This is a genomic window from Achromobacter maghribensis, from assembly GCF_057334215.1.
Genome location: NZ_JBHFII010000061.1, coordinates 62,295 through 165,755, shown reverse-complemented (window position 1 = coordinate 165,755; position 103,461 = coordinate 62,295). Strand labels below are relative to the sequence as shown.

The following is a 103,461-nucleotide window of genomic DNA, read 5'->3' as shown; positions in this document are numbered from 1 at the left end:
GCTGGCGAACGCCAGCGTCAACGCCATCATGATTGCCGCGCCCAGCCCTTGCACGGCCCGCGCGGCGACCAATGCTCCCAGCCACGGCGCGGCGCCGCACAGCGCCGACCCCGCCGTGAACAAACCGATTCCGGCCAGCATCAACCGACGACGGCCGACCAGATCCCCCAGGCGGCCGACGCTGACAATCAGCGTGGTGATGGCCAGCAGATACGCCAGCACGATCCATTGCACCGCCTGGAACGGCGCATCGAAGGCCTGGGCCAGCGCCGGAAGCGCAACGTTGGCGATGCTGGTGCCCAGGGCGGGCAGCAGCATCGACACCGACAAGCAGGCCAACAGCGGCACAGAGGGGCGGACGGGGGAATTCGGCGGAACGGCGGTACGCATGGGCTGGCCTGCAAGAATTTCGGACGCCGACGCGACGCCCTGCACACATCCTAGGCGTTGCCCGGACCTGGCGGAAGACGCAGCATTTGCACTAAATACCTGCACCAGACGCGCTATCAAAACCTGCCACGGCACGCCAACCGTGCTACGTTTGCAGCATGGCCACCCCCGACCTCAATCTCTTGATCACCCTGGACGTTCTGCTGGCCGAAGGCAGCGTCGCGCGCGCCGCCCGCCGCCTGCAATTAAGCCCGTCCGCCATGAGCCGGGCGCTGGCGCGGCTGCGCGAAACCACCGGCGACCCGCTGCTGGTGCGCGCCGGCCGCGGCCTGGTGCCCACGCCCCGGGCGCTGGAATTGCGTGACCGTGTCCGCGTGCTGGTGCAAGACGTGGAATCCGTGCTGCGCCCGGCCACGCAGCTTGATCTGATGCAATTGGCGCGCACTTTCACGCTGCGCACCAGCGACGGCTTCGCCGAGAATTTCGGGCCGGCCCTGCTGGTCCGCGCCCGCGCCGAGGCGCCCGGCGTGCGGCTGCGTTTCGTGCAAAAGACCGACAAGGACAGCGCGCCGCTGCGCGAAGGCGCCGTGGACCTGGAAACAGGCATCGTCAGCGACAACGCCAGCCCCGAACTGCGCACGCGCGCGCTGTTCCAGGACCGCTTCGTGGGTGTCATGCGTGCCGGGCATCCGCTCAGCCAGGGCAAGGTGACGCTGGCCCGCTATGCGTCCGCGCAACACGTCCTCGCATCTCGCCGAAATCTGCAGAAAGGGCCGGTGGACGACGCGCTGGCCTCGCACGGCCGCGAACGCGCTATCGCCACCATCGCCGGCGGATTCTCGACGGCGCTCGCGCTGGCGCGCGGGTCCGACCTGATCGCCACCGTGCCCGAACGGCACACCGGCAGCCTGCGGGCAGGGATGCACACCTTCACCCTGCCCTTCGCGATGCCGGCGTTCACGGTGTCAATGCTGTGGCATCCGCGCATGGACGGCGACGCCGCCCATCGGTGGCTGCGCGGATGCGTGCTGGACGCCGTCGGCTGACAGCGTCGCCCCGCGCTTACTTCCCTTTCGGGGCGCTGGCCGCCAGCGTGTCGAACTGCTTGTCCAGGTCCGCCAGCGACTTGTCGATGTGATCGCGGCGTTCCTTGATCCACTTGCCCTGCGACGCCAATTGCTCGCGCGCGGCCTTCAGCATGCGATCCATTTCGGCGGGCTGGGGACCGCCGCTGGTGGCGCGGTTCTTCACGATGGCCACCGGGTCCAGCGTCGAGCGGAATTCGGCTTCGCTCATCGGCAACTCGTTGCCGTACTTCGAGTCCTTCATGGAATCGGCATAGATGCGGCGAGCCTGCTCATACGGGAAGTCCAGCGGCTTGATATTGTTGGCCTTCGCGTAGGACACCACCTCTGAGGCAAAGTGGTGCCCATCGCGGAACGGCAGCTTGTACTTGCGCATCAGCACGTCGGCCAGCTCCTGCGATGCGGTCCAGTCGCTGTTCAGTTCTTCAAGCGCGCGCTCCGGGCTGATGACCATGGCCTTGAGCACACGGTCCCAACGCTTCAGCGCCGAGATGCCACTGTCCACCATCGCCGAGTTCTGCTTCACGTCCTTGGGGTCGCTCATGCCCGGCGTGATGTTGTGCGTCTGGATCACAGGCCCCATCGCCAGCGTCACGGCGGTCGACGCGTCGCTGCGCGTGTCGTTCAACAGGCCGGGGTTGCGCTTTTGCGGCATGGCGCTGGACACGTAGGTATTGCCGCCCCCCTCTTCCAGCAGGATCCAGGGGCGCGACTGCGCGTACTGCGTCATGACGTCTTCGACGAAGTTGCCGGTGCGCAGCGCAATGCTGGTGACGATCGACGCCACTTCCACCGGCTGATCCATCGACGAGATCTGCGAGGCGTCGTAGGCGTTGTCGACCAGGGCCTCGAAGCCCAGGTATTGCGCCATGCGCTTGCGGTCCAGCGGCCAGCTGGTGCCGTTCAGCACCGTCGTGCCCATGGGCGAGCGGTCGATGCGGGCGTAGGCTTCGCGAATGCGCTGGGCGTCGCGTGCCAGGCCCGCGGCCTGGCCCAACAGATAGTGCCCATAGCTGTTGGGCTGCGCGGCCACGCCATTGGTGTAGTTCGGCACGATCGTGCCGGCGTGCTTGGCGGCCAGTTCGATCAGCGTGGTGGACGTCTTGTTCAACTGGTCGGCCAGCTCCAGCAGCTTGTCGCGCAGGATGGCGCTGCGGTAGGTCGCGTGCATGTCCTGGCTGGAGCGGCCCGCGTGCAGCAACGTCACGTCTTCGCCCGCCGCCTTGATCAGCAACGGTTCGAAGGTGATGACGCTGGCGGGACGCTTGGCGCCCGGCTGGTTGCCGTCGCTGATCACCTTGGCGACCCCGGCCGCCAGGCGCGGCGCGATGGATTTGTCCAGCAGGCCTTCATCGGTGTTGATGACGGCAGTGGCTTTGTTGATTTCCCCCAGCCAGAAGAAAGGGTCCCGGGGAACGGCAGCGGCGGTGGCCGCCGCAGCCGGCGCGGCAGCGGGCGCTTGCTGGGCCAACGCGGCGTGCGTGCCCAGCGACATGACCAGGGCGGCGCCCAGGGTGGGAAGGAACTGTCTCATGGCGTTCTCGTTATGGGGATCGTTATCCGGCGTCGATACCGGGACGGTCCGGTAGTTTATGGAAAAGCCCCCGGCCCGAGAACCGGGTATTACACGGATGGCCTGCGAATGCGTAACAAGAGCCGTCTTGGCTGAATATTCCCTGACGCGATGACGCAGCGCAAAAAAAACCCCTGCCTCCGGGAGAAGACAGGGGCCCAAGCCGGCGCGCTGGCTTAGAACAAATACTGCGCGCTTACCCAGAGCAAGGGTTTGTGATCCCGGCTGTCGGACTGCGGCGGGCCACCATCGGTGCGCCATGCCACCGTGGCTTCGCCACGCCAGCCGCCCACGGCAACGCGGGCGCCGACGCCCGCCCCGGCGATACGGCGGAAATTCTCGCCGGCATGCCACGGATGGGAAGAAATTTCGACCCGGCCCGCGTCGTAGAACGCAAACGGGGTGACGGCGCCCGCGGCATAGCGGACTTCCAGCTGGGCCAGCCAGCCGCGGTCGCCATAGCCTTCGCCCACGGGATAGGCGCGCACGCCTGCCGGGCCGCCCAGGCCGAAGTCTTCGGACGAATCCAGGTTGTCATTGGTCCACTGGCCGCTGAACCGGCCGAACAGGCTCCAGCGCGACGACACGGATTGCAGGCGGGCGATGTCAAGGTTGAACTTGCTGTAGTGGCCCGCCGAATTCGCGGTCAGGCTATCGGCGGCGGCAAGATTTCCGTCCAGCTTCAAGGTGCCCGGCGTCCAGCTCAACGCGCCGTATGTCAGCCCGCCACCGCCCAGGCTATCGCGTACATCGAATTGCGCGGCAATCGGCACGCTGTTGCTGAACTTGTTCTGGTCGATCTCCGCCGCGCGATAGTCGTCGCGCAGCTTCTTGTGCATGAAATCAATGCCGATAGTCAGGTTGCGGCTTTGTGAACGGATCAACGGATAGCTCAAGCCCACACTGGCGACCTTGGCGCTGCCGTGCGCATCCAGGTCGCTGAATTCCTTGCCCAGTTCATAGCCGGTATAGCCATAACCGACGCGGCCGCGCAGGCCCGAGCTGCCCAGCGGTGCGCTGTATCCGACGTCACCGTAGTTCAGGTTTTCGCTGGTGCGCTGCGCGCGCAGCGTGATCTGGTCACCCAGCATGAAGGGGCTATTGATCGACAAGGCCGCATTGGCGCGGTACTGGCCGGTGTAGCGGTTGCCCTGGTTGTCCAGGCCGACGCTGCCGTTCACGCGATCGCCGCGCGCCACCTGTACCGCCAGATCGCCCGTGCCCATCTGCTGGCCGGGGCGCATGATGGGGCTGACGTTGACGCCGGGCAGGTCGGACAGCAGCAGCGCCGCGCGTTCCAGTGAGGCGCTTTCGATAATATCGCCGGATTTCAGCGGGCTAAGGTAGGACTGGGCCCGAGCCGCCAGCGCCGCATCGCCTTCGGCCTTGACCTGGCCGTAGCGGCCCTCGACGACATGCAGGCGCAACACACCGTTCTCAAGCCCCTGCGCCGGCAGGTAGACCCGCGCAAACGGATAGCCGGCGTCGTGGTAATAGCGCGTCAGCTGATTCGCCAGCCCCTGCATGCCTGCCAGGTCATACGCCTTGTCTTGGTAGGCGCCCAGCTGCGCCAGCAACTGCTCGGATGAGAACGCCTGGTTGCCGTTCAGCTCCACGCGCGTCACGCTGGCCTGTGGGCCACCCGGCGCGGCGGCGCCTGGAACGGGGCTGCTCAGGTTCAGTTCTGGCGACGGGGCCGGCGGCTGCGGTTCGGTTGCCTGTTCCTGGAGGATGCGCCCCGCATTGGGGATCTGCTGCGCGGACGCCGCCGCAGGCAGCAGCGCGGCAAGCGCCAGAACCAGGTAGTGCGGACGTGCAAAAAATGAAACTTGCGTCATGATCTTGTGGGAATCGGGTGTTCGGAACGGCTGCCCAGCCCCGAAGGGCAATGGGCAACCGGCAAGCGGATAAGTCGTGGCGTCGCTGGTATCAGGGACCGGGATCAGATACCGCCCTGGACAACGCCTTCCGGCAGGCGGATACCGCCATCGATAACCAGAACCTGCGCGGGGCCCTGCATGCTGCGTGCGCCCTGGCCCGCGTTCGGCGCCGGTTGCGTGCTCGTATCCTGCCCCTGCGCCGTCGATACGGCTGAATCGCGGCGGCGATCGGGCTGCAGCGCGTTGCTGATGGTCAGCGTGCCGTCCTGCGCCGCGATCAGATAATTGGCATTGGACAGCCCACCCGCGCCGATCAGGTAATTGCCCGCCGTCTCGCCCGCTGCGCGGTTCAGCACGCCGGCCAGCGCGTCGTTGCCGACCAGGTTGCCTTGCGTAATACGCCACGTCAGCGCCGGATCCGCATCACCCGAGCGCTTGGTCTTGTCGTCTGCCACGACGGTGATTGCACGACGGTCGATGACGGCCCGATGCTGCGTATCCGCCAGCACGTAGTTCGCGGCCAGGCCGGTGTCGCTGTCGGCCAACGAATAACGCACGTTGGCGTTGCGATTGCCGGCGTTGGCGTTGTCGAACGTTGCAGTCGTTGCCACGCCCAGGGTCTCGCCAGCGACCAGGTTGGTCAGCGCGCCCGCGGACGCCTGCGCCGCCGCGTTGCCATCGTAGGTCTTGCCCGCAACGGTAGTGCCTTCCACGCCCAGGACCCGGCGCGCGATGGCGGCGCGTGCATCGGCGGCGTTCAGCACGTAGTTGCCGGCATCGCCGCCGGTCAATGCGAAGGCGACTGTCTTGCCCTCGCCCGCGTTCTTATCGGAAAAATTGCCGGCCACGCCCAAGGCGTCGCCAGCGATGATGCCTGCGATGGCATCGGCGCCGGTGACCGTTGCGCCGGTGCCGCCGTCGTAGACCTTGTCCAGCGCGCCCAGCGCGCCGTTCAACTGGCGAGCCGAGATCGTGGCCGTGGTCGTGGCGTTGGAGGCGACCGTGTAGTTGCCTGCATCCGCGCCGGTCAGCATGCCGTTGACATTCACGCGCTTGCCGATGGCGGCATTCTTGTCTGCGAAGGCGCCGCTGGTCGACAGCGCGACCGTATCGCCCAACACCACGCCGTTCAACGTACCCGTCGTGCTGGCCGTCGTCGTGCCGTCGTACGTCTTGCCGGCGGCCGTGATGGCCCCTGTCAGCGCCTTGGGCGTGATGCTGGCCAGCGTCGTGGTGTTCGTGGACAGCAGGTAGTTGCCGGCGTCAGCGCCCGACAGGACGCCGTTCACCACCACAAGCTTGCCATTGCCGACATGCTTGTCGCCGAACAGGCCTGTGGCATTGACGGCCACGCTGTCGCCCTGGACCACGCCATTCAGCGTGCCGGTGGTGGCGGCATCGCGCAAGCCGTCGTACACCTTGCCAGCGGCTGTCAGCGCGCCCGTGATCGCCTTGGGCGTGATGTTGGCCGTGGCGGTCGTATTGGCGACCAACGTGTAATTGCCGGCATCGGCGCCCGTCAGCGAACCGCCGACGTTCACCGTCTTGCCGTTGCCGACGTTCTTGTCCGCGAATGCGCCGGTGGTCGACAGCGCCACGGCATCGGCCAGGATCTGCCCAGCCAGGCTACCCGACGTGCTGGCCGCGACGGAACCGTCGTAGACCTTGCCCGCCGCCGTGATGGCGCCGGTGATCGTCTTCGGCGTAATGGTGGCGACCGCCGTGCCATTGGCGCTGACGGTGTAGTTGCCGGCATCCGCGCCGGTCAGCGTGCCATTGACGTTGACTTGCTTGCCCACGCCGGCATTCTTGTCGGCAAAGGCGCCCATCGTCGCCAACGCAACGGCGTCGCCCTGGACCACGCCATTGAGCGAACCGGCGGTTTCAGCGGCGGTGGTGCCGTCATAGGTCTTGCCGGCGGCCGTGATCGCGCCCGTCAAGGCCTTGGGCGTGATGTTGGCCAGCGTCGTGGCGTTGGCGGACAGCAGGTAGTTGCCCGCATCGGCGCCGGTCAGGACGCCGTTGACCATCACCATCTTGCCGTTGCCGACGTTCTTGTCGCCGAACCGGCCCGTGGCATTGACGGTCACGCTGTCACCCTGCACCACGCCGTTCAGCGTGCCGGTGGCAGCGGCATTGCGCGAGCCGTCGTAGACCTTGCCGGCCGCCGTCAGCGCGCCCGTGATCGTCTTGGGCGTGATGTTGGCGGTGGTGGTGCTATTGGCCGCGAGGATGTAATTGCCCGCATCCAGGCCCGTCAGCGATCCACCGACGTTCACCGTCTTGCCGTTGCCGACGTTCTTGTCCGCGAATGCGCCGGTGGTCGACAGGCCGACGACGTCGCCCAGGATCACCCCCGAGATGTTGCCTTGGGTGGTGGCCGAAACGCCGCCGTCGTAGACCTTGCCCGCCGCCGTGATGGCGCCGGCAAGGGTCGCCGGCGTGATGCTGGCCGTGCCCTTGGCGACGCCATTGCCCAGCGCGTAGTTGCGGGCGTCCGCCCCAGCCAGCACATAGGCCACCGTCTTGCCGTTGGCCACGTTCTTGTCGCTGAAGCTGGCACCGACATTCAAGAGGTCGCCCGACACAACGTTCAGGCTGTTCACGCCCGTGACCGACGCCCCCGACGAACCGTCATACACCTTGTCCAGTGCGCCCACCGCACCGGTCAACTGACGCACCGCGATGTCGGCGGTGGTAGTGCCGTTGTAGGTCACCGTGTAGTTGCCGGCATCGGCGCCCGCCAGCATGCCATTGACGTTGACCTGCTTGCCCGCCCCCGCATTCTTGTCAGTGAAGGCGCCCGTCGTCGACAGGCTCACGGTGTCGCCGGCGATCTTGCCCGTGAGTGTTCCGTCCGTGTTGGCCGTCAGCGTGCCGTCATAGGTCTTGCCGGCGGCGGTGATGGCGCCGGTCAGCGCCTTGGGAGAGATGGTGGCCGTCGTGACGCCGTTGTACGACACCGTGTAGTTGCCGGCATCGGCGCCCAGCAGCGAACCACTCAACGCGACGGATTTACCCACGCCCGCGTTCTTGTCGGCGAACAGGCCAGTGCTTGCCAACGCGACCGCATCCCCTTGGATGACACCCGTCAGTTGGCCCGACGTTACCGCATCCCGCGTGCCGTCATAGGTCTTGCCAGCGGCGGTGATCGCACCGGTCAAGGCCTTGGGCGTGATGGACGCGGTGGCGGTCGCATTCACCGAAACCTCATAATTGTTGGCGTCGGCGCCCAACAACGTGCCGCGCGTGGACACGGTCTTGTCCACGCCCACGTTCTTGTCCAGGAAGGTGCCCGCACCGTAGATCTGCACGTCGTCGCCCAGCACCAGGCCACCCGTCATATAGGCGCCGGCATCCGACTTGGTCGTGCCGTCATACACCTTGTCGGAAATCGTGACGACGCCCGTCAGGGTCTTGGGCGTGATGTTGGCGGTGCTGCTCGCCAAGCCGCTGCCCAGCACATAGTTGCCGGCGTCCGCGCCCAGCAGGCCGATCGCGACCTGCTTGCCTTGCCCCACGTTCTTGTCCGCGAAGTTCGCCGAAAAGTAGATCTGGTCCGCGGCGAGGACGCCTTGGATCTTCCCCGAAATCGTCGCGTTGGTCAGGCCGTCGTAGACCTTGTTTCCGGCCGCCAGCTGGCCGGTCAGCGTCTTGGCGGTGATGGTTGCCGTGGCGGTGGGCGACGTCACCGAGGTAATGAAGTAGTTGCCGGCATCCATGCCGGTCAGCGTGATGCCGCCAACCGTAACGGTTTTGCCCGCCCCCGCGTTCTTGTCCGAGAAGTTGCCCACGCCGATGGCGGCCAGGCTATCGCCCGCGATCACGCCCGTGCCGGCCTGGCCACGTACGACGGCATTAGTGCTGCCGTCATACGTCTTGTCGTCGGCCGTGACGTCCATCGACACGCCCTTTTTCAGGACGTTCAGGCTCAGGCCATCGGCATAGATGACGTCGTAGCCTTGCCGGTTGGAATACAGGCCGCCATTGACGATCAATGATCCGTCGGCCAGGCGGTAGGTGCCGGCGTTTTTCGAGTTGGCGGTGTAGCTGATGCTGCCGCCCAGCTCCGCGCCAGGCCGGGACGTGGTGTATCCGACGCCCCCGCTCACCTGGCCGTCATAGACCTTGTCGGCAAGGCTGACCGTGACCTGCTTGAGGAAGCCGCGCAGCAAAGGCGTTGCACTGCCTTCGTACATGCGCCACGTCGTTCCCGTGCCGCCCACGTTATCGATGTCCCAGCCGGCGTCCTTGAACGTAGACAGTTGGGTCAGCTGCGCGTACGTCTTCATGCCGCTGGTCGCGTTCACGGCGCCGCCGTTCGAGCCGATCAATTGCAGGGGCATGACGGAAGCCGGGCTGCCCGCAGCGTCCGTGCTGGCTGCGAAACTGTCGTTCACGCTGCCGGTGTTGGTGCCGACCAAGGCGCCATTGCCCGGGAACGGAATGATGGTGTTGATCTTGGATGTGGAATATGACTTGTTGATCGACCCGAAGTTGTTGCCGACCATACCCCCCACCTGTCCCATCATGGGACCAGTGGTGGACACCGTTCCCGAGGTATAGGCATTCGAAATGGTGCCGCGGTTCAGCCCCACCAGCCCCCCCACCCCGTTGCCAAGGCCCGGCGACGTCACCTTGGCGTTGGCATAGACGTTATCGATGGTGCCGCGGTTCTCCGCCGCCAGCGCGCCAGACTGAATGAAGCCCGCCACCACCGCGTTATCAAGGCCCACGTTTCGCACCACGCCCGTCTCGCCAATGATCCCGAACATTCCCGAGAAGGGGCTGGAGTTGCCAACAGTCAGGTTGGAGATCGTGTGGGCGTGGCCGTCAAGGCTGCCGCCAAAGAGCGCGCCGTTGCCGATCGGGCTGAAGCCGCTCACGTTCCACATCCCGCCGCCGACGGCGCCCGTCGCCTTGGCATCGATGTCGCGGACGATGTTGTAGCCGGCATTCACGTCATAGGACATCAGCTGCAACTGGTGGTCATTGGACACCGCCAGGCTGTACTCGCTTGCCAGGAAGGGGCGCGTCTGCCCTTCGATCATGATCCACTGCGCCTTGCCCGCCGCATCCTTGGCGACCCAGACATTGTTCGAACCCGGGACTTGGGACCAGGTTCCCAGGCTGGCATAGGAAGCGTAAGAGAAGGCGTTGCCAACTGCGGCGGTACCCGTCACCGTGCCCCCGGCGTCCAACCCCGTGGCGTTCGCCTGACCCGTGGTCGTGGCATCCCACCGTGCGTTTTCCAGGACAATGCCCGCACCCGAGAACATGCCGACGACGCCGCCGGTGCGGTTGACGCCTTCGACGCGTCCGCTTGCGAACACATTCGAGATGACGCTGTTGTCCCGCGCGGACCCGACCAGACCGCCAATGCCAAGGCCCAGGCCATCTGCCGCAGCGGTCACGTTGCCGGTGGCATAGGCATTTCTGATCGTGCCGCTGTTGACGCCAACCAAGCCTCCCGTGTCGGAGTTGCCGCCGGACACGTCGCCCGTCGAGTAAGCGTTGTCGATCGTTGCGCCCACGCCGTTGCTACCTGCCAGGCCGCCCAGGAAATAGCCCTTCGACGTGCTGGTGACGGTGGTCCGCGCGTGGGAACCCGTGATCACGGAGCTGTTGCTGGCGACCAAGCCGCCCAACGACGAGCCTCCCGTGACGCTGCCAGATGCGGACACGTTGCGGATGGTGCCTTGGTTGCTGGCCGCCAGCGTGCCCATATCGCCACTGCCGGTAATCGTGGCATTCGTCACCGCCAGGTCGCGGACTTCACTGCCCGCGGTAATGGTGCCGATCAACCCCAGGTAGCCGCCATTCGTCGTGCTGATGGTAAGGTTGTCGATGGTATGGCCCAGGCCGGCCAGCGTGCCGCGCAGGTCCGACACCAGCGCGTTCGAGAACGTAGTGCCTTTCAGGTCGAGGTCCTGCGCCAACGCGTAGTAGCCAAACCCCGGCTTACCCATCGACTGGATGTCCTGCACCGAACGCAACAGCGTGTAGTCCTGTCCGTTGACCATGAACGTTGACTGCGCACCGCTAAGCGTCACCGGTGCGTTGGCCGAATAGTCGCCACCGGTCGCGTATCCCCGCTGCTTGAAGCCGCCCAGATTCAACTCCAGGCCAGCCTCGGCGCCCGTGGCGGTGATCGGCGCGTTGAGGGTGACATCGCCGTGGGCGCTGAGCGTCAGCTTCGTGTTGGCGCTCCATTTCACCGCCGCGTTCACGTTGATATTGCCAGCCTGCGAGCCGTCGTCAACGGTCCTCAGCTCGATGTTGCCGTTATCCAGGCTGGCCGACAGCGTAGCCGCGTCAATGCCGCTGTCCGGCTGCGCCGGCGTGCTCGCGCTTACCGTGAAGTCCGTCGGATCGACCAACCACGAGCCATGCTGGCCACTGACCGCTTTGGTGGTGATCAGCGCGCCCGCCGCCACCGACACCTTGGCCGCCGACGTTTCGACAAACCCGCCCTTGCCGCCGTTGGGCGCGCTGGCGTCCAGCGTGCCAGCCACAGCGATGCGGTCGTTGACCATGTCGCCCAGCAACACGATCTTGCCGTTCTCACCCGTGGACAGCGTCTTGGCCTGCGTGATGCCCGTATGGTTGATAACGGTGCTGGCCAGGTCGCCCGCGGCCTTGGCCGTCAGGTAGACCGTGCCGCCGTCGGCACGGATGGCGCCACCTTGCTCGATCAGCGCGTCGATCGCGCCTTGCTCCACTTCGATCTTGACCGGACCGCCCAGGTCCAGCTTGACGCGGCTGCCCGCGCCCAGCAGGACGTTACCCTTGTCTGCCGTCAGGTTGCCGGTGTTGGTGATCTTGGCCGCGATCAGCGCAATGCTGCCGCCCGGGGCCGCCGTGATATTGCCCTGGTTGATGATGGCGTTGCTGCTGGCGCCTTCAAACTTGTAGTTGCCCGCCAGGAAATCCTGCGTGCTGATGTTCAGCGTGCTGGCAACGATGCCGCCCACGTTCACTTGCGCGGTCGGCGTGAACACCACGCCGTTCGGGTTGACCAGGAACACCTGGCCATTGGCGTTCAGCACCCCCTGGATTACCGACACGTCGGGGCCCAGCACCCGGTTCAGGGCTACCGAATCCCGCCCGGGCTGCTTGAACGTGACACTGCTGCCCTTGCCGATGGAAAAGCTCCGCCAGTCCACCGCCATCTTGCCGGTTTGCTGGTTGATGGTCATGGCCGCCCCGTTCTGGGTGATCGACCCCGCCCCTGCCACCACGTTGCCGCCCGTGGGCAGGTCCGCGGCAAGTGCCGGACCGGACAGCAGCAGCGCCGCCGTCAAGGCAGCGGCCGACCCGCTGCGCTTGCGGCGCGCGCTGGCGAATTCGGCAACCGGCACATAGACGCCCAAGGCGTCGTTCCAGACCAAGCGATAGACGTGGTTGAGGGAAGGCTTTTTCATCGGATATTCCTGAATCAGGCAGCGTCACAATTTGTAAATTTCGCTGCTGAAATATACCGATGATTGAGTCCTCAAATCTGAGCAAATCTAAGCAAGTCTGAAACTTGAGGTGTTTCTTTCGATAAAAAGGGGGAAAACGACGAAATAGACAGGAAATGAACGATATTCAGCAGCTTGGCTCCCGTATACCAGAAACATAAAGATGCTTTTATGCAACAGATTGTCGGCTGTCGACAACCGGGACGGCCTATTCCTGGGTAAGTGCCTGGGGCGCCGATCCGATCGGGTGACGTGGCAGGCTGAGGCAGAAGCAGACCGGTTCAACCCCGCCCGCGCTCTTCAGGAACACCGTACCGCCCAGCCGCTCGGCGATCGTCCTGACCAGGTAGAGTCCCAGGCCCGCCCCCGGATGGCGCAAGGCGTTCGGGCCCCGGTAGTACTTCTGGAACAAGCGCGCCTGCTCGACCGGCGCGATGCGGTCACCGGAGTTCGCCACGTTGATGTGCATGAATCCCCCCTCTTCCCGCAGCGTGACCCGAACCGCCCTGCCCGCCGCGCAGTGACGGTCCGCATTGGCCAGCAGGTTGCGCAACGCAATGCGCAGCATGCCCGCGTCGCAAAGCAGGACATGCTCGCCCGCCCCATAGATGCATTGGATGCGGCCGGCGGGAAACTCGCGGTCCAGGTCGGCCAGCAACGCCAGCAGGTCGCATTGCGTCAGGCGCAGTTCGGCGCTGGGTTCGCGCATGCGGTCATGGGTCAGGTATTCATCGACCAGCGCCAGGAGGCGCATGGCGGCATCACGAATATTGCCGCAGCGCGCCAGGCTTTTCTCGACCGGCGCGGCCAGATTGCGGCCCAGTTGCTGCGCCGACGTCGTGATGATGGCAAGGGGCGTGCGGAATTCATGTGACACCATTGCCACGAATTCGCGTTGCTCGGCGAACACTCGGCGCTCCTGTTCCAGCGAGGCGCGCAGTTCGTCTTCGAGTGCAACCCGGCGCTGGATCTCGCTCTGCATTTCAGCGGTACGCAGCGCCACCTCGCGCTCCAGCCGATGGCTGTGTTGGCGCGCCATGTCCGCCGCCAGGTTTGCCTGCTGGCGTTCATTGTCGCGTCGCTGCCGTTCATGCCTGCCGATGATGAACAAGCTCAGCAACAGCATATGCAACATCGTGCCCAGCGTGGACACATACTCCGTGAACACATTGACCGGCAGCACGCCCAGGTTGCGCAGGAACGCGATCAGCACGCCAAGATAGAACACCCCGAATGCCAATGCGAAGAAGCGCGCCGGCCGCCACCCCTTCTTCAGCAGGTAGCAGGCCAGCGCCGTAAACCCCACGATCACCGACAGGGCCAGCAACTGCACCGGCGGCATGCCCCACGAATAATGCCCCGACACCACCAGCGTCGCACACACGGCTGCGATGCCCCAGAACACCGCCTCCATGCCGCGCACCAAGCGCGGATACAGCGCGGCAAGATTCAGCTGGGCAAAGGCGATACGCAGCGCGACGGGCAGGCTGACGGCGATGCCGACGCCCAGCATCCGGTCGCTCCACGCGACCGGCAGGCCCGTCAGTTGCTGCACCAGGCCCAGCGACATCACTTCGTTGAAGACGCAGTTGCCGATATAGGCCAGGAACAGGCCGCTCATGGGCGCGCGCGTGGCCCACCAGAATACGGCGTGGACGCAGATCAGCAGCAGGTAAAAGCCGAAGTACAGCCCGAACAACAAACCTTCGCGCCGCGATTGGTTGTCGAACGCCAGGCGTTGCCAGACTTCAAGACGCGTCGCCAGGGCGTTTTTGCTTTGCAGGCGCGCCAGGATCACGTATGAGCCTGGGGCCGGCGGGTCGAATTGGATCACCGGGCTACGGTAATCCACGGGCCAGTCACGCCGCGCCACGTCTTCGCCGCTGTGCCCCAACAACGACCAGCCCCCATCCTTGCCAACGTAGATGCGCACGTCGTCCAGCAGCGAATTGCTCAGGCGCAGCATCCATCCCCCGCGCGCGACATCGTCCACCACCACCGGCAGGCGCAGCCAGACGGTCGACGGCGTGAAACCCGCGCTCAGGGCGGCGGGCATCCCGGCCCATCCAGCGGCCTCGGCCGCCTGGCTGGCGGAAAGCGTGCCGCCCGGGTCGTCCAGGCGCTCCAGGTGACCCGCCGCATCCGCCTGCCGCAGTTGCGTGTTCAGATGCAGGGGCTCGGCGCGCGCGTGCGCGGCGCCCGGCAAGATGGCGGAAAACGCCAGCGCCAACAGCATTAATCCTGCCCACAGCGTGGGGTAATATTTCCGTTTCATCGAGTCGCAATCCCGTGCAGCCACGCAGATTACACCACCCCTCACGCGGTTTTCACGCAGGCGCATCGCATGCCTGAGGTCATCCTGCTGGAAGACGAACCGGTACTGCGCCAGGAACTCGGCGAGTTCCTGGAAGAGCTCGGCTATGCCCCGCGATGCGTCTCCAGCCTGCAGGAGTTCGACCGGCATTTCGACCCCGACCGGCATCATCTGGCGGTGATCGACATCGGCTTGCCCGACGGCTGCGGCCTGGACCTGATCCAGCGGTTGCGTCAGGAAGGCCAGCGCGTGGGCATTGTCGTATTCAGTGCGCGCCAGACCAGCGCCGACCGGATTTCGGGCCTGGCACACGGCGCCGACCATTACCTGGGCAAGGGTTGCGACCTGGACGAATTGGCCGCCACGCTGGCGGCGCTGGTCCGCCGGCTGGGCTTGCAGCAGGCGCCCGCCACCCAGCCGCCGCCCGGCTGGACGCTGGAAGTAGGACCGCGCCGGCTGCACATTCCCGGCGCGCCCGCCGTGCCGCTTTCGCAGCAAGACCTGCTGGTACTGCGCTGCCTGATGAGGCAGCCCGGCGAGAACATCAGCCGCCGGCAGATCATCGAAGCATTGGGCTTCGACTACCTGGACTACGACCAGCGCCGCCTGGATACGCAGATGCGACGGTTGCGGCGGCGCGTCGAAGACGTCAGCGGGCAAACGCTGCCGATCAAGACGCTGCGCAACAGCGGCTATTGCTTCTATCAGCCCGCACAGGTGCTGGCGTAGCCCGCCAAAGCGGTCTGCTTCCATGTGCCCAAGTGGCATGAAATAGCAGTCCACATCACTCCTACACTTCATGCCTTGTGCTGGCCGCCCCCGCGGCCCCGTACGCAATGTGGAGTGCTTCATGACGACACCGCCGGTTCGCCTTCGACCCGCCGACTTCTTTTCGCCGACCATCGCCGCCCTGATTTCGGTGCTGGTGAACTACGGCGGAACCTTCGTGCTCGTGTTCCAGGCCGCCGAGCTGGCCCGGTTGACCCCCGCCCAGACGGCATCATGGGTCTGGGCCGTTTCGATCGGGGTTGGCATCACCGGCGCCCTGCTCAGCTTCCGGTACAAGGCGCCGATCATCACGGCGTGGTCCACGCCCGGCGTGGCCTTCCTGGCTACTGTGATGCCGTTCACGCCTTATGGCGAAGTCATTGGCGCCTACGTGGTGTCCGCCTTGGGTTTTATCGTGCTGGGCCTGTCCGGCGCGTTTGAAAAGCTGGTGCGCAGGATTCCCGGCGGCATCGCGGCCGGGCTGCTGGCCGGCATCCTGCTGCAATTCGGCGTCAATGCCTTCGGCGGCGCCAGCGTCGATCCGGCGCTGGTGATCGTGCTGGTGGTCTCGTATGCACTGCTCAAGCGCTATACGTCGCGTTTCGCCGTCGTTGGCATTTTGGTCATCGGTGTCGCCATGTTGATCGCGCAGGACCGCATCGACTTCGCGGCCGTCCATCTGAGCCTTGCCGCGCCCGTTTTCGAAATGCCCCGGTTTTCGCTGCAGGCCCTGCTGGGCGTGGCGCTGCCGTTGTTCGTCATCACGCTGACGGGCCAGTACATGCCAGGCATGCTGGTGCTGCGCAACGACGGTTACCGAACCAGCGCCAACCCGATCCTGACCATTACCGGCCTGGGTTCGCTGATCATGGCCCCGTTCGGCGCGCACGCCTTCAACGTGGCGGCCATCACCGCGGCGATCTGCACCGGCCCTGACGCGCACGAAGACCCGCGCAAGCGCTACCTGGCGGGGCTGGCCTGCGGCGTCTTCTACATCCTGGTGGGCACGTTCGGCGTCACCCTGGCGACCTTGTTCATGGTGTTGCCCAAGGCCTTCATCACGACGTTGGCGGGGCTGGCGCTGCTAGGCGCCATCGGCGGCAGCCTGGCCAACGCCATGGCCGACGCCCGCACCCGCGAGACCGCATTGATCACCTTCCTGGCCACGGCCGCCAACGTCACGCTGCTGGGGGTGGGCGGTGCGTTCTGGGGGCTGGTCGCCGGGCTGACCGCCCATCTGCTGATGCACGGCGGCAGCCGCGCGCTGATCGGCAGCCCCGCCAAACCCTAGCGCATGGCCCGCTACCGCTTTCTTAGCGCAACCGACAGCCGCCGCATGGCGGTGTCGATCTCGTGCTCGGTCAGCGAGGAATACCCCAGTATCCAACCCTGCCGCTTGTCGGCGCCGGCATATAGCCGGCTCAGCCCCGGCAGCAGCAGGCCGGCGCCCGCCGCCTGCCTGATCGTCTTTTCCTCGGACCAGCCGCGCAGCAGCATGCAGGGAATCTGAAGCCCGCCCTGTGGCCGCGCTGCGGTGGCGATGCCGGCCATGTGCGTGTCCAAGGCTTGCAGCATGGCGTCGCGGCGCGCGGCGTACAGTTTGCGCATGGCGCGGATATGGGTGTTGTAGTGCCCGTCTTCCATGAAACGCGCCAGCGTCAGTTGCAGGATCTGCGGCGTATGCCCGTCCAGGATGCTGCGCGCATAGGCGAAGGCGCTGACCAGTTCGCGGGGTAGCGCCATGTATCCCATGCGCAAACCGGGATAGAGCGTCTTGCTGAAGGTGCCGATGTAAAGCGTGCGCTGGTACTTGTCCAGGCCCTGCACGCAGGCGGTCGGCAAACCGTCGTAATGGAATTCGCTGTCGTAGTCGTCTTCGATGATCCACTTGCCGTTCTCGGCGGCCCAGCGGGTCAATTCCAGCCGCCGCGCCAGCGACAGGGTCGCCCCCGTGGGGTATTGATGCGAGGGCGTGACGTACACGCAGTTGGCGCCGCTGCGGTCCGCGCGCAACAGGTCCGTGCGCACGCCCTGGGCGTCGACATCAATGGGCACGATCCTGGCCTCGGCGGATTCGAACGCCTTCTTGGCGCCAAAGTAACCGGGGTTTTCCAGCAAGATCGGCTTGCCGGCGTCCACCAGCAACTGCGCGCACAGGAACAGGGCTTGCCGCGTGCTGCTCAGCACCAGGATCTGGTCGGGCGACACCTTGGCGCCCCGCTCCAGGTTCAGATACGACGCAATCGCCTTGCGCAATGGCGCGGCGCCTTGGGGATCGCCATGCAGCAACACCTGGTCGCGATGGTCCTTCAGCGCCTGCCGCTGCAAGCGCTCCCAGACGTCGGTCGGAAACGTGCGGGTCTCGGGCAGCCCCGTGGCAAAAGCCTGGACCGCACGCTGGTCGCTGACGCCGCCGCTGTCCAGAATCATCTTGCCCCGGCGGCTCAGGCCCGCCCCCGGCTCGGCCAGGCCGCGCCTGTCGTCGGCAAGCCGGATGCGCCGCGCCGCAGCCCCGCGCAATTCCGCGCCCACCGTGTCGGAGACGTAGCTGCCTGACCCTTCGCGCCGGACGATGTAGCCGTCGCGATGCAGCTGCACGTAAGCGTTCTCGACCGTGTCGCGCGCCACGCCCAGCGACGCCGCCAACGCGCGCGTCGCCGGCAATTTCACGCCCGGGTCCAGGGCGCCATCCAGAATCAAGGCGCGTAGCGCCCGCTGGATGCGTTGGTGCAGGTCCAAACGTTGAAGATCCGCATCGTTCATGCGGATCTTCAGCGTTTCAAGTTCGAATGCCCGGGTCATGCGGTCTGGTCGCCAGAAGAATAGTTGCCATGAAAGCAGACCATTCTATCCGGCGGCCGGACGCCCGGACGCCCGGACGCGCCTCTTACCCCAGGTGCTCCACATTGCCGCACACCGAAATGCTCTGGCCGCTGATCATTGCGCCGTCGTCCGAACACAGGAACGTTACCTGGTTCGCCACGTCCTCGGGCTGGGTCATGCGGCGCAGCGAGACTTTCTCCACCAGCTGCATGCGCATCTCGTCATTGCTGACGCCCCCGGCCGCCGCGCGCGCGGCAATAACGCGTTCCACGCGGTCGCCCGCCACCACGCCCGGCAAGACGGAATTCACCCGGATGCCGTCGGGCCCCAGTTCCATTGCCCAAGTCTGCGTCAAGCCGGCCAGGCCGAATTTGCTGGCGCTGTAGGGCGTGCGCAATGAAAAGCCCAGGCGCCCCGCCACCGACGAGATATTGACGATGGATCCACCGCCCGCCGCCCGCAACAGCGGCACGGCGCTGCGGGCGCAGAGGAACGTGCCGGTCAGGTTCACGTCCAGCGTGGTCCGCCAGGCGTCCAGCCCGGTGTCTTCCAGCCGGCTCGTGGGGCCGGATACGCCCGCATTGTTGATCAGCGCATCCAGCTTTCCCCAACGCCCGGCCACGTCTTCAAACATGGCCAGCACCTGGGCCTCGTCGGAGACGTCGGTGACGCTGGCGCTCAAGCCCGGATGCGCCGCGCGGGCGGCCTGGCAGGCCTCGGCGTCCACATCGCAGATATGCACGTCGGCGCCGGCCTGCAGGAATTTGCGGGCAATGGCCAGCCCGATGCCATGGGCCCCGGCGGTAATCAGGACGCGCTTGCCGTTCAAGGATTCGATCATGTCGCTTTGTCGATAAAAGGTCGGAAGCCGGATCAGAGCGCGAACGCCGGCCGGACGCCGCTTTGCAGCGGCAGGCCAAGCATCTGGCGCGCTTCGGCGGGGGTCGCGGGTTCCATGTCCATTTCGCGGATCACCCGAACAATGCGTTCGGTAAGCTGGACGTTGGTGGCCAATTCCCCATGGCGGTAATACAGGTTGTCTTCCAGCCCCACCCGCGCGTGCCCGCCCAGCAGCAGCGCGCTGATGTTGGCTTCAAGTTGCGCCGGTCCGATGCCGCTGACGCAGAAGATGCTGTGCTTTGGCAGCAGGTCGACCATCATCTGCAGATGCCTGGGTGAAAACGGCATGGCGTTCTGGAAGTTCCGGTGCACGTTCATCACCAGGTTGATGAAATGCGGCGCCTCGTCCAGGCCCTCGTTGATGAGGGTGGTCGCGTCTTGCAGAATATGCGTCGGGCTGAACACCTCCCACTCGGGTTTGATGCCGCGGGCCTGCATGGCGGCCGCCATCTCGCGCGCACGGGTCAGCGGCGTGTTCATCAGGTATTCCCGATCGCCGAACGCCAGATTCAGCGTGGTCGCGTCAAGCGTGCACATCTCGGCGCCGGCGTCCATGCCCTTCAGGCGCTCTTCCCACAGAATTTCCCAGGTGCCCGGCGACGTTTCCTTGACCATGTCGCCATGCACGCCCCCGCCCGTGGAGTTGTTCAGGACAATGTCGCAGCGGTCGCGAATGCGCTGGTTCATGTCGCGGTAGATGTCGGCGTTGCAGGTGGCCAGATCGTCGGGCCGGCGCGCATGCAAGGCCACCACGCTGGCCCCGGCGTTGTAGCAGCGATAGACGTCTTCGGCGATTTCCGCGGGCTGCGTCGGCAGATTCGGGTTCTGGCTTTTCAGCGCCATGCCCCCGGTCGGGGCAATGGTCACGATCACTTTGCGTTTAGACATGCGGTTCTCCTTACTTCCACAGCGCGCAGCGGCTTTCCGCTTTGGTCGTGAAGGCCTCGTTGCCGTCGATGGTCTGCACCACGTTGAAGTAGTCCCAAGGCGCTTTCGATTGCGCGGGGGTCTTGACCTGCAGCAGGTACATGTCATGCACCACCCGGCCGTCGGGACGGACGACGCCGTTCTTGATGTACAGGTCGTTCAGCTTGTTTTCGCGCATATGCGCCAGCACGCGGTCGGCGTCGTCGGTGCCGGTTGCCTTGACGGCGCGCAGATACTGCAACGCAGCAGAATAGTCCGCCGCCTGCAGCGACGATGGCATGGCCTTGCGCCGCTCGAAGAACTTCTGGCCCCAGGCGCGCGTCTCGTCCGACGTGTTCCAGTACCAGCTGTCGGTCAGGTACAGCCCCTGTGCCGCGTCCAGCCCCATGGCATGGATGTCATTGATGAACATGATCAGGCCGGCCAACCGCATCGTCTTCGTAATGCCGAATTCGTTGGCGGCCTTGATTGCGTTGGTCGCGTCGGCGCCAGCATTCGCCAAGGCCAGGATTTCCGCCTTGCTGCTTTGCGCCTGCAGCAAGAAGGACGAAAAGTCGCTGGAGGCCAGCGGATGCTTGACCGACCCCACCACCTTGCCACCGCCCGCCTCCACCACCTTCGTGGTATCGGCCTGCAGCGCATTGCCGAAAGCGTAGTCGGCCGTCAGGAAGTACCAGGTCTTGCCGCCCGCCTTGACCACCGCGGCGCCCGTGCCGCGCGCCTGCGCAACCGTGTCATAGGCATAGTTCAGGGTATAGGGCGTGCACTGCTCGTTGGTCAGCGCCGGTGCGCCCGCGCCCACCACGATGATCGGCTTCTTTTTGTCGGCCGCCACCTTCGACATGGCAAGCGCCGTGCTGGAATTGGTGCCACCAATCAGCATGTCCAGGCCCTTCTGATCGAACCACTCGCGCGCCTTGGCCGATGCGATGTCCGCCTTGTTCTGGTGGTCGGCCGTCAGCAGTTCGATCTTCTTGCCGTTGATCTCGCCGCCCATTTCCTCGATGGCCATCTTGATGGCTTCGGCGCCACCAGGACCATCGGGGCCGGAATAGACGCCCGACATATCGGTGATGAATCCGATTCGAATAACGTCGTCGGACATCTGCGCATGCGCAACGCCCGCGCCAAACGTAATGGCCGCGCCGCAAGCGATCGCGGCGCAGGACAACCTGCGTGGCATTGACAACATACCTGTCTCCTCTTATGGTTTTCGGCTCTTAGGGCCTCGACTATTCTGGGACTGGACCCTCCGGGCGGACAGTCATCAAGTTGACAAAGCGCCCTAGGGTTTACCTGTGCGGGGTCACCACTGCTGATTAGGGAGCACTATGCGCGGACCGCCCACCGGTACCGGCAACGACTCGACCGGCGCCAAACGCCGGCCAGCGCCATGCCCTGTCGACAAAATGCTGGACGTCGTCCCTTGGTACAACGGCTTGCCGGAGCTTGAACGTGGCCTCGTCCGCGCAGAGCTGCGCATCGTGTCGCTGCGCACGGGCGAATATCTGTTTCGCGAAGGCGCGAAATCGCCCGGCTGGTATGGCGTGGTGGAAGGGCTGGTGAAATGGTCGTCGCGGGGATCGGACGGCCGGTCCCTGTCGCTCGCCGGCTTCAGCACCGGAAGCTGGTTCGGCGAAGCCACCATGATCCGCCGCGAGCGGTTCGAGTACGAAGTGGTGGCGCTACGGCCAAGCCGGGTGGTCATCTTGCCGCGCGACACCTGCGAGCGCCTGTGGAACAACAATATCGAGTTCACCAAGGCGCTGATGACGCACCTGGCCCAGCGGGTCAACTGGCTAATGGCGTCCTATACCGGCAATGTGCTGCTGGACGTCGACACCACGGTGGCGCGCGCCGTCGCCGCGCAGCTGGACGCCGAAGCGCATTCCGGCACCAACGGTCGCTTGAAAATATCGCAAGAAGAGATCGCTAGCCTGTGCGGCGTGTCACGGCAACGCTGCAATACGGCATTGGTGACACTGGCCCGGGCCGGGGTCCTCCAAACGCACTACGGCGGACTGACGGTCCTGGATCGGGACGCGCTGTACCGCCATGCCAAACTCAATCGCGAGCCGTCATGAAAAAGCGGGGAACCCTCACCACGCGTGCTTGGCGTCGTCCGGGAACGACCCGTCCTTCACCGCGCGCACATAGCTCTCCATCGCACCTTTGACGCCGTCGCTCCCGTCCATGAAGTTGCGGACGAATTTCGCCATCCGGCCAAGGTTGACGCCCAGCATGTCGTGCATGACCAGCACCTGCCCGGCCGTGCCGCGGCCTGCGCCGATACCGATGGTGGCGCAGGCAAGCAGGTCGGCGGTGATCGTCGCCGCAAGCGCGGCCGGCACCATTTCCAGGACCAGCATCGTGGCCCCGGCGGCCTCCAGCGCCGCGCTGTCCTCGCGTAAGCGGGCCGCGGCCTCGTCCGTGCGGCCTTGCACGCGAAATCCGCCCAGCGACGAAACCGTCTGAGGCGTCAGCCCCAGATGGCCGCACACCGGCACGCCGCGTTCCACCAGGAAGCGCGCCGTCTCCGCCACCCATCCCCCGCCCTCAAGCTTGACCATCTGCGCGCCGGCGCTCATCAGCGCCACGGCCGAAGCGATCGCCTGCTCTTTCAAGACCTGATAGCTGCCAAAGGGAAGATCCGCCACGATCAGCGTGCGCCCGCCGGTGCGCCGAACGCCCTCCGCCACGCATCGGGTGTGATAGACCATGTCGTCAAGCGACACCCCGACCGTGCCGTTGCCTCCCTGGCACACCATGCCCAGCGAATCGCCCACCAGCAGCGTGTCGACCCCGGCCGCGTCCGCCACCGCCGCGAACGTGGCGTCGTAGGCGGTCAGCATGGCGATTTTCTCGCCGCGGGCGCGCATGTCCGCAAAGGTTTGGACGCTTACCTTCTTCGGCGTATCAGCCACCCTCAATCCGTAGGGCGCTGCGGCGGGCGGGGAGTTCTGGGGCGTATTCATGGATATCTATGCAGCTATCGGTTTTGGTGTGCGTTGGCGGCGCAGCGTGACGACCTGTTCGGCGCCAACGGCGCGGGCGCGCAGCTGGCCGCAGCCGCCGTCTACATCCTGCCCGGCGCTGTTTCTTACCTTGGTCAATAACCCGCGCTGGTGGAGGTAGTGGACGATCTCGCGGATGCGTTCGGGATCGGGGCGTTGATAGTCGTCCCCTTCAAGACTATTGAAAGGGATGACGTTCAGCACGCAGTACTTGCCCTTGAGCAAGTGCAGGACGGCGTCGAGTTCGTCGTCGCCGTCGTTGACGCCCTTTAGCAACGTCCACTGGTATTGGATGGGGTACCCGGTGTCGCGGGCGTACTTTTCGCCCAGTTCAACCAGCTCCGCCGGCGTAATTTTCGCCGCGCGCGGCAGCAGGTGCTCACGCAGTTCGTTCTTGGTGGTGTGCAGCGACAGTGCCAGCGCGGGTTTGACGCGTTGCCGCGGCAGGGCTTCGAACACACGCAGATCGCCGACAGTCGATAGCACCAGGTTCTTATGGCCAATATTGCCTTCGGTGCCAAGCAGGTCGATGGCTTCAAGCACGTTTTCCAGGTTGTGCGCCGGTTCTCCCATGCCCATGAAGACCACTTTCTTCACGGTGCTCTGGCGCCGTGCCAGCACGACCTGGGCAAGGATCTCCATGCTGGTGACCTGACGGATCAGCCCGCTCTTGCCCGTCATGCAGAAACGACAGCCCACCGCGCAGCCGACTTGCGTGGAAACGCAAAGGCCGTCACGCGGCAGCAGCACGCTTTCCACCATCTGCCCATCTGCCAGTTCAACAAGCAAACGCGAGCCATCGTTGCCAGCGTGTTCCGAGCGGATACGGGCAAGGCCGTCCAGCTCAGCCGTCAGCTCGGGCAGCGCATTGCGCAGCGTCAACGGCAGGAAGTCCTCTGAACGCCTCCGCCGCGTGCCGCTGTCGAGTGCTTGCCCGTTCAGCCAGACGCGCACGACTCGGCCGCGATGGACGGGCCGGGCGCCAAGTGCGGCAAGGCGATGATCGAAGTCGGAATAGCGCATAGGGAACGGATTGTAAGCATCCAACCCATCTTCAGTGCCGGAACTATTCAAATGCTGGCTCAAAATCCACCAAATCCGTTCCCCGCATGCCCAACCCCTTGGCCACCATGCGCCAGCTGTCCAAGGCCTGAGCGACCTCCGCCCAGATGGCAGCGGCTTCATCCGCATCCAATCTGAAGTAACCCGCGCCCTCCATCAGCATATCCCGGCTGTCAATCGATCCGGAATCCTCGGTCAACCATGTTTTGCTCTCGCGGCGATCGCCAGGCATCGGATTGAGGTCGAACGCCGGCGACAGACGCCACCCATGGTTGCGCGCGTCATACAAAAACCCGGTATTACGCAAGTGGTCGTCGGTATTGCAGATCAGAAAATTGAAGACCAAACGGCGCCACAACTCGTGCATGTCGGCAATCGGGTTCGCACCCTCCTGCAGCAGAGCATCCACCAGTTCCGTATACGCATGCGTCGAGCCACGGCCATCAGACTGCAGCATTGTCGCCGCCGATATATAGGGAATACGGCCACCATCGTCGGTACGGTCGAAACGACGAATGATGGCGACTGCCGTCCCATTGATCAATTCCACACGCGCCCTTGCCACTTTGATGCCCGCCTTGGCTGCAAGATGCATGGCCAATACCTCGCCTCGAATGACGTCGCGCTGATCCGCCTGGCTAGGGAACTTACCCAAGGCCAGACGACCGTCCGTGTCTCGAACGGTCGACTTGGGCCGGGCTCCCCCCAGCGAGGTACCTAGCCCAAGCAGATATTGCAGGTCCTGGGTGCTCTCCGTGCCCTTCTCCAGCGCGTGGGCCGCTTGCAAAACCTTGCTCAGCTCTACCAACGGCGGCACCTGCCAATGCGCTCCGCCAGAGCGCAAATAGACGTTGGCTTGAGGATCAAAAAGACGCAGCGCGCCGACACGGGCCTCGTCATCCACCCACATCAAGAAGTCGACAAGCTCCAGCGCAGGCGTCTCACGATCTTGCTGCCGAAACTTCGCATGCGCACGCCGAATCACGCGTTCACCCCACGAGTCCGGCGCAGTGTCCTCCAGCGCGCGGAAGAATACCTGCTGAGGATATTGAGCACCCAAGACTGGCAGCAGGTCGGACGATAGCGTAAAGAACCTTGAATCCCGCAACCAACGCTCGTCGTAACTGAACGCGCTGCGCTTACCGCTATCCAGATGAAGCCGCCCGACGACTTGGCCGCTTGAACCCAGATGCACTTCCAGATCCTGACGTTTGGAAGACTTGATAGCCATCAAAAACCCTCCAGCTCATCGCCGTCATCAGCGGTGCGCTCTTTGGTAGTCGCGGGACGATCAGTTCGCGGTTTGCTGCCGCGAGACATCCGGACCCGTTGCGGCAACAGTTCCCGCACCAGTTCCATCCCCAACACGTCATTCTCCATTGCCATCACATCGACCACAGCGTCAAGACGGCCGAGGACCTGCAGCGCCCGCAGGAAGGTGTGCAAGGCTGTGCCGGGATAACCGTCTTCCATGCGTCTGACGGTACTCAGTGACGTGCCGATACGCTGCGCCAGGTCTTCCTGGCTCAATCGGCGCATACGACGTGCAGTCGAGATGTCCTGCCCAAGTCGGTGCAGCGCGCGTTCAACAGGCCGCGGCAATGCCACCTGTGCGCCAGAACGTCTTTGCTCGGAAGATGGCATGCTGACACCCGTTCAGATATGCATTAAATCGACAACTAAGAGTTCATATTTGAACACATTGGCGAAATTATGGGCGGCCCAATATTATTCGCATAACACGTCATATATAGACACTTATACGCCAATTAAATTCATATTTGACGCTATACGAATAGACCGATGCCGTATCTGCGGTCGGGCTGCGTATCGTGTGCGCGCTAACGCCGCCTGCGCGGTCGAACACCATGCGCATCTTCGGGCGAGTGAGAGTCTTGATTGGAGCGGGTGAAGGGAATCGAACCCTCGTATGAAGCTTGGGAAGCTGCCGTTCTACCATTGAACTACACCCGCTCGGGTGTCGTGCCGCGGCGCAGGGCCGGAGCAGAGCCGATGATTATAGCGCGCCTTTTTTTGGATTCCAGAGGGATTTTCGGCCCCGTCGCGGATCGTTCCGTTGGCTGCGGGATAAATACGTCCCTAATTTAGTCCTTCAGGCCGACTCCGCCCCGCCGCACCTGCCACTACAATTCGGGGCTATGAATACGAACAACCCCGCGGACAAGCCCGCGACGCCCCCCGTGAATACGCCCGACACGACCGCCGACTCCGCTGCGCAAGCCCCCGTTTCCCCGGAAACGCAGGCCGCGCTGGCCAGTACCGCCCACGCCCCGAACAGCCCGGGCGCCACGCACATCCGCAGCTTCGTGCATCGCCGCGGCCACATCACGCAGGGCCAGTTGGCCGCGCTGGAGCGCCTGATGGGCCAATGGTCCATCCCGTACGCCCCCCGCCGCCTGGACCCCGCCGCCGCATTCGGCCGGCAGGCGCCGACCGTGCTTGAGATCGGCTTCGGCATGGGCGAGACCACGGAAAAGATCGCGCTGGCCCGCCCGGACGACAACTTCCTGGGCGTGGAGGTGTTCAACGCCGGCGTCGGCTCGCTGCTGCGCCGCATTGAAGATTCCAACATCCCGAACCTGCGCATCATCCAGCACGACGCCGTTGAAGTCGTTCGCGACATGATCGCGCCGGATTCGCTGGCCGGCGTGCATGTGTACTTCCCGGACCCATGGCCCAAGAAGCGCCATCACAAGCGCCGCCTGCTGCAGCCCGCGTTCGTGTCGCTGCTGGCCAGCCGCATCGCGCCGGGAGGCTACATCCATTGCGCCACCGACTGGGAAGACTACGCGGTGCAGATGCTGGAAGTGCTTAGCGGCGAACCGCTGCTGGCCAACACGGCGGACGGCTACGCGCCCCGCCCCGATTACCGCCCCTTGACCAAATTCGAGACACGCGGCCTGCGTTTGGGCCACGGCGTCTGGGACCTGATATTCAAGCGAGTCGCCTAATGCTCTATCCGCCGATCGAACCGTACCGCCACGGCATTCTGGACACCGGGGACGGCCACCAGATCTATTGGGAAATGTCGGGCAATCCGAACGGCAAGCCCGCCGTCTTCCTGCATGGCGGCCCGGGCAGCGGTTGCTCGCCCGTGCATCGCCAGTTGTTCGACCCGCAGCGCTACAACGTGCTGCTGTTCGATCAGCGCGGTTGTGGCCGCTCCAAGCCGCACGCCAGCCTGGACAACAACACGACCTGGCATCTGGTGTCCGACATCGAGCGCCTGCGCACCGAGATCATGGGCGCGGAAAAGTGGTTGGTGTTCGGCGGATCCTGGGGCTCGACCCTGGCGCTGGCTTATGCGGAAACGCATCCGTCGCACGTCAGCGAAATGGTGCTGCGCGGCATCTTCGGCCTGCGCCGCGCGGAAATCCAATGGTTCTACCAGGAAGGCGCGTCGTGGCTGTTCCCGGACCGCTGGGAAGAGTATCTGGCACCCATCCCTGAAGCCGAGCGCGGCGATCTGGTAGCGGCGTACCACAAGCGCCTGACGGGCAATGACCCCGCCGAGCAACTGCGCGCGGCCAAGGCGTGGAGCAAGTGGGAAGACAGCACCATTACGCTGCTGCCCAGTCCGCGCCACCAGCAGAGCCATGCCGCCGACCGCGCCGCGCTGGCCTTTGCCCGCATCGAAAACCACTACTTCGTGAACGCCGGCTTCATGGAAGAAGGCCAGCTGATCCGCGACGCGCACAAGCTGCGCGGCATTCCCGGCACCATCGTCCAGGGCCGCTACGACGTCTGCACGCCCGCGCGCACCGCGTGGGACTTGCACCGCGCCTGGCCGGAAGCCGATTTTCATCTGGTGCCCGACGCAGGGCACGCATTCGATGAGCCCGGCACGCTGGCGCGCCTGATCGGCGCCACCGACGCCTATGCGAAACAGTGAGGAGACCTGATATGCACATCACCCTGAACGGCGACGCGCGGGAGTTCCCGCTGGACACGACCGTCATCGAACTGCTTCAAACGCTGGGCTATGCCGGCAAGCGCGTGGCCGTGGAGCGCAATGGCGAGATCGTGCCCAAGAGCCAGCACGAGCAAACCACGTTGACCGACGGCGACCAGATCGAAATCGTGGTGGCGGTGGGCGGAGGCTGATTCCGCACCGCATTGCCCGGGCGGCTGCCAAACACCGGACGCAAACAACACGACACAACGCGAAGGGCCGCTGATTCAGCGGCCTTTTGCTTATGCGTTTTCGATCACGTCCGGATGCATGGCGCCTTGCGCCCGAGAGAGTTTGCGTCTGTCGCCCGGTGCTGCCTGCAAACTGACGAGCATTCTTGCGTAGTCTGCCAGTGGGCTAGCAACCTGTTACACGTTAACCCCTCGTCTGCGAGCAAGTCCGCGAGTAATAATCGTTGCTGCTGGCGTTGTTACGTTGTCGTGTTGTTGTTCTAGCGTTGCACATCGCCCCATGGGGCAAGGAGGCATCATGAACACCGCGGTCATCATCAATCTTCTCATCCAGCTTGTGGCTGGCGCAGCCGGTGGCAATGGACTGGGGAAAATGCTCCAGCAGTTCAACCTGGGCCCGCTTGGAAACACCATCGCAGGAGCCATCGGCGGTCTGGCAGGCGGGTCGTGGTTGGCGCCCATGATCACGGCCGGCGCGGGAGCGGCAGCAACGGCAGGCAGTACCGGACTGGATCTTTCAACGATCGCCGGCGATGTAGTAGGCGGCGGTGTCGGTGGCGCCGTGCTGACCTTGATCGTCGGAGTCGTGCGCAAGATGCTGGTGGGCCGCGCGCCCTGAAGGCACTTCTGGTTTTCTCACCGCAACATAGATAAAGGAAACACTATGGGTCTGCTCAATTTCATCAAGGACGTTGGGGAAAAGCTCTTCGGCGCCAGCGAGGCCAAGGCCGCGACGGCAGACGAGTTGAAGAAAGAGCTGGATAAGCACGGCCTGAACGCAGACGGCCTGCAAATCACGGTGGATGGCGACAAGGTCACGGTGGCAGGCGAAGCCCTCAGCACCGAAGACGCCGAGAAAATCTCCCTGGCGCTGGGCAATACCGTCGGCGTCGCAGCGGTCGACAACCAGCTGAAAGTGAAGCAGGCCACGCCGGAAGCCAAGATGTACACGGTGCAAAAGGGCGACAACCTGTGGAAGATCGCCGAAGCGCAATACGGCAAGGGCCAAGGCGCCAAGAATTCGCTGATCTTCGAGGCCAACAAGCCGATGCTGACCAGCCCCGACAAGATCTACCCGGGCCAGGTGCTGCGCATCCCGCCCTTGGCGTAAGCCGCAACGCAATCCAACAACCCGGGAAACACCCATGCGTTTTCCGGATTGTGTCGCGGCAAGGCGCCCCCTGCCTGCCGCGATTGCTTGGCCAGACGCAACGTCTGGCCATTTTTTTTGGCAGGCAGCGCACGCAGTGCGCGCGCCGTGGGGCATCTTTTCCCGCCGGGCCGCCCCAAGGGAAAAGCGCCCCCTTGGGGGGCAGGAAGCGCACGCAGTGCGCGCGCCGTGGGGGCATCACTTCATGCCGAAGCGGCCCAATCCCTTCATGCCGCCCATCGCGCGCATCATCTTGGCCATGCCACCCTTCTTCATCTGCTTCATCATCCCCTGCATCTGCTCGAACTGAGCCAGCAAGCGGTTGACTTCCTGGACCGGCACGCCGGAACCGGTCGCGATGCGGCGCTTGCGGGACGCCTTGATCAGTTCGGGTTTGGCGCGTTCGGCTGCCGTCATGGAATTCAGGATGCCTTCGGTGCGGCGCAACTGCTTTTCCGCCTGCCCGCCCTGCAACTGACCGGCTGCCTGCTGGAACTGGGCCGGTAGCTTTTCAAGCAACGAACCCATGTCGCCCAGCTTCTTCACCTGGCCAAGCTGATCGCGGAAATCGTTCAGATCGAACTTGTTGCCCGATTTGATCTTCGCCGCCAGCTTCTGGGCTTCGGCGATATCGATGTTCTTCTGCGCCTGTTCGACCAGGGAAACGATGTCGCCCATGCCCAGCACGCGTTGCGCCATGCGGTCGGGATAGAACGGCTCCAGGCCGTCCAGCTTTTCCGAGACGCCAACGAACTTCAGCGGCTTGCCGGTCACGTGGCGCACCGACAGGGCCGCGCCGCCGCGGGCATCGCCATCCAGCTTGGTCAGCACCACGCCGGTCAGCGGCAACGCATCGCCAAAGGCGCGCGCGGTGTTGACCGCGTCCTGGCCCTGCATGGCGTCCACGACGAACAGCGTTTCAACGGGCTTGACCAGGTCATGCAAGGCGCGAATTTCGCGCATCATGGCCTCGTCGATGCCCAAGCGGCCGGCCGTGTCGAGGATCAGCACGTCGTAGTGGTGACGCTTGGCATGGTCCACCGCGCCGCGAGCGATGTCTTCGGGCTTCTGGCTGGGGTCGGACGGCAGGAAGTCCACGCCGACCTGCGCCGCGACGCTCTTCAACTGGTCGATAGCGGCCGGACGGTAGACGTCGGCGGACACCACCAGCACTTTCTTCTTGCCCGTCTTGCGGCCGTGCTGCGTGTGCTGACCTTCGGACAGCCAGCGGGCCAGCTTGCCGGTGGTGGTGGTTTTACCGGCGCCCTGCAGGCCGGCCATCAGGATGACGGCGGGCGGCTGCACGGCCAGCGACAATTCGTTGGAATCGGCGCCCAGGTCGCCGCCCATCAAGGCGGTCAGTTCCTTGTGGACGACGCCCACCAGGGCCTGGCCCGGGCTGAGGCTGCCGGCGACTTCTTCGCCCAGCGCCTTGTCCTTCACGCGGGCGACGAATTCGCGGACGACGGGCAACGCCACGTCGGCCTCCAGCAACGCCATGCGCACTTCGCGCAGCATCTCCTGGGTGTTGGCCTCGGTCAGGCGGGCTTCACCGCGCAGCGTCTTGACGACGCGCGATAGGCGTGTAGTTAGGTTATCGAGCATGAGAGGCGTTTCCGCTTAAACTAGTTGATTGAACGGTGGCCGCAGGCGCGGATTCTGCGCTTTCGGGTGACATGCACCCCAAGGCCCCATCCAGACAACGGTTTCTATGTCACTAGGCATTGTATTTCACACAGCGGCTGCCTTGGCCTACGCAGTGCTAGGGGGGTCGCTTTGGATCCGCCTGGCCGGCGCCGGGGAAGTCGAAAAGACGGGCAAAATCGCCCGTCTGTGCCTGTTGGGGGCCCTGGTTCTCCATGGAATCGGCCTGCAACAGGCCATGCTGGGCGCCCAGCACCTGTTCATTGGGTGGGCACTTGCCCTGTCGGCGGCCATCTGGCTGGGCATGGTGGTGTTCTGGCTGGAAAGCCTGCTGGTGCGCATCGACGGCCTGCAATTGCTGCTTTTGCCCGCCGCGGCCATCGCCAGCGCCCTGGCGGCCGTGTTCCCGCAGGGGCAATTCGTGCCCCACGCCGACGACGCCTGGCTGCGCGTCCACCTGCTGATCGCGTTGGCCGCCTACGGCCTGATCACCATCGCCGCCCTACACGCCATGATGATGGCCCTGCTGGACCGCCACCTGCACCGCCCGCTGGACGCGCCCACCGAACGCAGCATCATCGGCCGCGTGCTGGACTCTCAGCCGCCGCTGCTGGTGCAAGAGCAACTGCTGTTCCGTATCATCTGGATCGGTTTCGTGGTGCTGACCCTGGCCGTGGGCTCCGGGTCGGTCGCATCCATGAAGCTGACCGGCAAGATCCTGCCGTTCGACCACAAGACCGTCTTCACCCTGCTGTCCTGGCTGACGTTCGGCGTGCTGCTGGCCGGCCGCCACGTCTGGGGCTGGCGCGGGCGCGTGGCGCTGCGCTGGACGCTGACGGGCTTTGGTTTCCTGATCCTGGCGTATACCGGCAGCCGTTTCGTGCTGGAAATGATTTTGCATCGAGGCTGACGTGGGCAAGTTGCTGTTTTGGGTGGTTCTGATCATCGCGGTGCTGTTTGTCGCCCGTATCGCCGCGCGCATGGCCGCGGCAAAGCAGGCTGGCGCACAGCCCCAAGCCCGCCGCGGGCGGCCGGGGCCGGCCGCCCCCAACCCGGCCACGCCGGAGTCCATGGTGCGTTGCGCGCACTGCGGCATTCACCTGCCGCGCTCCGAAGCCATGCTGCAGAACGGCCTGACGTGGTGCAGCGCCGAACATGCTGCCCTAGGCAAAAAGTAAGCCCCCACTCCCGATTTGGGAGGCAGCGGCAGCCACGGCATAATGCCTGTTGGATTCACCACGCATGTTCTCTCCCATGGCTCTGCTTCTGAATCGACATGGCTGGCTGGCGCCGGCCCCGGGTGTCACCCTCCTGCCTTCGCCCAACCGCGACGCGCGCCCTGCTGGCGCCCAGGTCTCGCTCTTGGTGCTGCACAACATCAGCCTGCCGCCCGGCCAGTTCGGCGGCCCCGAAGTTGCCGGACTATTCCTGAATACGCTGGACCATGCTTCGCACCCCTGGCTGGAACGCCTGCGCGGCTTGCGTGTGTCGGCCCACTTTTTCATCCGCCGCGACGGGCGCATCATCCAGTTCGTATCCACCGAGCAGCGCGCCTGGCACGCTGGCGTGTCGCGCTTTGGCGGGCGCGAACGCTGCAACGACTTCTCCATCGGCATCGAACTGGAAGGCACCGACACCCTGCCCTACGCCGATGAACAGTATCTGGCGCTGCGCAGGCTGACGCCGGTATTGCGGGCGCGCTACCCCCTGGCCGCGGCCTGGGGCCACGAACACATCGCCCCGGGGCGCAAGACCGACCCCGGACCTGCTTTCAACTGGACGCGCTTTTCGCGCGACAGCGGCTTTGCGCGGCGGCAGTTGCCGCCCGTCTGACACAACTCAAGGACTGGATATGTTGAAGATCTGGGGACGCCTGACTTCCGTCAACGTGCAGAAAGTGATGCTGGCCGTGCGCGAGCTGGCGCTTCCGCACACCTTTATCCAGGCCGGCGGGCCGTTCGGCGTGGTGGACACGCCGGAGTTCGCCAAGCTGAATCCCAACCGCACCGTGCCGGTCATCGATGACGGTGGCTTCGTGCTGTGGGAGTCCAACGCCATCGTCCGCTACCTGGCCGCGCGCTATGGCGTGGGCACGCTCTGGCCCGAAGACGCGTGCATGCGCGCCGATGCCGACCGCTGGATGGATTGGCAGACGACGGAATGGCAAGGCGCGATGGTCCCGGCATTCCTGGGCCTGATCCGCACGCCGGAAGACAAGCGCGACGCCGCCGCGATCGAACAGTCGGTCAAGCGGTCGAACGCTCGCGCGTTGATCCTGGACCAGGCATTGCAGGGCCGCGAGTTCATCGCGGGCCGCCATCTGACCATCGGCGACATCGCGCTGGTCAGTTCCGCGCACCGCTGGCTGGCGCTGCCAATCCAGCGCCCCGACACGCCGGCGCTTTCCGCCTGGTACCGTCGCGTCATGATGCGCCCCGCCCCGCAAGGCGTGCTGACGCTGCCGCTGGAATAACCGGTCTTATTCGACCCAAGGCGTTTTCGCCCAGATCTGCCGCAAGCGCGCGTCGTCGCCCTTCAGCCGCTCTTGCCACTGCGGCCCGTCCACGTAGTCCATTTCGGTGAATTGCTGCTTCATCTGGGCCTGGAAATCCGGATTGGCGGCAACCTTGCCCAACGCGCGGCGCAGCTTGTCGGAGACTTCGGGCGGCAAGTCCTTCGGCGCGACGATGCCGCGCTCCGACGCGAACACCAGGTCCACGCCCAGTTCCTTGAACGTTGGCACATCGGGACCCAAAGGCGACCGCTTGTCGCTAGCCTGCGCCAGGACGCGCATGTTCTTGCCGTGATACGGCATGACCTCGCCCAGGTTCAACCCGCCAATGACGGTGTGCCCGCCCAGCACCGAACTGCGCAGCGGCCCGGCGCCGTTGTAAGGCACGTGGTTCAGGCGCGTGCCGGTCAGCGACTGAAACAGCACCAGCGCCAAGTGGTCGTCGGTGCCGACGCCGGTGGACCCGTAGCTGATCGAGCCGGGCCTCTCGCGGGCGGCGGCGATCAAGGCGTCCAGGGTTTGATAAGGGCTATTGCTGGCGACGCTGAACGCGCTGGGATCGCGCACCAGATTCGCTAGATACGTGAAATCAGTGGTGGCGAAGCCCGCCTTGCGCTCGATCGGCAGGGACACCAGCCCCGGCATGTTGGTCATGGCGAGCGTGTAGCCGTCGGGCTTGGCGCGCGCCACATAGGACAAGGCAATGGCGCTGGACGCGCCCGGCTTGTTCTGCACCACCACCGTGGTGCCCAGCTCCTTTTCCAGGAATACCGCCAGCGAACGGGCCGTAAGATCCGTGCCGCCGCCGGGCGCGAACCCGACGATCAGTTCAATCGGATGATCGGGCCAGGCCCACGCTGGCATTGCCGCGCACAAGCCGGTCATGGTCAGCGCGGCGCAAGCCGCCGCCTTGCGTATCAAGAACATGGTTGTCTCCTCGTTATTTATTTTTTAAGTGCCGCGGCGGCTCAAGCGGACGCTTGCGCCTCGCGCCAGGCCAGCAGGCGGGCCACGCCTTCCGCCATGCCCACCTTGGGTTCCCAGCCGATGTGTTGTCCGGCGAGGTCATGCGGAATGTGGAACGCGCCGCCGGAGGTCAGCCGCACCGTACCCGGCGGGTCCGGCTTGATTTCGGGTTGCAGGTCGCTCTTGCAATAGTCCAGCACCAGGCGCACCAGTTCGCCGGTGGTGATGGGCGCGGGGCCTGACACATTCACCGCCACGTCCGTGGCCGCGCTTTGAAACGCGGCGACATTGGCGCGCGCCACGTCCGACACGTGCACGAAATGCTTGGTGTCCGTGCCGTCGCCAGGCAGCACCGGCCGCTCTCCCTTGCGCACGCGATCATAGGTTTCCATGATGTATAGCGAGTTGGCCGCGCGGTAGTGCTGGCGTTCGCCGTAGACGGTGGAATACCGCAGCACCACGTAGTCCAGCCCGGCCTGCTGGTAATACTGCCGGCACAACTGTTCGCCCATGATCTTGGACGCGCCGTACAGGATGGCGGCCGGCGGCGCGCCCACGGAATGGAAGGGACCGTTTTCGACCAGCGCGCCCGCGATGCCGCTGCCGTAGCCGTAGACCGCATTGGAAGACGCGAAGACAATCTTCTTCACCTTGTTCACGCGGCAGGCTTCCAGCATGTTCTGCGCGCCGCGGATATTCACGTCGACGGCCTGCCACGGGGTTTGGGCAAAGCCCAGCGTCATGTAGGCGGCCAGGTGCAGCACGCCGTCCACGCCTTCGGTCGCCGCCAGCAGATCCGGCAGACGCATCAGGTCCCCGCGCACGACTTTCACGCGCGGATTGCCTTGCAGGTGGGCGATGGCCTCGGGCGTGCCGAAGGCAAAGTTGTCCAGCAGAATCACTTCACGCACGCCGGCGGCGAGCAGCGCGTCGGCGGTGTGCGAGCCCACCAGGCTGGCCGCGCCGGCAATCAGGATGCGGGATTCGTTCAGCGGCAGCGCCGCGCTTGTCTTGTCGGTCTTCATGTGTTCACAGTCCCATGGGTTTGTCGTGCAGGCCCCAGTACAGGCTCTTGACCTGGCTGTAGAGGCGCAGGCCGTGCAGGCCTTTTTCGCGTCCGATGCCGCTGGCCTTGAAGCCGCCGAACGGTGTTGCGATATGCGATTGCTTGTAGGTATTGATCCAGATGGAGCCGGCTTCGATCTCGCGCGCCACGCGCCAGGCGCGGGCGTAGTCGCCCGTCCACATGCCGGCCGCCAGGCCGAAGGCCGTGTCGTTGGCCTGGCCGATGACGTCGTCTTCATCCTCGAAAGGCAATGCCACCAGCACGGGCCCGAAGATCTCTTCCTGGCAGACGCGCGCCTGGTTGCCCAGGCCATCGATCACCGTGGGCAGGTAGAACCAGCCATTGGCCAATTCCGACTGCGCCGGCGCCGCGCCGCCCACCAGCACGCGGCCGCCTTCGGCGCGGCCGATGTCCACATAGCCCGCGACCTTGTCACGATGCGCCCGGGACACCAGCGGCCCCATCTGCGTGGCCGGGTCGTCGGGCAAGCCGACGCGCACTTGCGCCGTGCGCGCCACCAACGTTTCCATGAAGCGCTTGTAAATGGACTTCTGCACGAACAGGCGGGACCCTGCGACGCAGCTCTGCCCGGCCGACCCGAATATGCCGGAGATCACGCCGGCCACGGCGCGGTCCAGGTCGGCGTCGTCGAAGACGATGTGCGGTGATTTGCCGCCCAGTTCCAAACCCACCGGGATCAGGCGCTGACCGGCGATGCCGCCGATGGCGCGGCCGGTTTCCGTTCCGCCGGTGAAGGACACCATGCGCACGCCGGGGTGCTTGACCAGCGCCGCGCCCACGTCTTCCCCGTGGCCCGGCAACACGGTCAACAGGCCATCGGGCAGGCCGGCCTCGGTGCAGATGCGCGCCAGTTCCAGCGCCAACTGGGGCGTCTCTTCAGACGGCTTGATCAACACGGCATTGCCGGCGGCCAAGGCCGGCGCGGCCTTTTGGGCCTCGTTCATGATGGGCGAGTTCCACGGCGTGATCGCCGCGACCACGCCGAACGGCTCGGCCAGCGCCATCGAAAAGTACTCGCCGCGCGGCGACGTCATTTCGTTCTGCCAGGTCTCGCACACGGCGGCGTAATAGCGGAAATGCCCCGCCGCGCTATCCACCATGTTCAGGCATTCTTTCCAGGGCTTGCCGCTGTCTTGCATCTGCAGACGGGCCAGCGGCTCACGTTCGGCCGACAGGCGTCGCCCGATCTCGTATAACGTCGCCGCGCGCTGGTCCGGACGCAGCTTGCGCCAGGGCTGGCGCAAGAAGGCATCCTGCGCGATGGCAACGGCCGTGTCCACGTCTTGCGGCAACGCGCGCGTGACGATGCCGGCAATGCTGCCGTCGGCAGGATTGATGGAAGTGATGACGGCGTCGCCGTCTTGGCTGCGGCGCCAATTGGCGCCCAGTCGGAATGGCTTATGGCTAGATGCGTCCATGGCGTCTGTCGAATCCGGAAGGTTCTTCGGTAGACGCCATCATGGTCGGGACCATTCTTAGACACAAATCGATATTTCTGCCCTATTCTTAGCCCATGGCTATGAATATCAAATACCGCCCGCTCAAGGCTTTCCTGCTGGCGGTGGACAGCGGTTCCTTCACGCATGCCGCCAATCAGCTGGGCGTGACGCAACCGTCGTTCACCGCCCTGATCCAGGACTTGGAAGACGTGCTGGGGTTGCGCCTGTTCGAACGCACCACGCGCAGCATCAGCCTGACCTCCGCCGGACAGGATTTCCATTCCCGGGTACAGCGCCCCATCGCCGACCTGGAAGAGGCTTATCGCGGCCTGGCCGACCTGGCCGCCATGCGACGCGGCAACGTCGCGCTGGGCGCCCTGCCGTCGACCGCGCTGACGCTGCTGCCCGCCACCGTGGGCGCGCTGCGCAAGGCCCATCCGGCCTTGAAAGTGCGCGTCGTGGAAGCGCACAACGACGAGCTGGTGGCCCTGCTGCGCACCAATCAGATCGAGTTCGCGGTGGGCGCCCTGGCCGAGCCGGCCCCCGATCTTGCGTTCACGCCATTGACGGAAGATTGCTTTTGCGCGATCTATCCCGCAGGCCATCCGCTGGGCAAGCACAAGCGCACGCTGCATTGGCGCGACGTGCTTCGCTATGACTTGATTCTGCTGTCGCAAGGGTCCAATGCGCGCCAGCAATTCGACCGCGCGGTGCGGGACGAGGTCGGCACACCAGCCACGGCGCTGCGCTACGACGTCACGAACATGGGCACGGCGGCCGGCATGGTGCGCCAGGGGCTGGGGGTCAGCGTGCTGCCTCGCCTGGCGTTACCCGAACTGAACCTGACCGGCCTGCGCTGCACCCCGTTGGGCGATGCGTCCGCACGCCGGTACATCGGGCTGCTGCATCGGCGCGACCGCTCGCTATCGCCCGCCGCGCAGGCGCTGGTTGCGCAGCTTGAGACGGTCATTGCCGGCATCGCGCCGCAACTGCTGCCGTTGCCGCCGCTGGCCCCGGCCCGCTAGATCGCGTCAGCCGCGGTCCACCTTCCAGCCCATCTCGGCAGAAATACCCGCGGCTGCGCCCTGCACCACCGCGACCATTTCGCGCATGCGTTCCAGCGACATATACGGCACGGTGCTGGACACGCTGATGGCCGCCACGATGCCGCTGGAGGCGTCGCGCACAGGCGCGGCCACGCAGCGGATCGAGGGTTCGTTGTCTTCGAGGTCGAACGCATAGCCCTGCGCGGCGTATTCGCGCATGCGGTCGCGGAATGTCTCCCACGTCTGCGGCCCGCCAGGCGTGCGCGACGACACGGGCGCGCCGATACGGTGCAACGCCTTCCATTGCGGCTCTTCGGTATCCAGCAGCAGCGCCTTGCCCACCCCGGTGGCGGCCAGCGGCATGCGATGGCCCACGCGCGAGCGCATTTCCAGCCCCTTTTTGCCGGGGATCTTTTCCAGGTAAAGCACTTCGTCGTTGTCGCGCACAGCCAAGTGAATGGTGTCGCCCGTCAGTTCGGCCAAGCTGTCCAGGTACGGCCGCGCCAGCGTCGCCATGGGAAACGCTTCGCGCGCCTGGAAGCCCAGTTCAATCAGCTTGGGCCCCAGCACGTAGCCCACGCCGGGCAAGGCGCGCAGATAGCGCTCTTGGACCAGGCAACTGGCCAGCCGGTGCGTGGTGCTGCGCGCCACGCCGATACGGGCGCAGATCTCTTTCAAATCGCGTGCGCCATCGGCCACGGCCTGTACCACGGCCAGGCCGCGCATCAGGGTTTGCGTGCCGGCGGGCGCGGCGGCGTCGGGGTCCAGCGAGGGGGAACGAACGGAAGACAGAGCAGCAGAGGTCATGAACGTGGGCAAAGACAGCAAAGGCGGCGGAATTCGATCGCACATCATAGTCCATGCCAACTCAAATTCCCTGTATGTGGGATTTAATTCTATATTTTGAGATTTTTCAAGCACTGATCTAGAATTTTTCGCAACGCGCGCCCCTCGCCTCATGGCAGCCGGCGCGTTCGACAACAAGGTCCGCAACGTCCCGCTGCTCCGCGCGCCACGCGCGATCCGCAGCCGGCATTGCGGCCGGAGACGAGACAGATCAGATGACTACCGGATCGCCCGCCCGCGCGGCGCTTATCGCGCTGGATTGGGGCACCTCATCGTTGCGCGCCTACCGCCTGGATGCCAAGGGCCGCACGCTGGACACCCGCCACCTGCCCTGGGGCATCATGCGCTTGCCGCAACCCTTGCAGGACGGTGCCGCCAGCACCGCCCTGTCCGGCTTTGACCTGGCGTTCGAACAAGCCTGCGGCGACTGGTTGCGCGCCGAGCCCGCATTGCCGGTGATCGCCTGCGGCATGGTCGGCAGCGCGCAAGGGTGGAAGGAAGCCGCCTACCTGGATGTGCCCGTCGATCTGGAACGCATCGGCACGCTGCTGACGAAGGTCGAACGCGGCGACGCGACGCCCGTGCACATCGTGCCCGGCCTGATCCAACGCCACGGCTTGCCCAACGTGATGCGCGGAGAAGAAACGCAGGTCTTCGGCGTGATGTTCGACCAGGTCGGCGCGTCCGACCCGCACGCGACGGAAAGCGTGCTGATCGGCTTGCCCGGCACGCACTCAAAATGGGTTAACGCCCGCCGCGGCCGCGTCACGCATTTCGACACCTTCATGACCGGCGAGGTCTACGCCGCGCTGCGCGGCCACACCATCCTGGGCCGCACGATGAGCGAAGCGCCCGCCGCCGACATGGCCGCGTTCGAGCGCGGCGTGAAAGTGGCGGGCGCCCCCGCCGGACGCGCGGGCGTGCTGTCCACCATCTTCAGCACGCGCGCGCTGGGCCTGACCGGCGAACTGCCGTCCGCCTCGCAAGCCGACTATCTGTCAGGCCTCTTGATCGGCCACGAAGTCGCCGCGCTTGCCGAGATGCTGCGCCAGCAAGGCGAACCGCTTCGCATCGTGCTGTGCGGCGATCCGGCGCTGTGCCAGCGCTACATCGTGGCCATGCGCCACTACGGCCTGGGCACGCCCGAACAGGCCCAGAACGCGACCGAACGCGGCTTATGGCATCTGGCGGTCTGCGCCGGACTGGTCGCCTCGGAAACCCCTTCTTCGGCATCCGTCTAGGAGCTCAACATGAACCATCCCGGTCTGCAAACCGCCATGGCCCACTGCGGCCTGATCGCCATCCTGCGCGGCATCAAACCCGCCGAAGCAGAGCCCATCGGCCTTGAACTCTATCGCGCGGGCTTCCGCCTGATCGAAGTGCCGCTGAATTCGCCCGACCCGTTGGACAGCATCCGCGCGATGCGCGCGGCGCTGCCTACCGATTGCCTGATCGGTGCGGGCACCGTGCTGAACCCCGACGACTGCGCCCGCGTCCAGGACGCAGGCGGCGAGTTGATCGTCATGCCGCACAGCGATGCCGCGGTGATCCGCGCCGCCAAGGCGCTGGGCATGGCGTCCTGCCCCGGGGTCGCCACGCCCACGGAAGCCTTCGCCGCGCTGGCCGCCGGCGCCGACGTGCTGAAGATGTTCCCCGCCGAACAGCTGGGCCCCGCCGTGCTGAAGGCCTGGCGCGCAGTGATGCGCCCGCCGATCGCGCTGGTGCCCGTCGGCGGCATCACGCCCGACAACCTTTCCATTTACGCCCAGGCGGGCGCCAGTGGCTTCGGCCTGGGCTCCGCCTTGTACAAACCCGGCCTGTCGGCCACCGAAGTCGGCCAGAACGCGCGCGCATTCATTGCGGCCTGGCAACGCGCCTATCCCGTCCAGGAGACCCAAGCATGAAGATCACCAAGCTCACCACCTACATCGTGCCGCCCCGGTGGTGCTTCCTGAAAATCGAAACGGACGAGGGCATCGTCGGCTGGGGCGAACCCGTCGTCGAAGGCCGCGCCCATTCGGTGGCCGCCGCCGTTGAAGAACTGTCCGACTACCTGATCGGCAAAGACCCGCGCAACATCGAAGACCACTGGACGGTGCTGTACCGCGGCGGCTTCTACCGCGGCGGCGCCATCCACATGAGCGCGCTGGCCGGCATCGACCAGGCACTGTGGGACATCAAGGGCAAGCACCTGGGCGTGCCGGTGTCGCAATTGCTGGGCGGCAACGTCCGCGACCGCATCCGGGTGTATTCGTGGATCGGTGGCGACCGGCCGGCCGACACCGCGGCCGCCGCCAAGAGCGCCGTGGACCGCGGGTTCACCGCCGTGAAGATGAACGGCACCGAAGAACTGCAATACATCGATTCGTTCGACAAGGTCGAGAAGTGCCTGGAGAACGTGGCTGCCGTGCGCGACGCGGTGGGGCCCAATGTGGGCATCGGCGTGGACTTCCACGGCCGCGTGCACAAGCCCATGGCCAAGGTCCTGATGAAAGAGCTGGACCCGTTCAAGCTGATGTTCATTGAAGAGCCTGTGCTGAGCGAACACTACGAAGCGCTGAAGGAACTGGCGCCGCTGACGTCGACGCCGATCGCGCTGGGCGAACGCCTGTTTTCCCGCTGGGACTTCAAGCGCGTGCTGTCCGAAGGCTATGTGGACATCATCCAGCCCGATCCCTCGCACGCCGGCGGCATCACCGAAACCCGCAAGATCGCCGCGATGGCCGAGGCCTATGACGTGGCGCTGGCGCTGCACTGCCCGCTGGGCCCGATCGCGCTGGCCACGTGCCTGCAGATCGACGCCGGTTGCTACAACGCCTTCATCCAGGAACAGAGCCTGGGCATCCACTACAACGCCGCCAACGACCTGCTGGACTACGTCAGCAACCGCGAAGTCTTCGCCTACGAAGACGGCATGGTCGCGATTCCGCAGGGCCCGGGCCTGGGCATCGAGGTCAACGAGGAATACGTGAAGGAACGCGCCGCCGTGGGCCACCGCTGGCGCAACCCGATCTGGCGCCATGCCGACGGCAGCTTCGCCGAGTGGTAACCGGATAAAAAGAGAGGAGACACCCTTGTCCACCGCCACCCACGCGGGCCTGCAAAGCGCCCAGCGGCCCACCCGCAGCCGCTACCTCATCATGGTGATGCTGTTCATCACCGTCGTCATCAACTATCTGGACCGCAGCAACCTGTCCATCGCCGCGCCCGCCCTCAAGGACGAGTTCGGCCTGGACACGGTGCATGAAGGCCTGATCCTGTCCGCCTTCGGCTGGACCTACGCCGCCATGCAGATCCCCGGCGGCTGGCTGGTCGACCGCGTGTCGCCCCGCGTGCTGTATGCCGCCGCACTGATCCTGTGGTCGGCGGCCACGTTCTTCATGGGATTCGCCGGCAGCTTCGTCATCCTGTTCGTGCTGCGCCTGGCCGTCGGCGCGCTGGAAGCCCCGGCCTACCCCATCAACAACCGCGTGGTCACGACCTGGTTCCCCGAAAAGGAACGCGCCACCGCCATTGGCTTCTACACGTCCGGCCAGTTCGTCGGCCTGGCGTTCCTGACGCCCGTGCTGGCCTGGCTGCAGCACCACTACGGCTGGCACATGGTGTTTGTCAGCACGGGGTTGCTGGGCATCGTCTGGGGCGTGCTGTGGTACCTGATCTACCGCGAGCCGCGCCAGTTCAAGGGCACGAACGCCGCCGAGATCGAACTGATCCAGCAAGGCGGCGGCGTGGTCGACCTGGACCGCAACGCCCGCGCCAAGAAGGCCCCCTTCGACTGGAACGACCTGGCGCTGGTCATGACCAAGCGCAAGCTGTGGGGCGTGTACCTGGGCCAGTTCTGCCTGACCTCCACGCTGTGGTTCTTCCTGACGTGGTTCCCGACATACCTGGTGAAGTACCGAGGCATGGATTTCATCAAGTCCGGCTTCCTGGCGTCGGTGCCGTTCCTGGCGGCATTCGTCGGCGTGCTTTGCTCCGGCGTGCTGTCCGACTTCCTGATCCGACGCGGCGCCACCGTGGGCTTGGCGCGCAAGTTGCCAATCATCCTGGGCCTGTTGATCTCGACGTCGATGATCGGCGCCAACTTCACTGATTCCACGCCGTGGGTCATCTTCTTTTTGGCCGTGGCCTTCTTCGGCAATGGACTGGCGTCGATCACGTGGTCGCTGGTGTCGACGCTGGCGCCCGTGCGGCTGTTGGGCCTGACGGGCGGCGTCTTCAACTTTGTCGGCAACCTGTCGTCGATCTGCACACCCATCGTCATCGGCTTCCTGGTGTCGAAAGACAGCTTCGCGCCGGCGATCGTGTATGTATCGTCGCTGGCCTTGCTGGGCGCGCTGTCGTACATCCTGCTGGTCGGGAAAGTGGAGCGGATCGAGGCCTGACCCGCCCTGCCGCCGTTTCCGTCCGAAGTGGGCGCCCGCAAGGGTGCCCATTTTTTTTGCGTATTGGCCGGTGACATGCGTTGCGATTCGGCATGACGCTGTCGGGCTCTTCTGTTTTATTGTTATGATATAACGTATCAATAATGACACTTGAACCCAGGAAGGACCCGCCGTGCTCGAAGCCATCGGCCTGACCAAACGCTACGGCGACCAGATCGCGCTGCATCCGCTGGATCTGCGTATCGAGCCGGGCGAGATCTATTGCCTGCTCGGCGCCAACGGCGCGGGTAAGACCACCACGATCAACCTGTTCCTGAACTTCATCCAGCCCGACGGCGGGCAGGCGCTGATCCATGGCCTGGACGTGGTGCGCGAGCCCTTGGCCACCAAACAGCACGTGGCGTACATCCCGGAACAGGTGAACCTCTACGGCACGCTGACGGGGTTGGAGAACCTGCGCTACTTCGCCGCGTTGGCCTTGGGGCACGCCCCGCCGCGCGACCGCCTGATGGCGCTGATGGACGAAGTGGGGCTGGACGCCGCCGCGGCGGACAAGCGCGTCGCGGCGTACTCCAAAGGCATGCGCCAGAAGGTCTGGATCGCGGTGGCGATGGCCAAGAACGCCCGCGCCCTGCTGCTGGATGAGCCGACGTCCGGCCTGGACCCGTCGGCAGCCGCCGAGTTCACCCGGCTGCTGCAGCGAGCCAGCGAATCCGGCGTGGCGATCCTGGCCACTACCCACGATCTGTTCCACGCCCGGCAAACCGCGACTCGCGTCGGCATCATGAAGCGCGGCCGCCTGGTCGACAGCCTGGACAGCCGGCAGATCGGCGCCACGGACCTGCAGGCCCTGTACCTGGACCACATGAGGGCCGGCGCATGATCCTGCTGATCGCGATCAAGGATCTGCGCGAACGCCTGCGCGACGGCAGGCTGTACTGGGCGGGCGGCATCGTTGCCTTACTGCTGCTGACGGCGCTGGCCGTGGGCTATTCGCACCAGCAGGAGGCGCGCGCCGAGCAGGCCGCCGCGCAGAATGCCGACTACCGCGACTGGCTGCGTCAGGGCGCACGCCACCCGCACGACGCGGCGCACCAGGGCATGCACGTTTTCAAGCCCGAAGCCGCACTGTCATTGCTGGACCCCGGCATCAATCCATACATCGGCAGCACGGTGTGGCTCCAGGCCCATCGTCAAAGCGAAGTGAAGTTCCGGCCCGCGCAGGACGCCACTGGGCTGCAGCGCTTTGGCGACCTGTCGGCCGCCTGGATCCTGCAGGCGCTGGGACCGCTGCTGGTCATCGTATTGGGATTCAACGCCTTTTCGGGTGAGCGCGAACAGGGCATCCTGCGCCAGACGCTTAGCCTGGGCGTTGCCCCGTGGCGCCTGTTGTGGGGCAAGGCGGCGGCGCTGGGCATGAGTCTGGGGCTGTTGCTGGCGCCTGCGGCGCTGATCGCGGCAGGCGCCGTCTGGATCGCCGGCGGCCGTGCCGACGCGCTGTTCCGGTTCGCGGCGCTGGCATCCGGTTATGCACTGTATCTGGCGGCCTTCGTCTTCATCACCCTGGGCGTGTCGGCGGCCGCGCGTTCGTCCCGCATCGCCATCACCCTTTTGCTGGCCATCTGGATCGCCAATACCGTCGTGGCGCCCCGCGTGATGGCCGAGCTATCGCGCGCGCTGTACCCCAGTCCGACACGGCTGGAATTCAACCAGGCGTTGAACGCCGACCTGAAGGCCACGTCCGACCGCGTGTGGATGCAGGCGTTCGGCACCACCGAACGCTGGAGCCGCGACGTGCCGCTGAACCAATGGGGCCTGGCCCTGAAGCTGGACGACCAGTCCAGCTACGCCGTCTACGACCGCCATTTCGGCGGCTTGTGGGATACGTGGGAACGGCAACAGACAGTGCAGGAAGGGGCGGGATGGCTAATGCCCATGTTGGCCATTCGCGCATTTTCGGCCGCCATGGCGGGGACGGATTTCGCGCATCACCGGAACTTCACCGTGGCGGCCGAACAGCAGCGGCGCGTCATCCAGGACATCGTCAGCGAAGACCTGGTGCAGCACGCCGACACGCAAGACCACGCGCACTTTTCGTATCAGGCCGACCCCAAACTCTGGGCGCGCGTGCCTGAATTCCAGTACCAGACGCCGACCGCCGGCTGGGCGCTGCGGCGCGGCGCCATGGGCCTGCTGATGCTCTGCGCCGGCCTGCTGCTGAGCATCGCCTTCGCGTGGCGCGCGGTGGCCCGGCAGCAACCCCTGTAGGAGCTTTTCCCGGTGCACGCTTTCCAGTTTCCCCGCTTCAGGCTGATCGTCCGGCACGAGCTGCGCCTGATGGCCAAAGAACGCCTGCTATGGATCGCCGGCGGCCTGTTCCTGCTGCTGGTCGGCTATGCCGTCTTCAACGGTTTGCTGCAGACGTCCCTGCGCGACAACGCGCAGGCGGCGCTGGCAAACGCCGATGCCCAGACGCGCGGCGAACAGCTTGCGCAACTGCATCGCATCATGGCGGGCGAAGAAACGCCGACGCCGTTCGGCAACCCCGCCAGCCCCGCCAACATGGGCGGCGGCCTGGGCGCGCACTACGCCATCATGCCCAGCGTGGCCATGGCGCCCGTGGCGCTGGGGCAGACCGACCTGTTCCCGTCCCAGTTTCGGGTGACCTATCAAAGCAAGGTCAATTTCATTCACAACAACGACATCGAAAACCCCTGGCATCTGCTCAGCGGCCACTTCGACCTGGCGTTCGTGGTGGTCTATCTGCTGCCGCTGCTGATTTTCGCGTTGGGCTACAACCTGCTGTCCGGCGAAAAGGAAGACGGCACGCTGCGGCTATTGCTGTCGCAACCGCTTGCCTTGGCCACGCTGATCGCGGGCAAGATCGCGGTGCGCGCAGGCGTGCTGCTGGGCGCGGCGGTGCTGACGCCCCTTGCCGTGCTGCTGCTTGCGCGTCCCCAGGTATTGCAGGCGTCGGACGCCACGCTCTGGTGGGTGCTGCTGGTCGGCGCGTACGCGCTGTTCTGGTTTGCCGTGGTGGTGGCGGTCAACGCCTTGGGGAAATCGTCGGCGGCCAACGCCATGATGCTGATGGTGGCGTGGGTTGCCCTGGTGCTGGTGACGCCCGTGCTGTTGAACATCGCCGCCGCATTCGCCAGCCCCGCGCCGTCGCGCGCCGAACTGGCCACGCGCACGCGGCTGGCCACCGCCCAGGCCATGCACGACAACGTGGCGTTGCTGTCATCAGACTATGAACACATGGACCAGCCCGCTGCGCTGATGCCCCGCGACGGCAGCATTCACATCAGCGGCCGTCCGTTGGGGCAGGCGCGGGTCGAACGCCAGGTTGACGACATCATGGCGCCGGAACTGTCGCGCTTCGAGGCGCAGCTCAAGCGCCAGCAAGCGCTGGTGGCGCGCTACAGCGTGTTGTCCCCCGCAGCGGTGGCCTATGAAGGCATCACCGCGCTGGCGGGCACCGGGCAGCGTCGGCACGCGCATTTCATGGCGCAGATCGACACCTATCACCACGCCTGGAAGGCGTTCTTCCTGCCCCGCATCGAACAGGGTCGCGCCATCACCGCAGCGGACTTTTCGGCCATGCCGGCATTTCATTGGCAAGAGGAAGACCGCGCCGCCATCCACACGCAAGCGCTGCGAGCGCTTCTGCAATTGCTGGCGCCCGCCCTGCTTTTGCTGACCTTCGCGGCGTGGCGGCTGCGCCGTTACCGCGTCGTCTGACGCCCTGCGTCTACGCATTACTTATCAAGTCCATCGGGAAAGATCATGAGGAAAGTCGTATCCGCCGCCGCGATCGCGGCCTGCGCGGCCGTGCCTGCCGTTCAAGCGCAAGAGGACGAAAAGGAGCTGCCGGCCATCCGCGTCGAAGCCGCCAGCGAAACAGAAGGGCTGGCGCTGAACGCCAAAAGCGGCACGGCATCGCGCCTGGGCCTGACGCTGCGGGAAACGCCCGCATCGGTGGAAATCGTCTCGCAGGACGCGATGCGCCAGCGTGGCGCCAGCACGCTGAGCGAAGCGTTGCGCGGGGTCACCGGCATGGCAGGCGGTGGCCCGCCTTCGTCGCCCACCACGCTGTCTTCGCGCGGGTTTACCGACATCCTGTACCTGTACGACGGCCTGCGCATGTCTGGCGCGGGCTCGACCAATCGCGTCCAGGACACCTGGAACTACGAACGTATCGAAGTGCTGAAAGGCCCGGCGTCCGTGCTTCAAGGCGACAGCGCCATCGGCGGCATCGTCAATTTCCAGACCAAGCGCCCCGACCGCGACAACCCCGGCCGCGAAGCGATGGTGTCTTACGGCAGTTACGGCACCACGCGCACCGGCATCGGCCTGGGCGACAATTTCGGGCAGACCGGCGCGTATCGCATCGACTACAGCCATAACCAGACCCAGGTTGGCACGATCGAGCGCAACACCAACAAACTGGACCACCTGACCACGGGCGTCGCCTTCGACGTGGCGCCCGCCACCCGACTGGACCTGTCGTTCGATTATTCCCGGGACACGGGCCATGCCTACTGGGGCACGCCGCTGGTCCCGCGCAGCATCGCCACGTCGCCCTCCGGCGCCGTCAGCACGCCCGACGGCCGCGTGCTTGACCGCGACCTGGTGCGCAACAACTACAACGTGCTGGACGACAGGAACGAAGCGGAGGCGTACTGGCTGCGAGCCCGCGTCACCCATGACCTGACCTCTGCCTGGAGCCTGCGCAACGAATTCGCGGTGAACAAGGTCGACCGCCTGTGGAAGAACTCGGAATCCGCGGTGTTCCGCGCGCCGTCGTGGGTGGACCGCGACCAGACGACGATCACCCACAATCAGCGCTACCTGATCGACCGCTTCGACGCCACGCACACCGGCCAGGTGGCCGGTGTGCAAAACAAATTCGTGATTGGCGGGGAACTCAGCAAGACCCGGCTGGACAGCGAACGGCGCTTTTCGAACCGGGCTGCGGCCACGGGCGACGCGCTGCGCGTCTCGCTGCGCCAACCCGACGTGGGCTACTACAACGACGATCCCGCCTTGATGAGCGGCCCCGGCAACCGCACCGACTTCTCGACCGACGTGCGCGGCGCGGCGCTGTTCGTCGAAGATTCGCTCAAGCTTGCCGACCCGTGGACCGTCGTGGCCGGCTACCGGTACGACCGCATCCGCGTGGACCGCAGCGTGACCGACTTGAACGCCGGCAAGCGCAGCGAATTCGGCACGCGGTATTCCGCCAACTCCGCGCGCCTGGGGACGGTCGTGGATCTGACGCCCTCGTCGTCCGTCTATGCGCAATACACCAACGCCACCCTACCCGTGGGTTCGCTGTTCTTGCTGTCGCAGTCCGATTCGGACTTCCCGCTATCCAAGGGCGAGCAATGGGAATTGGGCTTCAAGCAGAGCCTGGACACGGTGGAATGGACGGCAGCCGTCTATCACATCAAGCTGGACAACGTGCTGTCGCGGGATCCCGCCAACGCCGCCCTGACGGTGAACAACGGCAAGCAATCGTCGCGCGGCGTGGAGCTCTCGGCCGACTGGCGCGTGACGCCCCAGCTTACGTTGTCGGGCAATGTCGCCATGCTGAACGCCCGTTACGACTCCCTGATTGAAGGCGATGGCACGTCGCGCATCGGCAACACCCCGCCGAACGTACCCGAACGCATCTTCAACGTGTACGCCAATTACCGCTTCAAGGACGTGCCGATGAACCTTTTCGTCGGCCTGAACCATACTGGCAAGCTCTACACCGACCGCGCCAACCAGATCCGCATTAACGGCTACACCACCGTGGACGCGGCCATCAGCTACCGGGTCCGTCCCGCGCTGCTGACCTTCCGCGTGCGCAACCTGACCGACAAGCTGTATGCCTACTACGGCGGACGTGACACCAGCCAGGTCCTGGTGGCGCCCGGGCGAACCTACGAGCTTGCCGCATCGTTCGACTTCTAGACAACAAAAAGCCGACCCCGTTTACGTCGGGGCCGGCTTTTTCCATGCAGGAATCAGCAGCCCTGCATCGCCAGCCTGCGGCGCTGGTTGGCGGCGCGTTGCACCAGCACCAGGGCCAGGCCGGCCGTGGCGATGACGGCGCCGGCGATGGGCACGGCGGCGTAGCCCATGCCGGCGGAAATCACCGCGCCGCCCGCCGCGGCGCCGACCGCGTTGCCCAGGTTGAAGGCGCCCACGTTGACCGACGACGCCAGGCCCGGCGCTTCCGTCGCGGCGCGCATCACGCCCATCTGCAACGGCGGCACCACCGCGAACGTTGCCACGCCGAAGATCAGCAGCGAAACGGCCGCGCCAACCGGCGTGGACCCGATCCACGGGAACGCCAGCAGGTCGACGATGACAATCACCAGGAACGTGATCAACGTGCCGTCCAGCGAACGGTCGGCCATGCGGCCGCCCAGGCCATTGCCCAACGTAAAGCCCAGTCCGATCAGCACCAGCATGCCGGTAATGAAACCGGGCGACGCGCCGGTGATGTCCGCCAGGGTCGGCGCGATATAGGTGTAGAGCGTGAACATGGCGCCCGCGCCCAACACGGTGGTCAACAGCGCCAGCAGCACGACGGGGCTCTTCAGCACGGCCAGTTCATGGCGCACGTTGGGACGGCGGCCGGCCTCTCCGGCAGGCAGCGCAAACCACAGAGACAGCATGGCAACCAGGCCAAGCACGGCCGTCGCGGCAAACGACATGCGCCAGCCGATCGCCTGGCCAAGCCATGTCGCGGCAGGCACCCCGCCCACGTTGGCGATCGTCAGCCCCATGAACATGGTTGCCACCGCGCTCGCCTGCTTGTGGCGCGGCACCACGCTGGCCGCCACCAACGAGCCCAAGCCGAAGAACGCGCCGTGGTTCAGGCTGGTGACCAGACGCGCCAGCAGCAGCGTCGTGTAATTCGGGGATAGCGCAGACAGGATGTTGCCGATGGTGAAGATGGCCATCAGCAGGATCAGCGCCTTGCGCCGCGACCAGCGCGAAAACGCCAGCGTCATGAGCGGCGCGCCGACCATGACGCCGATCGCGTAAGCGCTGATCAGCATGCCGGCGCTGGGGATGGACACGTTCACGCCCTCGGCGATGACAGGCAGCAGCCCCATGGGAGAGAACTCGGTCACACCGATGCCGAACGCACCGACGGCGAGCGCCAACAATGGCAGGCCGGCTTTCACCGGCGGGGTTTCTTGCGGGTTCATGCGGATTCCTCGAGTTCGATCGCGCCGGCAGGGTGTTCCTGGGGCGTGGCCGGCCAGAATTGGCGGGCATATCGGCTAGACAGGCGTGCAGTATGACGGCGGGACCCTTGCGGAAAAAGCCGTCTGACGGGCAAACACTTTTGACTTGGGGTCACGAATCCGGCTAGGTCAGCCCCAGCAGCCGTTCCGTCTCGCGCGCCAGGGCCACCAGGCGGGGGCCGATGTCCGCGGCGCGCTCCCGGTAGGGGCCATCGCCGGAAGGCACGCCACAATTGAACACATACAGCAGCGACTGATAGGGACGGCAGAGCGGCGCCGCAAAGCCGAAGGCGTCCGGGCGCCACTGCATGTTGTTGCCGCAATAGCCTTTGCGCTCCAGATCGCGGCCGGCGGTCTCCAGGGTGGGGAAATGTTCCGCGTAGTAGCGCGCGTCGGCCACGCGCAGCTGGTTAAGCACGGCGGCCCGCTCGCTGTCTGGCGCCCGGCAGAGCCAGGCCTTGCCGGCCGCGCTGGCCAGCAGCGGCAACGATCCGCCGATGTCCGGGCGGGTTTGCAAGGCGTCGTTGGACCTGGCGGTTTCCACGAACACCATTTGCAGCCGGTCGCGCACCACCAGCGACACCGCACCCCGGGCGTGGTCGGCCAACTGCTTCATCAGCGGCCGCGCCAGTTGGCGGATCTGCATGCTGGCCAGCAACGGGTAGCTCAGCGCCAGCACGGACGCGCCCAGCCGATACCGGGCCGGCGGCCCCGAACGCTGCAGAAAGCCCAGTTCCACCAGCGTGTGCGTCAATCGCGCCACCGCGCTCTTGGACAGGCCGGTCTGTTGCGCGAAATCCTTGTTGGCCAGCTCGGGGCGATCCGCCCGGAAACACGCCAGGATGTCGATGCCATGCGCCAGGGTGGTGGCAAAATCGCGGTCCCGGTCAGGCGCCATCCTGACGCTCCAGCATTTTTTCAACCCGCGCCACCAGGCTCAGCAAACGCGGCGCGATGCGTAGGCGCAGGTCGCGGCCGCGCAGCCGCCGTATCGGCACGCCGCAATTGAACACAAAGACCTGCCCGTCCACGCGCCGCCGCATCGGCACCGCCACGGCATGCACATCGGTGTGCCAATCACCTTCGGCCAGGCAGTAACCATGCTGCGCATAATCCCGGCGCGCCAGTTCCCATCCCGCCTCGTTGCGTTGCCACGCCGCGGGATCCTCGGCGCGCAACGCCTCCAGCAGCGCAGCGGCTTCGGCGGCATCGGCCTGCGCCAGCCACGCACGCCCCATGGCGGACTGCAACATGGGCAGCATCGCCCCAATATCCGGCCGGAACGCCACGGCGTCGTGGCCGCGGCAGGTCTCCAGGTACACCATGTGCATGCCGTGGTGCATGCCCAGCGACGCCGATCCGCCGGCCGCATTCGCCAGGCGCGTCATCAGCGGGCGCGCCAGCTGCCGCAGCTTGATGCTGGCCAATAGGGGATAGCTGAGCGACAGCAGGGCCGTGCCCAGCCGGTAGCGGCGCAGGCTGCCGTCGTACCGCAGCAGGCCTCGCTGCACCAGCGTATAGGTCAGCCGTGAAATCGTCGCTTTGGACAGGCCGGTGCGATCCGCCAGTTCGCGGTTGCTTAGCGCCGGTTCGCCATGCCGAAACGTCTGCAGCAAGGACAGGCCGTGCGCCAACGTGGTGGCGAAAGCAGGATCGGGGTGGCGGCCGCCCAAGGGCGTGGTCATGGTCGCTATCCGGTAGTCGGCGCCGCGGCGAATGCGCGGGCCCTTGCCGTCGATGATAGAGCAACACCGCCTGCTCCGGCTTGCCGTGCGTTCAAGATAGCAAAACACTTGTCTCGCATTTGGCGGCGCTTTGCTAGCCTGGGTTTCCAGTCGCCCGGGCCGGTACACCCCGCTCGGCAGGCATGGCACTTAGAAAAACGGAGACACTTCATGATCAGGGACCCCGACGGCTTTCCCGCCTTTCTCGATTCACTGCGCCGCTTTGTCCGCGAACAGCTGACACCGCGCGAGGCCGAAGTGGCGCGGTTGGACGAGGTGCCGGACGATCTGGTGCGCGCCATGGCCGCCCAGGGCATGTTCGGCTACTCGATTCCCGAAGCCTACGGCGGCGCAGGCATGAGCACCGAAGAGCTGATCCGCGCCGCGATTGAACTGTCGCAATGCTCCGTGGCGTTCCGCGCCCGGGTCGGCACCAACACCGGCATCGGTTCCGAAGCCCTGGTGGCCGACGGCACCGAACAACAGAAGGCGCACTACCTGCCCCGCATGGCGTCTGGCGAACTCACGGGCTGCTTCGCCCTGACCGAACCGCAGGCCGGCTCGGACGCCACCGCGCTGCGCACGACCGCCGTGCGCGACGGCGACAGCTATGTGCTGAACGGCGAAAAGTGCTTCATCACCAATGCGCCGCTGGCCGGCCTGTTCACCGTCATGACGCGCACCGACCCGAACGCGCCGGGCGCTCGCGGCATCTCCGCTTTCATCGTGGAGCGCGGCACGCCCGGGTTGTCCACCGGCCAGCCCTACGACAAGATGGGCCAGGCCGGCTCGCCCGTCTCGTCCGTGCATTTCGACGACTGCCGCGTGCCCGCCGCCAATATCATCGGCGGCCAGGAAGGCATGGGCTTCAAGACGGCCATGAAAGTCCTGAACAAGCAGCGCATCCATCTGGCCGCGTTGTGCATTGGGCCGGCCATCCGCATGCTGGACGACACCATGCGGTTCGTGGCCCAGCGCCAGCAGTTCGGCAAGCCGCTGATGGACTTTCAATTGATCCAGGCGATGCTGGCCGACTGTCAGACGGAAATCCAGGCCGCGCTGGCGCTGGTGCTGCAAACGGCGCGCGAACGCGACGCCGGCCAGGACGTGACGCTGAACGCCTCGATCTGCAAGTACTTCGCGTCGGAAATGTGCGGCCGCGTGGCGGACCGTTGCGTGCAGATGCATGGCGGCTACGGCTACATCGCCGACCAGGGCATTGAACGCTTCTATCGCGACGTGCGCCTGTTCCGCCTGTACGAAGGCACCAGCCAGATCCATCAACTGACCATCGCCCGCCACACGCTGACCCAGGCGGGCTACGCGCCCGGCCGCTAGGCCTGGGCGAACCCGGGACCGCAGCCAATAGAAGCCGGCGGCCCATCCGGCCCGTTCAACAAAACGGGCCTTGAACCAAAGGAGAGACTGACATGCTGCATAAGCACTTGCCCAAATGGATCGCCGCCACGGCGGCCGCCTTGGCATTCGCCGCGGTGGCGCCCCAGACCGTGGCTGCCTACCCGGACAAGCCCGTCCGGCTGATCATTCCGTTTGCCCCGGGGGGGTCCGCCGACATCCTTGGGCGTCTGCTGGCCGAAGCGCTGCACCCCATCCTGGGCCAGTCCGTCATCGTCGAGAACAAGCCCGGCGCTGGCGGCAACATCGGCGGCGACTACGTCGCCCGGTCCGCCCCCGACGGCTACACGCTGCTGCTGGCCGCCGCTGGCCCCACGGTCATCAACCCCAGCCTGTACGCCAACATGCCGTTCAACCCGGCCAAGGACCTCGCCGCCATCACCTGCATCGAAAAAGAGCACAACCTGATGGTGGTCACGAAGTCCCTGCCGGCCAAGACCCTGCAGGAATTCCTGCAATACGTCCGCGCCAATCCCGGCAAGCTCTCTTTTGGCTCACCGGGCAACGGATCGCCCGCGCAACTGGCTGGCGAACTGCTCAAGCAGAAGGCCGACCTGCAAGCCGTGCATGTGCCTTACAAGGGCACCGGCCCCGCCATTACGGACCTGGTGGCGGGCCACATCGACTTCATGATCGACAACATGCCCGCGCTGCTGCCGCAGGTAAAAGCGGGCACCATCCGCGCCTTGGCCGTGCCCAGCGACCAGCGCGCCTCCGCGGCGCCAGACATCCCGACCTTCGGCGAAGCCGGCCAACCGGGGTTCGTGGTGATGGCCTGGAAAGGGCTGATGGCGCGGGCCGGCACCCCGCCGGCCGTCGTCGACCGCTTGCACACTGCCGTGGTCAAGGCCTTGCAGGACCCGCAACTGCGAAAGCGATTCCAGGAATTAGGCGCCGAGCCATTGGGGAGTTCGCCGGCGGAATTCGCCAAGCAGATCGCCGACGAAACCGTGTGGTGGGGCAAGCTGGTGCAGTCCACCGGGACCAAGATCCAATAGCGCTGGACGGAGAACACCATGCATCCATTCGCCCATATGCTGCGCGCCCTGTGCGCCGCTGCGCTGATCGGAACGGCCGGCGCGCCGCTGGCCGCCGCCGCGGCCTATCCAGAAAAGCCCATCCGGCTGATCGTGCCTTACGCCGCAGGCGGCGGCACCGACACCGCCGCCCGCATGATCGCCCGCAAGCTCGCCCCGCTGATCGGACAGACCGTGGTGGTCGAGAACAAGCCCGGCGGCGCCACGCAGATCGGCACCGCCTACGTGGCCGCGGCAGCCCCCGACGGCTACACCTTGTTGATGGGCACCGCCAACCTGGCCACCAACAGCGTGCTTTACCGCAAGCTTCCCTATGACGTGCAAAAACGCCTGACGCCTGTCGTGTGGGCCACCGACGTGCCGGTGTATCTGCTATTGCCGGCCGCCAGCCCCATCCGCAGTCTGGACGCGCTCAAGCTGGCCGCGACGCAACAGCAGGGACTGACCTTCGCGACGGCGGGCACCGGCAGCATCCCGCACCTGGCCGGCGAGCAATTCGCCAATCAGACCGGCATCCCGTTGCGGCACATTCCGTACAAGGGCAGCAGCGAAGCCGCCACCGCGCTGGTCGGTGGCCAAGTGCAACTCAGCTTCGACAACCTGGCCCCGGTCTATGCGCAGGTGCAAGCCGGCCGCCTCCGGCCCGTCGCCATCGCCGCGGCGGCACGCAATCCGGAACTGCCGGACGTGCCCACGCTGACCGAATTGGGCGTGCCGCTGGTCGCCTCATCCTGGTGGGGGGTGATGGCGCCTACCGGCACCCCGCCCGCCGCCATCGCCTTGCTGAACAACCAGATCAATGCCGTGCTGGCGGACCCCGAAGTCCGCCGCTATTTCGCCGGGCTGGGCATGCAGGCCGTGGGCGGCACCCCGGACGCGTTCGGCCGGCATATCGCCGCCGAGACCGACAAATGGCGCGCCGTGGTCCATCAGGCCGGCGTGAAGATCGAGGAATAACACCATGCAACCCAACTCGCAACCCAGCGGCCACGCCGCGCTGCAAGACCTGTGCGCTCGCGTGCGCCAGTTCGTGGATGACATCGCCATCCCTGCCGAGTCCCCCGCCATTGCCCGCGATGTGGCCGCCTTGGACCGCTGCGTGGCCAGCCTGCGCGACCAAGCCCGCCAGGCCGGCCTGTATGCCCCGCAGCTGCCCGCGGAATGGGGCGGGCTGGGCCTGGGCTGGCACGCGCTGGCCCACGTGCTTGAAGAGGCGGGGCGTGGTTTCCTGGGCCCCGCCGCCCTGAACTGCGCGGCCCCCGACCAGCCCAACATGCTGACCTTGCTACGCCTGGGCACGCCCGCCCAACAGGAGCGTTATCTGCGGCCCCTGGTCCGCGCGCAACAGCGCGCCTGCTTCGCCATGACGGAACCCGCGCCTGGCGCCGGCTCCGACCCGTCCATGCTGCGCACCCGCGCCGAACGGCGCGGCCAGCGATGGGTGCTGAACGGCCACAAGCAGTTCATCAGCGGCGGCGTCGGCGCGGATTTCGCGTTGGTGCTGGCGCAGACCGACGTGGGCGTCACGCTGTTCGTCGTTCCCGCCGACACACCGGGCTATCGGGTCGTGCGCGATATCGGCATGGTCACGGGCTATCAGATCGGCGGCCACGCCGAGATCGAACTGGACGGCTGCGACGTGGGCGACGACGCGGTGCTGGGCGAACCCGGCCGGGGCTTGGAATATGCCCAGTTGCGGCTGGAGCCCGCACGCCTGTCGCACTGCATGCGCTACATCGGCCGCAGCCGCCGCGCACTGGAGACCGCGCAGGCCTATGTCACACAGCGCGAGTCCTTCGGCGCGCGGCTGGCCGATCTGCAGCAGATCCAGGCCATGGTTGCCGACTCGCACATCGACCTGCACGCCAGCCGGCTGATGACGCTGGACTGCGCGCAGCGCATGGATCAAGGGCTGTCCGTGAAACAGCACAGCGCCATGACCAAGGTGTTCGTGTCCGAAGCGGTGAACCGCGTGGCCGACCGCGCCGTGCAAATGATGGGCGCCACGGGACTGTCGGACGACACCCCCGTCGCCATGATCTGGCAGGAAATGCGCCCTTTCCGCATCTACGACGGCGCCAACGAGCTACACCGCGCCACGCTGGCGCGCCGCCTGCTGGCGCGCGCCTGACCCCATCTTTTGGAGACCCCTATGGCTTCCCTCGAATTCCAGGCTTACCGCCTGCATGCCGGCCAGGCCGGCGCCGCCCCGCAAGGCCGTTTCGACACGCTGACGGCCGATGCGCTGTCCGCTGGAGACACGTTGATCAAGGTGGCCTACGCCGGCTTGAACTACAAGGACGCGCTGGCCCAGGCCGGACGCGGCAACGTCATCCGCGACTATCCGCGTATCGGCGGCATCGACCTCTCCGGCACCGTGGTCCATTCCGCCGACCCGGCGCTTGCGCCCGGCCAGGAGGTGGTGGTGCACGGTTTCGGCATCGGCGTGGATTGCGACGGCGGCTACGCGGAATATGCGCGCGTGCCGCATGAATGGGTGTTGCCCTTGCCGAACGGCATCAGCTTGCGCGACGCCGCCGTGCTGGGCGCGGCCGGCTACACCGCCGCCTTGTCGCTGCACTGGATGGAACACTGCGGCCTGACGCCCGAACAGGGCGAAGTGCTGGTCACCGGCGCCACCGGCGGCGTGGCGGGCATTGCCATCGACATCCTCAGCCAGCGCGGCTACACGGTCTGCGCCATGTCCGGCAAGCCGGAAGCCGCTGATTACTTGCGGTCGCTGGGCGCCGCGAACGTCGTCGCGCCCCCCGACCTGTCCGGCGCGCTCAAACCGCTGATGAGCGCGCGCTGGGCCGGCGTCATCGATTCGGTCGGCGGCAAGCTGCTGGCCCATGCCCTGGCTTGCGTGCGGCCCGACGGCGTCGTCGCCGCCTTCGGCAACGCGGGCGGCGCGGAACTGCCCGCCTCGGTCATCCCGTTCATCCTGCGCGGGGTCAAGCTGCTGGGTATCAACGCGAACAGTCCGATGCCGCTGCGCCGCGCCCTATGGCAAAAGCTGGCCACCGACTACCGCCCGACGCGCCTTGCGCTGGCCTCACGCGTGATCGACCCCCGCGACCTGCCACAGGCCTTGGCCGCCATGCTTGAACGCGGCAGCACCGGCCGCAGCGTCGTGCGCTTTTCCTAAGCGCTTTTCCTAAGCGCTTTTCTTAAGCGTCTTTCGTAAGCGCCCTTCTGATCGCGTTTCCTGAATCTTCTTCGCACAGACCATGACCCAGCATTCCGATTCCTCGTTGACCCGCCTGTTCAACCCCGGCAGCATCGCCATCGTGGGTGCATCCGCCACGCCCGGCAAGATCGGCGCCATGCCGGTCACCCTGCTGCGCCAGCATGGCTACGACGGCCGCATCCTGCCCATCAACCCCCGCGCGGAATCCATCCAGGGCCTGCCCGCCGCGCCTGACCTGGCCGCCCTGGACACCGAGGCCGATCTGGTCATCCTGGCCGTGCCGGCGGCGCGCGCCGCGCAGGCGCTGGAACGGGCGCGTCCGGGCCAGGTTGGCGGCGCGGTGGTGTTCACGTCGGGCTTCTCGGAAATCGGCGCCTCCGGCGCCGCCATGCAAGAGCAACTGTGTGCCATCGCCCGCGAACGCGGCATCCGGTTGCTGGGGCCCAACTGTCTGGGGTTCATGAACATCCGGCGCAACCTCTACGCCACGTTCTCGCCCGCCCCCGCCAACGGCACCGTGGCCGCGGGTGGCATCGGCATGGTGTCGCAAAGCGGCGCGTTCGGCGCCTATGCCTATTGCATGGCGCGCGACCGCGGCTTAGGGCTGTCGCACTGGATCAGCACCGGCAACGAGGCCGATATCGACGTGGCGGACTGCATCGAATGGCTGGCCCGCGATGACGACACGCGAGTCATCATGACGTACATGGAAGGCTGCCGCGACGGCGACAAGCTGCGCCGCGCCCTATCCGCCGCGCGCGACGCCGGCAAGCCCGTCGTCGTCACCAAGATCGGCCGCACCCAGGCCGGCGCGCAGGCCGCCGCCTCGCACACCGCCGCCCTGGCGGGCGACGACGCCGTCTATGACGCCCTGTTCCGCCAATACGGCGCGGTACGCGCCCGCACCATCGAAGAATTCTTCAACCTGGGCTACGCGCTGGACACCTGGAAGCAACGGCCCCAAGGCAAGCGCCTGGGCATCTTCACGATCTCGGGCGGCGTCGGGGCGCTGATGGCGGACGACGCCGAAGACGCCGGCCTGTCGCTGCCCGAGCCCGCCGCGGATGCCCAAGCCAGACTGCTGGAAAAAGTACCCTTCGCCAGCGGCCGCAACCCTGTCGATGTCACGGGCCAGGTCGTCTCCGAACCGGGGCTGCTGTTGGCCACCGCCGAAGACATGCTGGCCGACGGCCGCTACGACGCCCTGGCGGTGTTCCTGGCCGCGGCGGGCTCGTCCAACGCGCTTTGGCCTACCTTCGAAACCTTTGCCCGGGAAATGCGCGCCCGCCGGCCGGACGTGCCGCTGGCCATCAGCGCGCTGTTCCCACCCGACCGCCGCCGCGAACTCGAACGCCTGGGCACGCTGGTTTTCACCGACCCAAGCGCTGCGATCCGGACGATCGGCGCGGTAGCGAGCCTGGCGGATCAGGCAGACGCCGAACCGGATCAAGCCATCCCGGTTGCGGACGCCACCGCGCCGCGGCTGGCTTCCTACAACGAAGTGCAGGCAATGGACGTGCTGCGCCAGGCCGGCCTGCCCGTGCCCGACTGCACGCTGGCCAAGGACGCCGACGCCGCCGTGCGCGCCGCCGTCCGGCTTGGCGTCCCGGTCGTGATGAAAGTCGTGTCGCCCGACATCCTGCACAAGAGTGATGTCGGCGGCGTGAAGCTGGCCTTGTCCGGCGACGACGCGGTGCGCGGCGCTTACGCCGCCATCCTGGACAGCGTCCGCACGCATCGCCCCGACGCACGCATCGATGGCGTGCTGGTCGCGCCGATGGCGCAACAAGGCGTGGAGTGCATCGCGGGCGTGCATTGCGACCCCGTGTTCGGACCGGTCGTCATGTTCGGATTAGGCGGTGTCTTCGTGGAAGTACTGAAAGACGTCAGCTTCCGCCTGGCGCCCTTCGGCCGCCAGCAGGCGCTATCGATGATCCGCGAAATCAAGGGCTATGCACTGCTGCAAGGCGCGCGCGGCACGCCGCCCTGCGATATCGATGCGCTGGCCGACGCGCTGGTCGCGCTGTCCCGCTTCGCCTATTCGCGACGCCACGACTTCAGCTCGGCCGAGATCAACCCATTGCTGGCCTTGCCCGTGGGCCAAGGCGCGCTGGCCCTGGACGCGGTGCTTATTCCCACCGTTTAGCGTGTTTGCGGGCGTTCGATGTGATCCACCGGCCCAGGCGTTCGATCAGCGTGCGTTCTGTGCCGGCGGCGACTTGTTCCAGCAGCGATGATTGCACCTGAGCCAATGCTTCAGGTTTATGGCCCCTTCGAGGACAAAGGCCGCTATTTATTACCGATCGGGAATTTTTGGCAGTCTGACGATCAGTTTTAGGAAAAAAGTACCGAGCGGTAATGTTGGCATCGCGGCAACAAAAAAAGGGCACCTCCCAGGTGCCCTTTTCTTCACCACGCGTACCGCTTACTTCAGCAGCAGCGCGTTCAACCGTTTCACGAAAGCCGCCGGATCCGCGATCTGCGCGCCTTCGGCCAGCAGGGCCTGGTCCAGCAGCAGACGTGCCCATTGGTCGAACTCGCCGTCTTCCGCCGCGCGAATGCGCGCCAGCAGCGGGTGTTCCGGGTTGATTTCAAGCACCGGCTTCACGTTCGGCGCTTCCTGGCCGGCGGCCTTCAGCATACGCAGCAGGTGCGGGCTGAGTTCATTCTGGCCCACCACCACGCACGCCGGCGAATCCACCAGACGCAAGGTCACGCGCACTTCCTTGACCTGATCTTCCAGCGTCTTCTGCAGACGCTCGACCAAAGGCTTGAAGTCCTCGGCCACTTCGGCCTGGTGCTTCTTTTCTTCTTCGTCGGCCAGCTCGGCCAGGTCCAGGCCGCCCTTGGCGACCGACACCAGCGACTTGCCATCGAATTCGCGCAGGTAGGACAGCATCCATTCGTCCACGCGGTCCGACAGCAGCAGCACTTCGATGCCCTTCTTGCGGAAGATCTCCAGATGCGGGCTGTTGCTGGCCGCGGCGAACGTATCCGCCGTCACGTAGTAGATCTTGTCCTGGCCTTCCTTCATGCGCGACACGTAGTCGGCGAACGACACCGTCTGCGCCTGATCGCCCGAATGCGTGGACGCAAAACGCATCAGCTTGGCGATACGTTCCAGGTTGGCCGAGTCTTCGCCCGCGCCTTCCTTCAGCACCTGGCCGAATTCCGACCAGAACGTGGCGTAGTCTTCCGCCTTGTTTTCGGCCAGGTCTTCCAGCAACGACAGGATGCGCTTGGCCGACCCTTCGCGGATCGCGCGCACGTCACGGCTTTCCTGCAGGATTTCACGCGACACGTTCAGCGGCAGGTCGGCGGAATCAATCACGCCGCGCACAAAGCGCAGGTACGACGGCAACAGTTGGTCGGCGTCGTCCATGATGAAAACACGCTTCACGTACAGCTTCACGCCATGGCGGCCGTCGCGGTCCCACATGTCCATCGGGGCATGCTTCGGCACATACAGCAGCTGCGTATATTCGCTGCGGCCTTCCACGCGGTTGTGCGTCCAGGCCAACGGATCGTCGTAGTCGTGCGACACCGTCTTGTAGAACTCGCGGTACTGCTCTTCCGTCACGTCCGACTTGCTGCGGGCCCACAGCGCGTTCGCCTGGTTCACCGTTTCCAGTTCGTCGGTCTTGACCTGTTCGCCCTTCTCTTGATCCCACTCTTCCTTGGCCATGCGGATCGGCAAGGAGATGTGGTCGGAATAGCGGCGCAGAATCTCGCGCAGCTTCCAGCCGTTCAGCAATTCGTCTTCATCGGCGCGCAGGTGCAGCGTCACGTCGGTGCCGCGCGTGGATTTCTCGGCGGCGGCAATCGTGAATTCGCCCTGGCCGTCCGATTCCCACTGGATTGCGTCCGTGGCGCCAGCGCGGCGGCTGACCACCGTGACCTTGTCGGCCACGATGAACGACGAATAGAAGCCCACGCCAAACTGGCCGATCAGCTGCGCGTCCTTCTGCTTGTCGCCCGTCAGCTGGGAAAAGAACTCCCGCGTGCCGGAACGCGCGATCGTGCCCAGGTTGGCCACGGCCTCGTCTCGCGACAGGCCGATGCCGTTGTCCGAAATCGTGATCGTGCGAGCGGCCTTGTCATAGCTGACCGTGATAGCCAGTTCGCCATTGCCTTCCAGCAGCTCGGGCTGGTCAATGGCTTCAAAGCGCAGCTTGTCGCAAGCGTCCGATGCGTTCGACACCAGCTCGCGCAGGAAAATTTCCTTGTTGCTGTACAGCGAATGGATCATCAGGTGCAGCAGCTGCTTCACCTCGGCCTGGAACCCCAGGGTTTCGGACGTGGAAGACGTGGCGGTTTGGCTCATAGTTTTACGTGAAGGTCGAAAAAATTAGGGACAAATAACGGGGCATCCCGGGGCGGCAACCGCGCCTGGCATCCCGGAGACCCTACTGATGTGGGGGCTATCAGGCACTTTTCAAGACGGGTCAAAACCAGGACAGGCCCCCCCGATACCGGACCTTCGCTTCAAGCACCTCGTCGCTGGCCGGCGCCACCAGCTTTCCCCCCCGGATCAGCTTGCGGATATCGTCCATCCGGATCTCCAGGGTCTGCTGCGACCGCAGCAGGAAATCCGCCGTTTCGCGGTCCATGATCTGGTAAATGGGGCTGAAGACCAGTTGGCTGCTGCCCGTCTGATCCAGGTAATACCGCTGGTCGCCGTTTTGCCAGACCGAACCGAACTGGTGATACACGTCGCCCAGTTTTTTCCATTCGCCGCTCGGTGCGTCCTTCATGCGCTTGATCAGCGTCGAGCGGGAAACCAGCCCGCCGCCGCCTCGGGACGAGCCCCAAGATTCCGCCCCCTTCAAAAACAGCACCTGCTTGCCGTCCCAGAACACGAAAGGCGACAGCGCGGTAAAGCCGCCGGAGGCGAACGGGTCGTCGCCGGCCCGCTCCATCCGCCGTTTTTCATTGTTATAGAAGTAAATACCGTCCCGGCCGGTGAACAGCGCCTGCTTCAGATGCTGGCCGTGCTCGCTAAGCAGCCGATACGGCGCATGCGCCGCATCAAAGCTCTGCGTGCCCACGTACACCATGCCGTCGCTCGGATCATAGAGATAGGGCTGGCGATCCAGGTCCCCCACCCCGAACGCGCGAAGCCCCGGATCGTCCGACACAGGCAGCAACGCCTCGTGGAAATAGACGCGGCGCCCATCGGCGAAGAAATCATCGCTTAGCCGTTCCCCACCGTCACGGGACTGGGGCAACCGCCGCATCGTGCCCGCATTCGCCTGCGGCAATTCGTTGCCACGGTAGAACACCTTGGTGCCGTTAGTGGCCAGATCGCGGTCCAACACGGGCCGGTACGGCTGCGTGCTGGCAGGCAGCGCGGTAAAGGGATACAGGTAGTTCTGCGGCTTGGCGCCGCGCCCCATCCCGAAGAGGACCGTCTGCCAGACCTCTTTCACGGCGCCCAGCTCGTCGTTCACCACCGAGAAGAGCGAGCAGTAATAGGTCGTTGACCCATCGCTGAAATAGCTGTTGCCCAGGTACTGCGTGGACGCCGGCTTCATGCCGGGCAATATCCGGTTGCCGCAATACACATTGCGGGCGTCTTTCCCCGCCTGGCGTCCATCGAAGACCGGCGTATCGAACTGCTGAAAACTCGCCGGGTCCGCCTCGTCCACCGGGTAATAGCCGTTGCTGGGGACGGCGGCGTAAATAACGCCCTGGTAGCGCTTATAGATACTGGACCGATAGGCCTCGCCTTTATCGGCCGCCGCGTAGGGATCACCGTCCAGCACGAATAGCAGCAGGGACATCGGTAAACCCGCGATGACCAAGGCCAGGACAATTCCGATCCATCTAGTGCGTTTCTGCATCACGGTTTCTGCATCGCAATCGGGCCCGGCGGGTGCCCGGCGGCATGAGGTGGGCGGCATAAGGTTGGCGGCACAGATTCTATCAAGCAGGCGTGCCCCGGGGCTCCCGCGCGAGCGTTACCCGGGCGGACCCGGGGCTTCCCCGCTAAAATCCCGCACTTTCCCTCCTACCCCCACCTGCCCGGCCCCCCGCCATGCAACCCGCCTCCCTCTCCCAACCCGCCCCCCATAGCGCCGCCGACGACGCGCCCAGCCATGACCTGGTCTACGGCCCCGACGATCGCCCCGCGCCTCCCGTCGCCTTCGTCGCCGCGCTGCAACACCTGCTGGCCATCCTGGTTCCCATCGTCACCCCCGGCCTCTTGATCTGCCAGGCGCTTGGCGTCAGCTCCCGCGACACGACGCTGATCGTGTCCATGTCGCTGGTCATCTCGGGCATCGCCACCTACGTGCAATGCAAGCGCTTCGGCCCCCTGGGCGCGGGGCTGCTCATCGTGCAGGGCACCAGCTTCAACTTCGTCGGACCGTTGATCGCGGGCGGCTCGGTCATGGTCAAGCAAGGCACGCCGGTCGAAGCCGTCATGGCCGCGATCTTCGGCGTCGTCATCGCCGGCTCGTTCGTCGAAATGGGCATCAGCCGCATCCTGCCCTTCGTCAAACGCCTGATCACCCCGCTGGTCACCGGCATCGTCGTGCTGCTGATCGGCCTGACGCTGATCAAGGTCGGCCTGATCAGCATGGGCGGCGGCTTCGGCGCCATGGCCAACGGCACCTTCGCCAGCGCGGAAAACCTGACCCTGTCCGGCCTGGTCCTGGGCACCATCATCCTGCTGAACCGCGTGCCGGTCGTCTGGATCCGCAGCACCGCCCTGGTCCTGGCGCTGGCCGTCGGCTACATCGCCGCCGCCGCCATGGGCCGCCTGGACTTCACCGGCGCCCGCGAAGCCGCCCTCTTCCAGATCCCCGTGCCGCTGCACTTCGGCCTGGGCTTCTCGTGGGCGCTGTTCGTGCCGATGCTGATCATCTACCTGGTCACGTCCCTGGAAGCCATCGGCGACGTCACCGCCACCAGCAAAGTGTCCAAGCAGCCCGTCGAAGGCCCGCTGTGGATGCAGCGCATCAAGGGCGGCGTCCTGGTCAACGGCGCGAACTCGCTTCTGGCCGGCGTCTTCAACACCTTCCCCAGCTCGGTCTTCGCGCAAAACAACGGCGTGATCCAGTTGACCGGCATCGCCAGCCGCCACGTCGGCGTGTGGATCGCCGGCATGCTGATCCTGCTGGGCCTGTTCCCGGGCGTGGCGGGCGTGCTGCAAGCCGTGCCGGAACCCGTCCTGGGCGGCGCCGCCATGGTCATGTTCGGCGCCGTCGCCGCGTCCGGCATCAACATCCTGGCCGGCATCCACCTGGACCGCCGCGCCCTGCTGATCATCGCCGTGTCCCTGGCCCTGGGCCTGGGCGTGTCGCAAGTGCCGGAAATCCTGTCGCACCTGCCGCATGCGGTGAAGAGCGTGCTGGAATCGGGCGTCGCCACCGGGGGCATTTGTGCCCTGGTGATGAACTGGTTCCTGCCTGAAAAGAAGTAAGTTCTGAAACGGGCCGATCGAGGTTGCCGCCTGCGGGCAGCGCCCGAATCGGCCTCGTCGGACGGCCTCGATTTCGGGCCACCTGACAATTTACGAAAGTCCGCATATAATCGCTGTCTTCGTTCTCCCGCAGCCGTCATCTGGACGTGTTCGCGACCCCCCTTGCCCGGGTGGTGAAATTGGTAGACGCAGGGGACTCAAAATCCCCCGCCGCAAGGCGTGCCGGTTCGATTCCGGCCCCGGGCACCATTATCAAGAAAACCGTTAAGATACAACGCTTTAACGCTTTTTCAATCGCCGACTATTTGCATAGTCTTGCAAAGTCGATTTGCCGGCGGTGACAGTCCTGTGCACAGTTTCGAGCATAATTGCCTCACATACAGTGCCACGCATCCCACACTAGTGTTTCTATACTCCCTCGGACGTCATCGGACTAAACGATGACACACCGGACGGTCGAGAGAAGTTCCCCGCTCGCGGCCAGAGGAAATACTTGCTTCGATTGAGGACACATTTGCCGGACAACCTACGGGGTTGAGACTGTGCGATGTCCTTTACCACCAAATCCGTCACCGCATCCAACACTGCGGAGTCCTTCCTGCGCTTGGGCGATGTTCTTCGCAGGATTCCTGTTTCGCGAGCCACCTGGTACGCGGGAGTGAAGTCCGGGCGGTACCCCGCCCAGGTAAAACTCGGCCCACGGGCCGCAGCCTGGCGATGCAGCGACATTGACAAGCTGGCCGCGTCGTTCACGCGCGAAGGCTTTGCATGAAGCAAGCCGAGACGACATATGCCAAGGTCGCGCCATGCGCAGTGCGTACCGCAGGACTCTTCTGCAAAGCATCCAGCTGCGAACCCGGTCGGGCACTCGACGTATCCAGGGAAATCGAAGGCCTGCTCTATCGCTTCACGGCCCCGATGCAACTAACCGAAAGGGAGCTGGAAGTGTTGCTGGCACTCACCGCGATTGGCTGCTCCCAAGACGGCACCTTCTACACGACGCGTCAGTTCTCTGGTCCCGACGCGACGACACGGGCCCGCAAGCAACTGGAGGCAAAAGTCGAGATTCGGACTTCGTACAGCACGCTCGCGCGCGAGTTGGGCCGCTCCACAGGTGGAGACACCTGGCCTCATATCAGCCAGGCTCTCGCACGCTTGTTTGCGGTCAGCGTGTTTGTGAAACCCGCCTCGGTCGTGAACTGGCATAGGTACAGCGCGGGGCATTTGCTCGATGCGCTGACGGCCGACGTGACCGGCGACACCATTGCGGTAAGCCTGTCACCTGTCCTCGCCTCTGCCGTGCTGGGAGGCAGGGGCGAGTTTATTCGCGTCCCAATGGAAGAGGTACGTGAGTTGCGAGCTGACAGGTCCGGCATTACGCGGCTGCTTCACTTTCATCTGCACGGGCTCCCAGCGGGTGAGACATGCCGCATCACAGAGGGCAGGCTGATGTCATTGATTTTCGGCTCTGATGCTGTTCAAGGCTCAACACTCCGAATGCGTACGAGTGCACTTCGTAAAGCGATGGTACGGCTTGGACTGCTCCCGGGATGGAAAACGAGCCGTAACGGTGCCACGCACTATGTGAGGCGGCCGAAGTCCGCGCGAAGTAGTAGACAGGTAGCTGAGCACTAAAAGATCTCGTAGCTCCGTTGACTTTCTTCGTAGCTCGATTGACGTTCTTCGTAGCTTCCTTGACGCTGCTTCGTAGGAACGCTGACAAATGCTCGTAGAAGAGTTGACGCAATATGCAAAATCGCCCAGCACCGCCGAGTACTTTTTCGATCTCCAATAATCTATATAAGCGTGGCTGGCTTCGCGGCGCCCCGCCACTGAGGACTCCGAAAGGTGCACTTTGCGCTCGTACGGACGAGCGCCCTGTCTGAACTCAATCGGCTCACTTGGCCAGCGGCCAATCCCTTTTACGTAGGCCGCCCAATGCAGCGAACTTCGACGCCAGGCTCGGTTAGGATTGGCCGGGCGGCCTACGTTTTGCTTACCAGGCCAAGGCGCATGGGCGCGCAGCGACCACGCATCACCGCCGTTTCAAGATAGAGAACTCATCCGACCAAAGCGTCGAAGCACGAACCAGGGAGAGCACGTCTTGAACCGGATGACTGCGGTTGACGCTCTGCCATCGCGATCATGTAGCCGTCGCACTACGTAAACGTGCGAAGAAACGTCGATAGATCAGAGGGGTGCGGGGCCTTAAAAAATTCGCGGGGTACCATCTAAGGAGATCAGCAAGACAAATTCTCTTTTGCCCCCCGCATTAGCAATCGCTTCGTAAGCACTCCCAAGCGTGGGCATGTGTGGCATGTCGATCAACTCGACCTTTGCTTTCTCTCTGCCACGACGAAGGATTCAAGTAGTTCTGTGGCATTTTTGATCATGCTAGGAATTGAGAGAGGTCTATGCATGGCGTCGTTGAGCTGGGAGTGTGAATGCCTATTTGCGCTCAGTTGGAGCGCGCGGAGAAGTGCCAGCTGCCTTTGGTAACGAAAGGTGGTCCAAATTACGCATGAATTCGGTATACGACACGTTCAATGCAGAACACCACATCCTCAATTCAACGACGTCTAGCCGCCTCTGGCCTCTCTCGCACTTGCTGATGAACGACTGGGTCTCCTCCAGTGCCGCCGCAAGATCTTCCTGCGTCATCTTGACGCTCTCCCTGGCGGCGAGAAGAAGCTTCAACATTTGCCCGTAGTTGTAGCTATAGATCGACTTGTCCATGTGTGTGCCAGTGCTATTGATTGGCACAAAGGTTGAAGTTCGTTTTCAAATAGTCCAAAATCGACTATTCTCAGTGGTATGTCGTGAATCAACCGTGAAAGGGAAAAGACGTGGTTAGGCATAGCATGGATCGGGCGTTGGAGGCCCTTTTGGGGCCGAAGGATCCCCCGATTCCAGCGCTCAGCGAGACCGGGTTCTGCTGGAGAAAGCAGGTTGCAGACCCAGGCGGGCTTTCCGGCGTGGGGCTTATTCAGGCGATGCTCCAAGCTGACGGGGTCGCGGCGCTGCGCCTTGGTCCATCAGGTCTGACCTATGTCGATGGCTCTGACACGTACGTGGTCGATGAGCGGCCGGCTAGCGTCCGCGTCCTGGAGGCGAACAAGGTCTTGGAACTAATGGGAGCGGACTTCGCTCAGGAACACCAGGCAACCTTCATGGAGCTGGCACATGGCTATACGTGCTTCATGGCCGGATGCAGCGCCACGGGAAGCACCAAGGGCGAGGCGTCGATTCGGGCCTGGCTGCTACACAAGGCGTCGAAGGAAAAGGCACTCCATGACCGGTCGTGATCCACAAGTTCATGAATGCCCGTTTCCCAGCGAACCGGTGGATCTCACCGTTGCTAAGCGTGTTCTAGGCGAGCTTGCCCAAGAGGATGGGGACTTAGGCGCGGCGTACTGGCACTCGGTGTTGAACCTGCTTTGCTGTGCTGGCCAGATGCACACCGAGCTCCTGGCTGCGGCGGCGAGCAGCTGTGCGGGAGAGTCAACTCGTGACCTCACCGATTGGACCTGAATACGCGACGAATGATAGTTGGCTCAACATATTCTGAAGCCCCGGGGCGAGAGATTGGGGAGAAGCCCGGCGTCCATTCCATCTTCACTGAGCCGCTCCTCAACTGGTTCGCCTTCCCCTCGACACTTGCCGCCTGACGTGTCATCAAGCGCCGGACCGTTTTTCAAGCACCACTGGTCCAAGTGAAACGCCGGCCGGCTCTCCAGCTGAATCGTTGCTATGCCTCAATTCACCCTGCTCGCCCTCGACTTAGAAGGGACTTTGATATCGAATGCGATCAGCCAAATTCCCCGTCCGGGACTTTCGAACTTCTTGATCAACTGCTGCTCGCTATTTCCTCGCATTGTCATGTACACGACCGTGCGCGAAGCCCGGTTTCGCGCAATAGCGCATTTACTCATTTCCGAAGGCGCAGCGCCAAACTGGTTTGCGGAACTCGAAGTCGTCGCTTGGTCCGGGAAGACGAAAGACCTGACTCTGATATCGGGGGCGACTCTCGAGGACTGCCTCCTCGTAGATGACTTCGAAGGGTATGTACACTGCGGGCAACGCGAACAATGGGTGAAGGTCGCCTGTTTTGGCCCCCCTACGTTAAGTCGGACCGGGAGCTTGAGAACACTCTTCGCGAGTTGAGACAACGGATCAACCGCATTGATCCTTGCATGGCAGCTCCAGGTGCGTAACTTTTCAGCGAGTGGCCTGTAGCCGAACTGTGCTAAGTGGCACGGTGTATGCGTCGGTCATCCTCCAGGTAGGTAACCCACCAGCCGTGAAGATGTACCTCAGTGAGGTTCCGACCCGCAACCCCACAATGGGTGGTGGCGTTGGTGGTATCCGAGGAGGTGCGTCGTGGAACAAAGTTCTGTTTTCAACACAATCGCAGCCAGGCCTTAAGGGTGCCCAAAGCCGCAGCACTTCCCGAGAATGTGAAACGGGTTGATATCCTTGCGGGAGGCCAAGCCAGGGTCTTAACGCCTGCCTGCGAATGCTCAGATAAGATTCCGCGAATCTTGCATGTCAACTATCGACAACGTGCTGGCCTGGCAACACCCATTCCGGTGGGCAGCCGGCCCGGGCGTGAATGCGGCCGCCCATTTTCCTTGAGCCACCACTAAACCCCATGAGCAAATACGCACCATTAGGTGACCATCTCCGTAAAGCGACCGGCAACGAACTCATGCTGACATTTGACCAGGTCGAGGAGATCATCGGCACCAATTTACCGCCGTCCGCGTCGAAGCACGACGAGTGGTGGCAGAACTCCACGCCCGGGAGTGATTCTCACGTCCAGGCCCTCGCTTGGATGACGACCGGCTGGCGCAAGTCGCGTGTCGATCGCTCCGCCCGCTACGTGACGTTCAGTCGCGCCGGGAGCAACCCCGACGCAGAGGCATTGGAGAATCTGGCGCCGCATCGCAAAGAGGTCATCTACGACATCTTGCAGCGAGCCAACATTTCGGTCGAAGACTGGCACTGGACAAAAAACGACACCGAGGTCAAAGACTTCCGTTCAAACCCCCAGTTTTGTTACAACTGGTCGTTCGGCTCCCGGGCTGAAGGCTACGTTTTGTGCTTGTGGCACGGAACGCTCCAAGCAGCCGGTGGCATCCCCCACTTCTCCGAATCAGTGCTTGACACGGCAAGCGAGTTGCGGCGAATCGCGAATGATCCTAAGCGAAGTACCTCAGCGCGATCGCGGGCCTTTGATCAATCGATTCGCGCCCTAAATCTCGACGCAGCCATACGCGAGTCGTACGAACAAGGATTGCCAGTTGGCGTCATCGTATGCGACGGCGACCGTCGTTCGCGCAACGAACTCGCCGAAAGAGCTTCGGCGGTGAGCCGGCGCATCCTAGATAGCGAGCCTTGGTATGTGCACCGCCACGATCCTGTGTCGGGCGAGTGCAAGATAGTTCGTGGCGTGAAACCGGACCTCGACCTCACGCAGGCGAACAGTGATACCGAGGATAGGGACGGCACCGAGGACGCCATCCAACAGCGCGCCATTAAGACTCGACGTGGCCAGAAAGACTTCCGTGACCGCCTGCTTACAGCATACCGCCGCCGGTGCGCCGTTACCGGCTCCATGGTCGATGCAATTCTGGAGGCGGCGCACATCGTTCCGCACGCTGAGAAGACAGATTACCTGACGCGCAATGGGATCCTACTCCGCGCCGATATTCACACACTGTTTGACCTGGACTTACTGGCGGTCGACAGCCGCTACCGCGTCAGAATCTCGAAGGTGCTTTGGCACTCTGAGTACAAAGACTACGATGGCAAGATCTTGAAAGTCCTACCAGATCGGTCTGAGGACCAGCCGTCGGCGAATGCACTTGAGCAGCGCTTACGAGCCTTTGACGCCGAGGAAGCGAAACGCTAACGTTAGACCCCTCTGAATTCCCACTGAGGCCACATGAACGTAGCATTTCTCTTCAATTCAGATCATCCAGCCTTAGGAAGCTACTACGGCGGCCCCGTGTTGGAGTTGATTTTAGGTGCGAATGTTCTACAAGCGGAGTCGCGCTCGATGCGAGTTTCCGTGGGTGACGTTCTCACTTACAGGCTGGCGTCTCAAAGCAAAGATTCAACTTACGCCGCTCTCGACAAACTGTGTCGCGCTGTGTATGTGCCCGTCTCATTCGACCAGCTCAATAAGCCCAAACTAGAGGCGACGTACACGACTGCGACTGTCTATTGCTGGCTATTTCAGAATATGACGCAGGCTGCCGCGGAGAAGCTAAACCATGAATTGCGGTTTGCTGACTTTTACTTAGGCTGCATGGACGTTATTTTCTCTAGCCGGCTTCATCTCCAGCTTTTTCGGAATAGCTTGATCGAGAAGTTCAGGATCACGGGCACGAAGTGCGCCATGTTCTATGACATGGGGCATAACGAAGACCCCGACGTTTGCGTCAAGGAGGCATTCGAGCGAGCGGGTTTTGAAGTTGAGTACGAGGACCAAGGTGCTCGTCGGTCGATCTTCGACAATTATGATTCTCTGGAGCATTTCAAGCGCGTAGAGTCATTTCACACTTTCTGCTCAAGGCTGCCTGCTTTAAGCGATGATGATGCTTCGGCAATTACACACAGCCTAGAAGAGCTCCATCCAAAACTGTTTGATGCATTAGCAGCAGCAGCGAGAACACTGGACCGAGCTGAAACCGAAGAGGACTATGCTCAAGCGGCTGTTTCAGGTAGGCGGCTGCTCGAACGGACCGCAGACGCTCTGTTTCCTCCCCAAGAGGCTGAGTGGAAGGGGCGGAAGGTCGGCCCCGCTCAGTACAAAAATCGTCTTTGCGCATACATAGAGAATGCGCTTGTTAGCACTGATGCACCAACTGGCCGCCTGGAGGTTCTTGGAAAGGAGGCAAACCGTCTCATCGAGCTATTCAACTCAGGGCTGCACGCTAGTCCAACTCGAGAAAAAGTCGAGCTAGCGTTTCGCGACCTCGTTATCTGGCTTTCTTCTGTTATTGATATAAACCCATCGATGGCCCGAGACCCATATCAGCCTTACGGCTTAGCAATAGACTCGTTCATGCGAAAAATCCTCAATGAGATTGACGACGGCGTCTAACAATCCCTTCAGGACGATGCCATTTCGTGGTACGCCTTAACTTAGGCGTTGAGCGTCCATTTCCCTTGGTCGCCACTGACTGGTGTTGGCCAGCAAGCGACCGTTCGCCGGCCGGCATGCATCAAATCTCGGTTTGCTCTGCCACCTCAAGAGCATCGTCGAGCTCGATGCCGAGATAGCGAACCGTGCTTTCCAGCTTCGTATGCCCCAGCAGCAGCTGTACCGCCCGAAGACTCTTCGTCCGGCGGTAGATCAGCGAGGCTTTTGTTCGGCGCGTAGTCTGGGTGCCATATGCGGGATCGTCGAGGCGAATCGATGCGATCCAGCGATGCACAATCCGGGCGTACGCCGCGGCGGCAGATGCGGCGGCGTATGCAACCGGCTCGGAAACAAAAAATCCGCCGCCTTTAACTCCCGCGCCTCGATCCATGCCTCAAGGTTCTCACGGGTTTGCTCCGTGATATCAAATTGGACCGGACGCTGGGTCTTTTTGTTGCATGACGGTGGATCTCGCGGCCACATGGCTTCCGTGACGGACGTCCTGCACCTGCAATCGCGTAAGATTGCACGGTTGAAGCTTGCTATCGGTTGCGGGATTGAAAATCGCAAGTTCCCGGATGTTCGATGCCATCTGAGGTCTCCTTTGGATTGCCCAAATTTCTCGGAGCTTTAGCGGCGGCTTCTGTCCGGTGAGTTAGCCCTTGTTCGATGGAACACGACGACCAACGGTGACATTTTGGGATGTCATGACAATCTCCTTCAAGTAAAGGGAGATTCAGAGTGCTCCTGCGGAGGGTTGCTATTCGACCAAAGCGACATCGCTCGTACCTGCACGAAACCCTTTTGGATGGCTCCTGGCAAGATCGTTGGGTCTGATTAAACGCCAGCTTATCGTGGCCGAAATTACCGACTATAAGATCGTGTCGTATCAGACATCTAGTCCATACAGTACGCTATGGATAAGTGGCATAATCGGACGAGCGAGGGCTGACTACTAAGTGGTTGGAGTTGAATATGAGAGATCCGGACATCTCACTTACGTCCAAAGAGCACACACTGTTCTTAAAGATCCGTTTCGATTGGCGGAACCACGAGGATCTGCGGGGCTCGCTTGCGCCTATGGAGGCTCTCGCGTCGAGCATTCTGAAGCGCGGCGTGGTTCCTGAAGTGCGAATTGCCTATTTTACTGATCCGGAATTCAACGTCGGAGGTAGAGGAAAGTCCCGCCAAGACATCTTCGATAGGAACGGCACATCTGGTGATGACATACTGAGACATCCGCACTTTCTCAAACACTTAGAATATTTTGTTTGTGGCCCTGACTTGCCTGCCGAAGCTATTGAGAAATTTAAGCGCGAGGCCTCCGGAGGCCGCTTCAGCGGAAGCGACGTTATCGATCTAACCCCGTACGCACGGTCATGTGTTCGTCAGAACCACCTGGAGCCGCATCACGCGGCAGATGAGTTTTTCAAGCTGGCAGTGGAATGTGGAGCAATGCCAGGGTTTGCCGAGAACCTTCGCAAGTCTATTCGTGCCATTAAACTGCGCTAGATTAGGCCCCGATAATTCATTTAAGTAGACACCGCTTCGCAGCGCGGCATAGTTCAGGCGTTAGCCTTCTTAACGAGACTATTGTAAAATGTTTCTGGGCGATGATGTAAGGGAAAACATGCTCCGCGAGGAGAGTATTTGTGGGGTTCGAATCCCCACCGCCAAAGGTCATTCGAGGAGTGACCTTTGGCGGTGACAATTCCAGCTAGAGCGCCTAGCAAGTTGTATATAAATCATGTAGCAAATCTCCGTGAGCTAGAGCGTGCGATAGTTCAGACAGCAAGACTTGCCAAAGCGGAGATTGCCGGTTGTGACCCTCAGCAGAGCCTTCGCTCATTGCTGCGCCTTTACTCCTTTCTGCTGGGCGCGTGGGCAGAGTGCCGGCTTCGAAAACTGTTGCATGAGCAGTACGGATTTACCGACGGCGAACGTGACCAAGTTTTAGCTGCGGACACCCAGCTGGGACAATGGCAGCGCACAGTTGACCTGGCATTTCGCAAGCATCACAAGATTCCTAAGGCAAACCTAGATGCTCGCGTCCTTGGCGTCTCCCATGCCGCTCGCCGTGAGTCACTCCACAGCGTTCTATTGGGCGAGCTAAGAATCATCATCGAAATCCGTAACAAGCTCGCTCACGGCCAATGGGTATATCCATTCAACAATGAAGGAACCAAGGTCGAGAGCGATAAATACCAACTGATTAATAAAGAAAACCTACAATCACTTCAATTCAAGTACGCGATGCTGGGTCACCTTGCAGACGCAGTCCACGACTTGGTAGTGAGCCCAATGACTTTTCAGCGTGACTTCGACAGGCATTTCAAGCGGCTTGAGCAAGTTCGAATAAATCTTTCCGTCAAGAGCTACGAGAACTACGAGAGATTGTTGGTGGAAAGTCGAAGGAGGCACAGGGCATCACGGGAAGAAGCCTAATTCACTCAAACCGACACCGTTTCGCGCCACGGTTTAGCTCAGGTGTTCGATGTCCACTTCTGGCCGATTCTGGTGAAAACGCCTTCCGGCGGCGCTCGACCACGTCTTGAGGAGTGCTGCACCCCTTTGCCCGGCATGAGATCGTTGATTTGGTGCCGATCTGAACGGTCGTTTTTTTAATCTCGTTGCGATGGCGCGAGGAGATCGGGTTTTTCAACAGAATCGGCCGGAAGCCGCCGGCGGGAAAGGGCCGCTTCAAGCCCTTGATGATCGGTTGGCTAATCGCAAGAGCGGACCGTTTTCGGTTCCGGATTTCGAACAACCCTACTAAAAATTTGGAGCGGGGAGTTCGGCAAATGAGCTAGGCCGGGCGGTTAAGCAAGGAGAGAAAACGTCCTCATTCGCTGAATGTCCACATCCTATGGGTTCGTAGCTTTCGGCTACTGCTTGCGGTGCGCCTACCTTCTGGCGAACGCTAGTGTGCGCCGGGCGAAGTTAACTAGCGCCAAGTCATTAATGACCTGCGTTGCCCAAGCCGGGTTGCTGTCGTGGTGGAACAAATTGGCATAGTCCAACAGCGCCCGAAGCTCCGCTATGTCGGCCTGTCCCAGAATCTGTGCGGGCGTGTTTACCCTCTGCTCGCAAATGCCGAGGAATGGCCCGAGCAGCGCACCCGGCGGGAATGTGGCGGGGTAAGCAACACGTGAAAATGCTTCCAAAATGGGACGCAGGGCAGCCGCCACCTGGCGTTCGACAGCCGGGTCAGCGGCTTGAAGATAGCCCGTCACGAGATCGTGACGGCGGTCATGCTCCGTGATGCAATCCTGACGGACATCCCATTGAGCGAATGATGAGCCCGCTGCCGCGCGAACAAGCCGGATGGCGGAGCGGTCTGCTACGCTCGCACCCTCCCACAGTTGGCACAGAAAGGGCTTCGAGTGCGAGAGCACGATCACCTGGGAAACGCGAGGAAGCAGGCGTCGCATCTCCTGCACTGTGGTCAATGAACGATGCTCATCTAGGCTCGTCATGGGGTCATCGATGACCACGATCTTCTGCGCGAGTTGGTCGTCCCGTTCGAGCGAGGCGAAGAAGAACGCGAGCGCAAGAGCATTGCGATCCCCGGCGCTAAGCGTGTTTCGGAACGATGGCCCTTCATCGGCAGTCTGCGGCACTGCTGCATTGTTAATTAACACGCTGTAGGTACATGCCGATCCCCCTCGTGTATTGACTGAGTCGACCTGACCAAGGCGAAAGCCGGCGTTGAAACGGCCGAGGTAATCGTTGATTACGCTCTGGTAATCCGGAAATATGTTCTGTCGGTAATCGTTTAGAGCTTCGCGTGCCTGCGCTCTTAAAGTTTCTGTGTGCGTTTTAGCCCGCTTCTCCGCCAAGTACGCGGCGCAATGCGGGGCCACGGCCGCTGAATGACGCGCCTGAGTGCTTCGCAGTCTCGCCAGTTCCGAGACCAATGTTGCCACGCTGGCCTCTGCCACGCGCTCTTTGACGAGCGCGATCTGGGCATTACAGGCCACCAGGGCGTCCGAACAGGCGGCGACGCCCCCCTTGGCTGTTTCATAGGCTGCGATGGTGGCCAGCGCGGATGCGGGCAGCAGGCTGCCTTCCAGAGGGGCGGCCTGCTTTGATTTGACAGCTTCGGCGACCGCATCGCGTGCTTGATTCCAGGCAGATATCAGTGCAGCGGTGTCGACTGCAATCTCCGGCGCTTGCAGGAACGAGCCCCAAAAGGTGCAACGTTGCTCCGCTGCTCGGACAGACCTTTCAAAGGTGAGAGCAGCAGACGCGCCGTGGGTATCGTTCAATGCCTGCACCTGCTGCGCTATTTCGCGTTTCAACCTATCGTAGGCCGCACTGAAATATGCCTGGTAATGGCGCAGTAGTGGCGAACCCGCCAAGTCCTGAGCACAAAAAGGGCAGATCTCAACCTCCAGGCCGGCAGAGGCTTTGGCGACGCTTTGCATGCCATCACCGACCCACGTTGCGCCTTCACGGCCAAGCTTGGCAAGATGAGCCTGGACGGCAGCGGCTGCGGCGGCCTCAAGATCGGGCAGAGTTTGGGCAAGAAGCGAGCTGATGGCCTGGGTGTTGAAGGTGGGTAAGCTGAACGCGATAAACGGCTCAGCCTGCCGCACGGCGTCGGCCGACTGTGCAGCAGCCAAGTTGCGCTCCGCCTCCCGGATCGCGCCGTCGATGCTGGCGTCTGCCTCCAGAGCGCAAAAGGCGTCAACTGTAAGTGCGCCGCGTGCTTCCGAAGGGATCGCATCGCTGAGCGCACGCAAGCTCCGGTTATGCTCTTCGATACGAATCACGTGCTCTTGCAGGGCGGCGTTCAACTCGACGCCTTGCGCGCCAAGAATAAGCTCGTGCAGGTTCTGTCGATGTAATGGTCCGATCTCAACGCCGGCGCAGATGTTCTGTGCTACGAAGTAATCATCGAACACAGAGGTATTCGGCAGCGTGCTGGACCATGCACCATTCTGAAAGACAAGCGGTGGGCCTGCCTGAGTAGTTAGGACTAGGTGCGGCGGGTGTTGAGACCCGAGGCGATGACGCTCGGTGACGAGTTGGGGATTGCCTGTGCTCGCCGATCGCAGGATGGAAGCGAGCGTTGTCTTCCCTCGACCATTTTCTGCATAGATCAGCGCCAAGCGCGTCAGCGGTAGCTGCCCCCCCTCGCTCGCCGAGTCAAATTGCCCAACGTTCCGAAGTAACTGGAGGCGATCAAGGCTCATGCACAGGTCTCCGGAAGCCGAATCTTGTAATTAATGTTTGCCCGTCGGGCGTGTCAAGTTAACGATTATCGACGATTCTGCTCCGAAATTCATACCACGCATCCTAAGTTCCGCCTGGAAGCAATGCCCCTTTCCATACCGGGGCCCACCGACGGCTCTTGGCCGATTCTGTTGAAAAACTCCTTCCAGTGACGCTCGACCACGTCCTTAAGAGTGCTTCACCCCTTGCCGGGGAGGAGATCGTTGATCTGGTGCCGATCTGAAGGGTCAATTTGTCGATCTCGGCGAGATGGCGCGCGAAGATCGAGTTTTTCAACAGAATCGGCCGGACGCTGACTCTCGTAGCCTTTCGCTTCCAACCCATTGCCACCGAGCACGGCTCGAGCACTAGTTATTATCGGACACGATTGCGAACCGATCGTTCGCCTCCCGCTTCTGGCCTGAGTGCCCCCTTTACCGCCGATGGTTTTCGATCTCAGAGCGAAACGATCACCCCCGTGGAAAAGCGAGATATGTGACCGCGATCCCGCTGCGGCCCTACGAGGGATTCCTCTGGTTCAAACGCAGAGGATGCGTTCCCCTTGCGCCACCTTCCGAATGTAGTAAAGGACAGGGAGTTCCCCCCTGTACCCACTCCGGCGAGCGAACTCGCCAAGTCTCCAGGATTGCCCCCTGACACCATGGAATCCAGGCTGCCTCGCGGCATTCTGGAGGAGCACCTTAGCATCTCCCCAACGTCGGCGCTTCAGGTGATCCTCAAGTTGCCAGTAGATTTCCCGCATAACCTCGTCCGGACGCTTCCAGGTCCAGCGCGTCCGACCGTTGTGAGCGTAGCGGGTTAGTTCGTAGCCCAGCCACCCCAAACGCGGCTTGTCGAGGACGAACCGCAGCTCCTCGTGCGCCCCCAGGTCGCCCGCCGTGAATAGCATCAGCCATTGTGCTTTCTCGCGCATTTGGAAAGTGCTTGCGTCAGCGCCTGGCGAATCGCCCCCACAGGCACCCGTCTCGGCACCCATACCGTTGCCGGCGTAGGAATGATCCGGGCAATACAGGACCAAGAGAGCATTGGCCTGGCCAAGCTTTTTTCTACGAATGCGTTGGGCAGGTGTAGCAGCGATGGCGTGGAGACTGTGGAGCTTCTTGGCCAGCGTCGGAATTTTTTCCGGGGCAATGACTCCACAGGTGTAGCGATCGTAACCATGAGGAACGCTGTTCAGAATCCGCGAAAGCGCTGCGGTTTTGCTGCTAGCGATGGGTGTTGTGGGCGAAGGCATGATCGCTCCGAAAGTCTTCTTACCTGGGTATAGCGAAATCAGGTAAAAAAACGCTCAGCGATGCATATGCGATTGATCGAGAGACTGTAGGCAAATAATGATGTTCCGAGCAACGCTCGGGCAACGCGTCTGCGTTGCTCTATGAATGCACGCGTCAGGGCTGCGAGAAACGGATGGACGCCACTGCGCACGGCCTCGCGACGAGGAGCTCCAATGCGAGCTGGTAACGCCGCTTCCGGCGTTCGCGAGGGCTCGCTGAGCTGCCTAGTCACTGGGCCGCCGCCACGCCTCCACTTGCGCCGTGCGTTGCTTCGCGAGATCTTCAGCCGTACTCGCAGCGACGAGTGGCCAGATTGATCCGCCACCCTCGCGGGACCCGGCGACGAACAATACCCAAGCTTCCGAGTACTCGCTCCATCGATCCTGAGACTCGTTAAACGCCTCCACCTCGCCTGGGGTTAGGCGTGCCCGCAGATCGTCAGCGACTTGTCGCAAACGCGCTTCTGCTTCGTGATACGAGTCCGCAGCCGCGATGTTCATGTCAGTCTGCGTAAGCGGCGCCCCGGGATGCAGTGTTTCCGACACAAACTCGTCGGCCGCCTGAAGAAAGGACACACAGCTGTGAAAACAGCGTCCGATCTCCTCGACATCGATCTCGTACGCAGACGCGATCTCATGGCAAATGATGTGTCGAAGTTCGAAGGTTCGGCGAACGTCCGCATAAACTTGGTTCGGATCGCTCAGGATCGGCTCAGCTGGCAGCCCGTTCACCTCATGAGCCCATCGATCTTTGATGGCGCTGAGACCAGCCTTGAAGTCCCTTCCTAGAAGGCTACTCATGGTCGACTCCACCTGCTCCAGTCGACTCAGCTGAAGGTTGTGCGCGACAATTTCGCCAACGGTCACAGTCTTGCCGTGGACGGCGCGAAGCACGGAAAAGTCTAACTTGATTCCTGAGGCCGGCTTCTCGGCGTTGCTAAGAAACGGCTCTCCAGAGTCAATGAGGTCGGTGACGACCATCCGAAAGTAACCTTCGACGCAGGCGATCAAGGCAACAGGAAAGTACTTGGAGAGTTCCGCGGTGGAGCGATCGTATTGAGCGAACGCATGCTCCAAGGCAAACAGCCGTAGCGGTAGCTCGGCCATCGAAGAGCCGAATAAGCGGCGTCCGCGGACGTCGGCAATCTCTTGAATGATGTCGCGAGTTAAACGGCTCATATAAATTTGCCAATTGTCGGGAGCATCCATGGTAATCGGTGAGCACGATCGCTGGTCACCTATCCGGAGCCTCGAGCCGTCTGGACGAGAGTGCAGGTTCGCCACCGACGTGGTGCTATACGGTAGGGAGGCACGATGCTGCGCCGGGCAGAAGCCCGACGCCCTTGCATCGGCGGTCTTGCCCAGTGCGTCTCGTGAAGGCTCACCGGGCAGGACCGCCAACTTGCAAATCACACACATGGGGATTTCTCCCCGCGCAACGACCCGCCAAGTCGTTGCAAACCGCCGTAGCTTTGTGCCGCTTAACCGTGGCTGGCAAGGCTGCAACGGGCGCTGTGATGAGACATCATCACTTCGACCCAATCCAGGCCCTGGGAGGCCTTGAGGTTGGGCGACTCGGAAACGGGAGCTGTGGTAACACAGACCAACCCGGTTCATGTGGATAGCGGTAACCAATCCGCCCTTGGGACAGCTGGAAGCGAACGGCTGTGACGAGGACTTGGCAGGTGGGCTGATGAGGCCGTGGTAACGCGGCAGGGGCACGAGGGGAAACCTGGACTGCCTGGCACCTCGCTGATAACGCGAGGGTCTCTGGATAGCTTAAGCCTGTAATGGGGGGTGGGAGCCTCCTTCTGAGTAATCACCTTGGGCCAGCCCCTGCGGGGGTGATTCGCTGGCGACGGGTTGGGCAAGTAAGCCTAGCTATGGAACATCGAGGGCTGAAACCGGCAAACCGGGTAAGCGTATGCGATGCACCAACCCTGAAGCGACTGAGCCTTGAATCGTGGTGAGACCACTTGAACTAACGTGGGAATCTCCGACCTGCGCTGACCTGGGTGGCACCAGGAAGCAGAGGAGAGGGAGCGGCGGATAGTAGAGTCCGAGCGGATCGCGAGCCCTAATCAGGTAAGCGTGACACGACGTCCTATGGACACTCGAAAACTGCCAGCGGTTGAAAATGTGTGTGCCCCGCAAGGGGTTTTGAGCTTGGCGGCTCGTTGCAGGTTTGATAGCCCGAAGTGCTTGGCGGCACCGAAGGCGAACACCCATGCTTGGCGGCATAGGGGCAGCAAGGTAATGGAAAGAACGATCTACTAGGAGGGAAAATATCAGAGCTGCGTTAAAACGAGAGTTTTGCGGCCTCTCAGCCCCCACCCACACGTGGGGGCTTCTAGCCCTGAGACCGTTCCCGCCTGATCCCATTCCATGGAGTCCACAGCACTATGCGTATGCCGATACCCGCCCCAGTGATTGCAGCTTGTGCTGGTGTTATTGCTGAGCGAGAAACCCACGCTTCGCTGGACCGGCTTTTCATGCATGCCGGTGCGCCAGGAGATCCGCCCGAAGGTAGCAAGCCAGTCAAAGCGCAGGAATGGCTCCGCAGGATCAATGCAGACCAGACCGTCACACCTTTGAAGGTGCTCGGGTTGCTAATCGAAGGCTACATGGAGGAGGAGCCTCCCGAAGCACCTCCATTCAGCGACCTACCGGCACCGATCGAGACCGAGGATCAAGCGAAAATAAGAAAAGCGCTGACCCGTTACCAACTCCAGTATGTTCGGGGAGGGTCGGTGGTCTCGGGAAGCTTGTCCTCACCGTCCAAGGCGCTTGAAGACTTCATTAAGGACCGGGACGTACCCGCACTGGATCAAGAATTCAAGCGCGCCCTGTCGAATGTGGACCAGAGTCCTCGCGAAGCGGTCTCCGCCGCAAGCAACATCCTCGAAAGCGTCTGCAAGGTGTACATCGCCGAACGTGGGATTGAGATGCCGGCCAAGCAAGACTTGAAGCCCGTCTGGACAGTCGTCCGCAAAGACCTCGGCTTTGATCCAGGCGCTATAGAGGACCAGGACCTCCAAGTGATCCTGACTGGCTTGATTGCGGTGGTGGAGGGAATCGGAGCCCTTCGAACTCACGCGAGTTCCGCGCACGGGGCTGGGAAGAAGCAATACAAACTCGAACCGCGCCATGCACGACTGGCAATACACGCGGCCCACACCGTAGCGCTGTTTGTTCTTGAGACATGGGCGAAGCGGGGCAAATAACTCCACCGGTGAGCGGGCTCACTCTTCGCTAGCCAGAAACCGGTACATCGCCTCGAGAGCTGCTTGCTTTTCCTGGTGATAGTCGTACATGTTGTAGTGCTTGGTCTCCACTCCAGTCTGGTCATGCGACTGCAAACTATCGCGGACCTCTTTCCGGATCCCTAGCTTGGTCAGCAACGTGGTCACCCCCGACCTGACACGCTTCAGTTCGAAGCCCGAAATCTTGTCGCGGACCAGACCCTTTGCCCACGTGCGCATGGTCGTAGGGCTCAAATGTTTGCCCGGCGTGACCGAGATAGCGAAGCCCTCACTGGGCGCAAGTTGACCAAGCGCTTCATCTACCACCGCCATGCGTGGAATGTAGATGGGGCGAACAGTGCCTGTCCTACCCTTCGAATCCATCAGGGTGATGACGTCCTGTCCGATGTGGTTGCTCCGCATGCGCACGAACTGCTCTAGGCGCTGGCCTCCTAGCATCAGGTGCAGCCTCAGAACCGCAGCCTCTCGGCCGGGAGCATTGATGAGCCGCCAATACTCGCGCATCTCAGCGACGCTCAGCGGATTTTTGTCAGCGCTCCTCGTCAGCCGGATGCCCCTGATTGACGCGACAGGATTGTTCTTTAGCTTGAACCTCATCCACTCTTCGGACACCGCTGCATTGCTCTCTGGATCCAACCCCTTCTCGTATGCGGAGCTCAGATACGCCTTAAGCTTCCTCGCAGTGGTCTTATGCCCCCTCACAATCAGCGGCCGTAGCACCTCAGTGATTTGCTCTGTCGTCACCTTGTTGGCTTGAGTTCCAGCCACCTGCGGGAACGACCCTGTCACGTTTTTCGCGAAGAGGTTCCTGGCTTGTTTTGCCGTCTCCGCGTTCCTTTCTTTCAGATGCAGTACGTACACCTCGAAAAGGCGACTTAGCGTGTGCCCTTTCGCGGCCTCCTCATCCTCGCGAGCCTTTACTTCGGCTTTCTGATCGGCGAGTACCGCGGCGTAACCGCCTCGGTCGAGCGCTGCGTTGTGCATCGCCGCCATGTCTTCGGCGGCCCTCCGCGCGGCGGCCAGCGAATAACCCTTGTCCGTAGGTTTTGCAGTCTTAGGTGGGGCTGACGAGTCATACCGTCCAATCGGGTTCTGCTTGGTCTGGTTCTTGTAAGTGACACGCCAGTAGAACTTCAAAACTCCATTGCCTTCTTTCCTCAGCCACAGTGAGCCATGCGTCAGCTTCTCAAGCCTTATGAACCCTCTGGGCTTGCAAACCTCCCCCGCCTCTCGAATCGTCATGCCCTTGCTCATTCAGTGCCACCTTCGCCGTGTTGACAGTTCAGTGCACAGTTTATCCCTAGATGGCATGGGAAGTCACTGGACGTAAATAGACAACAAGTAGAGCAATAACAGCGGCTTACAGGTAAGCAATCGTCCAACCAGATCTAACAACATCTACAATTCGGGGACTCAAAATCCCCCGCCGCAAGGCGTGCCGGTTCGATTCCGGCCCCGGGCACCATCTAAAAATCCCTAGTGTTTACAAACATCTAGTGCGATTCGTTGTCTTGCCCCATCGTTCAATTCCCTCTCAGTGCTTGTGAGGCCGTCATTCCAAATGATGGGCTAGTCGCGTTCGTCCAGACACTCCGAGCCAAACGCGACGTCGAGCACTAAGCCAGACTTACCAGGAATTCACGCGGGCGTCCGGGCACAAAAGTGCAACTCGCCTTCGAGCGGTCTATCATCCGTTGCACCAACCTCTCCCAAGAAAGGCAGGAAATGGAACACGTCATTCAACGACTGCGCCAGTTCCGCGACGAGCGAAACTGGCAGCAATTCCACAACCCTAAAGATCTGGCCGTGGCCCTCAGCATCGAGGCCAGCGAGCTGCTGGAAGTCTTCCTTTGGAAGGCCCCTGAAGCCGCCGACCCAGAAAAGGTGAAGGAAGAGCTTGCGGATGTCTTGGCCTATGCGTTGCTGTTGTCCGATGCGTACAACTTCGACATCGAGAAGATCATTCTAGAAAAAATCGAAAGGAATGAAGAAAAGTATCCGGTACACAAGGCAAAGGGAACCGCAAAAAAATATAACGAGCTATGAGTCAAGTACGCCGTTGGATGAATATCGCTATCGGGTAGTAGGCGAGTTTCTGGAGATGGTGAGCAATTGATCTATTTGCAGATTATGGCCCAATGATTACGCGAGTTTCCCAACCATCGAGGTCAGAATTTTGGACCCATCTAATGGGAGACATTCGGGGAAGGAACGCGTCCGCAGCGAAAAAGAGACGGAAGGAGAGGTGCCTGGTTGCAATTTTGTCGACTAAGTTTTGCAGTCCGACACCTTTATTTATTGGGATAACCGACAGCCAGACAGCGAAGAGAAAATTTGGCATGCGAATCTACTAGTGGTTCGTCTTAATGGAAATGCAAAGTCTGGTTTTCTCTTTACAACGAATACCATATGTCGGTAATCCTCAATGTTTGGAACTCATTACTCCCAGTCGGCGCAGACCGCTGCTGGCCGAGCAGACCTGCGCGGCGGCCCGCTTTCGACCCGAAACAGTCATTCATATACTGCTGCCCGAACAGTCAAAGAATAACGGTCGGCTGTCACGGAAATGTGCGCTCAAAGGCGAGAACGCTTACGTAGCAGATCGCACATAGACGATGGCGTCCAACATGGCGGCTCGCACCTGCCAAATTCGTGCGTCCTCTGCATCTGCGGGAGGTTCCTTGCACCACCATGGCGTCAGAAGGATAGTCTCAATTACGGTGTCCCAATAGTTCTCGGGAGATTGCAAAGCCTTTTTCGGAACGCCAAGCTGCCTTGCAAGTCTCTCCGTATTGGTGCTGGTAACAGGTACGAAATAGTCCGGTCTCTTTAGACAAGCAAGCCGCGTCGCTCCAACAATGCCAATGCCGCCATCCTCACCTGCGGCTGCTTTCAAGGCGGCCCAATAGGCTTGCCAATCCGACCGTGTGGGCGCGCCTTCAGGTGGAATTAGGTCCAAAGCCGCAGCCAACTCACTGGGATTATCCTTCTCCACAAGGCGAGCATAGGAGTGTCCGAACCGACGCGCATTTGTCATCGCGCCGAAGAGGTTCCATTCAATGTCACTATCGCTCTTGGGCTGCTCCATGCTAATGCCCGCAACTCTCCGACGGTCCTCTAGCGGTAATCGCAGGAATCCGTTGGGCTGCTGTAGCAGTCTCCGCACTTGATCCAACATGTCCAACCGACGAACGCGGCCGTTTCTTGGCTCGTCGTTAACCATTGTGAGCCACTCCTCCCATCCCATGTGAATAGGAGCATCCGTTCGTCGCTTTTCTTCAACGTTGTCCGGCTCTTCCTTATACAGATCGTCTATGGTCTGTCTCTGGCGTTGGGCCGCGCGATAGCTCGCTCTGTAGCGACTAATGAACGCGTTTGTCGGTGTGATGCATGGACCTTGCGCCATGTTTTCGATGAAACTCCGCAGCGTGCTCACGATAGCGTCATCTTTTTCAAACTCAAGCAGGGTACTGAGTTCCACATTGTGCTCAAATGCGCCACGAGTCATGTTATGGCTGCCGATAAGAGCCATATATCGATCGTCGTGTTCAAACACGTAGAGCTTGGGATGAAAGAGTGGCCCCTTTGCGCTACGAAAGAAGGCCCAGTTCTTGTTAGCTAATCGCTCAATGCAGTCGGGAGCGGTGAGGGAACCGTGTGTGCCGATAACCACATATTGCAGCTTCACTTCCTGGCGAACCATCTCTAAGAATACTTCGTTTTCGGTAGCCCAAGCTACTGCGATCCACGCGCGTCTGCATGTCCGAAGTTGGCCAATAATAGCTTTGACCATTTGGCTGGAGTCGACTAATACACTAACTGCCTTCACGCCCGCACCTTCGTCGTTGTAGTGTTTACAGTATGGCCGAACCTGGTAAAAAGATGAAAGGCCGATTGTTTTCGCTTAACTTAGCTATGTCGTAGTTTATTGCTAAGTGAGCTGGCGAGCGAGGGTTTGCGGCAGATGAGCGGCGTTTCCAACCGGGAGCCTCTTTGACGACAGATAGCTCCCGACCCGAAGCGGACGCCCAAACTATCGAGCGTTGATTGATCGCTTGTGGAATGGAGCACTCTTTCATCACACGTTGACGTGCGAAGCGAGGCCTTTTTAGCCAGGTAACAGAGATGCTTGGCCGCTTCTGGAAATAAAGTCAAATGCTGTAGGTCGACTGCTTAAGGCTATCTGAGACGAACGTCTACTAAAACTTCTGTCGTAAACTAGCAACTGTCCGAGAAAAGGGAATATACATCCCAACAGGAGTCAGTAGATGAGCATCGCAGGCATACGCTCCAACCGAGGTGACGGCTATCAAACAATGGTGGCATTTGATTGGGCATTAACAGTCCTATCCGATCCAGAATGCCTTTGGCTTGAAATCGACTCGATAACGTATTCGGTAGACGATGTGGTGGTCGGCAAAGCCGACGGTACTCTGATCGCCTGTCAGTGCAAGAAGAATCAAACCGATTTCAAGGCTTGGTCAATAGCCGATCTTGCGGACGAGTTGGACAAAGCCGCTAGCTTGCTGAGAAATAACAAGAATGCTGAGGTGCGATTCTACTCACGCAACAACTTTGGCGACCTCGCCAAACTGAGAGAACACAGCGCGACACAGAATGATGACTCTAGTTATAAAATGAGTTTGGGCAAGGAGCATCAAACAACAGATGCTGCTTTGAGGGCACGGCTTGCTGCGTCCACCCCTGGTCTTTCCCCCTACGAATTTCTGCGCCGTACAAAATTTGTGACCAGCGATGAACTGGAACGCTTGGTCGATCTTCTACGCGAACGCTTGCGCAACATGGCGAGCAATCCGGGTGCAGCATTTGATGCCCTTTGGGGGCACCTCGATCAACTCGGGGCACGCGTCGGGGGCGATAACACCTCCGCAACTCGGCATCGATTAACCAAAAGCGACCTAAAAGCCATTCTTCATAGAGTTGGGGCCATGTTGGTTCCTCCCATGGATCTTGCCGAAGTACGTTTGTCGTTTGCCAGTACATCCGCAATCGGCAGATCATGGCGGAGAGATATTGCGGGGCAAAAAATTCCCAGCTCGACCGTGAACGAGCTGATTACCGCAATCCGTGCAAAGAAGCAGGCCATCTTGCTCACCGGGTTGCCCGGTTCTGGGAAAACCTGCGTACTGCTTGCGTTGCAAGAGGCATTGGAGCAACAAGCACAAACTTGTTCAGACATTGCGCCGATCTTCATTCAATCGCGTGAATTCGCAGACCTCCCCACGGCACAAGATCGACATTCGCAAGGCTTGCCTGAGCAATGGGTCGAACAAGTCGCCCGTCTGGCTGAAAACGCGCATGTAGTCGTCGTCATCGATTCGCTGGATGTCCTGTCCATCGCTCGCGACCATCGCGTGCTGACCTACTTTTTGGCGCAGATAGACCGTTTGCTATTGATTTCCAATGTCACCGTGGTTACCGCCTGCCGCGATTTTGATCGACATTACGACCGTCGAATCGCCGAAAGGAAATGGGATTGCGAATTTAATTGTCAGTCTTTGGACTGGGCTGCTGATGTTGCACCACTGCTCGATAAGCTGGGGATTGCAACGCTCCCCATCGATGCGACTACTCGCCAGCTGATAGAGAACCCACGCGAACTGGCCTTATTCGTCGATTTAGCACAACGTGAGGGCAGCTTCAATGTGGTGACTAGCCAAGCGTTGGCGCAGCGCTATCTCGATACTATCGTGCGAGCCAACAGCGCACTGGGAGACGCGGCAATACAAGCGATAGAAGCCATTGCCTCGGATATGCTGAATTCACGCAGCTTGGCTGTGCCATATCAACGTTTCGACGCATCGCAAGAGATTCTCCGCCTGCTTTGCAGCCTCAATGTGATGCAGGCAACGCAGGATGGGAAGCTGACATTTGGACATCAAACCCTGCTGGACGTATTGGTCATCAGTGGAGCGGTGCGCAGTGGCATCACGCTGAATGGATTTCTTCAGGGTCTACCACCCGTTCCTTTCGTCCGTCCCAGCATCCGCAGTTTTATCGCCCAATTGGCGCTAGGCGAGCGTCGAAAATTCAGGAAGCAGCTACGTACCGTCTTGACGGGTAGTGCGGCCTTCCACATCAGGCGATTGGTGGCAGAATCATTTGCAGAACAGAAGCCTCAGGACGATGACTGGCCATTGATACATGCCCTGCGCGAAAGGCACCGCGACGTATTTCAGGTGATCTATGGTGCCAATGCTATTGAGTGGCACCACTTCTGGTCAAAACATCTCGTCCCGAGGTTGAGGAGTGCGCGGGATGTCGAAGGAATGACAAGACATGTTTATCGAATAGCACAGTGGGGAAGCGCAGATACCGCTGGCGTGTTGGCGTTATGGACGGAGGCGCTATCACTCGATTGGCTGGATAGCAACAGTATTGCAGAGCAACTTAGCTTTCATCTATCCAAGGTTAAACCTGAGAATATTGCACTGATTGTTCCGCTACTTGAGCGGCTGCTCGATTTACCGCGCTCGCAGCATAGCTTCCTTGGAAAACTGATCGCGCGTTGTGTGGCGGCGGGTGTGGCGGATGATTTCCTGCTTTGGCGCTATATCGCAGATAGCGTTAGCGACGACGACTTACTTGAATTCAGGTTTGATAATAAACTGCGTTGCAATTCCCATGAATTTGACGACCGGGAGGGAGATTTCCTCCGTCAACGCATGGAACAGTCCACAGCATTGCTGGACTTAGCGTTAGAATCGATTCAGCGCTGGAGCAATGTTCGCAAATCGATCTATGGTGAAACTCGTATTGGATACCGACATGGATTTTTGAGCGATACCTCATACGATGATGCGCACAGTCAGGGAGATATTCGCAACGCAGACAGTATAAATGTCCTGTTCGATGCGCTTGAGGCGGCCATAATTTATCACGCCAAAGCGAATTCGGAGTGGTGGCGAAGGAACCGAGAACGTCTATGTTCCAGTCACGAAGGGGCATTGGTCTACTTCGCCATTCTCGCTTGCACTGCGTCACCTGAAACCAACATCGATTTGATCGGACGTATATTGTGCGACAAGGATTTGCTGGAATTTGAGCTATCCTTCGAATTAGGGACGCTGATTCAGTCGGCATTCACCCTCATTGACACCTCAATGCAAGATGTTGTGACCGCGAAACTCTTAAATCTGTGGGATGAAGAGATTTCCGATGAACCTAGCCGTTTCTGGATATTGGAAAGACGGGCGGAATTTATAGTCTCCATTCCTTGCTACCAGCGCTCGCCAGAAGCGCAAGCGGTGTTGAATAAATACGAAAATAAGGCTGGTGCGTTGATTCGGCAACCGCGCATACGCTCGCGGGGCGGCATAGTAAGTGCGCCGTTCTCATACGAAGTATTTCTCCATTCTGGCAATGCCGGGGTGCTGTGCTTGTTATTACACTACGCTGGATATGAAAGTCATTTCGATGATTTTCTGGTCGGGGGTGAGCGCGAAGTGGGCAGGCAACTGCATGAGGCCTCTTCCCGCCATCCGGCGCGATTTCTGGATTTTTTGGTCAACCATTGGTCAAATATTTCAGGACGATTCCGGGATGACATAATGGACGGCGTTGCCACGTATCTATCTTATGGTTATGGCAATTTGCAAACCAATAGTGCGTGGAAACCTATCGAAGAGCCCGATGCTGCTGTCTTGGCAAGTCTGATTCTTGATGAGCTGGAAAGGCATCCGATGCATTGGAAACACCGACGCTCCGCAGCAAAAGCGTTGGAGGCTTGTTCTAACGTCATATCTGAAGTGCAAAGTGTAAGACGAGTAGTTTTTCTTGCCATAGGATTTGAAGCCCTTCATGAAGACGATCCTATAAGAGGCGAAAACGTCGGGTTGGTTTCCATAGGAATCAATATGATTAAGGGTGATATTGCCGAAGCCCTGATGATTTTAGTGAATAATCTACGTAAGCACGGTAGTGAATTTCCCGACTTGTTGGCGCCTACCTTGCGCCGTTTCGCGAATGACGAAAATCCTGCGATTCGTGCGCTGATTCTGCGCCGCTTGCCATACTTTCAAAGCAAAGATTTTCGTCTGGGCTGGGATTTGTTTTATCAAACCATGAAGAATGCGGAGAGGCTTTGGGAAGTCGCGGAGCCCTGCCTCTACTACGCCTATCACAATAATTTTGAAGTGGTGAGGCCTTTGCTGACGCGTCTTCGCGACGAGGGTAGCGGCAAAGACTTGGGAACTTGGGGGCGTATTTCAGCGCTGGCCAGCATGGCTCGCAAAATCGAATTCAGCGAGTTATTGGACGACTTGAAAGTATTAAATAGGACGGAAGCCTGGCAGGGGGCTGCGGCTGTTTGGACAAATTTTGAAAATATCCGACAGCACCACGAGCAGTGCCTTCGTGGTTTAGATGCAGGTTTAAATGCTGGCCCTGACCATGCCCGACTAGTTGCAGAGCGAATGGGGAATTTTTTTCGTGACAAGTCAGCAGTTGTCTCCGTACCCATAGAGCTGATTCGACGTTGTTTCGATGTGTTCAAGAACGATGCCGATAGGGGGAAACACCATCATCGCCTTTTCGAATTTCACAAATGGCTCAATGCGACCTCGCAACATGATCCCGAACAAGCCTTGGCTGTCACAGAGATTTATTTGGCCTATTCCACCCATTGCGAGCCATATATGTATGACCATGAGGATAATCTTGCCCAGCTGATGACCCGCCTCTTTGCTGAAGCAGAAGAACGAGAAGAGTCCGACGCTGGCGCGATGCTACAACGTGTGGTCGTCGCACAAGACACTCTACTTTCTCTGGGAGTAAATAGTATGGCTGCTTGGTTGAAGGCGGCCGAGCGCCCATGATGAAAAATAATGGTTTCTGAAATTGTAATCTGACACTGAGGTTTAGGCGAACATCGGAGCGAGGTGCGAGCATGTCCGCTTCTGGCCGGCAAGCGACAGCTTGCTGGTCGGGATGCATCAAACCTCTGTTTGTTCAGCCATCTCAAGAGCATCGTCGACCTCGATGCCAAGGTAGCTACCCTATGATTCATCTGATGGGAATCCTCGGTTGAGATTTTTGGGGGACTATCAAATGTCACTCGTGGCCATTCGTCGCATCTGCAATGTGGGCTACGACAAAGTTAATCTTCGAGCCAGGGGAGTTCTTCGTTGGGGCCGTAAATGTAGTCGTCAGAAATGTAGAACTTTCCGCTCTTCTTCGGACCGTAGATGTAGCCATCTGAGATGTAGTACTTGCCGCTATTTTTTGGCCCATAAATGTAGCCATTCTGAATATAGAAACGACCTGACTCTTTGAAGCCGTAGATGTAACCATTGGAAATGTAGTATTTGCCAGAACTCATACACCTCTCCTCTTGAGTTTTTCTTAACTCGTTAATTTACAGGACTAATTTCCGTTTTTGGCCGGATTACGGTGCGCGGGCTAGTGACCGGTCTTGGCCGATTTCTGCCGCATATTTCGAACGGCGCTCGACTCCCTTATGCTGTTGTTCAAAGCCCGCAACCTGCATTGCGAGCTGCCTTTTTCATAGCCTCTCTGGGATCTTGCCCGAGCACGATTGCCACGCAATCCGCACAAAGCGAGAACTGTCGATACCAGTATGGCCAATGGCCTTGTTGCGACACAGCGCCAATAGAACAATCCGTTTCGAACCTTACTTCGACAGGATTGGGCGCATGAAAATCTCGTTTTTGCACACGATGGAAAGTAACGAAGCGGTCTTTGGGCACGCAGCGGTGAAAGCGGGCTGGGCATCGGACCAGATTCGTCATGCGACGCGCGAGGACCTTCGGCAGGCCATGGCGCAGCCGTCGGCGGCAGGCGGCAGCGTGCACGGCCTGGTCCATGAGGCGCTGCGGGAATTGATGGCCGATGCCGACGCGGTAATCGTGACGTGCGCGACGCTGGGTCCCGCGGTCGACACCATGCAAGCCGCATCGGTTCCCATCATCCGGGCCGATGCGGCCCTGGCTAAAGCGGCGTCGCACGCCGGAAGCAACCTTGCCGTGCTCTGTGCGGTCGAAGCAAGCGTTGCACCGAACCGGGCGCTCTTCGAACACTATGCGGCCGCCACCGGCGCCAGTGTGACGGTTCAAGTGATTCCCGGCGTCTGGGCGCTTTACCAGGAAGGCAAACAAGCGGCATGCCTGGCGGCATGCGCGCAACACGCGGATGAGGCGTATGCCCAGGGCTTTGATGTCGTGGCCTACGCCCACCCATGGATGGCGGGAGCCGCGGAGTGCGTGGAAAGCACGCGCCGACCGATCCACGGCGTTCAGGCGGCGCTAGACGCGGTCCGCGCCGTACGAGAGGTGTAGGGCGCCCCATCCCGGACAGGAACCCATCACACCGCCAACCCGGACCGGCATCCGAATACCAGGCGCCGATGGAAGGAAACTCGATAGTTCAACACTACGTTGCAGAAGCGCCAGCCACCTTGGACGGATGTCGATCGACTCCGCCTTGAATGCGTATCATGCGTTCATTCCAGCCAAACAAGGTTGCGTGTCGGTGGCACTGTAGGTACCTGTCAATCAGCTGGCCTTACCTACGACTCCTGGAACGCCACGTCGGATATCGTGGGAAAAACTGCCTTCGTCTTGCGACTCGCGCGCTCGATCCGTGTATCGGCCTTTCGATCGGTATTCCGTGGGAGAGCTTGCGCCGGCTAGCGCGCCCAACGCGAAAAGATATTCCGGCAGGTATCCGGAGAGAAGTACGCGGTAGTCTAAAGGAAGGCCGGGGACGATGCGATCCGCCAGTTGGTATACGAGCGTAGTGCAGTTCGCAGTGATCGTATTGTAGAAGCGCGGTTTCTTGATCAGGGAATTTGCCGTGTCGACGTAAGCAAGGAACAGTGCGGATGCGGCAGCCTGGTCCATCACGACGCGGTATAGGTAGCCGTCTTCGCCACGAACGTTGGTTCTTACCTTAAGACTGTCTTCTTCAGTAGAGGCCAATACTGCCAGCTCGTATTGCCTGAAGAATCCGCCTATTTCCGAGAATTTGTCGCCGCGTTTGCGGCGTATTTCGACGGAAAACAACGCGTATTCACCGCCCTCAAAACCAAACGACACCATTGCATGCGCAACGGCCGGCCTGCCCCAGTAAGACAAGATCAAGTCAACAGAAGCAAGCCGCGATAGATCATAGTCACGGGATACCCAGCGGGGATCAAATTCCTCTGAAGACACCCACCTGAAATCTCGAACATTGTGCAAACGGACCATGCCGTCAACGGCTGAACCATAGGTTTGACGCGAGACTTCGGGCATCCATGCACGGTCATTCTGCGGACGTACCAAGCAGAACCACCACAGCAGCAGCAGTCCCAACATGCCGGCGTACAACCAAAGGCACCATAAATGTCCGCCGAGGAAGCCGACAAGCATCGTGGCAGAGAGTGCCGCCCACAAGGCGGGGAGCGCCCAGCGCGCGCGTCCCGCCGCAGGCGATTTGAACCAAAGCGCCATCGCGCCCCACGTCGCACTGACAACGATGAGAACCAGCGTCAGAAAGGTCGTCATACCCGAAGTGCCGCGTTGCGAGGGCTCATCATATTGTCCATGCTGTCTGCAAAAAAGCCCGCTACTTTCGCAGACGGGCATTTGAAACCAAATCGGCTGTCAACCAAAAGAGTGGCGCCGTTTATGGGAGCCTGGATACGATGAAGGCGACTTCGTTTCGATGGTTGGGATATCGACTATTCAGCAGTGCGGCGAAGTCTTGCTTGGCGATTCGGTGGCGGTAAGCGTCATGCAAAGAAACCAAAAACTGGTTTGCTTCGGCTTCCGTATCGATGGGCATGCGCTTGTAGGAGGGGTCCGCCTTTATCTGTTCCACCAGCGAGTCGAACCATGCAGAGAACGGCTTGTCTTCGACCGCCGCCTCAACGCGAGGATCGGTATTCGTCGCACATCCTTGTATCGCGGGCACGGCCAGCACGCATGCTAGTAGAACGGCGCGACCGAACTTGCCAACTTTCATCTTCATGTTTGCAGCTCCATGGCAGTCTAATCCGAAGGTGTGAAGATACCGCGATATACGTGAAATCGGCACAAAGGCCCTATCAAGAAATGCAAAAAACCCGCTGCTTTCGCACGCGGGCTTTCTATGCACGCACTTATTCAAAGTGACTAAACAGCAAAAACTTTAGTCGAGAAAATACGACCTCGCAATAGGTCGATCACATAGACATTTTGCAGACAATAGGCGCTCGCCGTCGAACCCGACGGCGATACCACCACGTCAACGCGGCCCCTAGCAGTGCCCAAACACCCAGGATCACAGCGATGAAGGGCCAGAATATGAAGGTGGAGACATCGTCCCAGCCGGGCGCGGTGCGCTTGAGGCCGATGGGCGCGCTGATTTCCAGTTCGATCTGCTCGCCCTGAAGCGTCGGCCCGACCTCTTCAACCGTGAAAGAGAGATGCGAAGTGCCTTTCGCCAGCTTCGGGAAGGGCGCCGTGGTTTCGGGCCGTGCACCATCGGTATGACTTTCAGGCCATAGCGCGCGATAGAAATGCGTCGCGCTGGCCGCGCTGCGCGGGGCCGCGACCACCACGACGTCCAGCCCCCTGCCATCGCTCACACGAATCCGCACCGGCTCTCCAGGATTGACGAAGCCTGGTGTCGCGTCCGGTGCGCCCACACGGGTCGTGGACGCTCCCAATTCGGGCCGCTCGCTGCCCGTCTGGCCGCCAAAACGCGCCTGCAGCCATAGTGGCGCTTCGCGGATGCGATAAACCTCGGCTTGCGCCGTCTGTTTGGGCGCAAGTGTGATTAGCGTCAGCGTGGGATCGGCGGACAGCACATACCGCAGCATGCCCACCGCGAACCACGCCATGGCAGCCAGCCAAAGCACCCAACTGATCGTTAACAACATCTTGCAGAACGTGCGCCACATATCGTGCTGTCCAGAATTTTCCAGCGTTGGAGCGTACCCGATTTGGTCGGGGCGATTCGACGCGATATCGGTTCGGATGCCCATCGCTATCGGGCAGTTTCGATCACCCATTCATCAAGGGCGCAGTGTCAGGTACAGTTCCAGTACCGCAATAATGCGCAAGCCCAAAAGATATTCCGCTACCGGCGCGATGACGACAAAAACCTACCGGCACTACCTTTTCGGCATCATCCTCTCGATCGCTTTGGCGGGTTGGCTTGCCGCGCTTGGCATTATCGCGGTGGCTACCCCGAACCTGGGCTGGGGAATCGTGGCCCTGCTTACCGGTGCGATCTGGGTGGGCGTGCCGCTGGCGATTCTGCTTGCGATCACGTGGATCGCTTATATGGTGCGTGATCGGGGGCAAGTGCCGGGACGCGTGCATGCGCTGCTTTTCGTGCCTGCGCTGCTGGCGATGTTGATCTACCCGGTCAGCGATTCCATCGAACGAGGCAAGTACGACGCGTTCAGCGCGGCCCATCCTCCCATTGGAGAGACACACGTCAATCTAAGCGGCAATGACCTGTGGATCGATACCAAGCCCTCGGCCAGCACCTCTTCCGGCGCCGGCCCGAACCTGCCGCTTGTGGCCAGCAAGCCGGAGCAGTTCGCGGCTTTTATCCGCTACCCCACACCGACAACCGACGCCAACGCGGCCTCCGCATTTCCGTACGATGGCGCGCGGTTCAATGACAAGATCCAGCAGTACACCTATCGCCTTGCGTCGGGCGACGCGGGTGCTTCGCTACCGTTGAAGCGCCTTCCCTATCCGGATCTGACGCCGCTCTTTTCCGCGTTGGGAAAAAAAAAAGCGACGATGGTTCGATATTTCTATTTCCACTATCCCGATCATGTGGAAGTGGCGCCCGCGCTGCAACGTCTGGCCGGTATGACAGAGCAACAGCTGGACGGCAAGAAGCAGACAGGGCTGGTCCTTTTCAAGACACAGAACTACATGCCGAACGGTATCGCTCGTTTGGAGATCAATGGGCAGACGCTGGATATCGGCGAACGCGCGCTAGCGCCGGTCATGCCGCTTCCCGCGTCATGTCAGGACTATCCGTACCCGGCGGGCGGGGCTTTTGCCGATCTGGGCCAACCGTTGACGTTGCGCTGGCAAACGCTGGACGCCCCGCAGACGTGGCATACAGCCACGTTGCCGGTTCCCGCTTTCCGCCAGCCTGGGCGGATGGACGGTGAATCAACGCTGTTGCGCGTCCAGCTTTATTTCCTGCCGGACGGCACCGTCGAGGGCGAGCGGTTTGTGGAAGTTCGGCAGGCGCGGGATCAATTGGCGATTCGCGCAACGGGCGTGCCGCAACGCGCGGCCGTCTATACCCGCTGCGGCGGCGCATTCAGTGCGTTCAATCCGCAAACGGTGAAGCTGCTGGCGGACTGACTTCCGGTTCACACGAAACCCGCCAACGCTCAAACCGTGTACCGTTGACAAAAGTCATGATATTCATCGCAGTACTTCAGATAGGCTTATGCGCACTATGAAAGGCAAGTCCTCGTCCACGAAGGATGGCTATTTGTTTTCTGATCAGATAGGTCACCTGCTGCGGCGTGTCTATCAGCGGCATACCGCACTATTCCAGCAATACATACCCGATTCGCAACTCACCGCCGCTCAATTCGTGGTGTTGTGTTCCGTGCGGGACAATGGCGCGAGTTCGCTGGCGGATCTGGTCAAGGCAACGGTTATCGATCAGGCCACCGTGCGCGGCGTGGTAGACCGGTTGAAGCAGCGCGAACTGGTCCAGGTAGACCACGACCCCATCGACCGCCGTAAAGTCGTTATCAACCTGACGCCTATCGGGCAGGAACTGGTTGCCCAGATGGAGCCGTTTGCCAAGCAGATTACCGAAAGCACCTACGGCAACTTGAACCCCGCCGAACGCCTGGCGCTGGATTTCCTGTTGACCAAAATGCTGAACGGCGACGAGCAGGCATAAAGCCTGTTCGTCGCCGTCAGTCAATCAGCCTGGCAGTCAGCCAGGCGATCATTCAAGCCCCGATCATTCCAACGCGCGGTTGCGTGATTCCACGTCGACCGACCAGATGGAGATTGCACCCGCCACCAGCATGCTGGACAGCACGACCAGCGACAGCGTGAAGTGGCTGCTCATGATTGGCGCGATGATGGCCGGCGCAAATAGCCCGCCGAAACGCGCCACGGCGCCCGCCATGCCCATGCCGCTTGCGCGCAGGTCGGTCGGGTAGACCTCGGGCGTGAATGCGTACAAGGCGCCCCACGTGCCCAGCAACGAGAAGCTCATCAACAAGGTCGAACCGATCACCACGGCGGGCGACGTGCCCAGGCTGTACAACATGCACCCCACGGCGCTCAGGATCAGGAAGCCGACCAGCGTGGGCTTGCGGCCCCAGCGTTCCACGCCATAAGCCGACAGCGCGAAGCCGGGCAACTGCACCAATGCCAGCAGCACCAGGAATTCCTGGCCGCGCATGAAGGCGAAGCCTTCAGTGCTGAGCTTGACGGGCAGATAGACGAAGACGCCGTAGTACGCGATGGAGATCAGCGCCCATGCCAGGAACAGGCCGATGCTGCGGCGCCGGTAACCGGCCGAGAACAGGGCGAACATGGACTTGTGCCCCGGCGTTTCGGGCTGCAGGTGGGGCATTTCCACGTCGCGACGGTTGACGCGGGCAACCCGCTCCAGCACCTTGCGCGCCTGATCCGATTTACCGTTTCGGTTCAGGAACATCGGCGACTCGGGGATATAGAAGCGCAGCACCACGCCGATCAGGGCAGGCAGCCCGGTCACGAAGAAAATTACGCGCCACGCGTCATCGCCCCACGAGGCTGCGGCCAGGGCCAGCAGCGCCAGGAAAATCGTGCCCACGGCCCAGAACGATTCCAGCAAGACCAGCCAGCGTCCGCGCCGGTCGCTGGGCAGGAATTCGGCCATCATCGTGTAGTCCACAGGCAGCGTGCCGCCCACGCCGATACCGGTCAGGAAGCGCAGGAACAGCAGCCACGTGAATTCCGGCGCGAAGGCCGAGGCCACGCCGGCGCAGGCGTCGATGACCACCGCGATCATCAGGACCGGACGCCGCCCGATGCGGTCTGCCATCCGGCCGAACACGAATGCGCCGATCAACATGCCGATGAAGAAAAACGTGCCGCTCTGCAATGCCTGCGGCACGGTGATGCCGAAGGTCTTGGCGATCGACGGCGCACTGAAGCCGATCGACAGCACCTGCATGGCGTCGGCCAGCCAGACCAGGCCGAATATCACGAAGAGCCGGTACTGGAACTTGCCGACACCCGCCACCTGGATGGCTTTGTCCACTGAAACCAATGAAGCTGACATAGATGAAAAACCCCTTGTTGTGATCAACACAAACTGCTGCACGCGTTGTGGCCGCGCTTCCTTTAGTTCAGCTCCGCGTGCTCGCGCAGCCTGCTAATCGTGTCCGTCGAATCTGGCCAGGCGTCCTTGCCTGGCGCATGGCGTTCCCGCAAATAGCCGATCAAATCCGCGATCTGCCTGTCGTCCAGCGCGTCCTTGAATCCCGGCATATAGCCCAGCTCGTCGTTGGCGGGCGTCTGGATGCCGTTGAGGATCACCTGGATCAGGTTGTCGGGCGTCGCGGCGTGCAAATTGGTGTTCGCGCTTAACAGGGGCTTCACGCCGAACAGCGTGGGGCCGCTACCGGCTTCATGGCACACCGCGCATGCGTTCTGATAGACGCGTTCGCCGTTTGCGCGGCGGCCCTGAAGGGACTGGATCGTGGCGGCGGCTGGCGCGGGGTGCGCGGCAGGTGTCGATGCGGACGGTTCCGGCTTGGCGTTGGCAGCACCCGCCGCCTGCGGCAGATCCAGCAAATACGTGGTGATGGCCTTGACGTCGCTGTCGGGCAATTCCGCCAGGCCATGGATCACGGGCGCCATCGGACCGGCCGCGACGCCATGGCGAGGCGAATAGCCCGTGCGCAGATACTGGAACAGATCATCGCCCGTCCAGGCGCGGGCGCCCGTGGCCAGTTGGTTCAGCGCGGGTGCGGTCCAGCCCTCGGCCTCGCCGCCCGCCAGGTAGTTCAGGCCCGTCTTTTCCGCGCCCAGGCGGTTGCGGGGCGAGTGGCATGCCGCGCAATGGCCGGCGCCCTGCACCAGATACGCGCCACGCAGCCATTCCGCGCTGCGAGAGGGATCCGGCGTGAACGGCTTGGCATCGTGGAACAGGGCGTTCCAGCCCGCCAGCAGCGGACGGACGTTGAAGGGAAACGCCAACTGCGTCTTGGGCGGTTCGGCGCGCACACCGGGCTGCGACATCAGATAGCCGTAAAGCGCCTGCATGTCCGCGTCGCTTAACTTGGCGTAAGCCGTGTACGGAAACGCGGGATACAGCTGGCGTCCGTCTTGATGCACGCCTTGGCGCATGGCGCGCTCGAACGCGGGGTATGACCAACGGCCGATGCCGGTGTCATTGTCGGGCGTGATATTGGTGGTGTAGATGGTGCCGAACGGCGTATCCAGCGCCAGGCCGCCCGCGTTGGCCTTGCCACCGGGCGCGGTGTGGCACGCGATGCAATCGCCCGCAGCCGCCACCAGGCGTCCGCGCTCGATCGCGCCCGCGGAATACAGCGATACGTCCGGCCCTGCCGTTAGCGGCAGCGCAGGCTTCATGGGCCACAGCGCGACGGCCATTCCGGCCACGCCCGCCATCCCCGCCGCCAGCCAGCCCCACCCCCGCGCCAACGGATTGCGCGGCCGCTCGCGGCGGCTACCGGCTAACGCCAGCCGCAGTTGCTCGGGGTCAAACGGAGCCTGCCGCAGGCGCACGCCCGTTGCGTCGTGGATGGCGTTGGCGATGGCAGCGGCCGCAGGCAGCGTCACGACGCCGTCCACGCCCAGTTGTCCTTGCGTCACCACGCCGCCGTCGGCAAGACCCGCTAGAGACAAGCCTTTTTGCCCTTCATGCTTGCTTAGCGCGCTGCCGGGTTCGGCTGCCGCGCTCGCCCCTGGACTGATCCAGTCATCAAACGCCGGCGGCCCGGCCAGGAGCCGGCGCGCGCTGGCAAGCAGCCGTGGCGTCTGATGCTCGATTTCGGGCAACACGGGCGCAATCTGCGCGGGCTGCAACGGCTGACTGTCGTGCCCGGCCACCACCCGCGTCACCTCGACCCGGCCGGTCTGGGGCTGCACCGTCACTTCGGCGACCCAGGCGCTCCAGACCATGCGGTCAGCGCCGGTCTCGTCCACGCACTGCACTTGCGCAGCCGCGAATCCCGTGCCTCGCAACGTGCCGATTTCCGCCACAGCCTCATCGGCCGCAGCAGGCAATTCCGCCCGTGCCACCACCTGGCGCGCCAGCTCCAGCCCTTGCCCCGCTGGCAGGTGGCGCAACCGCCACGCCACAGGGTCTTCACCCCGGGCCACGGCCTGTTCGTGCCACAGGCTTTCCTCGGCAAACACCTGCGCCGCATTCAACTCATCCACGCTGGCGTGTAGCGGTCGAGTAGCGCCCTTGTTCGCGTGCACCGTCACGTCACTGCGCACCGTCGCTTGCGCGAATGCGCGGGCATGCCCGGGCTGGCTCAACAGCCGCGCCACGCTCGGGCGCATTGCCCAGGGCGCATCCGACCACAACACCATGGGCGACGGTTGGTCGGCGCCGGCATCGGGCACCGGCGCTTTTGCATCCGGAGCAGGCGCCGACGCTACCGCCGATTGCCGCACGTGCAGCACCAGTTCATCCGCCGTTCCGGCATGGCAGGCCACGCAAACCGGCCGACCCGCCGCCTGCGAAAGCAGCGCCGCGTCGGCCGCCGCATCCAGCAGGTCCAGCGGATGCGGCGCGTCTTGCCGGGCTGCGGCCGTGTCGCCGGCATCCATGACCGTCAACCGTATCGCGGCCAGGGGTTGCTGCAGCAAGACGGACAGCTCGCGCCGCAGTTGTTGTTGAACATCGTGCGCGCAGGCGGGCAGCCACACGCCGGTGTGCCCGTTAATGCTCCACACCGTAACCCGACCCGCTGCCTTGGATTCGCCTGACGGCAGCCGCAATCCGTAGCGCAGCCGATCCGTGTCGGGCGCAGACAGGCGCGGCGCCTGGTTTGTATCCGGGGCTTGCCAGACGGCAGCCAACGCCACCGCCGCTTGCCGGGCGTACAGCGAGGTCACCGCCACGACGCCCGCGAAATGTTCGTGCTGCACCGTCGCGACCACGCCCGCCAGGCTGCGAGCATCTGACAGACGCACGCTAAGCAGCCGGCTTCCGCGATAGCGCGTGCCATCCCAAGTCAGCTCGGGGGGACGCAGGGCGATACCGTGCAATAGGTCCGTGGGCAATGCGGGCGACAGGCCGGCGTTTGCCGACGGCGCTGCAAAAGCGTTCGCGCTCATCGTGGGAAGTCTTCCGCAGCGCCCGCCGCGCGCAATTGCACGGCCCGTAGCGCCGCCTGCATGATTTCCACATGCGTGCCGCAACGGCAAAGGTTGTGTTGCAGTTCGCTGCGCAGGGCTTGCTCCGTAGGGCAGGGATCTCGGCGCAGCAGGGCTTCCACCGTCATGATCATTCCGTTCAGGCAATAGCCGCATTGCGCCGCCTGGCAGTCGATGAACGCCTGCTGGGTCGGCCCGGGGTGCTGCCGCGTGCCCAGCCCCTCCAGCGTGGTCACCGCCCTTCCCTCTGCCGCCCTGACCGGGATCACGCAGGACCGCGCCGCCACGCCGTCGATCAGCACCGTGCAGGCGCCGCATTCACCCAGGCCACAGCCGTACTTGGGACCGTTGAGTTCCAGGTCATTGCGCAGCACGTGCAGCAACGCCGTATCGGGCGTCGCCGGCACGTCGTGCGCGCCCCCGTTGACCGTCAAACGGAGGGAAGGCGGAGCGTTGCTTGGAGTGGCTGAGGATCCCATGGGCGTGACGCGTGGCGGCAGTGTGAAAGGGTGAAAGGTTGCCGCTACGCGGGCCGGGGAGCAAGCCCCTTCTTTTGCCGGGACAGGTTTCCGGGCGGCGCAGCGGAGAACATCACGCCGCGGCCTGCGACTTGGGGTCGACCAGCGGCTCGCTGAACACGTCGTAACCGAAGCACCACGAGGGGTCCTCATTGGTGCGCAGCCAGGTGTTGTCGTGAGAGATGCGCTGCACCTTGCTGGCGCGTTCGGCGCGGTTGGCCTCATACAACGCGAACGCAAGTTCATGGTTGTGCACGCCCACTTCCTTGAAGCACCGCGCCAGCATCGCGCCGTCTTCAATGGCCATGGCCGCGCCCTGCGCCATGTGAGGCTTCATGGGGTGGCAGGCGTCGCCCAGCAGCACCAGACGGCCGCGGCTCCACAGCGGCAACGGATCGCGCTCCAGCAGCGACCACTTGGTCACTTCCACCGTGGCGTCGATCAGCGCCTGCACCGTGGGATGCCAACCGTTGAAGGCCTCGCGCATTTCGTCCTTGCTGCTAGGCACCCAGCGGTCGTTCAGGTCCCAATGCTCGACCGGCACGCCGGTAACGTAATAGAGCTCGTCGGCCTTGCCGGTCACGAAGTAGGTCATCATGTGGCGGTCGTCGCTCCACCACTTCACGCAGGCGTCGAAGGGCAGCATTCCAGCCTTGACCTGCGGGGTGGGGAACACGGCCCGGTGCGCCAGATAGCCTGCGTACTTGGGCAGTTCCGGCCCCAGTAGTTCTTCGCGAATACGGGAGTTCACGCCGTCGGCGCCGATCACGATGTCGGCCTCTTCCGAGGTGCCGTCGGCAAAGTGCATCACCACCACATTGCCCCGGTCCTCTACCTGAGTCAACGACTTGTCGTAGGCAACGGCGCTTTTCGGCAAGGCGTCGATCAGCAAGGCATGGAAGTCGCCACGATGCACGGTGAGGTACGACGCACCGTAGTGCTTGACGGCGTAGTCGCCCAGCGGAATCTGCGCCAGGATGTCGCCCGTTTGCCAATGGCGGCTGTACCAGTAATCCGGGTGGGAGCCTTGGGCGTTCAGCGCGTCCTCCACGCCAATCCGGCGCAGGATCTTCATGACGTTGGGGCCCACATGGATGCCGGCCCCTAGCCGCGAAAAGCCCGGCGCCTGCTCGTAGACACGGACATTCAGTCCTTCTTTGAGCAACAGCGCCGCGGTTGCGGCGCC

At 62.6% G+C, this 103,461-nt stretch carries 79 protein-coding genes, 2 tRNA genes and 1 pseudogene; 43 read left to right on the top strand and 39 right to left on the bottom strand.

Annotated elements, in window-relative coordinates:
• Positions 1–390, bottom strand: a 390-nt coding sequence (locus ACE039_RS26825) for an MFS transporter (RefSeq protein ID WP_485823817.1), incomplete at its 3' end; no start/stop codon positions are given.
• Between the two features lie 158 nt (positions 391–548).
• On the opposite strand from ACE039_RS26825, the gene ACE039_RS26820 reads away from it, so the two are divergent.
• Complete coding sequence (locus tag ACE039_RS26820) at positions 549–1,436, top strand: LysR family transcriptional regulator (RefSeq protein ID WP_485823816.1); 888 nt, start codon at positions 549–551, stop codon at positions 1,434–1,436.
• Between the two features lie 16 nt (positions 1,437–1,452).
• Here ACE039_RS26820 and ACE039_RS26815 read toward each other — a convergent pair whose 3' ends face one another.
• From ACE039_RS26815 to ACE039_RS26800, 4 genes are all read right to left on the bottom strand, one after another.
• Positions 1,453–3,009, bottom strand: a complete 1,557-nt coding sequence (locus ACE039_RS26815; protein ID WP_485823815.1) for an argininosuccinate lyase — start codon at positions 3,007–3,009, stop codon at positions 1,453–1,455.
• Between the two features lie 215 nt (positions 3,010–3,224).
• Complete coding sequence (locus tag ACE039_RS26810; RefSeq protein ID WP_485823814.1) at positions 3,225–4,886, bottom strand: ShlB/FhaC/HecB family hemolysin secretion/activation protein; 1,662 nt, start codon at positions 4,884–4,886, stop codon at positions 3,225–3,227.
• 104 nt (positions 4,887–4,990) lie between these two features.
• Positions 4,991–12,352, bottom strand: a complete 7,362-nt coding sequence (locus ACE039_RS26805; protein ID WP_485823813.1) for a YDG domain-containing protein — start codon at positions 12,350–12,352, stop codon at positions 4,991–4,993.
• A gap of 247 nt (positions 12,353–12,599) precedes the next feature.
• Positions 12,600–14,666 (bottom strand): sensor histidine kinase, encoded by a 2,067-nt coding sequence (locus tag ACE039_RS26800; protein ID WP_485823812.1) that lies wholly within the window; start codon positions 14,664–14,666, stop codon positions 12,600–12,602.
• 69 nt (positions 14,667–14,735) lie between these two features.
• Here ACE039_RS26800 and ACE039_RS26795 point away from each other — a divergent pair, with 69 nt between their 5' ends.
• Both ACE039_RS26795 and ACE039_RS26790 read left to right on the top strand, forming a co-directional pair.
• Complete coding sequence (locus ACE039_RS26795) at positions 14,736–15,434, top strand: response regulator transcription factor (RefSeq protein ID WP_448712625.1); 699 nt, start codon at positions 14,736–14,738, stop codon at positions 15,432–15,434.
• Between the two features lie 121 nt (positions 15,435–15,555).
• Positions 15,556–16,764 carry a benzoate/H(+) symporter BenE family transporter gene (locus ACE039_RS26790; protein WP_485823811.1) on the top strand — a complete coding sequence of 403 codons (1,209 nt, stop codon included), beginning with the start codon at positions 15,556–15,558 and terminating at the stop codon, positions 16,762–16,764.
• An 11-nt stretch (positions 16,765–16,775) separates the two neighbouring features.
• On the opposite strand, the gene pdxR is transcribed toward ACE039_RS26790, so the two are convergent.
• The 4 genes from pdxR to ACE039_RS26770 form a co-directional block, all read right to left on the bottom strand.
• Complete coding sequence (pdxR, locus tag ACE039_RS26785; RefSeq protein WP_485823810.1) at positions 16,776–18,275, bottom strand: MocR-like pyridoxine biosynthesis transcription factor PdxR; 1,500 nt, start codon at positions 18,273–18,275, stop codon at positions 16,776–16,778.
• An 85-nt stretch (positions 18,276–18,360) separates the two neighbouring features.
• Complete coding sequence (locus ACE039_RS26780; RefSeq protein WP_485823809.1) at positions 18,361–19,137, bottom strand: SDR family oxidoreductase; 777 nt, start codon at positions 19,135–19,137, stop codon at positions 18,361–18,363.
• Positions 19,138–19,169: 32 nt separating this feature from the next.
• Positions 19,170–20,084, bottom strand: a complete 915-nt coding sequence (locus tag ACE039_RS26775; RefSeq protein ID WP_485823808.1) for a beta-keto acid cleavage family enzyme — start codon at positions 20,082–20,084, stop codon at positions 19,170–19,172.
• Between the two features lie 10 nt (positions 20,085–20,094).
• The gene (locus ACE039_RS26770) at positions 20,095–21,306 is read right to left on the bottom strand and encodes an ABC transporter substrate-binding protein (RefSeq protein WP_105557129.1); all 1,212 of its coding nucleotides are present in this window, start codon (positions 21,304–21,306) and stop codon (positions 20,095–20,097) included.
• A gap of 226 nt (positions 21,307–21,532) precedes the next feature.
• Between ACE039_RS26770 and ACE039_RS26765 the strand changes: the two genes are divergently transcribed.
• On the top strand, positions 21,533–22,207 hold the full coding sequence (locus ACE039_RS26765) for a Crp/Fnr family transcriptional regulator (protein WP_105557078.1): 675 nt from the start codon (positions 21,533–21,535) through the stop codon (positions 22,205–22,207).
• 15 nt (positions 22,208–22,222) lie between these two features.
• Here the strand turns inward: ACE039_RS26765 and panB are convergent, their stop codons facing one another.
• The 5 genes from panB to ACE039_RS26740 form a co-directional block, all read right to left on the bottom strand.
• Complete coding sequence (gene panB, locus ACE039_RS26760; RefSeq protein WP_485823807.1) at positions 22,223–23,098, bottom strand: 3-methyl-2-oxobutanoate hydroxymethyltransferase; 876 nt, start codon at positions 23,096–23,098, stop codon at positions 22,223–22,225.
• 6 nt (positions 23,099–23,104) lie between these two features.
• Positions 23,105–24,160, bottom strand: coding sequence for an RNA methyltransferase (locus tag ACE039_RS26755; protein WP_448712630.1), 1,056 nt, complete (start codon positions 24,158–24,160; stop codon positions 23,105–23,107).
• A 43-nt stretch (positions 24,161–24,203) separates the two neighbouring features.
• Positions 24,204–25,430 carry a type II toxin-antitoxin system HipA family toxin gene (locus tag ACE039_RS26750; RefSeq protein ID WP_485823806.1) on the bottom strand — a complete coding sequence of 409 codons (1,227 nt, stop codon included), beginning with the start codon at positions 25,428–25,430 and terminating at the stop codon, positions 24,204–24,206.
• Entirely contained in the window at positions 25,430–25,843 is a 414-nt protein-coding gene (locus ACE039_RS26745; protein ID WP_485823805.1) for a helix-turn-helix domain-containing protein, read from the bottom strand. The genes ACE039_RS26750 and ACE039_RS26745 overlap by 1 nt, the downstream gene beginning before the upstream one ends.
• Before the next feature lie 256 nt (positions 25,844–26,099).
• A tRNA-Gly gene (locus tag ACE039_RS26740) sits at positions 26,100–26,173 on the bottom strand.
• Between the two features lie 185 nt (positions 26,174–26,358).
• Here ACE039_RS26740 and trmB point away from each other — a divergent pair.
• The 5 genes from trmB (at position 26,359) to lysM (ending at position 29,474) form a co-directional block, all read left to right on the top strand.
• The gene (gene trmB / locus ACE039_RS26735) at positions 26,359–27,171 is read left to right on the top strand and encodes a tRNA (guanosine(46)-N7)-methyltransferase TrmB (RefSeq protein WP_448710569.1); all 813 of its coding nucleotides are present in this window, start codon (positions 26,359–26,361) and stop codon (positions 27,169–27,171) included.
• A complete protein-coding gene (gene pip, locus ACE039_RS26730) occupies positions 27,171–28,112 on the top strand; it encodes a prolyl aminopeptidase (protein ID WP_105557081.1) in 942 nt (313 codons plus the stop codon). Before trmB ends, pip begins: the two co-directional genes overlap by 1 nt.
• An 11-nt stretch (positions 28,113–28,123) precedes the next feature.
• Positions 28,124–28,324 (top strand): sulfur carrier protein ThiS, encoded by a 201-nt coding sequence (gene thiS / locus ACE039_RS26725; protein WP_006222389.1) that lies wholly within the window; start codon positions 28,124–28,126, stop codon positions 28,322–28,324.
• A gap of 337 nt (positions 28,325–28,661) precedes the next feature.
• Positions 28,662–28,982 (top strand): hypothetical protein, encoded by a 321-nt coding sequence (locus ACE039_RS26720; RefSeq protein WP_105557082.1) that lies wholly within the window; start codon positions 28,662–28,664, stop codon positions 28,980–28,982.
• Between the two features lie 45 nt (positions 28,983–29,027).
• Positions 29,028–29,474 (top strand): peptidoglycan-binding protein LysM, encoded by a 447-nt coding sequence (gene lysM / locus ACE039_RS26715; protein ID WP_105557083.1) that lies wholly within the window; start codon positions 29,028–29,030, stop codon positions 29,472–29,474.
• Positions 29,475–29,711: 237 nt separating this feature from the next.
• On the opposite strand, the gene ffh is transcribed toward lysM, so the two are convergent.
• Positions 29,712–31,118 carry a signal recognition particle protein gene (gene ffh, locus ACE039_RS26710; RefSeq protein ID WP_105557084.1) on the bottom strand — a complete coding sequence of 469 codons (1,407 nt, stop codon included), beginning with the start codon at positions 31,116–31,118 and terminating at the stop codon, positions 29,712–29,714.
• Between the two features lie 106 nt (positions 31,119–31,224).
• Here ffh and ACE039_RS26705 point away from each other — a divergent pair, with 106 nt between their 5' ends.
• The 4 genes from ACE039_RS26705 (at position 31,225) to ACE039_RS26690 (ending at position 33,630) form a co-directional block, all read left to right on the top strand.
• Positions 31,225–32,067, top strand: coding sequence for a cytochrome C assembly family protein (locus tag ACE039_RS26705; protein ID WP_105557085.1), 843 nt, complete (start codon positions 31,225–31,227; stop codon positions 32,065–32,067).
• A 1-nt stretch (position 32,068) separates the two neighbouring features.
• Positions 32,069–32,335 carry a PP0621 family protein gene (locus ACE039_RS26700; RefSeq protein WP_105557086.1) on the top strand — a complete coding sequence of 89 codons (267 nt, stop codon included), beginning with the start codon at positions 32,069–32,071 and terminating at the stop codon, positions 32,333–32,335.
• 76 nt (positions 32,336–32,411) lie between these two features.
• Positions 32,412–32,990, top strand: coding sequence for a 1,6-anhydro-N-acetylmuramyl-L-alanine amidase AmpD (ampD, locus tag ACE039_RS26695; protein ID WP_105557087.1), 579 nt, complete (start codon positions 32,412–32,414; stop codon positions 32,988–32,990).
• A 19-nt stretch (positions 32,991–33,009) separates the two neighbouring features.
• Entirely contained in the window at positions 33,010–33,630 is a 621-nt protein-coding gene (locus tag ACE039_RS26690; RefSeq protein ID WP_105557088.1) for a glutathione S-transferase family protein, read from the top strand.
• Between the two features lie 6 nt (positions 33,631–33,636).
• Here the strand turns inward: ACE039_RS26690 and ACE039_RS26685 are convergent, their stop codons facing one another.
• The 3 genes from ACE039_RS26685 to ACE039_RS26675 are packed head-to-tail and all read right to left on the bottom strand — an operon-like array spanning position 33,637 to position 37,140.
• On the bottom strand, positions 33,637–34,596 hold the full coding sequence (locus ACE039_RS26685; RefSeq protein ID WP_448710575.1) for a tripartite tricarboxylate transporter substrate binding protein: 960 nt from the start codon (positions 34,594–34,596) through the stop codon (positions 33,637–33,639).
• 41 nt (positions 34,597–34,637) lie between these two features.
• Positions 34,638–35,660, bottom strand: coding sequence for an NAD-dependent epimerase/dehydratase family protein (locus ACE039_RS26680; protein WP_485823804.1), 1,023 nt, complete (start codon positions 35,658–35,660; stop codon positions 34,638–34,640).
• 4 nt (positions 35,661–35,664) lie between these two features.
• Positions 35,665–37,140, bottom strand: a complete 1,476-nt coding sequence (locus ACE039_RS26675; protein WP_485823803.1) for an aldehyde dehydrogenase — start codon at positions 37,138–37,140, stop codon at positions 35,665–35,667.
• Positions 37,141–37,241: 101 nt separating this feature from the next.
• Between ACE039_RS26675 and ACE039_RS26670 the strand changes: the two genes are divergently transcribed.
• Positions 37,242–38,186, top strand: coding sequence for a LysR substrate-binding domain-containing protein (locus ACE039_RS26670; RefSeq protein ID WP_485823802.1), 945 nt, complete (start codon positions 37,242–37,244; stop codon positions 38,184–38,186).
• Between the two features lie 6 nt (positions 38,187–38,192).
• On the opposite strand, the gene ACE039_RS26665 is transcribed toward ACE039_RS26670, so the two are convergent.
• Complete coding sequence (locus ACE039_RS26665; protein WP_105557131.1) at positions 38,193–39,014, bottom strand: IclR family transcriptional regulator; 822 nt, start codon at positions 39,012–39,014, stop codon at positions 38,193–38,195.
• A gap of 254 nt (positions 39,015–39,268) precedes the next feature.
• Here ACE039_RS26665 and ACE039_RS26660 point away from each other — a divergent pair, with 254 nt between their 5' ends.
• From ACE039_RS26660 to ACE039_RS26625, 8 genes are all read left to right on the top strand, one after another.
• Positions 39,269–40,294 carry a 2-dehydro-3-deoxygalactonokinase gene (locus tag ACE039_RS26660; RefSeq protein ID WP_310032079.1) on the top strand — a complete coding sequence of 342 codons (1,026 nt, stop codon included), beginning with the start codon at positions 39,269–39,271 and terminating at the stop codon, positions 40,292–40,294.
• Between the two features lie 9 nt (positions 40,295–40,303).
• Positions 40,304–40,957 (top strand): 2-dehydro-3-deoxy-6-phosphogalactonate aldolase, encoded by a 654-nt coding sequence (locus ACE039_RS26655; protein WP_485823801.1) that lies wholly within the window; start codon positions 40,304–40,306, stop codon positions 40,955–40,957.
• Complete coding sequence (gene dgoD, locus ACE039_RS26650; protein WP_105557095.1) at positions 40,954–42,102, top strand: galactonate dehydratase; 1,149 nt, start codon at positions 40,954–40,956, stop codon at positions 42,100–42,102. The genes ACE039_RS26655 and dgoD overlap by 4 nt, the downstream gene beginning before the upstream one ends.
• Before the next feature lie 25 nt (positions 42,103–42,127).
• On the top strand, positions 42,128–43,438 hold the full coding sequence (locus ACE039_RS26645; RefSeq protein WP_088590806.1) for an MFS transporter: 1,311 nt from the start codon (positions 42,128–42,130) through the stop codon (positions 43,436–43,438).
• Positions 43,439–43,610: 172 nt separating this feature from the next.
• Positions 43,611–44,321: an ABC transporter ATP-binding protein gene (locus ACE039_RS26640; protein WP_485823800.1), complete on the top strand. Its 711-nt coding sequence runs from the start codon at positions 43,611–43,613 to the stop codon at positions 44,319–44,321.
• A complete protein-coding gene (locus tag ACE039_RS26635) occupies positions 44,318–45,706 on the top strand; it encodes an ABC transporter permease subunit (RefSeq protein WP_485823799.1) in 1,389 nt (462 codons plus the stop codon). Before ACE039_RS26640 ends, ACE039_RS26635 begins: the two co-directional genes overlap by 4 nt.
• Positions 45,707–45,718: 12 nt before the next feature.
• Positions 45,719–47,179, top strand: coding sequence for a DUF3526 domain-containing protein (locus ACE039_RS26630; protein WP_485823798.1), 1,461 nt, complete (start codon positions 45,719–45,721; stop codon positions 47,177–47,179).
• A 45-nt stretch (positions 47,180–47,224) separates the two neighbouring features.
• On the top strand, positions 47,225–49,399 hold the full coding sequence (locus ACE039_RS26625) for a TonB-dependent receptor (protein ID WP_485823797.1): 2,175 nt from the start codon (positions 47,225–47,227) through the stop codon (positions 49,397–49,399).
• A gap of 53 nt (positions 49,400–49,452) precedes the next feature.
• Here ACE039_RS26625 and ACE039_RS26620 read toward each other — a convergent pair whose 3' ends face one another.
• The 3 genes from ACE039_RS26620 to ACE039_RS26610 all read right to left on the bottom strand — a co-directional run bounded on the left by ACE039_RS26620 (position 49,453) and on the right by ACE039_RS26610 (position 52,373).
• Complete coding sequence (locus tag ACE039_RS26620; protein WP_485823796.1) at positions 49,453–50,649, bottom strand: MFS transporter; 1,197 nt, start codon at positions 50,647–50,649, stop codon at positions 49,453–49,455.
• 163 nt (positions 50,650–50,812) lie between these two features.
• Positions 50,813–51,586: an IclR family transcriptional regulator gene (locus ACE039_RS26615; RefSeq protein ID WP_310032099.1), complete on the bottom strand. Its 774-nt coding sequence runs from the start codon at positions 51,584–51,586 to the stop codon at positions 50,813–50,815.
• Positions 51,576–52,373 (bottom strand): IclR family transcriptional regulator, encoded by a 798-nt coding sequence (locus ACE039_RS26610; protein WP_485823795.1) that lies wholly within the window; start codon positions 52,371–52,373, stop codon positions 51,576–51,578. Before ACE039_RS26610 ends, ACE039_RS26615 begins: the two co-directional genes overlap by 11 nt.
• A gap of 210 nt (positions 52,374–52,583) precedes the next feature.
• On the opposite strand from ACE039_RS26610, the gene ACE039_RS26605 reads away from it, so the two are divergent.
• The 6 genes from ACE039_RS26605 (at position 52,584) to ACE039_RS26580 (ending at position 60,201) form a co-directional block, all read left to right on the top strand.
• On the top strand, positions 52,584–53,750 hold the full coding sequence (locus ACE039_RS26605; protein WP_485823794.1) for an acyl-CoA dehydrogenase family protein: 1,167 nt from the start codon (positions 52,584–52,586) through the stop codon (positions 53,748–53,750).
• A gap of 92 nt (positions 53,751–53,842) precedes the next feature.
• On the top strand, positions 53,843–54,826 hold the full coding sequence (locus ACE039_RS26600; protein ID WP_485823793.1) for a Bug family tripartite tricarboxylate transporter substrate binding protein: 984 nt from the start codon (positions 53,843–53,845) through the stop codon (positions 54,824–54,826).
• Positions 54,827–54,844: 18 nt separating this feature from the next.
• Positions 54,845–55,822: a Bug family tripartite tricarboxylate transporter substrate binding protein gene (locus ACE039_RS26595; RefSeq protein ID WP_485823792.1), complete on the top strand. Its 978-nt coding sequence runs from the start codon at positions 54,845–54,847 to the stop codon at positions 55,820–55,822.
• 4 nt (positions 55,823–55,826) lie between these two features.
• A complete protein-coding gene (locus ACE039_RS26590) occupies positions 55,827–56,996 on the top strand; it encodes an acyl-CoA dehydrogenase family protein (RefSeq protein ID WP_485823791.1) in 1,170 nt (389 codons plus the stop codon).
• Between the two features lie 21 nt (positions 56,997–57,017).
• On the top strand, positions 57,018–58,013 hold the full coding sequence (locus ACE039_RS26585; RefSeq protein ID WP_485823790.1) for an acrylyl-CoA reductase family protein: 996 nt from the start codon (positions 57,018–57,020) through the stop codon (positions 58,011–58,013).
• A gap of 82 nt (positions 58,014–58,095) precedes the next feature.
• Positions 58,096–60,201 (top strand): acetate--CoA ligase family protein, encoded by a 2,106-nt coding sequence (locus ACE039_RS26580; protein ID WP_485823789.1) that lies wholly within the window; start codon positions 58,096–58,098, stop codon positions 60,199–60,201.
• Between the two features lie 279 nt (positions 60,202–60,480).
• On the opposite strand, the gene htpG is transcribed toward ACE039_RS26580, so the two are convergent.
• Both htpG and ACE039_RS26570 read right to left on the bottom strand, forming a co-directional pair.
• Positions 60,481–62,379 (bottom strand): molecular chaperone HtpG, encoded by a 1,899-nt coding sequence (htpG, locus tag ACE039_RS26575; RefSeq protein ID WP_310032117.1) that lies wholly within the window; start codon positions 62,377–62,379, stop codon positions 60,481–60,483.
• Positions 62,380–62,500: 121 nt separating this feature from the next.
• A complete protein-coding gene (locus ACE039_RS26570) occupies positions 62,501–63,838 on the bottom strand; it encodes a DKNYY domain-containing protein (RefSeq protein WP_485823788.1) in 1,338 nt (445 codons plus the stop codon).
• 254 nt (positions 63,839–64,092) lie between these two features.
• Between ACE039_RS26570 and ACE039_RS26565 the strand changes: the two genes are divergently transcribed.
• The 4 genes from ACE039_RS26565 (at position 64,093) to repC (ending at position 67,116) form a co-directional block, all read left to right on the top strand.
• Entirely contained in the window at positions 64,093–65,481 is a 1,389-nt protein-coding gene (locus ACE039_RS26565; RefSeq protein WP_485823787.1) for a uracil-xanthine permease family protein, read from the top strand.
• Positions 65,482–65,645: 164 nt separating this feature from the next.
• A tRNA-Leu gene (locus tag ACE039_RS26560) sits at positions 65,646–65,730 on the top strand.
• 298 nt (positions 65,731–66,028) lie between these two features.
• The gene (locus ACE039_RS26555) at positions 66,029–66,253 is read left to right on the top strand and encodes a helix-turn-helix transcriptional regulator (RefSeq protein ID WP_485823786.1); all 225 of its coding nucleotides are present in this window, start codon (positions 66,029–66,031) and stop codon (positions 66,251–66,253) included.
• Positions 66,250–67,116, top strand: coding sequence for a replication protein C, IncQ-type (repC, locus tag ACE039_RS26550; RefSeq protein ID WP_485823785.1), 867 nt, complete (start codon positions 66,250–66,252; stop codon positions 67,114–67,116). The genes ACE039_RS26555 and repC overlap by 4 nt, the downstream gene beginning before the upstream one ends.
• An 813-nt stretch (positions 67,117–67,929) precedes the next feature.
• Here the strand turns inward: repC and ACE039_RS26545 are convergent.
• The gene (locus ACE039_RS26545; RefSeq protein WP_485823784.1) at positions 67,930–68,217 is read right to left on the bottom strand and encodes a helix-turn-helix domain-containing protein; all 288 of its coding nucleotides are present in this window, start codon (positions 68,215–68,217) and stop codon (positions 67,930–67,932) included.
• Positions 68,218–68,342: 125 nt separating this feature from the next.
• Here ACE039_RS26545 and ACE039_RS26540 point away from each other — a divergent pair, with 125 nt between their 5' ends.
• The 3 genes from ACE039_RS26540 (at position 68,343) to ACE039_RS26530 (ending at position 72,592) form a co-directional block, all read left to right on the top strand.
• Positions 68,343–68,786, top strand: a complete 444-nt coding sequence (locus ACE039_RS26540; RefSeq protein WP_485823783.1) for a hypothetical protein — start codon at positions 68,343–68,345, stop codon at positions 68,784–68,786.
• A gap of 1,346 nt (positions 68,787–70,132) precedes the next feature.
• Entirely contained in the window at positions 70,133–71,395 is a 1,263-nt protein-coding gene (locus ACE039_RS26535) for an HNH endonuclease (protein WP_485823782.1), read from the top strand.
• Between the two features lie 33 nt (positions 71,396–71,428).
• A complete protein-coding gene (locus tag ACE039_RS26530; RefSeq protein WP_485823781.1) occupies positions 71,429–72,592 on the top strand; it encodes a hypothetical protein in 1,164 nt (387 codons plus the stop codon).
• A 121-nt stretch (positions 72,593–72,713) separates the two neighbouring features.
• Here the strand turns inward: ACE039_RS26530 and ACE039_RS26525 are convergent.
• Positions 72,714–73,250: pseudogene (locus ACE039_RS26525) on the bottom strand (tyrosine-type recombinase/integrase).
• A 356-nt stretch (positions 73,251–73,606) separates the two neighbouring features.
• Here ACE039_RS26525 and ACE039_RS26520 point away from each other — a divergent pair.
• Both ACE039_RS26520 and ACE039_RS26515 read left to right on the top strand, forming a co-directional pair.
• Positions 73,607–74,143 (top strand): hypothetical protein, encoded by a 537-nt coding sequence (locus tag ACE039_RS26520; RefSeq protein ID WP_485823780.1) that lies wholly within the window; start codon positions 73,607–73,609, stop codon positions 74,141–74,143.
• Between the two features lie 186 nt (positions 74,144–74,329).
• Positions 74,330–75,076 carry a hypothetical protein gene (locus ACE039_RS26515; RefSeq protein WP_485823779.1) on the top strand — a complete coding sequence of 249 codons (747 nt, stop codon included), beginning with the start codon at positions 74,330–74,332 and terminating at the stop codon, positions 75,074–75,076.
• Positions 75,077–75,534: 458 nt separating this feature from the next.
• Here ACE039_RS26515 and ACE039_RS26510 read toward each other — a convergent pair whose 3' ends face one another.
• The 3 genes from ACE039_RS26510 to ACE039_RS26500 form a co-directional block, all read right to left on the bottom strand.
• Positions 75,535–77,829 carry an AAA family ATPase gene (locus ACE039_RS26510; RefSeq protein WP_485823778.1) on the bottom strand — a complete coding sequence of 765 codons (2,295 nt, stop codon included), beginning with the start codon at positions 77,827–77,829 and terminating at the stop codon, positions 75,535–75,537.
• Between the two features lie 557 nt (positions 77,830–78,386).
• A complete protein-coding gene (locus ACE039_RS26505) occupies positions 78,387–79,103 on the bottom strand; it encodes a hypothetical protein (protein ID WP_485823777.1) in 717 nt (238 codons plus the stop codon).
• 264 nt (positions 79,104–79,367) lie between these two features.
• Positions 79,368–80,351: a lysozyme inhibitor LprI family protein gene (locus tag ACE039_RS26500; protein WP_485823776.1), complete on the bottom strand. Its 984-nt coding sequence runs from the start codon at positions 80,349–80,351 to the stop codon at positions 79,368–79,370.
• Positions 80,352–81,544: 1,193 nt separating this feature from the next.
• Between ACE039_RS26500 and ACE039_RS26495 the strand changes: the two genes are divergently transcribed.
• Positions 81,545–82,366: an abortive infection family protein gene (locus ACE039_RS26495; RefSeq protein WP_485823775.1), complete on the top strand. Its 822-nt coding sequence runs from the start codon at positions 81,545–81,547 to the stop codon at positions 82,364–82,366.
• 18 nt (positions 82,367–82,384) lie between these two features.
• Here ACE039_RS26495 and ACE039_RS26490 read toward each other — a convergent pair whose 3' ends face one another.
• Positions 82,385–83,659 (bottom strand): hypothetical protein, encoded by a 1,275-nt coding sequence (locus tag ACE039_RS26490; RefSeq protein ID WP_485823774.1) that lies wholly within the window; start codon positions 83,657–83,659, stop codon positions 82,385–82,387.
• A 408-nt stretch (positions 83,660–84,067) separates the two neighbouring features.
• On the opposite strand from ACE039_RS26490, the gene ACE039_RS26485 reads away from it, so the two are divergent.
• Positions 84,068–84,451: a nucleotide pyrophosphohydrolase gene (locus ACE039_RS26485; RefSeq protein ID WP_485823773.1), complete on the top strand. Its 384-nt coding sequence runs from the start codon at positions 84,068–84,070 to the stop codon at positions 84,449–84,451.
• A 544-nt stretch (positions 84,452–84,995) separates the two neighbouring features.
• On the opposite strand, the gene ACE039_RS26480 is transcribed toward ACE039_RS26485, so the two are convergent.
• Positions 84,996–86,234 (bottom strand): hypothetical protein, encoded by a 1,239-nt coding sequence (locus ACE039_RS26480; RefSeq protein WP_485823772.1) that lies wholly within the window; start codon positions 86,232–86,234, stop codon positions 84,996–84,998.
• 439 nt (positions 86,235–86,673) lie between these two features.
• Between ACE039_RS26480 and ACE039_RS26475 the strand changes: the two genes are divergently transcribed.
• Positions 86,674–91,242 (top strand): AAA family ATPase, encoded by a 4,569-nt coding sequence (locus ACE039_RS26475; protein WP_485823771.1) that lies wholly within the window; start codon positions 86,674–86,676, stop codon positions 91,240–91,242.
• A 281-nt stretch (positions 91,243–91,523) separates the two neighbouring features.
• Here the strand turns inward: ACE039_RS26475 and ACE039_RS26470 are convergent, their stop codons facing one another.
• Complete coding sequence (locus ACE039_RS26470) at positions 91,524–91,745, bottom strand: hypothetical protein (RefSeq protein WP_485823770.1); 222 nt, start codon at positions 91,743–91,745, stop codon at positions 91,524–91,526.
• 334 nt (positions 91,746–92,079) lie between these two features.
• Here ACE039_RS26470 and ACE039_RS26465 point away from each other — a divergent pair, with 334 nt between their 5' ends.
• Positions 92,080–92,721, top strand: coding sequence for an arylsulfatase (locus ACE039_RS26465; RefSeq protein WP_485823769.1), 642 nt, complete (start codon positions 92,080–92,082; stop codon positions 92,719–92,721).
• A gap of 216 nt (positions 92,722–92,937) precedes the next feature.
• Here the strand turns inward: ACE039_RS26465 and ACE039_RS26460 are convergent, their stop codons facing one another.
• The 3 genes from ACE039_RS26460 to ACE039_RS26450 all read right to left on the bottom strand — a co-directional run bounded on the left by ACE039_RS26460 (position 92,938) and on the right by ACE039_RS26450 (position 95,309).
• Positions 92,938–93,930: an Lnb N-terminal periplasmic domain-containing protein gene (locus ACE039_RS26460; protein ID WP_485823768.1), complete on the bottom strand. Its 993-nt coding sequence runs from the start codon at positions 93,928–93,930 to the stop codon at positions 92,938–92,940.
• Between the two features lie 121 nt (positions 93,931–94,051).
• Positions 94,052–94,396, bottom strand: a complete 345-nt coding sequence (locus ACE039_RS26455) for a hypothetical protein (protein WP_448709506.1) — start codon at positions 94,394–94,396, stop codon at positions 94,052–94,054.
• A 193-nt stretch (positions 94,397–94,589) separates the two neighbouring features.
• Positions 94,590–95,309, bottom strand: coding sequence for a hypothetical protein (locus ACE039_RS26450; RefSeq protein WP_485823767.1), 720 nt, complete (start codon positions 95,307–95,309; stop codon positions 94,590–94,592).
• 76 nt (positions 95,310–95,385) lie between these two features.
• Between ACE039_RS26450 and ACE039_RS26445 the strand changes: the two genes are divergently transcribed.
• Positions 95,386–96,747, top strand: a complete 1,362-nt coding sequence (locus ACE039_RS26445) for a hypothetical protein (protein ID WP_485823766.1) — start codon at positions 95,386–95,388, stop codon at positions 96,745–96,747.
• Between the two features lie 88 nt (positions 96,748–96,835).
• The gene (locus ACE039_RS26440) at positions 96,836–97,303 is read left to right on the top strand and encodes a MarR family winged helix-turn-helix transcriptional regulator (RefSeq protein WP_199196950.1); all 468 of its coding nucleotides are present in this window, start codon (positions 96,836–96,838) and stop codon (positions 97,301–97,303) included.
• 63 nt (positions 97,304–97,366) lie between these two features.
• Here the strand turns inward: ACE039_RS26440 and ACE039_RS26435 are convergent, their stop codons facing one another.
• The 4 genes from ACE039_RS26435 to ACE039_RS26420 form a co-directional block, all read right to left on the bottom strand.
• Positions 97,367–98,683 (bottom strand): MFS transporter, encoded by a 1,317-nt coding sequence (locus ACE039_RS26435; RefSeq protein ID WP_485823765.1) that lies wholly within the window; start codon positions 98,681–98,683, stop codon positions 97,367–97,369.
• A 62-nt stretch (positions 98,684–98,745) separates the two neighbouring features.
• On the bottom strand, positions 98,746–101,718 hold the full coding sequence (locus tag ACE039_RS26430; protein WP_485823764.1) for a c-type cytochrome: 2,973 nt from the start codon (positions 101,716–101,718) through the stop codon (positions 98,746–98,748).
• Positions 101,715–102,236, bottom strand: a complete 522-nt coding sequence (locus ACE039_RS26425) for a (2Fe-2S)-binding protein (RefSeq protein WP_485823763.1) — start codon at positions 102,234–102,236, stop codon at positions 101,715–101,717. Before ACE039_RS26425 ends, ACE039_RS26430 begins: the two co-directional genes overlap by 4 nt.
• Before the next feature lie 112 nt (positions 102,237–102,348).
• The coding region (locus ACE039_RS26420; RefSeq protein ID WP_485823762.1) for an FAD-dependent monooxygenase at positions 102,349–103,461 on the bottom strand (1,113 nt) is incomplete at its 5' end.

Excerpts from the sequence above, each read along its gene's own strand:
- ACE039_RS26500 (WP_485823776.1), bottom strand. The coding sequence starts at position 80,351 with ATGGATGCTCCCGACAATTGGCAAATTTATATGAGCCGTTTAACTCGC.
- ACE039_RS26655 (WP_485823801.1), top strand. The coding sequence starts at position 40,304 with ATGAACCATCCCGGTCTGCAAACCGCCATGGCCCACTGCGGCCTGATC.
- ACE039_RS26505 (WP_485823777.1), bottom strand. The coding sequence starts at position 79,103 with ATGCCTTCGCCCACAACACCCATCGCTAGCAGCAAAACCGCAGCGCTT.
- ACE039_RS26470 (WP_485823770.1), bottom strand. The coding sequence starts at position 91,745 with ATGAGTTCTGGCAAATACTACATTTCCAATGGTTACATCTACGGCTTC.
- ACE039_RS26790 (WP_485823811.1), top strand. The coding sequence starts at position 15,556 with ATGACGACACCGCCGGTTCGCCTTCGACCCGCCGACTTCTTTTCGCCG.
- ACE039_RS26635 (WP_485823799.1), top strand. The coding sequence starts at position 44,318 with ATGATCCTGCTGATCGCGATCAAGGATCTGCGCGAACGCCTGCGCGAC.
- ACE039_RS26520 (WP_485823780.1), top strand. The coding sequence starts at position 73,607 with ATGAGAGATCCGGACATCTCACTTACGTCCAAAGAGCACACACTGTTC.
- ACE039_RS26580 (WP_485823789.1), top strand. The coding sequence starts at position 58,096 with ATGACCCAGCATTCCGATTCCTCGTTGACCCGCCTGTTCAACCCCGGC.
- ACE039_RS26510 (WP_485823778.1), bottom strand. The coding sequence starts at position 77,829 with ATGAGCCTTGATCGCCTCCAGTTACTTCGGAACGTTGGGCAATTTGAC.
- ACE039_RS26805 (WP_485823813.1), bottom strand. The coding sequence starts at position 12,352 with ATGAAAAAGCCTTCCCTCAACCACGTCTATCGCTTGGTCTGGAACGAC.
- dgoD (WP_105557095.1), top strand. The coding sequence starts at position 40,954 with ATGAAGATCACCAAGCTCACCACCTACATCGTGCCGCCCCGGTGGTGC.
- ACE039_RS26675 (WP_485823803.1), bottom strand. The coding sequence starts at position 37,140 with ATGGACGCATCTAGCCATAAGCCATTCCGACTGGGCGCCAATTGGCGC.
- ACE039_RS26445 (WP_485823766.1), top strand. The coding sequence starts at position 95,386 with ATGCCCATCGCTATCGGGCAGTTTCGATCACCCATTCATCAAGGGCGC.
- ACE039_RS26565 (WP_485823787.1), top strand. The coding sequence starts at position 64,093 with ATGCAACCCGCCTCCCTCTCCCAACCCGCCCCCCATAGCGCCGCCGAC.
- ACE039_RS26465 (WP_485823769.1), top strand. The coding sequence starts at position 92,080 with ATGAAAATCTCGTTTTTGCACACGATGGAAAGTAACGAAGCGGTCTTT.
- pdxR (WP_485823810.1), bottom strand. The coding sequence starts at position 18,275 with ATGACCCGGGCATTCGAACTTGAAACGCTGAAGATCCGCATGAACGAT.
- ACE039_RS26810 (WP_485823814.1), bottom strand. The coding sequence starts at position 4,886 with ATGACGCAAGTTTCATTTTTTGCACGTCCGCACTACCTGGTTCTGGCG.
- ACE039_RS26430 (WP_485823764.1), bottom strand. The coding sequence starts at position 101,718 with ATGAGCGCGAACGCTTTTGCAGCGCCGTCGGCAAACGCCGGCCTGTCG.
- ACE039_RS26455 (WP_448709506.1), bottom strand. The coding sequence starts at position 94,396 with ATGAAGATGAAAGTTGGCAAGTTCGGTCGCGCCGTTCTACTAGCATGC.
- ffh (WP_105557084.1), bottom strand. The coding sequence starts at position 31,118 with ATGCTCGATAACCTAACTACACGCCTATCGCGCGTCGTCAAGACGCTG.
- ACE039_RS26590 (WP_485823791.1), top strand. The coding sequence starts at position 55,827 with ATGCAACCCAACTCGCAACCCAGCGGCCACGCCGCGCTGCAAGACCTG.
- ACE039_RS26540 (WP_485823783.1), top strand. The coding sequence starts at position 68,343 with ATGGATCGGGCGTTGGAGGCCCTTTTGGGGCCGAAGGATCCCCCGATT.
- ACE039_RS26685 (WP_448710575.1), bottom strand. The coding sequence starts at position 34,596 with ATGTTCTTGATACGCAAGGCGGCGGCTTGCGCCGCGCTGACCATGACC.
- ACE039_RS26530 (WP_485823781.1), top strand. The coding sequence starts at position 71,429 with ATGAACGTAGCATTTCTCTTCAATTCAGATCATCCAGCCTTAGGAAGC.
- ACE039_RS26600 (WP_485823793.1), top strand. The coding sequence starts at position 53,843 with ATGCTGCATAAGCACTTGCCCAAATGGATCGCCGCCACGGCGGCCGCC.
- ACE039_RS26475 (WP_485823771.1), top strand. The coding sequence starts at position 86,674 with ATGAGCATCGCAGGCATACGCTCCAACCGAGGTGACGGCTATCAAACA.
- ACE039_RS26605 (WP_485823794.1), top strand. The coding sequence starts at position 52,584 with ATGATCAGGGACCCCGACGGCTTTCCCGCCTTTCTCGATTCACTGCGC.
- ACE039_RS26800 (WP_485823812.1), bottom strand. The coding sequence starts at position 14,666 with ATGAAACGGAAATATTACCCCACGCTGTGGGCAGGATTAATGCTGTTG.
- ACE039_RS26690 (WP_105557088.1), top strand. The coding sequence starts at position 33,010 with ATGTTGAAGATCTGGGGACGCCTGACTTCCGTCAACGTGCAGAAAGTG.
- ACE039_RS26665 (WP_105557131.1), bottom strand. The coding sequence starts at position 39,014 with ATGACCTCTGCTGCTCTGTCTTCCGTTCGTTCCCCCTCGCTGGACCCC.
- panB (WP_485823807.1), bottom strand. The coding sequence starts at position 23,098 with ATGAATACGCCCCAGAACTCCCCGCCCGCCGCAGCGCCCTACGGATTG.
- ACE039_RS26545 (WP_485823784.1), bottom strand. The coding sequence starts at position 68,217 with ATGGACAAGTCGATCTATAGCTACAACTACGGGCAAATGTTGAAGCTT.
- ACE039_RS26495 (WP_485823775.1), top strand. The coding sequence starts at position 81,545 with ATGCGTATGCCGATACCCGCCCCAGTGATTGCAGCTTGTGCTGGTGTT.
- ACE039_RS26755 (WP_448712630.1), bottom strand. The coding sequence starts at position 24,160 with ATGCGCTATTCCGACTTCGATCATCGCCTTGCCGCACTTGGCGCCCGG.
- ACE039_RS26440 (WP_199196950.1), top strand. The coding sequence starts at position 96,836 with ATGCGCACTATGAAAGGCAAGTCCTCGTCCACGAAGGATGGCTATTTG.
- ACE039_RS26705 (WP_105557085.1), top strand. The coding sequence starts at position 31,225 with ATGTCACTAGGCATTGTATTTCACACAGCGGCTGCCTTGGCCTACGCA.
- ACE039_RS26720 (WP_105557082.1), top strand. The coding sequence starts at position 28,662 with ATGAACACCGCGGTCATCATCAATCTTCTCATCCAGCTTGTGGCTGGC.
- ACE039_RS26780 (WP_485823809.1), bottom strand. The coding sequence starts at position 19,137 with ATGATCGAATCCTTGAACGGCAAGCGCGTCCTGATTACCGCCGGGGCC.
- ACE039_RS26460 (WP_485823768.1), bottom strand. The coding sequence starts at position 93,930 with ATGACGACCTTTCTGACGCTGGTTCTCATCGTTGTCAGTGCGACGTGG.
- ACE039_RS26625 (WP_485823797.1), top strand. The coding sequence starts at position 47,225 with ATGAGGAAAGTCGTATCCGCCGCCGCGATCGCGGCCTGCGCGGCCGTG.
- ACE039_RS26770 (WP_105557129.1), bottom strand. The coding sequence starts at position 21,306 with ATGCCACGCAGGTTGTCCTGCGCCGCGATCGCTTGCGGCGCGGCCATT.
- ACE039_RS26795 (WP_448712625.1), top strand. The coding sequence starts at position 14,736 with ATGCCTGAGGTCATCCTGCTGGAAGACGAACCGGTACTGCGCCAGGAA.
- ACE039_RS26570 (WP_485823788.1), bottom strand. The coding sequence starts at position 63,838 with ATGTCCCTGCTGCTATTCGTGCTGGACGGTGATCCCTACGCGGCGGCC.
- ACE039_RS26815 (WP_485823815.1), bottom strand. The coding sequence starts at position 3,009 with ATGAGACAGTTCCTTCCCACCCTGGGCGCCGCCCTGGTCATGTCGCTG.
- ACE039_RS26670 (WP_485823802.1), top strand. The coding sequence starts at position 37,242 with ATGAATATCAAATACCGCCCGCTCAAGGCTTTCCTGCTGGCGGTGGAC.
- ACE039_RS26555 (WP_485823786.1), top strand. The coding sequence starts at position 66,029 with ATGTCCTTTACCACCAAATCCGTCACCGCATCCAACACTGCGGAGTCC.
- ACE039_RS26490 (WP_485823774.1), bottom strand. The coding sequence starts at position 83,659 with ATGAGCAAGGGCATGACGATTCGAGAGGCGGGGGAGGTTTGCAAGCCC.
- ACE039_RS26615 (WP_310032099.1), bottom strand. The coding sequence starts at position 51,586 with ATGGCGCCTGACCGGGACCGCGATTTTGCCACCACCCTGGCGCATGGC.
- repC (WP_485823785.1), top strand. The coding sequence starts at position 66,250 with ATGAAGCAAGCCGAGACGACATATGCCAAGGTCGCGCCATGCGCAGTG.
- ACE039_RS26620 (WP_485823796.1), bottom strand. The coding sequence starts at position 50,649 with ATGAACCCGCAAGAAACCCCGCCGGTGAAAGCCGGCCTGCCATTGTTG.
- ACE039_RS26775 (WP_485823808.1), bottom strand. The coding sequence starts at position 20,084 with ATGTCTAAACGCAAAGTGATCGTGACCATTGCCCCGACCGGGGGCATG.
- trmB (WP_448710569.1), top strand. The coding sequence starts at position 26,359 with ATGAATACGAACAACCCCGCGGACAAGCCCGCGACGCCCCCCGTGAAT.
- ACE039_RS26745 (WP_485823805.1), bottom strand. The coding sequence starts at position 25,843 with ATGCCATCTTCCGAGCAAAGACGTTCTGGCGCACAGGTGGCATTGCCG.
- ACE039_RS26680 (WP_485823804.1), bottom strand. The coding sequence starts at position 35,660 with ATGAAGACCGACAAGACAAGCGCGGCGCTGCCGCTGAACGAATCCCGC.
- ACE039_RS26450 (WP_485823767.1), bottom strand. The coding sequence starts at position 95,309 with ATGTGGCGCACGTTCTGCAAGATGTTGTTAACGATCAGTTGGGTGCTT.
- htpG (WP_310032117.1), bottom strand. The coding sequence starts at position 62,379 with ATGAGCCAAACCGCCACGTCTTCCACGTCCGAAACCCTGGGGTTCCAG.
- ampD (WP_105557087.1), top strand. The coding sequence starts at position 32,412 with ATGGCTCTGCTTCTGAATCGACATGGCTGGCTGGCGCCGGCCCCGGGT.
- ACE039_RS26660 (WP_310032079.1), top strand. The coding sequence starts at position 39,269 with ATGACTACCGGATCGCCCGCCCGCGCGGCGCTTATCGCGCTGGATTGG.
- ACE039_RS26435 (WP_485823765.1), bottom strand. The coding sequence starts at position 98,683 with ATGTCAGCTTCATTGGTTTCAGTGGACAAAGCCATCCAGGTGGCGGGT.
- ACE039_RS26750 (WP_485823806.1), bottom strand. The coding sequence starts at position 25,430 with ATGGCTATCAAGTCTTCCAAACGTCAGGATCTGGAAGTGCATCTGGGT.
- ACE039_RS26765 (WP_105557078.1), top strand. The coding sequence starts at position 21,533 with ATGCTGGACGTCGTCCCTTGGTACAACGGCTTGCCGGAGCTTGAACGT.
- thiS (WP_006222389.1), top strand. The coding sequence starts at position 28,124 with ATGCACATCACCCTGAACGGCGACGCGCGGGAGTTCCCGCTGGACACG.
- ACE039_RS26610 (WP_485823795.1), bottom strand. The coding sequence starts at position 52,373 with ATGACCACGCCCTTGGGCGGCCGCCACCCCGATCCTGCTTTCGCCACC.
- ACE039_RS26425 (WP_485823763.1), bottom strand. The coding sequence starts at position 102,236 with ATGGGATCCTCAGCCACTCCAAGCAACGCTCCGCCTTCCCTCCGTTTG.
- lysM (WP_105557083.1), top strand. The coding sequence starts at position 29,028 with ATGGGTCTGCTCAATTTCATCAAGGACGTTGGGGAAAAGCTCTTCGGC.
- ACE039_RS26820 (WP_485823816.1), top strand. The coding sequence starts at position 549 with ATGGCCACCCCCGACCTCAATCTCTTGATCACCCTGGACGTTCTGCTG.
- ACE039_RS26595 (WP_485823792.1), top strand. The coding sequence starts at position 54,845 with ATGCATCCATTCGCCCATATGCTGCGCGCCCTGTGCGCCGCTGCGCTG.
- pip (WP_105557081.1), top strand. The coding sequence starts at position 27,171 with ATGCTCTATCCGCCGATCGAACCGTACCGCCACGGCATTCTGGACACC.
- ACE039_RS26585 (WP_485823790.1), top strand. The coding sequence starts at position 57,018 with ATGGCTTCCCTCGAATTCCAGGCTTACCGCCTGCATGCCGGCCAGGCC.
- ACE039_RS26535 (WP_485823782.1), top strand. The coding sequence starts at position 70,133 with ATGAGCAAATACGCACCATTAGGTGACCATCTCCGTAAAGCGACCGGC.